The sequence below is a fragment of the Shewanella sp. ULN5 genome (genome assembly GCF_030731885.1).
Taxonomy (GTDB): domain Bacteria; phylum Pseudomonadota; class Gammaproteobacteria; order Enterobacterales; family Shewanellaceae; genus Shewanella; species Shewanella holmiensis.
Genome location: NZ_JAPJEE010000001.1, coordinates 89419 through 204761, shown reverse-complemented (window position 1 = coordinate 204761; position 115343 = coordinate 89419). Strand labels below are relative to the sequence as shown.

Annotated in this window: 103 protein-coding genes (1 of these 103 running past the window's edge); 76 read left to right on the top strand and 27 right to left on the bottom strand. The window is 40.7% G+C overall.

The features are described 5' to 3' along the window. The 5 genes in view from pseG to pseI are tightly spaced (at most 34 nt apart) and all read left to right on the top strand, a layout consistent with a single transcriptional unit that may run on beyond the window. A protein-coding gene (pseG, locus tag ORI98_RS00875; protein ID WP_371931099.1) for a UDP-2,4-diacetamido-2,4,6-trideoxy-beta-L-altropyranose hydrolase crosses the window boundary here: on the top strand, positions 1–755 show its final stretch. The gene continues 817 nt to the left of window position 1, outside the view; only the last 755 of its 1572 coding nucleotides appear in the window; its start codon lies off the left edge, out of view; its stop codon occupies positions 753–755. A gap of 11 nt (positions 756–766) precedes the next feature. Next, positions 767–1453 carry a WbqC family protein gene (locus ORI98_RS00870; RefSeq protein ID WP_306133884.1) on the top strand — a complete coding sequence of 229 codons (687 nt, stop codon included), beginning with the start codon at positions 767–769 and terminating at the stop codon, positions 1451–1453. Positions 1454–1455: 2 nt separating this feature from the next. Continuing rightward, positions 1456–2349, top strand: coding sequence for a bifunctional 2-polyprenyl-6-hydroxyphenol methylase/3-demethylubiquinol 3-O-methyltransferase UbiG (locus tag ORI98_RS00865; RefSeq protein ID WP_306133883.1), 894 nt, complete (start codon positions 1456–1458; stop codon positions 2347–2349). A 1-nt stretch (position 2350) separates the two neighbouring features. Beyond that, positions 2351–3190: a phytanoyl-CoA dioxygenase family protein gene (locus ORI98_RS00860; RefSeq protein ID WP_306133882.1), complete on the top strand. Its 840-nt coding sequence runs from the start codon at positions 2351–2353 to the stop codon at positions 3188–3190. Positions 3191–3224: 34 nt separating this feature from the next. Next, positions 3225–4277, top strand: a complete 1053-nt coding sequence (pseI, locus tag ORI98_RS00855) for a pseudaminic acid synthase (protein ID WP_306133881.1) — start codon at positions 3225–3227, stop codon at positions 4275–4277. Positions 4278–4297: 20 nt separating this feature from the next. Here pseI and pseC read toward each other — a convergent pair whose 3' ends face one another. Together pseC and pseB are read right to left on the bottom strand one after the other, a co-directional pair. Further along, positions 4298–5443 carry a UDP-4-amino-4,6-dideoxy-N-acetyl-beta-L-altrosamine transaminase gene (gene pseC, locus ORI98_RS00850; RefSeq protein WP_306133880.1) on the bottom strand — a complete coding sequence of 382 codons (1146 nt, stop codon included), beginning with the start codon at positions 5441–5443 and terminating at the stop codon, positions 4298–4300. 5 nt (positions 5444–5448) lie between these two features. Continuing rightward, positions 5449–6444, bottom strand: coding sequence for a UDP-N-acetylglucosamine 4,6-dehydratase (inverting) (pseB, locus tag ORI98_RS00845; RefSeq protein WP_306133879.1), 996 nt, complete (start codon positions 6442–6444; stop codon positions 5449–5451). Between the two features lie 424 nt (positions 6445–6868). Here pseB and ORI98_RS00840 point away from each other — a divergent pair, with 424 nt between their 5' ends. The 3 genes from ORI98_RS00840 (at position 6869) to ORI98_RS00830 (ending at position 10644) form a co-directional block, all read left to right on the top strand. Next, positions 6869–9358, top strand: a complete 2490-nt coding sequence (locus tag ORI98_RS00840; protein WP_306133877.1) for a 6-hydroxymethylpterin diphosphokinase MptE-like protein — start codon at positions 6869–6871, stop codon at positions 9356–9358. A gap of 188 nt (positions 9359–9546) precedes the next feature. Next, entirely contained in the window at positions 9547–10026 is a 480-nt protein-coding gene (locus tag ORI98_RS00835; protein ID WP_306133876.1) for a DUF2947 domain-containing protein, read from the top strand. 57 nt (positions 10027–10083) lie between these two features. Further along, complete coding sequence (locus ORI98_RS00830) at positions 10084–10644, top strand: chalcone isomerase family protein (protein WP_306133875.1); 561 nt, start codon at positions 10084–10086, stop codon at positions 10642–10644. A 228-nt stretch (positions 10645–10872) separates the two neighbouring features. Here ORI98_RS00830 and ORI98_RS00825 read toward each other — a convergent pair whose 3' ends face one another. The 3 genes from ORI98_RS00825 to flgA all read right to left on the bottom strand — a co-directional run bounded on the left by ORI98_RS00825 (position 10873) and on the right by flgA (position 12542). After that, positions 10873–11298 (bottom strand): flagella synthesis protein FlgN, encoded by a 426-nt coding sequence (locus tag ORI98_RS00825; protein WP_306133874.1) that lies wholly within the window; start codon positions 11296–11298, stop codon positions 10873–10875. Between the two features lie 135 nt (positions 11299–11433). Next, positions 11434–11763: a flagellar biosynthesis anti-sigma factor FlgM gene (gene flgM, locus ORI98_RS00820; protein ID WP_261298043.1), complete on the bottom strand. Its 330-nt coding sequence runs from the start codon at positions 11761–11763 to the stop codon at positions 11434–11436. A 71-nt stretch (positions 11764–11834) separates the two neighbouring features. Beyond that, a complete protein-coding gene (gene flgA, locus ORI98_RS00815; protein WP_261298042.1) occupies positions 11835–12542 on the bottom strand; it encodes a flagellar basal body P-ring formation chaperone FlgA in 708 nt (235 codons plus the stop codon). A 323-nt stretch (positions 12543–12865) separates the two neighbouring features. Between flgA and ORI98_RS00810 the strand changes: the two genes are divergently transcribed. From ORI98_RS00810 to ORI98_RS00565, 50 genes are all read left to right on the top strand, one after another. Then, positions 12866–13786: a chemotaxis protein CheV gene (locus ORI98_RS00810; protein ID WP_306133873.1), complete on the top strand. Its 921-nt coding sequence runs from the start codon at positions 12866–12868 to the stop codon at positions 13784–13786. A 104-nt stretch (positions 13787–13890) separates the two neighbouring features. Continuing rightward, the gene (locus ORI98_RS00805; protein ID WP_261298040.1) at positions 13891–14730 is read left to right on the top strand and encodes a protein-glutamate O-methyltransferase CheR; all 840 of its coding nucleotides are present in this window, start codon (positions 13891–13893) and stop codon (positions 14728–14730) included. A gap of 125 nt (positions 14731–14855) precedes the next feature. Then, positions 14856–15254 carry a flagellar basal body rod protein FlgB gene (gene flgB, locus ORI98_RS00800; protein ID WP_306133872.1) on the top strand — a complete coding sequence of 133 codons (399 nt, stop codon included), beginning with the start codon at positions 14856–14858 and terminating at the stop codon, positions 15252–15254. A gap of 2 nt (positions 15255–15256) precedes the next feature. Continuing rightward, positions 15257–15673, top strand: a complete 417-nt coding sequence (gene flgC / locus ORI98_RS00795) for a flagellar basal body rod protein FlgC (RefSeq protein ID WP_261298038.1) — start codon at positions 15257–15259, stop codon at positions 15671–15673. Positions 15674–15697: 24 nt separating this feature from the next. Next, on the top strand, positions 15698–16486 hold the full coding sequence (gene flgD, locus ORI98_RS00790) for a flagellar hook assembly protein FlgD (RefSeq protein WP_371931098.1): 789 nt from the start codon (positions 15698–15700) through the stop codon (positions 16484–16486). Positions 16487–16545: 59 nt separating this feature from the next. Continuing rightward, positions 16546–17919: a flagellar hook protein FlgE gene (gene flgE, locus ORI98_RS00785; protein WP_306133871.1), complete on the top strand. Its 1374-nt coding sequence runs from the start codon at positions 16546–16548 to the stop codon at positions 17917–17919. 250 nt (positions 17920–18169) lie between these two features. After that, complete coding sequence (gene flgF, locus ORI98_RS00780) at positions 18170–18913, top strand: flagellar basal-body rod protein FlgF (protein WP_261298036.1); 744 nt, start codon at positions 18170–18172, stop codon at positions 18911–18913. 11 nt (positions 18914–18924) lie between these two features. After that, the gene (flgG, locus tag ORI98_RS00775) at positions 18925–19713 is read left to right on the top strand and encodes a flagellar basal-body rod protein FlgG (protein WP_261298035.1); all 789 of its coding nucleotides are present in this window, start codon (positions 18925–18927) and stop codon (positions 19711–19713) included. A gap of 10 nt (positions 19714–19723) precedes the next feature. Beyond that, positions 19724–20398 carry a flagellar basal body L-ring protein FlgH gene (gene flgH / locus ORI98_RS00770; RefSeq protein ID WP_306133870.1) on the top strand — a complete coding sequence of 225 codons (675 nt, stop codon included), beginning with the start codon at positions 19724–19726 and terminating at the stop codon, positions 20396–20398. A gap of 10 nt (positions 20399–20408) precedes the next feature. Then, entirely contained in the window at positions 20409–21509 is a 1101-nt protein-coding gene (locus ORI98_RS00765) for a flagellar basal body P-ring protein FlgI (RefSeq protein WP_261298033.1), read from the top strand. A gap of 60 nt (positions 21510–21569) precedes the next feature. After that, the gene (flgJ, locus tag ORI98_RS00760) at positions 21570–22697 is read left to right on the top strand and encodes a flagellar assembly peptidoglycan hydrolase FlgJ (protein ID WP_261298032.1); all 1128 of its coding nucleotides are present in this window, start codon (positions 21570–21572) and stop codon (positions 22695–22697) included. Then, a complete protein-coding gene (gene flgK / locus ORI98_RS00755) occupies positions 22697–24622 on the top strand; it encodes a flagellar hook-associated protein FlgK (RefSeq protein ID WP_306133868.1) in 1926 nt (641 codons plus the stop codon). The genes flgJ and flgK overlap by 1 nt, the downstream gene beginning before the upstream one ends. A 12-nt stretch (positions 24623–24634) precedes the next feature. Continuing rightward, positions 24635–25837, top strand: coding sequence for a flagellar hook-associated protein FlgL (flgL, locus tag ORI98_RS00750; protein ID WP_306133867.1), 1203 nt, complete (start codon positions 24635–24637; stop codon positions 25835–25837). Positions 25838–25918: 81 nt separating this feature from the next. Continuing rightward, entirely contained in the window at positions 25919–26740 is an 822-nt protein-coding gene (locus ORI98_RS00745) for a flagellin (protein WP_306133866.1), read from the top strand. Positions 26741–27058: 318 nt separating this feature from the next. Then, on the top strand, positions 27059–27877 hold the full coding sequence (locus ORI98_RS00740) for a flagellin (RefSeq protein WP_306133865.1): 819 nt from the start codon (positions 27059–27061) through the stop codon (positions 27875–27877). A gap of 132 nt (positions 27878–28009) precedes the next feature. Then, positions 28010–28429 (top strand): flagellar protein FlaG, encoded by a 420-nt coding sequence (locus ORI98_RS00735; RefSeq protein ID WP_306133864.1) that lies wholly within the window; start codon positions 28010–28012, stop codon positions 28427–28429. Between the two features lie 57 nt (positions 28430–28486). Continuing rightward, the gene (fliD, locus tag ORI98_RS00730) at positions 28487–29851 is read left to right on the top strand and encodes a flagellar filament capping protein FliD (protein WP_306133863.1); all 1365 of its coding nucleotides are present in this window, start codon (positions 28487–28489) and stop codon (positions 29849–29851) included. 23 nt (positions 29852–29874) lie between these two features. Further along, a complete protein-coding gene (locus ORI98_RS00725; RefSeq protein ID WP_306133862.1) occupies positions 29875–30195 on the top strand; it encodes a hypothetical protein in 321 nt (106 codons plus the stop codon). A 6-nt stretch (positions 30196–30201) separates the two neighbouring features. Beyond that, a complete protein-coding gene (fliS, locus tag ORI98_RS00720; RefSeq protein ID WP_306133861.1) occupies positions 30202–30606 on the top strand; it encodes a flagellar export chaperone FliS in 405 nt (134 codons plus the stop codon). 559 nt (positions 30607–31165) lie between these two features. Continuing rightward, entirely contained in the window at positions 31166–32596 is a 1431-nt protein-coding gene (locus tag ORI98_RS00715; RefSeq protein ID WP_306133860.1) for a sigma-54 dependent transcriptional regulator, read from the top strand. 206 nt (positions 32597–32802) lie between these two features. Further along, a complete protein-coding gene (locus ORI98_RS00710) occupies positions 32803–33903 on the top strand; it encodes a PAS domain-containing sensor histidine kinase (RefSeq protein ID WP_371931105.1) in 1101 nt (366 codons plus the stop codon). After that, the gene (locus tag ORI98_RS00705) at positions 33896–35242 is read left to right on the top strand and encodes a sigma-54 dependent transcriptional regulator (protein WP_306133859.1); all 1347 of its coding nucleotides are present in this window, start codon (positions 33896–33898) and stop codon (positions 35240–35242) included. Before ORI98_RS00710 ends, ORI98_RS00705 begins: the two co-directional genes overlap by 8 nt. Positions 35243–35404: 162 nt before the next feature. Beyond that, complete coding sequence (gene fliE / locus ORI98_RS00700; RefSeq protein WP_261298022.1) at positions 35405–35758, top strand: flagellar hook-basal body complex protein FliE; 354 nt, start codon at positions 35405–35407, stop codon at positions 35756–35758. Positions 35759–35823: 65 nt separating this feature from the next. Then, positions 35824–37503, top strand: coding sequence for a flagellar basal-body MS-ring/collar protein FliF (gene fliF, locus ORI98_RS00695; protein ID WP_261298119.1), 1680 nt, complete (start codon positions 35824–35826; stop codon positions 37501–37503). Then, positions 37496–38548, top strand: coding sequence for a flagellar motor switch protein FliG (gene fliG / locus ORI98_RS00690; RefSeq protein ID WP_261298021.1), 1053 nt, complete (start codon positions 37496–37498; stop codon positions 38546–38548). Before fliF ends, fliG begins: the two co-directional genes overlap by 8 nt. A 46-nt stretch (positions 38549–38594) precedes the next feature. After that, positions 38595–39689, top strand: coding sequence for a flagellar assembly protein FliH (gene fliH, locus ORI98_RS00685; protein ID WP_306133858.1), 1095 nt, complete (start codon positions 38595–38597; stop codon positions 39687–39689). Beyond that, positions 39658–40998 (top strand): flagellar protein export ATPase FliI, encoded by a 1341-nt coding sequence (gene fliI / locus ORI98_RS00680; RefSeq protein WP_261298019.1) that lies wholly within the window; start codon positions 39658–39660, stop codon positions 40996–40998. The genes fliH and fliI overlap by 32 nt, the downstream gene beginning before the upstream one ends. A gap of 34 nt (positions 40999–41032) precedes the next feature. Continuing rightward, a complete protein-coding gene (gene fliJ / locus ORI98_RS00675) occupies positions 41033–41479 on the top strand; it encodes a flagellar export protein FliJ (RefSeq protein WP_261298018.1) in 447 nt (148 codons plus the stop codon). A 176-nt stretch (positions 41480–41655) separates the two neighbouring features. Further along, positions 41656–43179 (top strand): flagellar hook-length control protein FliK, encoded by a 1524-nt coding sequence (locus tag ORI98_RS00670; RefSeq protein ID WP_306133857.1) that lies wholly within the window; start codon positions 41656–41658, stop codon positions 43177–43179. 91 nt (positions 43180–43270) lie between these two features. Continuing rightward, on the top strand, positions 43271–43801 hold the full coding sequence (gene fliL, locus ORI98_RS00665; protein ID WP_306133856.1) for a flagellar basal body-associated protein FliL: 531 nt from the start codon (positions 43271–43273) through the stop codon (positions 43799–43801). Between the two features lie 27 nt (positions 43802–43828). Next, complete coding sequence (fliM, locus tag ORI98_RS00660) at positions 43829–44857, top strand: flagellar motor switch protein FliM (protein ID WP_261298015.1); 1029 nt, start codon at positions 43829–43831, stop codon at positions 44855–44857. A gap of 9 nt (positions 44858–44866) precedes the next feature. Beyond that, positions 44867–45250, top strand: a complete 384-nt coding sequence (gene fliN, locus ORI98_RS00655; protein WP_188841123.1) for a flagellar motor switch protein FliN — start codon at positions 44867–44869, stop codon at positions 45248–45250. A gap of 107 nt (positions 45251–45357) precedes the next feature. After that, entirely contained in the window at positions 45358–45762 is a 405-nt protein-coding gene (fliO, locus tag ORI98_RS00650; protein WP_306133855.1) for a flagellar biosynthetic protein FliO, read from the top strand. Next, entirely contained in the window at positions 45755–46513 is a 759-nt protein-coding gene (gene fliP / locus ORI98_RS00645; protein WP_261298013.1) for a flagellar type III secretion system pore protein FliP, read from the top strand. The genes fliO and fliP overlap by 8 nt, the downstream gene beginning before the upstream one ends. 8 nt (positions 46514–46521) lie before the next feature. Continuing rightward, positions 46522–46791, top strand: coding sequence for a flagellar biosynthesis protein FliQ (fliQ, locus tag ORI98_RS00640; protein WP_188841125.1), 270 nt, complete (start codon positions 46522–46524; stop codon positions 46789–46791). Positions 46792–46795: 4 nt separating this feature from the next. Beyond that, entirely contained in the window at positions 46796–47599 is an 804-nt protein-coding gene (gene fliR, locus ORI98_RS00635; protein WP_261298011.1) for a flagellar biosynthetic protein FliR, read from the top strand. A gap of 11 nt (positions 47600–47610) precedes the next feature. Beyond that, positions 47611–48744 carry a flagellar biosynthesis protein FlhB gene (gene flhB / locus ORI98_RS00630; RefSeq protein WP_261298010.1) on the top strand — a complete coding sequence of 378 codons (1134 nt, stop codon included), beginning with the start codon at positions 47611–47613 and terminating at the stop codon, positions 48742–48744. A gap of 86 nt (positions 48745–48830) precedes the next feature. Further along, positions 48831–50930, top strand: a complete 2100-nt coding sequence (gene flhA, locus ORI98_RS00625; RefSeq protein WP_261298009.1) for a flagellar biosynthesis protein FlhA — start codon at positions 48831–48833, stop codon at positions 50928–50930. Positions 50931–50958: 28 nt separating this feature from the next. Then, a complete protein-coding gene (flhF, locus tag ORI98_RS00620; RefSeq protein WP_261298008.1) occupies positions 50959–52350 on the top strand; it encodes a flagellar biosynthesis protein FlhF in 1392 nt (463 codons plus the stop codon). Positions 52351–52354: 4 nt separating this feature from the next. Then, complete coding sequence (locus ORI98_RS00615) at positions 52355–53236, top strand: MinD/ParA family protein (RefSeq protein WP_229778273.1); 882 nt, start codon at positions 52355–52357, stop codon at positions 53234–53236. Next, positions 53229–53951 carry an RNA polymerase sigma factor FliA gene (locus tag ORI98_RS00610; RefSeq protein ID WP_261298007.1) on the top strand — a complete coding sequence of 241 codons (723 nt, stop codon included), beginning with the start codon at positions 53229–53231 and terminating at the stop codon, positions 53949–53951. The genes ORI98_RS00615 and ORI98_RS00610 overlap by 8 nt, the downstream gene beginning before the upstream one ends. A gap of 43 nt (positions 53952–53994) precedes the next feature. Next, entirely contained in the window at positions 53995–54378 is a 384-nt protein-coding gene (gene cheY, locus ORI98_RS00605; protein WP_007649667.1) for a chemotaxis response regulator CheY, read from the top strand. A gap of 14 nt (positions 54379–54392) precedes the next feature. Next, positions 54393–55130: a protein phosphatase CheZ gene (locus ORI98_RS00600; RefSeq protein WP_261298006.1), complete on the top strand. Its 738-nt coding sequence runs from the start codon at positions 54393–54395 to the stop codon at positions 55128–55130. A 15-nt stretch (positions 55131–55145) separates the two neighbouring features. Continuing rightward, complete coding sequence (locus ORI98_RS00595; protein ID WP_306133854.1) at positions 55146–57371, top strand: chemotaxis protein CheA; 2226 nt, start codon at positions 55146–55148, stop codon at positions 57369–57371. Between the two features lie 24 nt (positions 57372–57395). Beyond that, entirely contained in the window at positions 57396–58592 is a 1197-nt protein-coding gene (locus ORI98_RS00590) for a chemotaxis response regulator protein-glutamate methylesterase (RefSeq protein WP_306133853.1), read from the top strand. A gap of 64 nt (positions 58593–58656) precedes the next feature. Beyond that, positions 58657–59094: a membrane anchored protein in chemotaxis locus gene (locus tag ORI98_RS00585; RefSeq protein WP_371931104.1), complete on the top strand. Its 438-nt coding sequence runs from the start codon at positions 58657–58659 to the stop codon at positions 59092–59094. Between the two features lie 49 nt (positions 59095–59143). Then, entirely contained in the window at positions 59144–59938 is a 795-nt protein-coding gene (locus ORI98_RS00580) for a ParA family protein (RefSeq protein ID WP_261298002.1), read from the top strand. Next, a complete protein-coding gene (locus ORI98_RS00575) occupies positions 59922–61139 on the top strand; it encodes a chemotaxis protein CheW (protein ID WP_306133851.1) in 1218 nt (405 codons plus the stop codon). The genes ORI98_RS00580 and ORI98_RS00575 overlap by 17 nt, the downstream gene beginning before the upstream one ends. A gap of 2 nt (positions 61140–61141) precedes the next feature. Continuing rightward, complete coding sequence (locus ORI98_RS00570) at positions 61142–61636, top strand: chemotaxis protein CheW (protein ID WP_188841137.1); 495 nt, start codon at positions 61142–61144, stop codon at positions 61634–61636. A 75-nt stretch (positions 61637–61711) separates the two neighbouring features. Next, on the top strand, positions 61712–62110 hold the full coding sequence (locus ORI98_RS00565) for a DUF2802 domain-containing protein (RefSeq protein ID WP_261298000.1): 399 nt from the start codon (positions 61712–61714) through the stop codon (positions 62108–62110). Positions 62111–62313: 203 nt separating this feature from the next. Here the strand turns inward: ORI98_RS00565 and ORI98_RS00560 are convergent, their stop codons facing one another. The 3 genes from ORI98_RS00560 to ORI98_RS00550 form a co-directional block, all read right to left on the bottom strand. After that, positions 62314–63651 (bottom strand): RsmB/NOP family class I SAM-dependent RNA methyltransferase, encoded by a 1338-nt coding sequence (locus ORI98_RS00560; protein ID WP_306133850.1) that lies wholly within the window; start codon positions 63649–63651, stop codon positions 62314–62316. A 108-nt stretch (positions 63652–63759) separates the two neighbouring features. Continuing rightward, positions 63760–64077, bottom strand: coding sequence for an EscU/YscU/HrcU family type III secretion system export apparatus switch protein (locus tag ORI98_RS00555; protein WP_306133849.1), 318 nt, complete (start codon positions 64075–64077; stop codon positions 63760–63762). Positions 64078–64095: 18 nt separating this feature from the next. Then, positions 64096–66231, bottom strand: coding sequence for a hypothetical protein (locus ORI98_RS00550; protein ID WP_306133848.1), 2136 nt, complete (start codon positions 66229–66231; stop codon positions 64096–64098). A 277-nt stretch (positions 66232–66508) separates the two neighbouring features. On the opposite strand from ORI98_RS00550, the gene ORI98_RS00545 reads away from it, so the two are divergent. Next, positions 66509–67297, top strand: a complete 789-nt coding sequence (locus tag ORI98_RS00545; protein WP_306133847.1) for a VacJ family lipoprotein — start codon at positions 66509–66511, stop codon at positions 67295–67297. A 44-nt stretch (positions 67298–67341) separates the two neighbouring features. Further along, positions 67342–68475, top strand: coding sequence for a response regulator (locus ORI98_RS00540; protein ID WP_306133846.1), 1134 nt, complete (start codon positions 67342–67344; stop codon positions 68473–68475). A 271-nt stretch (positions 68476–68746) separates the two neighbouring features. Here ORI98_RS00540 and ORI98_RS00535 read toward each other — a convergent pair whose 3' ends face one another. The 3 genes from ORI98_RS00535 to ORI98_RS00525 all read right to left on the bottom strand — a co-directional run bounded on the left by ORI98_RS00535 (position 68747) and on the right by ORI98_RS00525 (position 71337). Next, the gene (locus ORI98_RS00535; protein ID WP_306133845.1) at positions 68747–69112 is read right to left on the bottom strand and encodes a cytoplasmic protein; all 366 of its coding nucleotides are present in this window, start codon (positions 69110–69112) and stop codon (positions 68747–68749) included. Positions 69113–69337: 225 nt separating this feature from the next. Next, a complete protein-coding gene (gene yiaY, locus ORI98_RS00530; RefSeq protein WP_306133844.1) occupies positions 69338–70486 on the bottom strand; it encodes an L-threonine dehydrogenase in 1149 nt (382 codons plus the stop codon). Between the two features lie 227 nt (positions 70487–70713). Continuing rightward, a complete protein-coding gene (locus tag ORI98_RS00525) occupies positions 70714–71337 on the bottom strand; it encodes a peptidylprolyl isomerase (protein WP_306133843.1) in 624 nt (207 codons plus the stop codon). Between the two features lie 214 nt (positions 71338–71551). Here ORI98_RS00525 and ORI98_RS00520 point away from each other — a divergent pair, with 214 nt between their 5' ends. Both ORI98_RS00520 and ORI98_RS00515 read left to right on the top strand, forming a co-directional pair. After that, positions 71552–72841, top strand: coding sequence for a DEAD/DEAH box helicase (locus tag ORI98_RS00520; protein ID WP_261297991.1), 1290 nt, complete (start codon positions 71552–71554; stop codon positions 72839–72841). Continuing rightward, the gene (locus ORI98_RS00515) at positions 72838–73914 is read left to right on the top strand and encodes a GTP-binding protein (RefSeq protein WP_306133842.1); all 1077 of its coding nucleotides are present in this window, start codon (positions 72838–72840) and stop codon (positions 73912–73914) included. The genes ORI98_RS00520 and ORI98_RS00515 overlap by 4 nt, the downstream gene beginning before the upstream one ends. Before the next feature lie 54 nt (positions 73915–73968). Here ORI98_RS00515 and ORI98_RS00510 read toward each other — a convergent pair whose 3' ends face one another. The 4 genes from ORI98_RS00510 to nadK all read right to left on the bottom strand — a co-directional run bounded on the left by ORI98_RS00510 (position 73969) and on the right by nadK (position 83342). Continuing rightward, on the bottom strand, positions 73969–77247 hold the full coding sequence (locus ORI98_RS00510) for a GGDEF and EAL domain-containing protein (protein WP_306133841.1): 3279 nt from the start codon (positions 77245–77247) through the stop codon (positions 73969–73971). A gap of 303 nt (positions 77248–77550) precedes the next feature. Beyond that, positions 77551–80364 carry an FAD-binding and (Fe-S)-binding domain-containing protein gene (locus ORI98_RS00505; RefSeq protein WP_261297988.1) on the bottom strand — a complete coding sequence of 938 codons (2814 nt, stop codon included), beginning with the start codon at positions 80362–80364 and terminating at the stop codon, positions 77551–77553. 71 nt (positions 80365–80435) lie between these two features. Next, entirely contained in the window at positions 80436–82091 is a 1656-nt protein-coding gene (locus ORI98_RS00500) for an L-lactate permease (protein WP_306133839.1), read from the bottom strand. 372 nt (positions 82092–82463) lie between these two features. Beyond that, a complete protein-coding gene (gene nadK / locus ORI98_RS00495) occupies positions 82464–83342 on the bottom strand; it encodes an NAD(+) kinase (RefSeq protein WP_261297986.1) in 879 nt (292 codons plus the stop codon). 158 nt (positions 83343–83500) lie between these two features. Between nadK and grpE the strand changes: the two genes are divergently transcribed. Further along, complete coding sequence (grpE, locus tag ORI98_RS00490; protein ID WP_261297985.1) at positions 83501–84115, top strand: nucleotide exchange factor GrpE; 615 nt, start codon at positions 83501–83503, stop codon at positions 84113–84115. 107 nt (positions 84116–84222) lie between these two features. Here grpE and dxs read toward each other — a convergent pair whose 3' ends face one another. The 3 genes from dxs to xseB are packed head-to-tail and all read right to left on the bottom strand — an operon-like array spanning position 84223 to position 87250. Further along, positions 84223–86088 (bottom strand): 1-deoxy-D-xylulose-5-phosphate synthase, encoded by a 1866-nt coding sequence (gene dxs, locus ORI98_RS00485; RefSeq protein ID WP_306133838.1) that lies wholly within the window; start codon positions 86086–86088, stop codon positions 84223–84225. 18 nt (positions 86089–86106) lie between these two features. Beyond that, on the bottom strand, positions 86107–86988 hold the full coding sequence (gene ispA / locus ORI98_RS00480; protein WP_306133837.1) for a (2E,6E)-farnesyl diphosphate synthase: 882 nt from the start codon (positions 86986–86988) through the stop codon (positions 86107–86109). Positions 86989–87019: 31 nt separating this feature from the next. Next, positions 87020–87250 carry an exodeoxyribonuclease VII small subunit gene (xseB, locus tag ORI98_RS00475; RefSeq protein WP_261297982.1) on the bottom strand — a complete coding sequence of 77 codons (231 nt, stop codon included), beginning with the start codon at positions 87248–87250 and terminating at the stop codon, positions 87020–87022. A 237-nt stretch (positions 87251–87487) separates the two neighbouring features. Here xseB and pomA point away from each other — a divergent pair, with 237 nt between their 5' ends. The 3 genes from pomA to thiI all read left to right on the top strand — a co-directional run bounded on the left by pomA (position 87488) and on the right by thiI (position 91010). Then, positions 87488–88255: a flagellar motor protein PomA gene (gene pomA, locus ORI98_RS00470; RefSeq protein WP_261297981.1), complete on the top strand. Its 768-nt coding sequence runs from the start codon at positions 87488–87490 to the stop codon at positions 88253–88255. Positions 88256–88258: 3 nt separating this feature from the next. Next, the gene (locus tag ORI98_RS00465) at positions 88259–89185 is read left to right on the top strand and encodes a flagellar motor protein MotB (protein WP_261297980.1); all 927 of its coding nucleotides are present in this window, start codon (positions 88259–88261) and stop codon (positions 89183–89185) included. Positions 89186–89555: 370 nt separating this feature from the next. After that, positions 89556–91010: a tRNA uracil 4-sulfurtransferase ThiI gene (thiI, locus tag ORI98_RS00460; protein WP_261297979.1), complete on the top strand. Its 1455-nt coding sequence runs from the start codon at positions 89556–89558 to the stop codon at positions 91008–91010. 182 nt (positions 91011–91192) lie between these two features. Here the strand turns inward: thiI and ORI98_RS00455 are convergent, their stop codons facing one another. Continuing rightward, complete coding sequence (locus tag ORI98_RS00455) at positions 91193–91429, bottom strand: hypothetical protein (RefSeq protein WP_261297978.1); 237 nt, start codon at positions 91427–91429, stop codon at positions 91193–91195. A 181-nt stretch (positions 91430–91610) separates the two neighbouring features. Between ORI98_RS00455 and ORI98_RS00450 the strand changes: the two genes are divergently transcribed. The 4 genes from ORI98_RS00450 to rlmM all read left to right on the top strand — a co-directional run bounded on the left by ORI98_RS00450 (position 91611) and on the right by rlmM (position 94846). Further along, positions 91611–92522: a transcriptional regulator GcvA gene (locus ORI98_RS00450; RefSeq protein WP_261297977.1), complete on the top strand. Its 912-nt coding sequence runs from the start codon at positions 91611–91613 to the stop codon at positions 92520–92522. Beyond that, positions 92503–93225 carry an alpha/beta family hydrolase gene (locus ORI98_RS00445; RefSeq protein ID WP_261297976.1) on the top strand — a complete coding sequence of 241 codons (723 nt, stop codon included), beginning with the start codon at positions 92503–92505 and terminating at the stop codon, positions 93223–93225. Before ORI98_RS00450 ends, ORI98_RS00445 begins: the two co-directional genes overlap by 20 nt. 52 nt (positions 93226–93277) lie before the next feature. After that, complete coding sequence (locus ORI98_RS00440) at positions 93278–93667, top strand: DUF423 domain-containing protein (RefSeq protein WP_261297975.1); 390 nt, start codon at positions 93278–93280, stop codon at positions 93665–93667. A 75-nt stretch (positions 93668–93742) separates the two neighbouring features. Beyond that, positions 93743–94846, top strand: coding sequence for a 23S rRNA (cytidine(2498)-2'-O)-methyltransferase RlmM (gene rlmM / locus ORI98_RS00435; protein ID WP_261297974.1), 1104 nt, complete (start codon positions 93743–93745; stop codon positions 94844–94846). Positions 94847–94946: 100 nt separating this feature from the next. On the opposite strand, the gene ORI98_RS00430 is transcribed toward rlmM, so the two are convergent. Beyond that, the gene (locus ORI98_RS00430) at positions 94947–95957 is read right to left on the bottom strand and encodes an isocitrate dehydrogenase (RefSeq protein ID WP_261297973.1); all 1011 of its coding nucleotides are present in this window, start codon (positions 95955–95957) and stop codon (positions 94947–94949) included. Between the two features lie 463 nt (positions 95958–96420). Between ORI98_RS00430 and ORI98_RS00425 the strand changes: the two genes are divergently transcribed. Next, positions 96421–99168: an alpha/beta hydrolase family protein gene (locus tag ORI98_RS00425; protein WP_371931103.1), complete on the top strand. Its 2748-nt coding sequence runs from the start codon at positions 96421–96423 to the stop codon at positions 99166–99168. A 680-nt stretch (positions 99169–99848) separates the two neighbouring features. Here ORI98_RS00425 and ORI98_RS00420 read toward each other — a convergent pair. From ORI98_RS00420 to ORI98_RS00400, 5 genes are all read right to left on the bottom strand, one after another. Next, complete coding sequence (locus ORI98_RS00420; RefSeq protein WP_261297970.1) at positions 99849–100262, bottom strand: DUF3192 domain-containing protein; 414 nt, start codon at positions 100260–100262, stop codon at positions 99849–99851. A gap of 52 nt (positions 100263–100314) precedes the next feature. Further along, positions 100315–101091 carry a flap endonuclease Xni gene (gene xni / locus ORI98_RS00415; RefSeq protein WP_261297969.1) on the bottom strand — a complete coding sequence of 259 codons (777 nt, stop codon included), beginning with the start codon at positions 101089–101091 and terminating at the stop codon, positions 100315–100317. 4 nt (positions 101092–101095) lie between these two features. Further along, a complete protein-coding gene (gene ppnN, locus ORI98_RS00410; RefSeq protein ID WP_261297968.1) occupies positions 101096–102451 on the bottom strand; it encodes a nucleotide 5'-monophosphate nucleosidase PpnN in 1356 nt (451 codons plus the stop codon). Between the two features lie 50 nt (positions 102452–102501). Continuing rightward, positions 102502–104058, bottom strand: a complete 1557-nt coding sequence (locus ORI98_RS00405) for a GGDEF domain-containing protein (protein ID WP_306133835.1) — start codon at positions 104056–104058, stop codon at positions 102502–102504. A 225-nt stretch (positions 104059–104283) separates the two neighbouring features. Then, positions 104284–106434 carry a lipopolysaccharide assembly protein LapB gene (locus tag ORI98_RS00400; RefSeq protein ID WP_306133834.1) on the bottom strand — a complete coding sequence of 717 codons (2151 nt, stop codon included), beginning with the start codon at positions 106432–106434 and terminating at the stop codon, positions 104284–104286. A gap of 389 nt (positions 106435–106823) precedes the next feature. On the opposite strand from ORI98_RS00400, the gene ORI98_RS00395 reads away from it, so the two are divergent. Then, complete coding sequence (locus ORI98_RS00395) at positions 106824–108650, top strand: M61 family metallopeptidase (protein ID WP_306133833.1); 1827 nt, start codon at positions 106824–106826, stop codon at positions 108648–108650. A 146-nt stretch (positions 108651–108796) separates the two neighbouring features. On the opposite strand, the gene ORI98_RS00390 is transcribed toward ORI98_RS00395, so the two are convergent. Together ORI98_RS00390 and rdgC are read right to left on the bottom strand one after the other, a co-directional pair. Next, a complete protein-coding gene (locus ORI98_RS00390) occupies positions 108797–109354 on the bottom strand; it encodes a glutathione S-transferase family protein (RefSeq protein ID WP_306133832.1) in 558 nt (185 codons plus the stop codon). Positions 109355–109391: 37 nt separating this feature from the next. Next, entirely contained in the window at positions 109392–110303 is a 912-nt protein-coding gene (rdgC, locus tag ORI98_RS00385; RefSeq protein WP_261297963.1) for a recombination-associated protein RdgC, read from the bottom strand. Positions 110304–110607: 304 nt separating this feature from the next. Here rdgC and ORI98_RS00380 point away from each other — a divergent pair, with 304 nt between their 5' ends. From ORI98_RS00380 to ORI98_RS00365, 4 genes are all read left to right on the top strand, one after another. Then, entirely contained in the window at positions 110608–111537 is a 930-nt protein-coding gene (locus ORI98_RS00380; RefSeq protein ID WP_306133831.1) for a porin, read from the top strand. A 229-nt stretch (positions 111538–111766) separates the two neighbouring features. Continuing rightward, positions 111767–112456, top strand: coding sequence for a phosphate regulon transcriptional regulator PhoB (phoB, locus tag ORI98_RS00375; protein ID WP_261297961.1), 690 nt, complete (start codon positions 111767–111769; stop codon positions 112454–112456). Positions 112457–112603: 147 nt separating this feature from the next. Next, complete coding sequence (gene phoR, locus ORI98_RS00370) at positions 112604–113902, top strand: phosphate regulon sensor histidine kinase PhoR (protein WP_306134056.1); 1299 nt, start codon at positions 112604–112606, stop codon at positions 113900–113902. A 187-nt stretch (positions 113903–114089) separates the two neighbouring features. Beyond that, entirely contained in the window at positions 114090–115061 is a 972-nt protein-coding gene (locus tag ORI98_RS00365; RefSeq protein WP_306133830.1) for a PstS family phosphate ABC transporter substrate-binding protein, read from the top strand. Positions 115062–115343 lie beyond the last annotated feature (282 nt).

The window sequence follows — 115343 nt, the reverse complement described above, 5'->3', positions numbered from 1 at the left end:
AACTCATGGCAAATGCCGATTTAGCCATTGGCTCTGGTGGTGGCAGCACCTTCGAAAGATTGTTCCTGAAACTGCCATCATTATTAACGCCGATTGCTGACAACCAGATCGCACCTTTACTGTCTATGAGTAAATCAGGCTTCTTTGAAATGTTCAGAGATTTTAACGAATTAGCTCACCTTCTCACCCGATTTTGCTCGCAACCTTTACCTTTGGTATCTGCACCAGTGCTATTTGGTGCACCACTGGTATGTCAGACCTTACTGGCCAGGGATGTCACCTTAGCCGATGTTAAACCCCTAGATATCAGGCGTACTTTCCATTGGCTGCAGAGTGACAAGCTGAGACAACAATTTGTACAACACAATGCCCCCGTCAGAGCCTCTCACTTTGTCTATTGGCGAGCATTACTTAAAAGTCGGACACAATACACTTTCAGTATTATTCAACGAGGGAAGCACGTGGGTAACCTAGGTGTTAAACATGTGAATGTGCTAAATAATGAGGCCGAACTTTGGATTTACATTGGTGAACAGCCAGATCAAAAAAAAGGTTTGGGAACGACAGCCATGACCCTGCTGGAAGCTTTTATTAAGCAAGCCTTACTCATCGATAATATAGTAATTCATGTTGAAAAAGACAATCATGCGGCCTTATCGTTTTACGATAAATTAGGCTACGTCGCCAGTAGCGATAATCTAGTCGCGCCAGAATTTGCCAACAAAAATGTACAACAATTGAGAAAAGCAATATGAAATGTGCCATCATGCAACCCACTTTCTTACCCTGGAGTGGTTACTTTCATTTAATGTCTGAGGTCGACATTTTTATTTTTCTCGATGATGCCCAATTTCAAAAAAGTTCCTGGCATAACCGCAATCGTATTCCTCTGAATAATGCACCGCACTGGTTAACCGTGCCGGTACTGCATCAACAACTGGAACAAACCCTGCTCGAAACACGCCTTAAAAATACTACACCATGGCGTGAAAAAATGACGAAACTACTTGAGCAAGCCTATGCCAAGCATAGCTTTAATGATGAGATCGGTAGTTTTATCGAACTCATTTCCAATGACAACTTTACCTCTCTGGCTGAACTTAATATTGCTCTTATAAAAATAATGTCTCAAAAACTTGGTATTAAATGTCAAATCATACGATCTAGTGAGCTCGACATTCCGGGTATAAGGACTCAGCGATTAATATCAATATTACACAGTGTTAATGCGACAGAATACTTGTCTCCACAAGGAGCAAGAGAGTATTTAATTGCAGATGGTTTTACTGAACAGACTAGTATCAGTCTATCTTTTCAGCAATTTACACCACAAGTATATCCTCAAAGAAAAGCCGACCATTTTATCGAGAAATTATCTATGCTGGATGTGGTAATGAATATAGGTTGGTGTGATTCCAAGGCTTACATAACACAAATTTATCTAGGTAATTAACCATGAAAAAAGATGACAGCTACACTCTGAAACCACACCAGAAATATGGTTTCCTGCAAGTCACGCCTACGCCTACAGCAGCGGAGATTGACCAGTTTTACGCCAATGAGTTTTACTCCAACGAGTATAAAAACTTTAATAATTCCTCCCTGAAAGTACAACTTATCGACAAGGAATTTTACGAAGGAACCTGGAATGACCAGGCACGAATAATTGAGGCGCAGCTCGGACGATCTATTGCTGAGACTGAATTGCTGGATGTGGGCTGTGGTTGGGGGCAAGCCTTAAGTTACTTTAAGCGACATGGGGCCAGCTGCTATGGCTTCGACCCTGCGAAAGAAGCTGTCGACTATGGTGTCAATCAAGGCCTGAACGTGAAACATTGCGGTGTCGAAAGCATGAATGTTTTCGACAACAAGCGCTTCGATGTTGTTATGCTAAACAATGTATTGGAGCACCTTGCTGATCCGGTCAACGTACTTACTGAAATAAGAAACACTGTACTCAAAGCTGGCGGACTGCTCATTGTCACTGTCCCAAATGACTTCAATGCACTGCAGGTTTCAGCGCAAAGATTGCATGAGTTGCCACAGTGGTGGGTATCGCCACCTGCACATCTCAATTACTTTTCTCGTGGTTCCCTGCAGGCATTGTTAAAAGGCTGCAATTTTACAAATGAACTCGCTGTATCATCATTTCCCTTAGAAATGTTTTTATTAATGGGTGACAACTATGTGGAAAATAGGGATATAGGTAAAGCGTGCCATCAACGCAGAGTTCAGTTTGAGCTTAACTTACGTAAACTTGGTGAAGAAAAGACATTACAACAGTTTTACCAATCACTGGCCGATGCCAATTTGGGGCGTCAAATTACCTGTTATGCAAAGGCCAATTAATATGAAGACTTATATTGAACATTTCCTGACTCATGGTTACGTATTGTTGCCCGATTTACTTACTACACAAGATTGCCAGCACTTTCGAACATTGCTTGAAGAAGATTATAAACAATATGCAGCCCGCTATGCCAATGCCTCCTCGACCATAGGCACTCTCTCAGACAAATCAACAGAAAAAGTAGTCTTTAATCTACATAATAAATCCATGGATTGGTTTAAATTATTTGAGCATCCAAATGTCATAGACTTACTAGATGTTGCACTTAAGCAAGGCTCATATAACGACCTAGAACCATATTACCTGAATAATATATCGGCTCGATGCCCCTTAAATGGAAATCAAGGTCAACAACTACATATTGACAGTGGTTTACCAGGTGTTAATTACTGTTTAAAAGTCAATGTAGTATGGTTGCTTGATGATTTTACAGCATCTAACGGAGCAACGCGACTGGTGCCTGGTAGCCAAAACTGGACTGAGTACCCTGAAAACGGTAAACAACATCCAGCTGAAATATTGATCACCGGAAAACAAGGTGGTGCACTGATTTTTAACGCCAACTTGTGGCATGGTGGAGGGCCTAATGTCACAGATTCCAGCCGGTGGGCACTATTGCTCGGTTACGCAAGATGGTTTATCAAGCCTTCCTTTGATTTTATGAAGAACACACCGGAATACATCTATGCTCAGATGAGCCATAACCAAAAACAACTATTGGGTTTTCATTTAGCACCGCCCAAAGATGAATTCACGCGCATGCGGAGAATCAATAAGGTACCGGAAGAACCTGCACCCTATGAACTCCCCTTGACGCCTTGTTCTGCTCACAGGAAATAAACAACATTGGTATCTTAACTTTTAAAGGCTTATTATGACTCACCCTATGATTTCTATTTCAGGTCGAAAAATAGGCACAGATTATCCCCCTTATATTATTGCTGAACTCTCGGCGAACCATAACGGCGATATCGAACGGGCTAAACAGATTATTGCCATGGCAAAACGTTGCAATGCCGATGCAGTTAAACTGCAAACCTACAGTGCTGACACCATTACCTTAAATTCAAAAAATGAAGATTTTATGATTCGTGGTGGCTTATGGGACGGAAAAAGTCTGTATGAACTCTACCAATGGGCGCAAATGCCTTGGGAATGGCATAAACCTTTATTCGATTATGCCCGTAATATAGACATCACCATTTTCAGTTCGCCGTTTGACAAGACTGCAGTTGATCTGTTGGAGGATTTAAATGCGCCAGCTTATAAGGTGGCGTCATTCGAAGCTATTGATCTGCCACTGATAAAATATATCGCTGGCACAGGAAAGCCGATGATTATCTCTACAGGTATGGCTAATAGGGATGAGATAGCAGAAGCAGTAGAGGCTGCTCGAAGTGGGGGGTGTAACGAATTGGCACTCTTACATTGTGTCAGTAGTTATCCGGCACCATCATCTGAATACAATTTAAAAACCATCGAAGATCTAAAAAAGCAGTTTAGGGTAGTAGGTGGATTATCTGACCATACTATAGATAATGTCACTGCGATAACATCCGTGGCCGTCGGCGCCGCCATCATTGAAAAACACGTGACAATGGATCGCAGATCTGGCGGCCCTGACGACAGTTTTTCCATAGAAGAGTGTGAGTTGAGTCTACTCTGCAAAGATGCCTATATCGCCTGGCAGGCTCTGGGTAAAGTAGATTACTCACAGCAAGAAAGCGAAAAAACGGCTCTTAAATATCGACGTTCGTTATACATAGTCAATGATAAGAAGGCAGGCGAATGTATACAGAACGAAGATATTCGCAGTGTGAGGCCGGGATTTGGCTTGGCTCCAAAATTTTATGATAGTATCATCGGGCGTAAACTTACAACCGATGTATGTTCTAACTCGCCAGTTACATGGTCACTATTTGAGTAACCACATTTTAATAGAATAGACTAAAAAAATGTCACTAAGGTCTCTACTATTGTTGCTTGCTGCTCCGCAGTAAGCTCAGGATGCAAAGGCAAACTTAGAATTCGGCGATAGAAATCTTCCGCTACCGGAAATTGCCCTGCTCTGAATCCTTTATTGAGGTAATAGGGCTGTAGATGTACAGGAAAATAGTGAACATGTACTTGTATCCCAACAGTTCGCATTTCGTTGAATAGCTGCTTTCTTATAGAGATATCATCTAAACGGATAATTTCTAGATGCCGAGCACTTTGCGAGTCACACAAGGGATCTACCCAGCTAAAAGGTAGATGATTAAGTTTTTTACGATACAGCTCAGCCAACTTATTTCTTTTCAAAACAAAATAATCAAGTCGCTTCATTTGAGATAGTCCGAGCGCGGCCTGCATTTCGTTCATGCGGTAGTTAAACCCTAATGCGTGTTGCTCGTAGTACCAATCACCTTCATCTGGGCGCCGCATTTTGTGGGATTCTTTGGTAATGCCATGACTGCGATACAGCTCCATTTGAGCCGCTAAATCGGCATTATTGGTGGTTGCCACGCCACCTTCTGCACTGGTGATGATCTTCACTGGATGAAAACTAAATACGCTAATATCGCTATAGCGACAACTGCCGAGCTTATTTCCCTGATGAATACCACCAATACCGTGAGAAGCATCTTCAATCACGTAAAAACCGTATTCACTGGCCAGTGCAGCAATCGCAGCCATATCACAGCTATGCCCACATAAATGCACAGGGATCACCACTTTAGGTAAACATCCTTGAGCTTTAGCTGTTTCAAGCTTAGCCTGAAGCGCGCTAGGGCACATGTTACCAGTGGTAGCATCGACATCCACAAAATCGACCTTGGCACCACAATAAAGGGCACAATTAGCCGAAGCGACAAAGGTTATTGGCGTCGTCCAGACATAATCGCCTGCAGTGACTCCCAGAGCTAAAGCCGCGACATGTAATGCCGAGGTGGCGCTGTTCACCGCCACCGCGTACTGGGCTCCTGTGTAGTCCATGATCGCTTGTTCGAAAGCTGGTACTTTCGGTCCTTGAGTAAGGAAATCTGACCTTAATACCTCAACAACTGCATCGATATCATCTTGGTTAATCTGTTGTTTACCGTAGGGAATCATTAGATTTACGCTTCCTTGTCAAATTGTTTAATCTCATCTGACGACAAGAAGTGTGGATTATTCCCAGAGTGATATTCGAACCCTTGCTGAACAGTATACCCTTTCTCTCCCAAGTTATTAGCTGTGTAATCATGTTCTCGACCAAAGAATGAGATGCTCGGTGTTATCACAAAATGATCGTTAAATTCGATGGTGTGGTGTGAATCATCTGCAGGGCACATAATTTCATGCATTTTCTCACCTGGGCGAATTCCCACAATTTCATGCACTAGCCCTGGTCCATAGGCATCGGCCAAATCAGTAATTCTTACCGATGGGATTTTAGGGACAAAAATTTCTCCCCCTTGCATACGTGCAAAATTCTTAAGCACAAAATCGACTCCACCTTGCAAGGTTATCCAAAAGCGGGTCATGTCGGGATGAGTAATTGGCAGAGAGGTAGCACCATTATTGATTAACTTTTGGAAGAAAGGCACTACAGAACCACGGGATCCAACCACATTGCCATAACGGACTGCAGAGAATCGGGTTTCTCCTGCTCCGACAATGTTGTTGGCAGCAACAAACAGTTTATCTGACGCCAATTTAGTAGCGCCATAAAGGTTAATAGGATTAGCCGCTTTATCGGTAGACAAGGCAATCACGCGCTTAACTTTGTTCGCGATAGCCGCCTTAATCACGTTTTCGGCGCCGTAAATATTGGTCTTGATGCATTCCATGGGATTATATTCGGCTGCAGGGACCTGTTTAATTGCCGCGGCATGAATAACAAAGTCGACGTCATTAAACGCTTGCATAAGACGATCTCCATCGCGCACATCGCCAAGAAAATATCGCATGCAAGGATCGTTATAGACCTGCTGCATTTCATACTGTTTTAATTCGTCGCGAGAGAAAATAATAATCCGCTTTGGCTTATAGCGTTGTAGTAGAGTTTGGGTGTATTTATGCCCAAAGGAGCCTGTGCCTCCGGTAATCAGAATTGACTTGTTATTGAACATAATTTCTCCAAGTTGTTGTCTTGTTAGCCCATTTTTTTCTTATAGATATTAAACATACAATGGACAAATTTTCTTATTAATGCAAAATTAGCAATTTTTAGACCATAATTTTTATAATCGCAACCGCTACTCACTAATCTATCTATATGATTGTGACAACTTTAGGGCGCAAACTTATATAAACATTCGTAATCTTAGTAACTTAATTCTATTTGTCTAACCTTTTTTCTTATGAGGAATGAAAATAAGCTATTTGGTTAAATTTCTAAAAAAATGGCTATAAAGTAGGCTTAGTTTTTATTGTGGCAGAAATATTGCATTGTAACGGAATGATTTTAGATAAATTGTTTAATTATATTGATTAACCTATTAATAATGACAATTAATTGACAGTAACTGTGGACAATTAATCGCTGAGGACACTATGCTTAATATACCATCAGAAATAGCCAAAACATTTGCTATAAGTCAATTTAACGAAGGTTACTTACCAAGTGTTAATCGACATACGTTTGAAAAAATAGATTCAGTCACACTGTATAACGAGAGATTCAAAGGTGAACTTAGCACTGCTGATACATTACATGTCATCATTGGGTTAGACTCTGGTTTATTGGCTAATTACATCATGGAGCATCCGTTAGCGAAGGGAAGTAAATATATTTTTGTTGAACTGCCTGAAATATTAGAGTTATTGACTATTAACATTCCTACAACACTTCGTGGTGAATTGATTATCACTTCTTTAGATGAGTTTACTAAATTCATAAAAATATCCGAAAACAATCTCTATATAGCGAAGAAAAAGTTTAAAGTTCACCGTTCAATTGCAGTAGCGGGCAATTATCTAGAATCCTATTGCACGCTTAATGCTCGAGTTGTAAAGGAACTTGAACAAGAATACTTTCAACAAAGTACTGGTTTTACACAGAAAATATTTATTAAAACTCAGCTACAAAATTTATCAGAAAACCAACTTCCTGCAAAGCTATTAAAACAAGCGTTTATCGGTAAAAGCTGTATTGTATTAGGTGGAGGTCCATCATTAGATGGTAAAATTGATTGGATAAAAGCTAACTCTGAACGTTTAGTTATCATTGCTGCATCTCGTGTGGCGGGTAAGTTATCTAAACTCAATATCAAAGCTGATATAATTGTATCTGTTGATCCACAATCAGTAAGCTTTGATGTTAACAAAGATTTGATGCAGCTTGAGCATAGCTCGTTGCTTATTAATTCATATCATGTTACTCCGCAAATCTTGGGACAATGGCGGGGCGCTTCTTTATATACAGGCTCTCGTTTCCCTTGGGAGAATGAACTTGATCAAGACAATATAAAATCAGCTGGCCCAACAGTAACTAATGCTGCAATCGAAATAGCGACAGAAATGGGTTTTAAGCAAGTGCTTCTTTGTGGAGTTGACTTTTGTCATTCTCAAACAGGTGCTACTCATACTATAGGTACCTATGGTGCAAGTTTGAGCACTAGTCTTGGAAACATGCTTGAGTGGGTTGAAACCTATTCGGGTAATATGGCAGAAACGCCAATTCAGCTGTTACATGCGATTGAGTCGTTACAAGAAGCCGCAGTAATTAACCTTAATACAACTTATATCAATTTGTCGAACGATGCTGCAAAAGTTAATGGCGTGCAATATCAAGCTTCTCAGGATATATTTCTTGAAAAAATCACTAATGAACAACGTCAAATATTATGCCCCAAAAATTATCAAATACCAGCAAGAGAAAAAATAAGTTACTTGAATGATATATTAGATAACTTAACCACGACTCAAGATAAACTACAGAAGCTGCAACTATTGTTGTCAGATGCGTTAATGCTCATTAGTAAAATGACAAAAAATCAAAAAGAGACCAAACGCGCAGCCGTGTTTAGTGAGAAACTTGATAAGTTAGAGCAAAAAATTAATTGCAAGTTCGCGCCACTAGCTTACCTAATCAAATTATATGGACTCTATGAATTTTCGCAGTTTTTATCAACGAAGAAAGAAGATGAGTGGGCACGACAAGATGTTGATAAACAAATGCTTATATACTATAAGGCATTTGAAATAATTGCCAATGAAATTTCAGAACTCATCACATCAGCTATAAAGAGAGTTCGCTCCCGCATTAACGAATTTGACTCACCATGCGATATTAATGCTTTATATGCACAGTGGGATAATGATAAGCAGTGGGGAAGGGCTATTTCCTGGAAATTAAATCACCCTGAGCAATACAAGCTTTTAAATGAAGAGGAAGTTAGGCTTCTCCAAAAAGCAGAAGGTCAATACTATACACAATTTGTAGTAAAACAGCATATTGATGATACGGTGAAAACTACAGTACCATCCATGGATAACGCTTTCAAAAAGTTAGAGTTTTTGCGGCAGAGCAACCACTTGATTGGTATTTCTAAAATGGTGCAATATACGTTACCTTTTATTGACTCTGATCCTGAGGTTTCTCGACTTTACCATTTAGCCTTAAGTTACCAGCAAATGTTAGAAAATCAGCCAGAGCTTGCTCTTGATACAATGTTGACATCACCGATTAAGCATAGTCACGAGGCTGAATTTAAACACATTATCAAGCTTGCTTTAGAGTTAAATCAACTGCAATTAGCTACTTGTTATTATTCAAAAATCATTCAATTCAGTGACCAATATCTACCTCAATATGCGAATGCGTTAAGATTGGGTAATAACCCTCAAGAAGCCTTGAATATTTATCTAGATTATTTAGACAAATATCCTGAAGATATCTCTATATTGCTCAAATTCGGCATTTTTCTAGCAGAGTTCGGTAAAATAGATGAGGCTAAATCCTGCTTCCAAAATGTTTTGGCTTTAGAGCCCCGAAATCAACCTGCAACGATTTATTTAGAAAAAATTAATCGTGGGCGGTAAATTAGCTTGTAAGATTCTGATTAAATGTGTTTATTATGCACACCAATCTAAAATGTTCATTTAGGTTGGTGTGCATTGGAAATGTAGTTGTAAAGCTGAAACATCAACTTCAGGTAAGCTTTAAAAGCAGTTGCAAACTCTTTATAATCCCTCTCTATTTTTTGCTAATCCCTTTAAAGGAGTGATTTTTGTCAATTTCTTATATTCCAATTGAATCTTATAAGCGTAAGTGGATCTTTAACCATAAAGATTTACCTGTGAGTGAAGATGATAAACTCTTGATAAAGCCTCTTACCGAGAAGAGCTCGATGGAGGTGTGGAATAAATGGATTAGCAATAAAAGCAGTCGTGCAGAGCAGTTTGCTAAAGGTGATTGGCCTGCTAAGCAAGATGCTTGGAGTGCAACCGAGCATTGGCAATCTGCTTGGGACTCAAATGATAATTCGTTACCTGAAGCGCTAATTGAGCATATTCAATGGCCTGATGATGCGCTGGTGTATTTTTGTTATGAAAAATATCAGGTGATTGAAACTCGATGGGATGTATTTGTTCGCAATTGGAAATGCTTTTTGTTTTTTGATGATGGCCCATTATTGATTTCACCAAATCACAAACAAGCTTTGATGTTTGAGCAAAATGGCCAGTATAGATTAGGCATTCGTGGTTAATTTATTTGATGGTTTTAAATCTTCCCTTCGTAGCTCCTTATTAAAAGAATCAATTACATGAAAGTATTATCTGTTTTAACGTTAACCGCTGCACTGCTGGTCAGTCCGTTACTCCATGCCAAAACCGTTTCGGGTGTTGATGTTCAGGAGGTTTTAACGATCCAGTCGCAAGAGCTGATATTAAATGGAGCTGGCGTTCGCAGTAAGTTCTTCATGGATTTATATGTTGGTAGCTTATATTTACCGACACCCCAGGATAATTTAACGGCTGTGCTTGAACAATCTGTTGCGGTGATTCGTTTGAATATTACGTCGGGCATGATCACCTCCGATAAAATGGTTGATGCTATCAGCGAAGGATTTGATGCTGCAACAAATGGCGATTCTTCGAGTATAAAAGCTGAAATCACCCAGTTTATGGGGCTTTTCAATGCTGAAATTAAACAAGGTGATCAGTTTTCGTTCGTCTTAACCAAGAATGAAGGCGTTACCAGTTTCAAGAATGAGCAGCCTCAGGGAGAGGTGAAGGGGGAGTTATTTCGCCAAGCTTTGATAAAAATTTGGTTGGGTGATGCACCCGCTCAGAACAGCTTGAAACAAAGTCTTTTAGGGCTTTAATATCTTATCTAGTAACCAGAAATGATGCGAACGCATCATTTCTGTTTCAATTGTAAATCTTGAACAACTTTACTACTAAGCACTAAGCACTAAGCACTAAGCACTAAGCACTAAGCACTAAGCACCCTAAACTCTTGCCATTCATTCGGGGTTACTAAGGTTTGTTAGATACCCTGAGTCTTATATTGCCCAATTTTAAAACTAAACCTTAATGAGTATGATCAATACTTATGCTTTAAAATCATTCCCAAGGGTAGAAATAGTCGAGGTTTTGCCTTTGTCATTGTAGGTTAAGCTGGATGAATTACGACTCGCCTGCATAGCCTGGGAGAACCTATTTAAGGTTGCAATATTTAATTCAATTAAACTGGCATTTTGCTGATTGATATCTTTGCAGTCGGCTAAAATTGCTTTGGCGGCGGAAACTTTTTCAACTAATTCTGGATCAGTTGTCAGTAATGAATGTTCTGGATGATTAGCCAGAGATTCATCATTTGTTTTTAATGCTATCAGGCATTGTTGTTTCTCTTGGGCAAGTTTCAATAACTTGTCTGCATCTTGCGCTTGTAATGCTTGCTTTTCGGCAGAAATTAGAGACTTCAGCGACGTAAGAATACCGTGCTGATGTGAAAGTAAGGTTGAAAGTGCTGTCATACTGATACTCAGATTATTTTGCTTTGGAAATACCTGTCTATGACACCAATAGGTGCCTGATTCTCATACTATACTGTTCTCAAGAATAGACTAAAGCAAAAACTGTCCTTGTAGGCAGCTGCCGTAAAACGTCTGCTATTCTTCTTGGAACTTCAGTCCGCTAAGTTCAGCTTCAAAGCTTGCAATGTTGGCTGCAAGTTTTTCAGGGTCAACTTTATAGCGACCTTCAGAAATGGCTTGTTTGATTTCAGCCACCTTCTTTTGATCTATTTCGGGTAAGCTTGCCATTTTAGCCTGTGCACCTTGTAACTCTTGTGCTTGCGGCGTAATGCTTACCGAATCTGTTTTTACGTTTGCAGTTGCTGCCTGTGGTGCTGCTTTAGCTGCGTTGTTTGTTGATTTTGCATCACGCGCAGTAACTGGCGTAGGCGTAGCTGTTTTAAGTTTGTTAATGTCAATTGCCATGATAGGCTCCAGCGTTAATTTTGGTTTTCCATACAGGCTATCGGCACTGTGGGGAAAAACTTTAGCTTATTTTACATTCTAACTTCTACTTCGCCAACGCCAATCACTGTGGCTTCTAATTCTCTGTTTGAGTTAACATTTTTAACTCTAATTGATTCACCTACATTTCCATCACGCATTGCTTCACCTAATGTCTTTATTTGTAAGTTCTGGCTGTTGGCGTAGATTGATACGGCATCGCCTTTACAGACAAAACATAAGTGGCTATTCAAAATGGGCGTTCCTTTATTAATTCTTCGTTTGGTTTTACTGCCTAAAACGTCATTAATATCCGCATAGAATTGCCCCCGAAGACTATACTGGTCAATATATTCGATTTGTAATTGCTGTTCTGTGAGTAAAGTATCTGGTGAGATGATTTCACTACTCACCACAACTGGAAACATGATTTCGACTCGAACTGATAAGTAAATCTGCCAAGGGTAATCATAATCTGGACTGTTGCAGCTTATTTTGACGGTATTGTTTCTGCCAATTTCGCGATCGCTGGCTAATTCAACGGTTATTGGGGCAAAACAGCGGGGCGGTGTCAGTCTGCCTTCTAAATTTTGTGGCGTAATGAGTAACTTAGCATTGGGTTCTAATTGAATTTTTTTTCTGACAACCTCTTCAGCCAATTGGCTAATGGTCGATAAGGAAGGTACGCTAGCATCTTCATTCGCAAAAACTGCTAATGAATTGAACAATAAATAGAAAAAACACAAAAAATATACTTTCATAGTGGAGATACTAGCTTGTTTTGCTAGATTGCACCTATACTTAATTTTACGTGAAATGATGAATAAGTTGCTAAGCTGTAATGACAGTAGATTGACTGCTTTAGTAGATTATTCTTGATTTATGATTTACAAGTAATAACAAGCAAAAAATATGCCTATATAAAGTAGCGGCATAACAAAGTGCATTAATTGGTTCAGTTTACTTGCGGACGATGATTTTACATTGTCATATTCCGACAAGAAATCCAGTTTCAATTTATGTTTTGAAGCAAAACAGGCTAGTATCTATTTATTCGGATATTTTAATAAAAAAAGGCAGTGTTATGTCGAGTATCATGGAATCCGTCAACAAACGAACTCAATTAGTTGGTCAAAACCGATTAGAGTTACTGTTGTTTAAACTTAATGGACGTCAACGTTTTGGTATTAACGTTTTTAAAGTTAAAGAGGTACTTCAGTGCCCACCGTTAACGACTTTGCCAAAATTGAACCCGTTTGTTAAAGGCGTGGCACATATTCGTGGTGCGACTATTTCTGTTATCGATTTAAGTGCTGCTACAGGTGGTAGACCATTAACGTCTACTGAGAATTGCTTCATTATCATTTCTGAATACAACCGCAGTGTGCAGGGCTTTTTAGTCAGCTCGGTTGAACGGATTATTAATATGAATTGGGCTGCAATTATGCCTCCTCCACAGGGCGCAGGACGTTATTCATACTTAACCGCAGTAACGGAAATTGAAGGTGAGCTTGTTGAGATTTTAGATGTTGAAAAAATTCTTGATGAAATATCACCCGTTAAAACGGCGATCAGTGAAGAAGTCAATGAGCAATTAACCATTGATAGAGAACAGCATTATCACATTATGGTGATTGATGACTCTGCGGTTGCTCGTAAGCAGATTATTCGTTCACTTGAGTCACTTAAGTTGCAAATTGATACCGCTAAAGATGGCCGTGAAGCGTTAGAAAAACTTAAAAACATTGCCAAAGAAATGGATGATGTTTCTGTCGAGATCCCTTTGATTATTTCAGATATTGAAATGCCAGAAATGGATGGATATACCCTTACTGCTGAAATCAGAGATGATCCAAAATTGAAAAATATTAAAGTCGTGCTGCATACTTCATTAAGTGGTGTGTTTAATCAGGCTATGGTACAAAAAGTTGGCGCGAATGACTTTATTGCAAAATTTAATCCAGATGAATTAGCCGCGGCAGTTAACAAACATTTAAGCTTATAATCATCGTCTATTGATCGCAGTAGACAACATGGCAAGTTCATGAGTATTGTTAATGCGTAAAAGCCCTAATGAAATAGGGCAACAATCACTCATTATATTAGGATGTGAATGTGACAGATAAATCACTCGCAGAAGCAGAATATAATCAATTTAGGTTGTTCCTAGAACAACACAGCGGCATCGTATTAGGTGAGAACAAACAATATCTAGTGCGTAGTCGTCTTGCGCCGTTAATGGGCAAGTACAATTTACCTTCACTCTCAGAAGTGGTTAAACATTCAATGAAACCGACAGAACGCCAGTTGCGTGCTGAGGTGATTGACGCTATGACCACTAATGAAACCTTGTGGTTTCGTGACCGTTATCCTTTTGATTTACTGCATAACACTTTGTTGCCTGAATACTCTAAATTAGGTCGTTCATTGCGTATATGGTCTGCTGCGTGTTCTTCTGGTCAAGAGCCGTACTCATTAGCAATGACGGCTTTAGAGTATCAGCAACGTAAACCTGGTGCACTGCCTGGCGGTATCACCATTCAGGCAACCGATTTGTCTCCGTCGATGTTGGAGCGTTGTAAAAATGCAGAATATGATGGTTTGGCATTAGCGCGTGGGTTATCTGAAGAGCGTAAGCGTCAGTTTTTTGATGCTTTACCTAACGGTAATATGAAAATCAAAGATAATGTGAAACGCTTAGTTAACTTTAGAGCACATAATTTACTTGAAAGTTATACGCTTCTTGGTAAGTACGACATTATATTTTGCCGCAATGTGCTGATTTATTTTGCCCCTGAGGCAAAGGCGAAAATTTTGCGGCAATTTGCTGCCGCATTAAATCCAAAAGGGATTTTATTTCTTGGAGCGTCAGAATCTATTGCTGGGTTAACAGATGAATTTGATATGGTTCGTTGTAATCCTGGCATTTATTATCAAAAGAAAACCTAGTTAATCTATTGAAAAGCATGTGTTATTGTTGACACATGCTCTCCTCTCTATATTTCCCCTTTATTAATAAATAATTGGCATAACCTTTGCTTTATATCTATCAGTTAGCTGATGGAGGCAATTTTATGGCGATTAATTTTGATAATGCACTTGGGGTACATCAATACTCTCTGGGTGTTAGGGCGCAACGCGCTGAAGTATTATCAAGCAACATAGCGAATGCAAATACCCCAGGGTATAAAGCGCGTGATGTCGATTTTGCCTCTGCGATGCAAGCAGCAAGTTCTCGTCAAAAAGGTTTGACGATGAGTTCTTCCAACGAAAAACATTTCGATTTAACTGCACTCAGTCAGCAGCATGTAAAGTTTCGAGTGCCCAATCAGCCTGATACGGGTGATGGCAATACGGTCGATATGCAGCAAGAACAATCCGCCTTTATGCAAAACTCTCTTGAATACCAAATGTCATTGGGGTTTTTAGAAAGTAAGTTTTCTGGAATGCGTAAAGCATTGCGAGGTGATTAACTATGAGCTTATTTAATATTTTTGATGTAGCGGGTTCAGGTATGACGGCTCAGTCTGTCAGGCTCAATACCACTGCAAGTAACATCGCCAACGCTGACTCTGTATCAAGTAGCATTGATAAAACATATCGAGCACGTCATCCCGTTTTTGAAGCTGAAATGGCAAAAGCGAATCACCAGCAATCTGGTGCCCATCGCGTTAACGTCAGTGGCATTGTTGAAAGTGATAAGCCCCTGATGAAAGAATTTGCACCAGATCATCCAATGGCTGATGGAGATGGCTTTATTTACAAGCCAAACGTGAATGTCATGGAAGAGATGGCCGATATGATTTCAGCGTCACGTTCGTATCAAATGAATGTTCAAGTAGCTGATGCCGCTAAATCTATGCTGCAACAAACACTTAGAATGGGTAAATAACATGACTATTGTAGGAGGTAAGTTGTGAGCCTCGTTAATCCTTATAGCAGTCAGTCTTTGCCGCAACAGGCATCGACATCAACGAATACCGGTACGGTAAGTAAAAACACTGTGCAGTCAAATTCGACTACCACAAGTACGGGTAATCCTTTTCTAGATGGTATTCGCTTACCAGAAAAACCGGAAACGCCTGAAGCGAAAGATCAAATGCTTAAGCAGGAAGATTTTTTTGCACTGCTCAGCCAACAGCTTTCGATGCAAGACCCGTTTAAGCCGGTTGATAATGATCAAATGATTGCACAAATGGCCTCGTTTTCAACGGTAGATGGTATTGCTAATTTAAATAAAGAAATTCTGAATTTAAATGGTGTGATGAGTTCTAGCCAAGCTTTACAAGCGTCTAGTTTAGTGGGACGTAAAGTGTTAATCCCATCTGATACAGGTGCAATTACCGCAGGCAGTTCTGAAATAAAAGGTGTGGTAAGTACACCAGAAGCAATTGATAAGATTACGATTCGAATAGAAGATGAAGCTGGTCAATTGATTAAAACCTATGAAATTGATGGCAGTGCAGGCGGCAATGTGGATGTGGCCTGGGATGGATTAGATAAAAATGGTGAGCCTGTCGCTGAGGGAAGTTATTCCATTAAAGCGAGCGGTAAAGTTGATGGGCAATCACAAGACTTACCTGTGTCAACATATGCCCATGTGACTAGTGTTTCACTAGGTACTGCCGCAACTGGCGCTATTTTGAATTTACGTGGGATTGGCGGCATTAAGTTGACCGACGTACTCGCGGTATCTGAATCTTAACAATTTAACTTGTGACAATAATTTGTCATTTAAGAAAACCTGATTATTTGAGGTGAAATATGTCTTTTAACATCGCACTAAGTGGTATCGCAGCCGCTCAAAAAGATTTAAATACCACAGCCAACAATATTGCTAACGTCAATACCATTGGTTTTAAAGAGTCACGTGCCGAATTTGCGGATGTTTACGCTAATTCAATCTTCTCAAACAGTAAAACGGCAGTGGGTGGTGGTACAACGACCACTCAGGTCGCACAACAATTTCACCAGGGAAGCTTGCAATTTACCAGTAATTCATTAGATATGGCGATCAGTGGTGGCGGTTTTTTTGTCACCTCATCTGAGCTTGGCACCCGTGATCAGTCATTTTCTCGTGCTGGTGCGTTTAAGGTCGATTCTGCAAATTATATGGTTGATTCGGCAGGTAATTTTTTACAAGGTTTTCCTGTTGATAAAGATGGTAATTCAACTTCAGTGAGTTTAACTACCACCCAGCCGATTAAAATCCCTGATACTGCTGGTAGCCCGGTAATGTCAGGTAAAGTCGGTTTACAAATGAATCTAAATGTAGGAGAGTCAGCACTAGACCCTGCAGCTTTTGACCCAACAAATCCCGATACATTTAATAATTCAACCTCTGTAACAATCTATGACTCATTGGGTGAATCACATATTATGACCACTTACTTTATTAAACCTGAAGATGGGTCATATACCGGTGAAAGTAACTGGGTTGCTTATTACGCAGTCGATGGCAAACCGGTAAGTTTAGATGGTGCGGCAGGGCAGTATAAAATTGATACAGATGGTGATGGTCAACCTGATCCAGCTCCAAATGATACCCGAAGCGCAGTGAATGCTTCTGGTTGGAAAGGTGCCGTGATTAAATTTAATGATGCAGGCGCTTATACCGGTAGCGACCCTGCGGTAATAAAAACTGAAGTGTTGGGTGTTGGCGGCGCCAATGTATTAGGTCCCGGTGCTGATGGTTCTCAAGAAATTACTGTTAACTTTAATAATCCAACACAATATGCATCACCATTCGAAGTAACTGAGTTAACTCAAGACGGAACTACAGTTGGGCGTTTAACAAATGTGGGTATTGGTGCCGATGGACTGGTTACTGCAAGTTACAGTAACGGGTCTACTGTACCACTTTCAAGAGTAGCCCTAGTGCGATTTGCCAATGAGCAAGGCTTAACTCAAGTGGGTAATACATCTTGGAAAGCCAGTTTGGATTCTGGCCCTGCTTTAGCGGGTGAGGCTAATAGTGGTACTTTTGGTAGTATTCGTTCTTCAGCGCTTGAACAGTCGAATGTTGATTTAACCACTGAGTTAGTGGATTTGATTTCTGCGCAACGTAACTTCCAGGCCAATTCTAGAACGCTTGAAGTGAACAACACCTTAAACCAAACCGTGTTACAGATCAGATAATTTTAGGCTATTTAAACAACCATTATAGATAGAGGTGTTGCCATCAGCGGCAACACCTTGCCTATTTTAGTGGCTCATAAGCCTGAATAAATCTAACAGGTGTTTTTTTGACACTGTATATTTAATCTTCCTCGCGACAACCCCTTCCTACCACATAGAATCAACGTCTTACACGCACTTTAATTATTGGCACTCTGTTTGCATTAACTAGTTAATATCTTTACTTGAAGAATTATTGACGGAGCGGCAGATGGACAAATTTATGTATGTTGCAATGAGCGGCGCTAAACAAGGCATGAATGCTTTAGCGGTTCGTGCTAACAATTTAGCCAATGCCAACACTGATGGTTTTAAGTCTGACATGACCCAAGCAAGAGCGATGCAGGCGTTTGGTGAAGGCTTACCGACTCGCGTGTTTTCGATGATTGAAAGCCCAGGCACTAACTTTTCTTCAGGTCCAATTAAAAGTACCGGACGTGATTTAGACATTGCCATAAAAGGTGATGGCTGGATTGCGGTGCAGGCTGCCGATGGCTCAGAAGCATATACCCGAGCAGGCAGTTTGAAATTTGATAATACGGGTTTGCTTATCAATAGTCGCAATACCCCGATTATGGGCGATGCAGGGCCGATTGTGTTACCGCTTCCTATTGATAAAGTGCAAATTTCACCAGAAGGGATTATTTCCGTCCGGCCTCAAGGCGCAACTGCTGAAGTGATTGAAGAAGTGGCCAGGATAAAGTTCGTTAATCCGGGTAACGACCAAATGATGCGCGGTGAAGATGGTCTGTTTCGCTTAATGTCAGGATTACCCGCCCCTAAAGACCCTATGGTTCAAGTAGAAAGCGGTGCCATTGAGGGCAGTAATGTTAATCCTGTACATGAAATGGTGGCGATGATCGACATTCAACGCCAGTACGAAATGCAAGTCAAAATGATGAAAAATGCGGAAGAAGCCGATCGTGCTTCTTCGTCGTTATTAAGAATTGGTTAGGAGTCTTAATTATGCATCCAGCTCTGTGGATTAGTAAAACGGGTTTAGACGCCCAACAAACTGATATTGCGGTGATCTCTAATAACGTCGCCAATGCCAGTACTATCGGCTACAAAAAAAGCCGCGCGGTGTTTGAAGATTTGCTTTATCAAACTATCAACCAGGCCGGTGGGATCAGTGCTGACAATACCAAATTACCTAACGGCTTAAATTTAGGCGCAGGTACTAAAGTGGTCGCGACTCAAAAAATGTTTACTCAGGGCAACATGCTAACGACAGACAACTCGTTAGATTTAATGATTGAAGGTCCTGGTTTTTTTGAAGTTCAAATGCCTGACGGTACAGCTGCTTATACCCGTAATGGTCAATTTAGCCTAGATGATACCGGACAGATTGTAACACCAGGATCAGGTTATGTATTACAGCCACCGATTACGATCCCAGAAGATGCGATGAGTATTACTGTATCAGCTGAAGGCGAAGTGTCAGTGAAGTTAGCCGGGGCGACAGACAGTCAAACCATCGGCCAGCTAACCATGACAGATTTCATTAATCCATCAGGGCTAGATCCTTTAGGTCAAAATTTATATACCGAAACCGGTGCCAGTGGCACACCTATTCAAGGAACAGCATCGTTAGATGGTTTAGGGGCAATTCGCCAGGGCGCGTTAGAGACATCTAATGTCAACGTGACTGAAGAGTTGGTGAATTTAATTCAAAGTCAGCGGATCTATGAAATGAACTCAAAAGTGATTTCAGCGGTAGATCAGATGTTGTCTTACGTTAACCAAAACCTATAAGGGGGCGGCGATGAGTAAATACCTAGCGTTAGCAGCCATGTTGCTGTTGGTCGGTTGTAGTTCTACTCAGAAAAAGCCGATCCCTGATGATCCGTTTTATGCGCCGGTTTATCCAGATGAGCCACGCACTCAAACTGTGGCGACGGGGTCTATTTATATGGACTCGCAAGCATCCAGTTTGTATTCAGATATTCGCGCCCATAAAGTTGGTGACATTATTACCGTGGTACTTAAAGAGTCTACCCAAGCGACAAAGAGCGCTAATAATGAATTGAAAAAAGGCAGTGATTTAAGTGTTGACCCCATTTACGCAGGTGGTGGCAACGTCACGATTAAAGGGGTGCCGTTAGATTTACGTTACTCCGATAGCATGAACACCAAGCGTGAAGCGGATGCCGATCAATCTAACAGTTTAGATGGCAGTATTTCAGCCAATGTGATGCAAGTTTTAGGTAACGGTAATTTAGTTATTCGGGGCGAAAAGTGGATATCGATTAACAATGGTGACGAATTTATTCGTGTTACCGGCATTGTTCGTAGCCAAGATATTACGCCCGACAACACCATTGAATCAACGCGAGTAGCAAATGCCCGAATTCAATATAGCGGTACAGGCACTTTTGCCGACACTCAAAAAGTGGGCTGGTTAAGCTCGTTCTTTATGGGTGAGTGGTGGCCTTTCTAAGGGGTATGACATGAACATTAAACCAATTTTAGCCATGTTATTGACAGCATGTATGGTTATCGCTACACCTGTTGATGCACAGCGAATCAAAGATATTGCCAATGTACAGGGGGTGCGTAATAACCAGCTAGTGGGCTACGGTATTGTTGTGGGGTTACCTGGAACCGGTGAAAAAACCCGATATACAGAGCAAACATTTAAAACCATGCTAAAAAACTTTGGCATAAATTTACCTGACTCTGTTAGACCTAAAGTTAAAAACGTAGCTGTGGTTGCTGTTCATGCGGATATGCCAGCATTTATCAAACCAGGTCAAACTCTTGACGTTACCGTCTCGAGCATCGGTGAAGCTAAAAGTTTACGCGGAGGCACATTACTGCAAACCTTTTTGAAAGGGGTTGACGGTAATGTTTACGCCATCGCTCAGGGCAGCTTGGTTGTTAGTGGTTTTAGTGCTGAAGGATTAGATGGCTCTCAAGTTATTCAAAATACTCCAACGGTAGGCAGAATCCCCAGTGGTGCAATTGTTGAGCGAAGTGTGTTGTCACCTTTTGCTAGTGGCGATCATTTAACCTTTAACTTACGTCGTGCCGATTTTTCAACCGCCAAAAGAACAGCCGATGCCATCAATGATTTACTCGGGCCAGGTATGGCACGTGCTTTAGATGCCAGTTCAATTCAAGTCAGTGCACCAAGAGATGCTTCGCAGCGTGTATCGTTTTTAGCGACCCTCGAAAATGTAGAAGTAGAGCCCGCAGATGAATCAGCTAAGGTTATCGTTAATTCTCGAACAGGTACGATTGTTGTCGGTAAAAATGTCCAGTTATTACCCGCTGCTGTAACGCACGGTGGATTGACGGTCACCATTGCTGAAGCCACGCAAGTTTCTCAACCTAATGCGTTAGCGGGCGGCCAAACCGTGGTGACCAGTAATAGCACTATTGATGTTGAGCAAAGCGATCGCCGCATGTTTATGTTTAATCCTGGCACCACACTGGATGAGTTGGTTCGTGCAGTGAATTTAGTGGGGGCCGCGCCTTCTGATGTCTTAGCTATTCTAGAAGCGTTAAAGATGGCAGGCGCTTTGCATGGTGAACTTATCATCATCTAAAAATTGTCACTTTTTATGCGGTAGACAATTTAATAAGCCGACATCTGTAACGGGATTACTATGGAAAAGCTGTCAAATTCTTCGCACTTTCTGGATCTAGGAGGACTGGATTCACTCCGTGTTCAGGCCCAGAAAGACGAGAAGGGCGCGCTTAAAGAAGTCGCCAAGCAGTTTGAAGGTATCTTTATTCAAATGCTGATGAAAAGCATGCGCGATGCTAACGAAGCCTTTAAATCTGATAGTCCATTTAACAGCGATGCAACAGCATTCTATGAGCAAATGCGTGATCAGCAAATGTCGATGGATTTATCCAACAAAGGCATGTTGGGTTTGGCAGAGTTAATGGTGCATCAGCTTTCCCCCGATGACAGCCCTATGACTCCAGCTTCGGTATTACGTGGTAACAGCGATAATCGGGTTAATCCATCGATGTTTGTTAATAACCCAAGTGGATCAGAAGCTGTACCAACATTGCTTGCAGCTAATTCAGATGTTAATCCATCAGCCATTCCACTATCTGACCATGCTGCATTATCAGTGACGTCGGCATCTTCTAAACAGATGATGGATTTAATTCTAGCAGGCAAAGCACCAGCCAATCCGATAGACAAGGCTAACGGCAAGGATTTGCCGACGGCAATGGTTTCAAGTGATGTGGTACAACCCATTAAACGTCAACGTGAGCAGTTGAGTAAATTTAATGACCCACAGCATTTTATTTCAGTGCTTTATCCTCACGCAGAAAAAGCCGCGAAGCAACTGGGTACCACACCTGAAGTGTTAATTGCGCAATCAGCGTTAGAAACAGGTTGGGGACAAAAAGTTATCCGCAAACCAGACGGCACTATGAGTAACAATTTATTCAATATCAAAGCTGATAAACGTTGGGATGGCGACAAAACTACGGTTAACACGCTTGAGTTTGAAAAAGGAATTCCGGTTCAGCAACGTGCCGACTTCAGAATGTATGAAGATTTAGAGCAAAGCTTTACTGATTTCGTGTCGTTTATTTCACAAAACGATCGATACCAGGATGCTCGTAAAGTGGCTAATGAGCCACGTCAATTTATTCATGCTTTACAAAAAGCGGGTTACGCCACAGACCCTCAATATGCCAAAAAGGTGATCCGCGTTATGCAATCAGTCACAGAAGGGCTTAAGTCTGTCATACCAGGGGAGACTAAATAATGGCTATTGATCTATTAAACATTGCCCGTCAGGGCGTACTAGCATCTCAGTCACAACTGAGTGTCACCAGTAATAACATTAATAACGTTAATACCTTAGGTTATCACCGTCAAGTGGCTACTCAGGCCGCTACTGAATCACAACGTTTAGGTAATAGTTTCTACGGTACAGGCACTTATGTTTCAGACGTCAAAAGGGTGTACAACGAGTTTGCGGCACGTGAGTTACGTATCGGACAAACCAGTTTAAGTGCGGCTGAAGCCTCGTATTTAAAAATGAGTGAGTTAGACCAGCTTTATTCTCAAATTGGCAAAATGGTACCTGCAGGGTTAAATGATGTTTTTGCCAATATTAATAGCATTGCAGATTTACCAACCGATTTAGGTATTCGTAATGGCGCATTAAGCTCAATGGATCAATTAGCAAAAACGCTAAACCAAATGCAGTCGCATTTAGATAATCAAACGAAACAGACTAATAGCCAAATTGAGTCAATGACTGCCCGCATCAATGAAATTAGCAAAGAGCTGGGTAACATTAACTTAGAGCTAATGAAAACGGGCGGCCAGGATAGTCAGTTACTGGATAAACAGGATGCGTTGATTCAAGAGCTTAGCCAATATTCGCAAGTCAATGTGATTCCATTAGATACCGGCGCTAAATCCATTATGTTAGGGGGTTCGGTGATGTTGGTGTCGGGTGAAGTGTCGATGTCAGTGGGCGTGACCACCGGCGACCCATATCCAAATGAGCCACGAATTACCGCAACGACAGGTAATCAATCACTTGTAATTGATCCTTCTAAATTAGGTGGCCAGTTAGGGGCTTTATTTGATTTTCGCTCAGATACCTTAGTGCCAGCAAGCCAAGAATTAGGTCAGCTTGCACTGGGTATTGCCGATGCGTTTAATGATATGCAATCTAAAGGTTTTGATTTAAACGGCAACATTGGTCAAAACATCTTTCGCGATATTAACGACCCATTAATGTCATCAGGTCGAGTGGGTGAATACTCTACTAATACCGGCACTGCAAAGCTAAGCGTGAATATTGACGATGTTGGTCAATTGAGTGGCGGCGGATATGAATTGTCATTCACCGCGCCAGCTACATACGAATTGAAAGATACTCAAACGGGAAACATCACTCCATTAACATTAAATCCACCAGGTGAATTGGTCGGCGGCGATGGCTTTACGATTAACATAGGTAGTGGAGCTATGGCTGATGGCGATAAATTTGAAATCCGTCCCACCTCAGGAGCGGCATCAGGATTAACGACAGTGATGACCGATCCTAAAGGGATTGCTGCTGCTGCGCCAAAAATCACTGCCGACGCAGCAAATTCAGGCGAGATGGATGTCAAAGTCAATAATATTAATCGCACCGCTGCTGGATTTCCGACAACGGGTGGTGAGTTGACTGTAAAAATTGACAGTGCGACGAATACCTTTGAAGTCTTTGATGCTGCAGGCACCTCTATCGCAGGGCCAAGCGCATTCACACCACCACAAATAAACACACCTTTTGGGTTCAGTTTTGAAATTGATGATAGGTCAGCCGCAGGTGTTTCTGACAGCTTTACCTTTGATTTATCGTTCGCCGAAGGTGACAACAGCAACGCAGTAGCCATGGCAGAGCTTGCTGATGCTAAATTAATGAATGGCGGAACAACCACATTAACGGGTGTTTTTGAAAATACCAAACTTGATGTGGGTAATAAAACCAAAGCAGCAGAAGTACGTGTCGAATCCGCCGATGCCATTTATCAGCAAGCTTACAACCGCGTGCAAAGTGAATCCGGAGTAAACCTTGATGAAGAAGCGGCTAACTTAATGCGTTTTCAGCAATCTTATCAAGCCTCCGCGCGAATTATGACCACTGCGCAACAATTATTTGACACTTTAATTAGTTCTGTTCGATAGGAGAATTAAATTATGCGTATTTCTACCGGGCAAATGTTTCATCAAAACGCGACCAATATTCTACAAAAGCAAACCGCGACCAACAAAATACTCGAGCAGCTTTCTAGCGGCAAAAAAGTCAATACCGCAGGCGATGATCCTGTAGCAGCGATTGGAATTGATAACCTAAAGCAAAAAAATAGCCTAGTTGATCAGTTTATTAAGAATATTGACTACGCCACAAACCATTTATCAGTAACCGAAAGTAAAATTGGCAGTGTAGAAACATTGACCTCAACCATGCGTGAACAATTACAGCGCGGAGCAAACGGCAGCTTAAGTCAAAATGAGCGGCAAATGATTGCCGAAGAAATGAAACAAAGCCTTGAAGAGTTGTTATCTATTGCCAATAGCCGTGATGAATCAGGCAATTATTTATTTGCTGGCACCGAAAGTAATACCTTGCCATTCGAGTTTGATACTAATGGCGAAATGATATACAGCGGAAATAATGACGTTAGAAAAAGCATTGTTGCCAGCGGGGTGACCATGGGAACGAATGTTCCGGGAGACACGGTATTTATGAATGCGCCTAACCCTTTGGGTGATTACGGTGTCAATTATTTAGCGTCTCAACAAGGTGACTTCAGTATTAATAGCGCCAAAATAACTAACACTGGCGCGCATATAGAAGATACCTATACCTTTAACTTTGTTGATAATGCAGGCGTTTTAGAACTTCAGGTAGCGGATTCTAGTGGAAGTATTGTAACAACCGTACCTAACTTTGACCCAACTGTCCCAGTCAATGTTAATGGTATTGAAGTAAAAGTGAGTGGCACTCCTGTAGCTGGTGATAGCTTTACCATGGAGCCTAAGAGTAGCGTCAGCATATTTGATAGCTTTAATGATGCAATTGCATTGCTAGAAGACCCTAATGCAAATGCAACGCCGCAAAATAGCTCAAAGTTGGCACAACTATTGAATGATATAGATAGTGGTCAAAATCAAGTCAGTCTGGCCCGAGGAATTGCCGGTAATAGCTTAAAAGCCTTAGAAAGCTTTTCAACAAACCATGCAGAAGAACAGATAGTCAATAATAGCGCATTGTCATTATTAGAAGATTTGGATTATGCAGAAGCAATTACCGAGTTCGAAAAACAACAACTGGCGCTCAATGCGGTTTCGAGTGTTTTTGGAAAGGTCGGGTCACTGTCTTTGTTTGATTATATCTAACGAAGCAATACCGAACGTTAAATTGTAAAATTTAGCCAAGCTCCACAGTCTTGGCAGCAAACTAGGAATGAGGAATTATTTATGGCTATTACAGTAAATACCAACGTTACATCGATGAAAGCGCAAAAGAACTTGAATACATCAAGTGGCGCACTTGCAACCTCAATGGAACGTTTGTCTAGCGGTCTGCGGATTAACAGCGCAAAAGACGATGCTGCCGGTCTAGCGATTTCTAACCGCTTGAACTCACAGGTTCGTGGCCTTGAGGTTGGAATGAGAAATGCGAATGATGCTATTTCACTTGCGCAAATTGCAGAAGGTGCAATGCAAGAACAAACTAATATGCTCCAACGTATGCGAGATTTAACCATTCAATCAGAAAATGGTGCTAATAGTACTGCTGATTTAAAAGCACTAAAAGCTGAGATGGATGAGCTAGCGCTTGAAATTACAGAAATCGGTGAAAATACTGCATTTGGTGATACAAAATTATTAACTGGTGATTTTGCTACTGGTAAAAGCTTTCAAGTTGGTCATCAAAATGAAGAAGATATTACGATAAGTGTAGCTAAGTCAGATGCTACTTCCTTAAGTGTCAAGACTTTGAATAATAGTACAGCAGCTCTTCGAAGTACCGCATTAACTAAAATAGATGCTGCGATTAAGGCTATTGATTCTCAGCGAGCTAATTTAGGTGCAAAACAAAACCGCTTAGCACATAACATTGCTAACAGTGCCAATACCCAAGCTAACGTTGCCGATGCAAAATCTCGAATTGTTGATGTCGACTTTGCTAAAGAAACGGCAACCATGACTAAAAATCAAGTATTGCAACAAACGGGTTCTTCGATGTTAGCTCAAGCTAACCAGTTACCACAGGTTGCACTGTCACTACTTGGCTAGTTTACCTAACTAGATTAGCCTTATTACGATTAAAACCTTTTATGGCGTCAAGTCATAAAAGGTTTTTTATTATTAATCATAGTCCTCATTATTAGCTCTTTAGATACCCAGCACGTTTTCTGAACATTTAACGTATTAATAAATATAGATAAATGATGCTTAATTGTCAGTTTTGATATTTTTTTTAAAAAAAAGCTAAAGCAAAATAACATCTGGCCGTTAAATATACTGTAACCAGTAAGAAATGCCTGACTTGACTTACCCGATAAGCAAACAGGCTTAACGATTAAGTCAGGCAATTTATAGAGGAATTAAATCATGGCTATTACAGTAAATACTAACGTAACATCAATGAAAGCGCAGAAAAACTTAAACGCATCAAGCGGTGCCTTAGCCACCTCTATGGAGCGATTATCTTCTGGTTTAAGAATTAACAGTGCAAAAGATGATGCTGCAGGTCTGGCAATTTCTAACCGCTTGAATTCACAGGTGCGTGGATTGGAAGTGGGCATGCGTAATGCTAATGATGCTATTTCGATTGCTCAAATCGCAGAAGGTGCGATGCAAGAGCAAACCAATATGCTTCAGCGCATGCGTGACTTGACCGTTCAATCAGAAAATGGTGCTAATAGTACTGCTGATTTAACAGCACTTAAAGCTGAGATGACTGAGCTAGCACTGGAAATTACAGAAATCGGTGAAAATACTGCATTTGGTGATACAAAATTATTAAGTGGTGGTTTTGCTACTGGTAAAAGCTTTCAAGTTGGTCATCAAAATGGAGAAGATATTGTTATTAGTGTAGCTAAGTCAGATGCTACTACCTTAAGTGTCACTGGTTTGGGTAATAGTACAGCAGCTCTTCGAAGTACCGCATTAACTAAAATAGATGCTGCTATTGCTACTATTGATTCTCAACGAGCTAATTTAGGTGCGAAACAAAACCGACTAGCACACAACATCAGTAACAGTGCTAATACGCAAGCTAACGTTGCCGATGCTAAGTCTCGCATTGTTGATGTGGATTTCGCTAAAGAAACATCTACCATGACTAAGAACCAAGTGTTACAGCAAACCGGTTCTGCCATGTTAGCCCAAGCGAATCAACTTCCACAGGTTGCACTATCATTACTATAATATTAGTAAGCTAGTCAAAAGGTTAGATGAAAAGGAGGTTCTTCAAAGGATCTCCTTTTGTCGTTTAATCCTACAGATATATTTCAGTTATGGTTATAGTTGGAACACATTACTGAATTAATGAGGTGACATATGGAAATTCATCATAATAATTCAACCGCGAGTTTTTTAGCTCAGGCTGATGTAACTAAAAATGGTTTAGATAAAGAGCCATTAGCATTAAGCAAAGGAAGTAACCTAGAAGCGACCATTAAACGGGCATCTTCTATCCAGGCAGTTAAAGAGGCGAGTGAGTCTAAAGAGCCGAAAGGCAATAAGGACAAGCCTAACGATCAAGAGTTAAATCAAGTCGCTAAAGATTTGACCGACATGATGTCAATGATGCAAAAAGGGCTAAAATTTTCTGTTGATAAAGAGTCTGGTCAGCAGGTGATAAAAGTTCAAGATATTGCCTCAGGTGATATAATTAGGCAAATACCCAGTGAAGAAGCATTGCTTCTTGCTGAAAAGCTCAGTGAAGTATCGGGTATTTTAATGAGAATTGAAGTTTAACCTCAATAGTTTGGTCTATTTATTGCTTCACTTTTTTGGATTAATTAGGAGTTAGTTATGGCATTAACAGCTACGGGGATTGGTTCCGGCCTCGATATATCTACAATCGTTAAAGTGCTTGTAGATGCCGAAAAAGTCCCAAAAGAAGCAATGTTTAATAAAACAGAAGATGCGATTAAAGCGAAAGTATCTGCTGTTGGTACCTTAAAAAGTGCATTGACTACATTTCAAGATGCACTCGCCAAATTGCAAGACGGTAATTCTCTTAATCAGCGTAAAGTATCAACCGGAGGTAGTGAATATTTTACTGCCTCGACAACCAGTTCGGCAAAGTCGGGCACTTATAGTATTCAGGTTGAACAATTAGCTAAAGCCCATAAAGTGGGTGGCGCCTTTGCAACCGATGCTCAGCAAACTGTGGGCACAGGGCGTTTAGATTTTACTATTGGCTCTGAAGCTTTTGGTGTTGATATTGAAGCAAGTGATGATCTTAACGCAATTGCTAATAAAATAAACAATGCCTCAGATAACCCCGGAATGACTGCAACTGTGATTACCAGTGATGGTGGTAGTCGATTAGTATTTAGTTCAGATGTTGAAGGGACAGATAGTCAAATTTCTGTCAATGCTACAGATACAACTGGCACAGGCTTGGCTGATATGTTCAATGGCGTGAGTTTGTCCGAACTTCAACCCGCTACAAACTCAATTGTCTATATTGATGGACAAAAAGTGACTTCACAAACCAACACGGTTGCTGGCGCTATTTCGGGTGTTTCTTTAGATTTAACAAAGGCAGATATCAATCAAACCTCTACATTATCAATCACGCTTGATACAGAAGCAGTTAAAGAGAATATTAAAGGCTTTGTTGATTCTTATAATGCGTTAATGGCGTCTATTGATAAATTATCTTCCTATGATGCCGATACCAAAAAAGCCTCGGCATTACAGGGGGATTCTATTATCCGTTCCCTAGAGTCGCAGTTGAGGGGAATTGTCAGTGATAGAGTTGATGTTAATGGTGAAACTATTGCATTGTATGAAATAGGAATTAGTACTGATAGATACGGTAAGCTGACAATCGATGATAGCAAGCTTGATGATGTGATAGCTAATGATATGGATAAAATTGAAGGCCTGTTTGCAAGCGAAACAACAGGGCTTGCAAATCAATTGGACGATCTTGCTGAAAATTATGTTAAAACCGGCGGCTTAATCGATGACAGAAACAAGACTTATACTAAACAGACCTCTCGATTAGATGACCAACGAGAAGCTTTTACTTTGAAGATGGAACAATTAGAGGCAAGGTTATATAAGCAATTTAATACCATGGATCTCATTGTGGCTCAGTTAAATCAGCAAAGCGCAGGCTTATACGATAGACTAAATTCATTACCGGGTGTAGTTCCTCAATAGTGGTCATGTATAAAGGATGATAAATGTCTGAGCTTGATGGTATTAATCAGTTAATAATTCGTTTGTTGAGCGAGATTGAATCAATACCTGCTGAAAATGAAGAGACTGATAACTTGGTCTCTAAATTGCATGAGTTGTTTCAGCAGCGTCAACTTTTTATTGAGCAGATAATTAATAATGAGTTGAGTGTTGATGAAAAGGCTCTACGTGAACAGATCGATTTGACAAATCAATTATCTAAAAGAGCCCAAGCTATATCGCAAAATAGAAAAGATTTATTGAGTATTGGTAAATCAAATAAGCGAAAAATACAGGTTTATAAGGCCATTGATTCAGATAGGTAGGTAAAAATGAGAAGTTCACTGCAGTCATACCGAAAAGTGTCTTTAGACAGCGAGATTGCTGTAGCGTCACCGCATCGTATTATTCAAATGATGTTTGCTGGGGCATTAGAAAGGCTCGCCCAAAGTCGCTATGCGATTGAACGAAAAGATTTACAGAATAAGTCTCTTTATATTGGTAAAGCGATCGGTTTAATTAATGGATTGAACAATAGCTTGAATATGGATGCTGGTGGTGAAATAGCAAATAACTTAAGTGATTTATATGGTTTTATGTTGGTTAAGATCACCGAAGCTAATATCAATAATGATGTAAAAGCTATTGATGATGTCTCAGCAGTTTTAAGAACTATTAAAGAAGGTTGGGATGCTATACCACAAGATAAACATCACCTCACTTCGGAAACAAATTAGTTTCTATGCTCTGATGCTTTTGACATACTCTGATCAAACGCTAGTTAGCTTTGCTTACTAGCGTTTTTTATTTTCTTTATAAAGTATCAATAGCATGACTGATGACTGAATGGTTATTCACTAAAATTGTTTGATATAAACCTGAGTTTAACTTAATGAGCTTAATTAAGACTTGTTAAAAATCGCATTCGTCTAAGTAGTGGTTATTTAAGTCGCACTTTTGAAGCTGACTCTCAATTGAAACTTGGACTCTGTAGATATTTATTCTTTAAAACAGGGTACTTGCGTGAAAAATAATCGATTATGCGCTAATATTAATTCTGTTAGCTAATAAGACGTCGTTTGACTTGCTTATGAGGCTCGGTTAATACAATATTTACGTTCGAAAAAAGAATTTCTGCCTAAAGTAGGCAGCAAGTGTGAGTAAACGGATTTTTTTACTGGCATTTGCAACGAATCGTCACCCCTTGTGACCATAAAAAATCCTTTGGTTTTTACTGAAAAACCGTAATAATGCCAATGGATATTAAAAACCTATAAACAAGCTTTTGGCCCCTAAATGATGCAAATTGAACAACGAATCTTAATTGTCGGTACCGTTTCTGAGCGTGTAACACGCCTGTGCTGCATTTTTGAATTCTTAGGTGAACAATGTGACATTGTTTCTGTTGACGCCTTAATACCATTAATAGAAGAGTCTCGATACCGTGCCATTGTGCTTGTATCTGATGGTATGATGACCGAAAGCATCAAAAATATCGCAACTATCGCACCATGGCAACCTTTGCTGTTGTTAGGTAATGCTCAGGTCGAAACATCAAACATTTTGGGTGTTATCGAAGAACCTTTCAATTATCCCCAACTTACTGAGCTATTACATTTTTGCCAGGTTTTTGGCCAAGCCAAGAAAGAGCAAGTGCCTACCAGTGGTAATCAAACTAAGTTATTTAGAAGTCTTGTTGGCCGAAGCCAAGGGATAGCGAATGTTCGCCATTTGATCAGCCAAGTAGCAAGTTCTGATGCGACAGTGTTAGTACTTGGGCAATCTGGTACGGGTAAAGAAGTGGTTGCGCGTAATATTCATTATATTTCTGAACGCCGAGATGGGCCTTTTATTCCGGTTAACTGTGGCGCTATTCCGCCAGAATTACTTGAAAGTGAGCTGTTTGGTCACGAAAAGGGATCTTTCACTGGTGCAATATCTTCCCGTAAAGGTCGCTTTGAATTAGCCGAAGGCGGTACGCTATTTCTGGATGAAATAGGTGATATGCCATTGCAAATGCAAGTTAAATTGCTGCGTGTGCTTCAGGAACGCGTATTTGAGCGTGTGGGTGGTAGTAAAACCATTCAAACCGATGTGCGTGTTGTTGCCGCTACCCATCGTGATTTAGAAACCATGATTTCTGAAAATGAGTTTCGTGAAGATTTGTACTATCGTTTGAATGTTTTTCCTATCGAAATGCCGGCATTATGTGAGCGTCGTGACGACGTACCTCTACTGTTACAAGAGTTGGTCAGTAGAGTATTTAACGAAGGCCGAGGTAAAGTAAGGTTTACGCAGCGTGCAATCGAATCGCTTAAAGAACACGCTTGGTCTGGTAATGTGCGTGAATTATCGAATTTAGTTGAGCGTCTTACTATTTTGTATCCAGGCGGATTAGTTGATGTAAATGATTTACCGCAAAAGTATCGCCATATAGATGTGCCTGAATATTGTGTCGAAATTAGTGAAGAACAATTAGAAAGGGATGCTTTGGCATCAATTTTTAATGATGATGAGCCGATTGATATTCCCGAAACTCGCTTTCCGACAGAGATTCCTCCTGAGGGGGTAAATCTTAAAGATTTATTGGCTGAGTTAGAAATTGATATGATCAGGCAAGCGTTAGAATTGCAAGACAATGTAGTAGCAAGAGCCGCTGAAATGCTGGGCATTCGTCGTACTACCTTGGTTGAAAAAATGCGTAAATATGGCATGAGTAAAGAATAAAAATTTAACAGCACCTATTTCAAACTAGCCTATAATACTTTCTAAAGCATATCGACTCGATATGCTTTATTTTTTTGGCACACTTAATGCAGTAACCCGTTAAATGTAATTCTTTTGACGGAGTCGTTATGCTAAACGCACACGCCATAACTCAGCAAAATCAAACAGATTTTCAGCAAAACATGTTTTCGCTGGAATCTTCTGCTGTGTCCTCAATGCGAGTCAATAGCGCTCCTGAGTTTTCACATGACAGTAAATTGACTTACGGTCAGTTTGCCAAAGTGCAAGAGGCCGCGAATATGTCAAATCAAATGGCGCATATTCTTCAAGCGCTCCCTTCTGGGGTGGTGATTATTAATGGCGATGGTGTCGTGACGTTAGCTAATCCAATGGCGGCAGAATTACTTGGTCGACCTTTACAAGGGCTACGCTGGTTTGAAATCATAAACCGGGCATTTTCTCCTCAGGACGATGATGGGCATGAAGTGTCATTAAAAAATGGCCGCAGAGTTAAGTTAGCCATCTCGCCATTGACTCCTGAACCTGGTCAGTTAATTGTGCTAACCGATTTAACAGAAACCCGCTTACTCCAGAAAAATTTATCGCATCTACAGCGTTTATCTGCGCTGGGTAAAATGGTGGCAACACTGGCACATCAAATTCGCACACCGTTATCAGCGGCATTACTTTATGCTTCAAATTTAGGTAACCCTAAACTTGCAGAACCTTCGAAAACGCGTTTTCAAACAAAATTGGTTGATCGTCTTAATGAGCTTGAACGTCAGGTCAACGATATGCTGCTGATGGCCAAAGGTCGACAAGATGCGAAAGCTGATAATGTTGCTATAGCGCAAATCATCGATGTGGTAATGGCTAATTGTGAAGTGATTGCTCAGCGAAAATCGTGTGAAATTTTTCAAGAGTGTTTAACCGACGCAAGCCTAATAGCAAATGGTGATGCACTGAGTTCAGCGGTAAATAATTTAGTGATGAACAGCCTCGAAGCTGGTGCGACAAAAATAAAAATTTGTGCATTTGAAGATGATGAACAGGTTATTTTAGATGTTATCGATAATGGTAAAGGCCTTGACCCTAAAACCCAACAACAGGTACTAGAGCCGTTTTTTACCACAAAAGCGCAGGGTACAGGTTTAGGGTTGGCTGTTGTGCAGTCTGTTGTACGCAATCATGGCGGTAAAATTCAATTATCCTGTAAGCCACAAATGGGTTGCCAGGTGAGGTTAAGTTTTCCTATGTTAAAAGTGGTTGATGCAGAGTCTAACGCTCAGGAGATTAATCATGTCTGAAGCAAAATTGCTGTTAGTTGAAGATGATGCTGATTTACGTGAAGCATTACTCGATACCTTACTGTTAGCCCATTATGAATGTGTTGATGTCGGCAGTGCTGAAGAAGCGATAATCGCCCTAAAGGCGAATCATTTTGATTTGGTGATCAGTGATGTGCAAATGGAAGGGATTGGCGGCATAGGTTTATTAAATTACTTACAGCAGGCTCAGCCGAAGTTACCGTTATTGCTCATGACAGCTTATGCAACCATCGACAGTGCCGTGAGTGCAATAAAATTAGGTGCCGTAGATTATTTAGCGAAACCTTTTGCACCAGAAGTATTATTAAATCAAGTATCAAGATACTTACCACAAAAACAAAATACCGATCAACCCGTTGTAGCTGATGAGAAAAGCTTAGCATTATTGGCATTAGCCCAGCGAGTAGCAAACTCAGATGCTTCAGTCATGATCATGGGGCCGAGTGGCTCAGGTAAAGAAGTGCTAGCACGATATATTCATCAGCACAGTAGCCGTAAAGATGAACCGTTTATTGCGATTAATTGTGCCGCAATTCCTGAAAACATGCTCGAAGCCACTTTATTCGGTTATGAAAAAGGCGCGTTTACCGGAGCATACCAAGCTTGTCCTGGCAAATTTGAGCAAGCTCAGGGTGGGACGCTATTGCTTGATGAAATTTCGGAAATGGAATTAGGTTTGCAAGCTAAGTTACTTCGAGTGTTGCAAGAGCGAGAAGTGGAACGTTTAGGTGGTCGTAAAACCATAAAACTTGATGTTAGAGTCTTAGCTACCTCGAACAGAGACTTAAAAGCCATTGCCAGTACTGGTGAATTTAGGGAAGATTTATATTATCGCATTAATGTGTTTCCGCTGACTTGGCCAGCGCTAAATCAACGGCCAGCTGATATTTTACCCTTGGCCAGACACCTGTTAGTGAAACATGCCAAGGCATTTAATATCAAACCTGTTCCTTCATTAGGTGAGGTAGCGACGCGTCGGTTGCTGGCGCATCGCTGGCCAGGAAATGTGCGGGAACTTGATAATGTCATTCAACGTGCCTTAATTTTACATGCTGGAGGTGAGATTTGTGAACAAGATATCATTATCGATTCTGCTGATGTCAATATGCATCTAGATACTCAACATACTGAAAAAACCACGGAAACTGAAGGGCTAGGCGGTGAATTACAAGCACAAGAACATGTCATTATTCTTGAAACGCTTAATCAATGTAATGGTAGTCGAAAACTTGTCGCAGAAAAATTAGGCATCAGTGCCAGAACACTTCGCTACAAAATGGCTAAAATGCGTGATGCGGGGATCCAGTTACCTGCATAAGCATCAAAACTGTTCGATTAATCCGCAACTCTATTGTTTTATCAACAAAGCTACACGTAAAAGGTAGCTTTTTTGCTTTATTCTTCATATTGGCACTCAACTTGCTTTATCCCTATTAACAGATCTAGTTATCGTCAAATAATCGACGAATGGGAGTACAGCATGCAGATTAACGCCAATCCATTACTTCAAGAAATGCAGTCGCTTCGTGGCGCGATTACACCATCTAATGCTTCGAGTATGGACTCGATCATTCGTCCTAATTTAACTCAGCAAATTAATAACACCAGCGGTGCTGATTTTGGCCAACTGCTCTCACAAGCTGTGGGGCATGTTAGTGGCTTGCAGCAAACATCATCAAATTTAGCGACTCGTTTAGACATGGGCGATTCAACCGTGACCTTGTCTGATACGGTCATTGCCCGAGAAAAATCGGGCGTGGCATTTGAAGCAACCGTTCAAGTGAGAAATAAACTGGTTGAAGCTTATAAAGAAATTATGAGCATGCCGGTTTAACGGGTGGCAAACACCGGTTCGCTGATGAAAAAGAATAATAGTAGGGGCATATTGTGAGCACAGACATAATGGTAGGTTCAGATGCGGCACTTGATGGCGGCATTCAGCAAGAGAATAAATCTGGCTTGCTGAGCAATATGGGCGGTGCAGATATGATGCGTCAGGTGACCATGATCTTGGCGTTGGCGGTGTGTTTAGCGCTAGCTGTTATTATCATGATGTGGGCGCAGGAACCTGAATACCGTCCACTGGGTAAGATGGAAACTTCTGAAATGATCCAAGTTTTGGACGTTTTAGATAAAAACAAAATCAAATACGAAATCAATGTTGATGTCGTTAAGGTTCCAGAAGATCAGTATCAAGATGTGAAATTGTTGCTTAGCAGAGCGGGTATCGAAAGCAGTACCCAAAATGATGATTATTTAAGTAAAGACAGCGGCTTTGGCGTTAGCCAACGCATGGAACAAGCGCGCTTAAAACATAGCCAAGAATTAAATCTTGCCCGCACGATTGAAGAGTTAAAAAGTATTAGCCGCGCTAAAGTTATTCTGGCGCTACCAAAAGAAAATGTGTTTGCTCGAAATGCATCAAAGCCAAGTGCTACCGTGGTTGTAAGCTTGCGTCGAGGCGGTTTAGGACAAGAAGAAATTGATGCTATTGTTGATATCGTTGGTTCCGCAGTTCAAGGGTTAGAGCCTGCACGCGTAACAGTGACAGACTCAAATGGACGTTTATTAAATTCAGGCAGTCAAGATGGCGCATCAGCTCGTGCGCGCCGTGAATTAGAAATAGTGCAACAAAAAGAAGCTGAATACCGTAAAAAAATTGACTCAATTTTAATGCCTATTCTTGGCCCTGAAAATTATACCTCGCAAGTTGATGTGAATATGGACTTTACTGCCGTAGAACAAACATCAAAACGTTTTGACCCAGATTTACCTGCACTAAGAAGTGAAATGACCATTGAAAGTAACTCTTCGGGTGGCAGTACAGGCGGTATTCCAGGCGCACTTACTAATCAACCTCCAATGGATGCAGACATACCTATGGAAGCTGGTGGCGCATCTGAAACCACGAAATCTTCTGATACTCATCGCGAAGCCACTCGTAACTTTGATCATGACACAACCATTAGCCATACGCGTCAGCAGGTTGGTCAAGTGCGTAGAGTCAGTGTTTCTGTTGCACTAGATTTTAAACCAGGCCCCGCAGGTGAAGACGGTGTTGTTACGCGAGTACCACGTACGGAACAAGAACTGACAAACATTCGACGTTTATTAGAAGGCGCGGTTGGCTTTAGTAGCCAACGTGGTGATGCATTAGAGGTTGTTACCGTACCCTTCATGGATCAGTTGATGGAAGAATTACCTGAACCTGATATGTGGGAACAACCTTGGTTTTGGCGAGCTATCAAGTTAGTGCTAGGAGCCTTAGTTGTCTTGGTACTGATATTAACGGTTGTACGTCCAATGCTTAAACGCCTTATTAATCCTGATGGTGTTAATATGCCTGAAGATGTGCGTCTAGGGCATGAGCTCGCAGAGATTGAAGATCAATATGCTGCGGATACCTTGGGAATGCTCAACAGTAAAGAAGCCGAATACAGTTATGCTGATGACGGTTCAATTCTTATCCCTAACTTACATAAAGATGATGATATGATTAAGGCGATTCGTGCACTTGTTGCAAATGAACCTGAATTATCCACTCAAGTAGTTAAAAACTGGTTACAAGACAATGGCTAATGAAAAAGTAGACAAAGTAGAAAAAGCTGAAAAAGGCGCCTTTGATCCTGAGTCTTTATCTGGGATTGAAAAAACGGCTATTCTGTTGCTGAGTTTGAGCGAAGCCGATGCCGCGTCAATTTTAAAGCACCTTGAACCTAAACAAGTGCAAAAAGTTGGTATGTCTATGGCGGCAATGCAAGATTTTGGTCAAGAGAAAGTGATTGGCGTGCACAAGCTTTTTTTAGATGACATTCAAAAGTTTTCCTCCATAGGCTTTAACAGTGAAGAGTTTGTGCGAAAAGCATTAACCGCGGCACTGGGCGAAGATAAAGCGGGTAATTTGATTGAACAAATTATTATGGGCAGTGGTGCCAAAGGTCTTGACTCATTGAAATGGATGGATGCACGCCAAGTTGCCACCATTATTCAAAATGAGCATCCACAAATTCAAACCATTGTTTTATCTTATTTAGAACCGGATCAAGCCGCAGAGATTTTTAGCCAATTCCCTGAAAATACCCGACTTGATTTAATGATGCGAATTGCAAACCTTGAAGAAGTGCAGCCTGCGGCATTACAAGAATTAAACGATATCATGGAGAAACAATTTGCTGGTCAGGGCGGTGCACAGGCAGCCAAAATGGGTGGCTTAAAAGCTGCAGCCAACATTATGAACTACCTTGATACAGGGGTAGAAAGTCAGATTATGGAAACCATGCGTGAGTCTGACGAAGAAATGGCCCAGCAGATCCAGGATATGATGTTCGTATTCGAAAATCTCATTGATGTCGACGACCGAGGTATTCAAGCGCTTTTACGTGAGGTTCAGCAAGACATATTAATGAAAGCACTAAAAGGTGCCGATGAAGCCTTAAAAGAGAAAATTTTAGGTAACATGTCCAAACGTGCAGCTGAATTATTGCGTGACGATCTTGAAGCAATGGGGCCGATTCGTATTAGTGAAGTGGAAGTGGCACAAAAAGAAATTTTATCGATTGCCAGACGATTATCCGATAGTGGTGAAATCATGCTTGGCGGCGGTGGTGGAGAAGAGTTCCTTTAACCGCAGTAAAAGTATCATTACATAGGCATTTAAAATTGGTTTAACTATGACAGACTCAAAAATATCCAAAAAAGTGTTAAATGTTGAGGATGAACATGAGTTCAGCCATTGGCAATTGCCGGATGTGACGCTTGATAATGCCGATAAGCCTTCAAATTTGTACGGTAAAAAAGCTGGCGCCTATCAATCATCAACACCTGCGGTAGAGCAGGCGGTAAAAATGCCCACAATGGCGCAGATTGAAGAGATCAGAGCCGATGCTGAACGAGAAGGTTTTGAACAAGGTAAGCTAGATGGTTTTCAACAAGGGTTAGAACAAGGTCGATTAGAAGGTTTAGCCCAGGGACATGAAGAAGGTTTTGCTCAGGGGGAAATACAAGGGCATGAAGCCGGCACAATTAAGGCAGAGCAATTAATCGCTCAATTTACTCAATTAATAAACCAATTTGAACAGCCTTTAGCTGTGTTAGATGCCGAAGTAGAAGCCGAATTACTGGCTATGACACTCTCACTTGCTAAAGCTGTTGTGCAGCAAGAATTAAAAATGCACCCAGAGCATATTGCCGCAACTATTCGTCAAGGCGTTGATGCTTTACCTATAAAAGAGCAACGTGTAAAAGTGAGGTTGCACCCTGAAGATGTCAATTTAGTGACAACCTTATATGGCCAATCTCAATTAACTCAAAATGATTGGGTATTAGAAAGCGATCCGAGTTTATCCCAAGGTGACGTGTTTATTGAAAGCTTGCGTTCCACGGTCAATTTAACCTTAGCACAACGGATTGAGCAAATTTTTACTCATTTGGATGCGCAGTCGCTGCAACTTAGCCATCAAGTTAATCTAGCAAAACAAGATGATAGTGTTTATCGCTCAAAAACTGTAGATGACTTAGCCAATGCACTCACTAAAACACCTAACACTGATGAGCAAGATAGTGATGTGAATTCGGGGAAAGAAGAGAGCGTTGCTCACTCCCAAAGTGATATGCCAGCTTTGCAGCCAGAAGTAAATCTTCAAACGAAGAGCGCCCCCCTAAATCCAATCTCGGACGAGCGTTCTATGCTCAATAGCGATAATGCAGAGGATGCAGTTGATCAAGGTGAAGTCGATGATAAACCGTCAACATCAATTACTGAATAAACTAAAAGTTCATCACCAAAGTGTTGTGCCACTTAGGCCTATTGCCAGTGGTCAATTGGTGCGTGTTGTTGGCTTAACATTAGAAGCTACAGGATGCAGAGCCCCCGTTGGTAGTTTGTGCTCGATAGAAACCATGGTAGGTGAATTGATTGCAGAAGTGGTGGGTTTTGATGATAAATTACTCTATTTGATGCCAGTTGAAGAACTGCGCGGAGTCTTACCTGGAGCCCGTGTACAGCCTTTGGGTGAGCAATCCGGTTTAAGTGTTGGATTTAGCCTATTAGGCCGTGTGTTAGATGGCAGTGGTCAACCCTTAGATGGACTTGGTCCGTTAACAACCAATGAGCAAGCGTCTCGCCACCCTCCTTATATCAATCCACTTTCTCGCCGCGCGATAACCGAACCTTTAGATGTTGGCGTTCGTGCGATTAATGCGATGTTAACAGTGGGTAAAGGTCAGCGCATGGGGTTATTTGCAGGTTCTGGTGTCGGTAAAAGTGTGCTGTTAGGAATGATGACCCGCGGCTCTAATGCCGATGTAATTGTTGTTGGTCTAGTGGGCGAACGTGGTCGCGAGGTAAAAGAGTTTATTGAAGAGATTTTAGGTGAAGAGGGACGTGCACGTTCTGTGGTTGTAGCGGCTCCTGCTGATACTTCACCACTGATGCGTCTTAGAGCATGTGAAACATCTACCCGAATAGCAGAATATTTTCGAGACTTAGGCTACAACGTCCTACTATTGATGGATAGCTTAACCCGTTATGCTCAGGCGCAGCGTGAAGTCGCCTTGGCGATTGGAGAGCCGCCAGCGACTAAAGGCTATCCTCCTTCGGTATTCGCTAAATTACCTAGATTAGTTGAGCGAGCTGGTAACGGTGGTCCTGGACAAGGTTCAATTACCGCATTTTACACCGTATTAACTGAAGGTGATGATCAACAGGATCCTATTGCTGACGCATCACGCGCCATTTTAGACGGTCATATTGTGTTATCTCGTCGCCTGGCTGATTCAGGCCATTATCCTGCTATCGATATTGAGCAATCTATTAGTCGTGTGGCACCTATGGTTATCAGTGCTGAACATTTAGAAGCAATGCGCCGTGTAAAACAAATGTATTCTTTATATCAACAAAATCGTGATTTGATTTCCATTGGAGCCTATTCACAAGGTAGTGATCCTCGAATAGATAACGCTATTAGATTACAGCCTGCGATGAATGCGTTTTTACGTCAAGGCTTTAAAGATGCCATTAGTTTTGAAAATAGTGCCCTTATGATGAGCCAAATAGCGGGCCAATGTCAGAATTAATCCTTTCATTGCATAACGGTCTTTAGGAAAAAACATGGCAAGTGATCCGTTAATCATCGTCCTTAAATTAGCGACAGAAGCAGAAGAGCAAGCTGCAATGCAGCTTAAATCTGCTCAGTTTGAAAAACAAAAAAGACAAGGCCAATTAGATGCTTTAAATAATTACCGCCTTGATTACATGAAACAAATGAAAGGACAACAAGGTCAAAGCCTAAGTGCCAATCAATATCATCAATTCCATCAATTTATTAAGCAAGTCGATAACGCCATTATTCAGCAGGTGGCTGCAGTTCAAGATGCAGAGCAACAAGTAGGATACCGTCAAACTCATTGGTTGGAGAAACAGCAAAAACGCAAAGCCATTGAGATGTTACTCACGCAAAAAGCTCAAAAAGCTCAAATTGCAGAATCCAGACGCGAACAAAAAATGTCGGATGAATTTGCCATGCAACAATATATTCGCCAACGCCGAGACAAATAACGGTTTAATTCTCAAAAAATAATTGGCATCCATTTTGCTTCATACTCGTTATATTAAAATTAATCGTCAGTGAAGTGACGTTTTTCATTTTAGTTTATTGTGTTTTTATACTAAAAAACCGTATATGGAAATGATGATTAATTTATTCTTTAGGTTGAGTTTGCGGAGCATATAATATGCAACAGATGAGCAATATCCTTTTAGCGGGTAACGGTACAAATAAGTCCTCGCAAGTAAAAGATACAATGCAAGTGTCTGATAATCAGTCATTCCTTTCTGTCTTTAATCAAGCTAACCAAACATCATCATTTAAAAATGCCGATTTAGCTGATACTAAAAAAACATCAGAGTTATCAGGCATCATGAGTACTGAAGTCGACTTGTCAGAGCCTATTGATGAAGGAGATGTTGCTCTCATTTTTGCTCAGCTTGATATGGCGCTGTCATTTGACAAGGTAAAAACAGACGGAAAAATTTTGCCGCATGACGATATTGCATCGAATGAAGACCAGGTGATGTTAGATGAAAGCGTCTTTGACTCAACAATTTTACCTATATTCGATGAGGCATTTGCCGAAGATACTCAAGCGGTAGAGGCTATATCAGGCAGTGAAATGATAACTGATGAATTATTTGTCGAAACAATTCATGCCCCTTTACCGGAAGAGTTAAATGCTGCTTATTTAACTTCTTTACCAGCTTCTAAAATGGAACAGCTTAAGACGTTTGCATCGTTAACAGAAGCAGAGCTCGCTTCGTTATCACATGGTGATTTAGCTAAAATAGTCGATGACTTTAACTTACAGTCTCCTGTTCTTGATGATTCTATTCTTGATTTGGTTGATGTGGACTTGGTTGATGCAGACAAAGCAATCCAAGTTGCTCAGGTAACCACAGGGTTTACTACAGTAAAAGATGTCAGCAAAGAGTCGGCTGACAAGTTTGCAAAACAAAGTCAATCAGCCATCGCCGCATCTACAAGTGGCGATAAGGCGAATATTTTAGGTACAGAAACTGATTTATCGGGCAATGGCGCGACTCCTTCATTAGATGCCAGTAATAAAACTCAACTTTCGGTTGAGCTTATTAAACCTAATGCTGTAGCTGCAGGTGCTTCTTCAGCAACACTTGATAAAGCCCTAATCTTTGATGGTTTATCTACCGTTGAAGAAAGTGTTGATACAAAGGCTTTGCAAAATCAAAGTAGCTTTACTCCCATTCATAAAAGTGATGTCCCTCAGTTTCAATTAGCGTTAAAACAACATGGCGAGTCTCAAGTGCAAATGCAGGAGATGATCCAGCGTTTTTCTCCCGTAATGAAACAGCAATTAATTACCATGGTGAGCAATGGCATCCAGCAGGCTGAGATACGTTTAGATCCTCCTGAGCTAGGCCATTTAATGGTCAAGATTCAGGTTCATGGTGATCAAACACAAGTGCAGTTCCATGTTGCTCAAACTCAAACCAGAGATTTAATTGAGCAGGCTATTCCGCGCTTAAGGGAAATGTTAGCTCAAGAGGGATTACAACTTGCGGATAGTCAGGTTTCTCAAGGTGGTGGGGGGCGTGATGGCCAATCACAAGAATCATCTCAAGGCACAAGCCAACAACATGATTTGGATGAAAATTCAGCATTAGAGCATACAATGTTTCAAAATCATTCAGAGAGTTTGCAATCAGGTATAGATTATTACGCTTAAGTCGGTAACCTATAGAGATATTATTATGTATTCGGTTAATACTAAATATAATTAACCTCTGTTATGTCGCTCAAGCGTGTTAGGAAGTGTAATGGCTGAAGAATTAGAACTTAATGAAACAAATGCGGAACCTAAAAAGGGAAATAAATTAATTCTTTTTGGCGGTATTGGCATTGTTGTCGCAATCCTTATAGGTGTTGGAGCATGGTTTTTTCTCGGTTCTGACGACCAAACTGTCGCAGCTGATTCCAGTGACTCTGCTGCAGGTTCTTCGGAACAAATGGAGTCTAAGACTTCAGGACTTGAAGCTAATTATGTTGGAATGCCAAGGCCTTTTTTGTTCAATTTGCCTGGGGTTGACCGAGCACGTTTAGTTGAAATTAAAGTACAGTTAATGGTTCGTGGAACGGATGATGAAACGACGGTCAAAAAACACATCCCATTAATAGAAGATGCTTTATTAACCACATTTAGTGGTGCCGATGTGCAGAAATTAAGCACGCAAGCGGGCAAAGATGAAATGCGGCAATTAGCCCTGTTAAGCGTGCAAAACACATTACAATCCGTAACCGGTAAAACCGTGGTTGAAAAAGTGTTGTTTACCGGTTTTGTAATGCAGTAATCCTGACTGGATAGTTAAGGTGATGATGTGAGTGATTTATTAAGCCAAGACGAAATTGATGCGCTTCTTCATGGGGTTGATGATGTTGATGAAGACGACATAGATGACGGTGGAAATGATGCGAGGTCGTATGACTTTTCATCTCAAGACCGGATCGTCCGTGGCCGTATGCCTACGTTGGAAATTGTCAATGAGCGTTTTGCGCGTCATTTGCGGATCAGTATGTTCAATATGATGCGTCGTGCCGCTGAAGTGTCAATTAATGGCGTTCAAATGTTAAAGTTTGGCGAGTACGTGCACACACTTTTCGTGCCTACTAGCTTAAATATGGTGCGTTTTAGTCCATTAAAAGGCACCGCGCTAATTACCATGGAAGCTCGATTGGTGTTTATATTAGTGGACAACTTTTTCGGTGGTGATGGTCGTTTCCATGCCAAAATTGAAGGTCGAGAATTCACCCCAACAGAACGCCGCATTGTTCAGTTACTATTAAAAATTATTTTTGAAGATTATAAAGATGCTTGGGCTCCTGTAATGGATGTCGAGTTTGAATATTTGGATTCAGAAGTTAACCCCGCGATGGCTAACATCGTCAGTCCTACGGAAGTGGTTGTGATTAACTCTTTCCATATTGAGGTCGATGGTGGTGGCGGTGATTTTCACATCACCTTACCTTATTCCATGATAGAACCTATCCGTGAGCTGCTGGATGCGGGCGTACAAAGTGATAAACAAGATACAGATATGCGTTGGTCTCAGGCTTTACGAGATGAAATCATGGATGTGCAAGTCGGCTTTGACGCTAATATTATTGAACATGAGTTAAAGCTTCGCGATGTAATGGATTTTAAAGCGGGTGATATTATCCCTATTGAATTGCCTGAACACATTATGATGCGCATTGAAGATTTACCAACATACCGTTGTAAACTGGGGAAATCTCGCGATAATTTAGCGCTTAAAATTAGTGAAAAAATACCACGACCAGAAACGGTTAAGTCAGAATTACAATTGGTAACACGCAAAGGTAAGTCGCGTGATATTTCAGATTTATAAGGTGAAGTGATGAGTACTGAAGATACTGGTGATGATTGGGCCGCAGCCATGGCAGAGCAAGCTATTGAAGAGGCTCAGCAAGTTGAACTTGATGAATTAGTTGATGATTCTAAGCCTATTTCGAAAGAAGATGCGGCAAAATTAGATTCTATTCTTGATATTCCAGTGACGATTTCAATGGAAGTCGGGCGCAGTTTTATTAGCATCCGCAATTTGTTGCAACTTAACCAAGGTTCGGTAGTTGAATTAGACCGCGTCGCAGGTGAACCATTGGATGTGATGGTCAATGGTACTTTGATTGCCCATGGTGAAGTGGTTGTCGTCAATGATAAGTTTGGTATTCGACTCACAGATGTCATTAGCCAAACAGAGCGGATTAAGAAACTCAAATAAGATCAGTTTGTTGCTTTATTGATCTGTATTTAACGACAACCACTAAACTGTTTTATGCCTCAGATTGTTGCTAAAACATTTAGTGGTGTCTGGTTCAAGGATTAATTGTGTCATATCTTACGGTTCTTTTATCTAACGCAGCAGTCGCTATTGAAGAAACAACGGCTTCACAAGTTGTTTCGTCTGGCAGTAATAGCACAAGTTATGTGTCTACATTAGCCAACATGTTAGGTGGATTAATCGTTGTTATCGCGTTAATCTTTTTACTAGCCTACATAGTCAAAAGGCTTAATCTTGTTCCGAGTCAAAATGCAGTAATTAAAACGATTGCAATGACGCAAGTTGGACAAAAAGAAAAGTTGATGGTAGTTGAAATTAATCAACAACAATACCTCCTAGGCGTGACGCCACATCAAATAAATCTACTCGATAAATTAGCTCAACCGATTGAAGAATCAAACCACTCATTTGCGAAAAATTTACAACAAGCTAAGGAAAGACATCATGAGTAAAGGGTTGCAAGGTCTATTCTGGGGCTTTATTGCCGCAGCCTTTATTTGGTCTTCAGGTGCGGCGGCTCAAGATGGGATTTTACCTGCATTAACGGTCACAACCGGTGCCGATGGTGCTACCGAATACTCAGTGACAATGCAGATTTTGCTGTTAATGACGGCAATGAGTTTTATTCCTGCAATGGTCATTATGTTGACGTCTTTTACCCGAATTATTGTGGTGTTATCTATTCTTCGTCAGGCATTGGGGCTACAACAAACGCCATCGAATCAGGTATTGATTGGCATCAGTATGTTCATGACTTTTTTTATCATGGCGCCCGTGTTTGATAAAATTTATGCTGAAGCGGTTGAACCGTACATGAATGAGTCGATGACGTTAAATCAAGCCTATGATGTGGGTAAAGAGCCGATAAAAGCGTTTATGTTATCTCAGGTTAGAACCACAGACTTAACAACTTTTATTGAAATATCAGGCTATAAAGACATTAAATCGCCTGAACAAGCGCCAATGAGCGTCATTATTCCCGCCTTTATTACCAGTGAATTAAAAACTGCATTTCAAATTGGTTTCATGTTGTTCGTGCCATTTTTGGTGTTAGATTTGGTGGTAGCGAGTATTTTGATGGCAATGGGTATGATGATGCTATCGCCAATGATTGTGTCATTGCCCTTTAAGATAATGCTATTTGTATTGGTTGATGGTTGGAGTTTAGTTATGGGAACCTTAGCCAATAGCTTTGGGATATAGGAGGGGATATGTCTCCTGAGTCCTTAATTGATATTTTTCGAGAAGCGCTGTCTATTATTGTATTGATTGTATCGGCCATCATTTTACCTGGCTTAGCGATTGGTTTAGTGGTCGCTGTGTTCCAAGCTGCCACCTCTATTAACGAACAAACCTTAAGTTTTTTACCTCGATTATTAGTTACCTTGTTTGCGCTGATGTTTTTAGGGCACTGGCTGGTACAAACAATGGTCGATTTCTTTCTGGAAATGGTTAATCTTATTCCCGTAGTGATAGGTTAAGTTAATGGACATTTTGTTTGATGAAATCAGTCAGACAATTGCCATGTATCTATGGCCGCTTTTTCGTATTTCTGCGATGTTAATGACCATGACGGTTTTTGGCGCGAATACCACTCCATCACGTGTTAGATTAATGCTGTCCGTCGCTTTTACTTTTGCAATCGTACCCGTGCTTCCTCCTGTTGAAAACGTTGAATTATTTGCACTGAGCTCAGTATTTATTACCTTACAGCAAATTTTGATAGGCACTGCCATGGGCTTTGTCAGTTTGATGATGATGCAAACGTTTGTGTTAACTGGTCAAATTATTGGTATGCAAACCAGTTTAGGTTTTGCGTCTATGGTTGATCCCGGCTCGGGTGAACAGACGCCAGTTGTCAGTAATACATTCTTGTTACTTGCAACATTAATTTTTTTGGCTGTGGATGGGCATTTATTGATGTTTCGTATGATGGTGGCCAGTTTTGAAACTATTCCCGTTTCAAACCAAGGCATTAATATATCCACTTATAGAAGTTTGGCTGAGTGGGGCGGTTATATGTTTGGCGCAGCACTCACTATGTCAATTTCAGCCATCGTGGCTTTGTTATTAATTAACTTGTCTTTTGGCGTAATGACTCGGGCATCACCCCAATTAAATATTTTCTCTATTGGTTTTCCTGTCACTATGGTCAGTGGCTTGTTGATTCTATGGTTAACTTTGGGGCCAATTATGGCTCACTTTGATGAGGTGTGGTTGGCTGCGCAATTATTGATGTGTGATATTTTACAACTGCAATGTCAAATTGATGGTGATGTGACTTTTTAAGGATGCTGTAAATGTCAGAAGCTGATAGTGGTCAAGAACGCACAGAGCAGCCCACCAGTAAGCGCCTTGAACAGGCGCGTGAAAAAGGTCAGGTTGCTCGCTCTAAAGAGTTAGGCACTGCTGCTGTATTGCTTGCTGCATCGGTTGGTTTTGCCATAACAGGACCGGCGATTGCCACAAGTTTATACAATATGATGAAACAAATTTTTACCATGGAACGGGCTCAAATCTTTGATACTAACTCTATGTATCGAGTGTGGGGAGTTGTTGGTAATGAGCTTGCGTGGTCATTATTTAGCTTTATTGCCTTATTAGCCTTGGTGTCATTTTTAGGTAATATTGTGCTAGGAGGCATGTCTTTTTCAGTCAAAGCCTTCATGCCTAAAGGCAGTAAAATGAACCCTATGAATGGCTTTAAGCGCATGTTTGGTACTCAAGCTTTGGTTGAATTAACCAAAGGTATTGCCAAGTTTTCTGTGGTTGCAGTGGCAGCTTATTTATTACTAGATATCTATTTTTACGATATTTTAACCCTTTCAAGCGATCATCTTCCCGGTAATGTCTACCATGCATTAGATTTGCTGGTATGGATGTTTATTGTATTGTGTTCTTCTATGTTGTTAATTGTTGTGATTGATGTGCCTTTTCAAATTTGGAATCACAACAAACAGCTCAAAATGACCAAACAAGAAATTAAAGATGAATATAAAGACTCAGAAGGTCAGCCGGAAATCAAAGGTCGAGTAAGGCAAATGCAGCGTGAAATCGCTCAGCGAAGAATGATGGCCGAAGTTCCTAATGCAGATGTTATTGTGGTAAACCCTGAGCATTATGCCGTAGCGGTGAAATATGATGTTAGCCGTTCATCTGCGCCATTTTTGATTGCTAAAGGTGTTGATGATGTTGCGTTTAAAATTCGTGAGATAGCCCGTGAACATGATGTTGCCATTGTTTCAGCTCCGCCATTAGCGCGAGCGATATATCACACAACTAAAGTAGATCAGCAAGTACCAGAGGGCTTATTTACGGCAGTCGCTCAAGTGCTAGCCTATGTATTTCAATTAAAACAATATCAAAAAGGTAAAGGGCGTCGGCCAACTCCTGTGCCGCTAAAACAACCTATTCCAGATGATTTAAAACACTAATACTTTCTGATGTTATACGGATTGGCTTAGTTCTTGCTTTTACTGTTTGAACGTGTCAAAAACTCATCAGTAAAAGGCCTTCGTTAATGGATGCAAAAGCAGCTTTAGGGCAATTCAAACAAATTAGACTATCCACTTTTAAGGGCATAGGTACGCCGTTATTAGTGTTGGCTGCTCTCGGAATGGTCGTTTTACCTATTCCGCCATTCTTATTGGACATCTTGTTTTCATTTAATATTGCCCTCGCGTTAGTGGTTCTTTTAGTGGCGATTTATACCGACAGACCCCTCGATTTTGCTGCATTCCCAACCGTATTACTTGTTGCAACCTTATTAAGATTAGCCTTAAACGTGGCCTCGACCCGTGTGGTATTACTTGAAGGACACAATGGCGCAGACGCTGCAGGTAAAGTGATTGAAGCGTTTGGTTCAGTGGTAATTGGTGGCAATTATGCCGTTGGTTTAGTGGTGTTTTTAATTCTAATTATTATTAACTTTGCAGTAGTAACCAAAGGTGCAGGACGGATATCAGAAGTCAGCGCGCGTTTCACGTTAGATGCTATGCCAGGTAAACAAATGGCCATTGATGCCGATTTGAACGCGGGTATTTTAAATCAAGAACAAGCAAGAGTTCGCCGAGAGGAAGTGACGCGTGAAGCGGACTTCTATGGGGCGATGGACGGTGCGTCAAAGTTTGTAAAAGGTGATGCAGTCGCGGGTATTATGATTCTAGTTATCAACATACTAGGCGGCTTTATGATTGGTATGGTTCAACATGGGCTTGATTTTTCAAGTGCGGTTGAAATTTATACCTTACTGACAATTGGTGATGGCTTGGTGGCACAAATACCAGGCTTATTACTCTCCATTGCAGCGGCCTTAATGGTTACTCGTCAAAATGAGTCTGGTGATATGGGCCAGATGATGATGAGCCAAATGTTTGACAATCCAAAGTCATTATCTATCGCAGCCGGTTTGTTATTTGTGATGGGTATTGTACCAGGTATGCCTCACGTTGCTTTTTTAAGTTTTGCTGCAATTACAGCTGGCGCAGCCTATTTTGTGCATAAGCGAATTAAAGATAAGAAGGCACAGGCATTAGAGTTAGTGAAGAAAGGTCCGGTTGATGTTAAAGATAAAGAGCCTAAAGAACTGAGCTGGGATGATGTGCGCCACGTTGATACTATCGGGTTAGAAGTCGGCTATAGACTGATCCCCTTGGTTGATAAAGGTCAAGGTGGTGAATTGTTAAGCAGAATTAAAGGTGTACGTAAAAAATTATCCCAGGAACTTGGATTTTTAGTGCCAGCGGTACATATTCGTGACAATCTAGACCTTTCACCTAATTCATACCGAATTCAGTTGATGGGTGTCGTGGTAGGCGAAGCCGAGGTGAGACACGACTGCGAGCTCGCCATTAATCCTGGACAGGTTTACGGCAAATTAGATGGTATTGAAACAACCGACCCCGCATTTGGTTTGGAAGCCGTCTGGATTGCACCTGAGCAGCGCGAGCATGCACAAACGCTAGGCTATACGGTGGTTGACACCGCAACAGTGGTAGCAACGCATATTAGCCAACTTTTGAGTAATAATGCGGCCAAGCTATTAGGATACGAAGAAGTCCAGCAGCTAATGGATATGTTAGCCAAGCAATCACCTAAACTAGTTGATGGCTTTATCCCAGACATTATGTCATTAGGTAATGTGGTCAAGGTTATGCAAAATCTACTGAATGAAGGTGTGTCAGTAAGGGATTTACGCACTATTGTGCAAACATTATTAGAGTACGGCACTAAGAGCAATGATACCGAAGTGTTGACCGCTGCAGTCCGTATCGCGTTAAAACGCATGATAGTCCAAGAAATATCAGGTCCAGAATTAGAGATCCCAGTCATTACTTTGGCGCCAGAGTTGGAACAGATGTTGCATAAGTCTATGCAGGCGACAGGAGGCGAAGGTCCAAATATTGAACCAGGCCTCGCAGAACGTATGCAGCAGTCATTGTTAGATGCTTCACAGAAGCAAGAAATGGTCGGTCAACCAGCCATTTTATTGACATCAGGTATGCTACGTTCCACCCTGTCAAGATTTGTTAAATACACTATTCCAAATTTACGGGTGATTTCATATCAAGAAATCCCAGATGAGAAACAGATACGCATTGTTTCAGCCGTCGGCCAATAGTGATAACGTCAGATAAAAGAGGTGCGTAGTGAAAATTAAACGATTTTTTGCCAAAGATATGCGTGCAGCATTAGCGCAAGTAAAAGAAACCCTTGGCTCTGACGCTGTGATTATGTCTAACAAAAAAGTAGCCGGTGGAATTGAGATTGTTGCTGCCGTTGATTACGATGAACCTAAAGCGAATGTCGCCATGAAAGCGCCGTCATCTGGTTATATGGATTTACGTGAAGATAAAGTTTCACTGGCAACAAAGCCAGCTATAAAAGCCCAAACTAAAGTAAGCCCTCCACCAGTGGCTGATTCTTTGCAAGCGTTATTAGAAAAGCAGCAAAGTCGTTTGAGTCAACAGGCTCCTTCTAAACAAATTGACCCTGAACTACCAGAATGGGCTCGTCAATTACAGGGCGCTACGGCGGAGTCAAAGCCTGCGAAGCCTCAATACCAACAAGCTGCATTTGATAAACCAGTTAAAAATAATAAAGTTAATTCAGCTGAAGTAGAGGCGCTGCGTGAAGAAATGGCATCATTACGTAACTTACTGACCCATCAAGTTTCTTCATTAATGAATGATCAAAAAAAGCGTAAAGATCCTGTGGGTGCTATGCTTGAAAGTAAGTTGCTTGCAGCTGAATTTTCAGCACCTGTCGCAGCAAGACTTTCATCGCTTAGTCAGCATTATAACCCCGCTGAATTAGTGAGATCATTACCCCAAAGTTTAGCTAATTTATTAGATAATCAGGGTGATGATATTGTTAAACGTGGCGGTGTCGTTGCTTTCGTTGGGCCAACAGGTGTTGGTAAAACAACGTCATTGGCTAAAATTGCAGCGCGTTTTGCTGCGCATCACGGCGCAGATCAAGTTGCATTGATTACAACTGACCATTATCGCATTGGCGCCTTTGAGCAATTGGCAACTTATGGCAAAATAATGGGATGTCCGGTAAAGCAAGCACATGATCTTGCAGAACTAGAACAAATTTTATATCAATTTAGAAATCGTAAATTGGTTTTGATAGATACCGCTGGAATGGGACAACGTGACATGCGTCTTTATCAACAACTTGATAATTTGACAGCAAACAGTAGGATCCCTATTCGCAGTTATTTGGTGATGTCAGCCACCGGACAGCGTAGAGTGTTACAAGATGCGGTTAATCACTTTAAGCGTATTCCTTTAGCCGGTGCGATATTAACTAAATTGGATGAATCGGTATCAATTGCAGGAGCATTGAGCGTTCTTATCCAAAATGAGTTACCATTAAGCTATGTGACTGATGGCCAACGTGTTCCTGAGGACATGAAAGTAGCAGATACCTTAGCGCTGGCTAAGCAAGCTTTGGCCGCACTGAACGAAACCGAACAACAAACGTCTCAAGACACAACCGCATGGTCTAATGAAATGGCTTATGCATTCGAGTAAGAATATGACCCGTGATCAAGCAAGTGGTTTACGTATGATGAATCAACCAAATAACGAAAAAGTTAAAGTAATTGCCGTATCCGGTGGTAAAGGTGGGGTAGGGAAAACCAGTGTGTCAATTAACACTGCCGTTGCCTTAGCTGAAAAAGGGAAACGTGTTTTAGTACTAGATGCGGATCTTGGTTTAGCTAATGTCGATGTGATGCTTGGCATTCGTGCCGAGAAAAACTTATCTCATGTTTTATCTGGCGATGCCGAATTAGACGATATTATTGTACGTGGTCCCAAAGGGGTCGGTATTGTGCCTGCAACATCTGGCACTCAAGCAATGGTAGAGTTAACTCAAGCACAGCATGCTGGATTAATTAGAGCATTCAGTGAGATGCGTACTCAATTCGATATTTTAATTGTCGATACAGCAGCTGGTATCTCTGATATGGTTCTGAGTTTCTCACGGGCATCTCAAGACGTATTGATTGTGGTGTGTGATGAGCCAACGTCTATTACTGATGCTTACGCGCTGATTAAAATATTAAGCCGTGAGCACGGTGTTTTCCATTTTAAAATTGTGGCGAATATGGTGCGTAGTTTACGTGAAGGAATGGAATTGTTTGCTAAACTGAGTAAGGTTACAGATAGATTTTTAGATGTTGCCTTAGAACTTGTTGCAACAGTGCCATTTGATGAGAACCTACGTAAGTCAGTTCGTAAGCAAAAATTAGTTGTTGAGGCTTATCCTAAGTCACCTGCAGCCATTGCATACCATGGTTTAGCAAATAAAATAATGAGTTGGCCTGTACCACAGCAACCAGGTGGTCATTTAGAGTTTTTTGTTGAACGTTTAGTTCAGCGTAAAGAAAAACAAGAGGATAGAGTGAGTGAATAAAGCCGCTGCGTATACTCAGTTCGATAATAAAACATCCGTTGTTGAACAGTATGCACCGCTGGTAAAAAGAATTGCACACCACATGTTGGCAAGATTACCTGCTTCTGTTCAGTTAGATGACTTGTTACAGTCTGGTATGATTGGCTTACTTGAAGCATCATCAAAATTCGATGGTAGTAAAGGCGCTAAGTTTGAAACCTTTGCAGGTATTAGAATTCGCGGTGCCATGATTGATGAAATTCGGCGTGGGGACTGGGTTCCTCGTTCTGTTCATCGCAATAACCGCCGTGTTGCTCAGGTGATTGATGAGTTAGAACAATCACTCGGGCGTGATGCTCGTGACACAGAAATTGCAGAAAAACTTGATATGTCGCTCAATGAGTACCATCATATTTTAAATGATGTTTCTGTTGGGAAAATCATAGGCATAGAAGATTTGGGTGTTTCGCAAGATGTGCTTGTCACAGAAGATGAAACACCGGATGAAAATTTTGACGCATTAGCCGAAACGCAATTTAAGTCGGCACTGGTGGAAGCAATTAAAACCTTACCAGAAAGAGATGCATTAGTACTTTCGCTGTATTATGACGAAGCGTTAAACTTAAAAGAAATTGGTGCAATTCTTGAAGTAAGCGAATCTAGGGTTAGCCAGATATTAAGTCAGGCGATGCTAAGATTAAAAGGCAAGCTCAAGCATTGGACACAACAACAATAATTATTAATTTGAGCACTAGAGTATCAGCTCACCGGAGGAAACCTTGGACAAGAATATGAAGATTCTTATTGTTGACGACTTTTCAACAATGAGACGTATCATCAAGAACTTGTTGCGAGACTTGGGGTTCAATAATACCCAAGAAGCAGATGACGGCTCAACAGCCCTACCTATGTTACAAAAAGGCGATTTTGATTTCGTCGTAACAGACTGGAACATGCCTGGTATGCAAGGGATTGACTTGCTTAAGGCTATCCGTGCTGACGACTCGTTAAAACATTTACCCGTATTAATGGTAACCGCCGAAGCGAAGCGTGAGCAGATTATTGCTGCCGCTCAAGCAGGTGTGAATGGTTATGTCGTAAAACCATTTACAGCGGCTACTCTTAAAGAGAAGTTAGACAAAATCTTCGAACGTCTCGCTTAAGCAAAGGATAAGTTATGCAGCCAACAATCTCGGGATTAATTACTCTCGAACAGGCACAGCAACTTGTCGAACTGCTTAAAGCGGGGGAGCAAGACCAAGCTGATGAAGTTGTTAGAGAGCTAGCTACACCATTACAGCGTGAATTATTTGAAGAGGTGGGGAAGTTAACCCGCCAACTTCATAGTGCTCTTCAAGACTTCCAATTAGATAATCGTTTATCTGAATTAGCGAACACCGAAATTCCAGATGCGAAAGAGCGATTAAACTACGTTATTGATATGACAGAACAAGCTGCAAATAAAACTATGGATGCAGTTGAAGAATGTCTACCTTTGGCCGATACAATAATTAGCAACATACAGTCAGTTACTCCTATGTGGGATAAATTGATGCGTCGTGACATAGAATTGGGTGAGTTCAAAACCCTGTGCCATGATGTTCAACAATTTATGTTACACAGTGAGCATGATTCAAACCGTTTGCGGCAATTACTGAATGAAATACTGATGGCACAAGATTTCCAAGACTTAACCGGACAAATGATCCGTAGAGTCATCGACTTAGTTCGTGAAGTTGAAAATAATCTTGTCTCAATGTTAACGGTATTTGGTGATTACAAACCTCACTCGGAACCTGTTGAAAAAGATAATAAAATAGAGGCAGAGGGCCCAATTATGCACGCCGAGTTGCGTGATGACGTGGTAGCTGGTCAAGATGAAGTTGATGATTTGCTATCAAGTCTGGGTTTCTAATTAGGAGTCAATTGAATGTCATTTGATGTTGATGAAGAGATACTCCAGGACTTTTTAATAGAAGCTGGCGAGATTTTAGAGCTTCTACAAGAGCAGTTAGTCGCACTTGAAAATAATCCTGATGACAGTGATTTGTTAAACGCAATTTTCCGAGGTTTCCACACGGTAAAAGGCGGGGCAGGTTTTTTAAGTTTAACGCCAATGGTAGATGTCTGTCATGAAGCTGAAAATACCTTCGATTTGCTCCGAACGGGCAAGCGCGGTGTTAATTCTGAATTGATGGATATAATTTTACAAGCCGTTGATGCGATCAACACTATGTTTGCGCAAACACAACAAGGGGAACAACAAGACCCTGTTGAGCCAGCATTGCTTGATAAATTAAAGCTATTAAGTTCTGGTGCACCTTTGCCTTCTGAGTTAAATGGCGCTGCTGAAGAGCCCGCTGAAGAAATCATTGAAGAACTTGTCGAAGAAGTCTCTCATCAAGTTGAATACATTGAAGATGTTGTTAGCGATAACAGTATTGATGAAATTAACGATTCAGAATTCGAAGCTTTATTAGATGCACTTCATGGCCAAGGCAAAAGTCCAACGACTACCACTCCATCAACACCAAGTCCAGCTCCTGTAACATCGGAACCCGTAGCTATTGGTGCCGATGAAATATCCGATGATGAGTTTGAAGCTTTACTTGATGAACTTCATGGCTCAGGTAAATTTAAAGCGGAAGCGGAAGCGGAAGCAGTTAAACCCTCTCCTGCAGCTATTGTTGACTCCCCTGCACAATTAGTTGATTCAGATGACATCACAGATGATGAATTTGAAAAGCTACTTGATGAATTACATGGTAAAGGGACGGCGCCAACTAAATCTGTTGAGGCAGTAACTCCTGCTGCGACCGTTAAATCGCCAGCTGCCGAAAAGGTCGTTCCTACACCACAAGCTAAATCGGTAGCACCACCTCAGCCCAAAGCATCTGCTCCTGCTCCAGTCGCGAAGCCTGCTGAGGTTATCGCTAAGGATAAAGCGCCTGCCAAAGCGGCATCTTCTGTGCCTCAAGGTGAGACGACTGTCCGTGTCGATACGGCAAGACTTGATCAAATCATGAATATGGTTGGTGAGTTAGTATTAGTGCGAAATCGCCTAGTCAGTCTTGGTATTACCCGTGAAGATGAGGAAATGTCTAAGGCATTAGCTAACTTAGACTTAGTCACGGCAGACCTACAAGGCGCTGTGATGAAAACCCGTATGCAGCCAATTAAGAAAGTCTTTGGACGTTTCCCAAGGGTTGTTCGTGATTTAGCGCGTACATTAAATAAAGAAATTGATTTAGTCATGATTGGTGAAGAAACCGATCTTGATAAGAATTTAGTAGAGGCATTAGCCGACCCGTTAGTCCATTTAGTGCGCAACTCGGTTGATCACGGCATCGAAATGCCAATCACTCGTGAAGCAAATGGTAAGTCCCGAACCGGTACTATTACACTATCAGCGAGCCAAGAAGGTGATCACATCCTGCTTAAAATTGAGGATGATGGCGCGGGTATGGATCCGCAAAAACTGAAAGAAATTGCAATATCACGTGGTGTGCTTGACGAAGATGCCGCCGCGAGAATGTCAGATACTGAAGCTTACAATCTTATTTTTGCTCCTGGTTTTTCAACGAAAGTTGAGATCTCTGACATTTCAGGTCGTGGAGTGGGAATGGATGTGGTTAAAACCCGTATTACCCAACTCAACGGCACCGTTCATATTGATTCAATGAAAGGTAAAGGCACAGTCTTAGAGATTAAAGTGCCGCTGACATTAGCGATCATGCCAACATTGATGGTGGATGTGTCTAAGCAAGTGTTTGCGTTACCTCTTTCTAGTGTGAATGAGATTTTCCATCTTGATTTAACCAAAACAAATATTGTAGATGGTCAATTAACTGTCATTTTCCGTAATAAAGCGGTGCCATTATTCTATTTAGAGCATTGGTTACACCGTAATAAAACCAAGTTTAAGCACGGTGATAAAAAGCATGGGCATGTCGTTATCGTGCAGTTAGGCACAACGCAAATAGGATTTGTGGTTGATGCGTTAATTGGACAAGAAGAGGTGGTGATTAAACCTCTAGGAAGTATGCTACAAGGAACACCTGGTATGGCGGGAGCGACCATTACTTCTGATGGTGGTATTGCACTGATTCTAGATGTACCTGGTTTATTAAAACATTACGCCAAAAATAAGAAATAAAAGTTCCATTATTTAAGGAATGAAATGGCTATAAAAGTATTAGTTGTTGACGACTCAAGCTTTTTTCGACGTCGAGTCAGTGAAATTGTTAATCAAGATCCTGAACTCGAAGTTGTTGGTGTTGCCGTCAATGGCGAAGAAGCTGTCAAAATGGCCGCTACATTAAACCCGCAAGTTATTACAATGGATATCGAAATGCCTGTAATGGATGGGATTAGTGCTGTGCGTGCTATTATGGCAAGCAATCCTATCCCTATTTTGATGTTTTCATCATTAACCCATGATGGTGCCAAATCTACATTAGACGCCCTTGAAGCGGGCGCTTTAGATTTTTTACCAAAACGATTTGAAGATATTGCGACTAACAAAGATGAAGCAATAAGTTTATTGCAACAACGTATTAAGGCGTTAGGACGAAGAAGAGTCTATCGTCCTATCTCCAGAATGAGTTCAAGTACGCCATCTTCGACAGCTAGAACATCTACTTCAGTTAGTTCAAATTTTGGTTCACAAGCTCAGCCCTCTAGTTTGTCGAGACCTTTAACGTCCAGAAAAAGTTTGACAGAAAGCACTGACAGACATGTATCTGCATCTGTTAATGTGGGAATTCAACAATCGTCAGCCCCGACTAGAGCTAGCGGTAAATCTTATAAGCTATTGCTAATAGGAACATCCACTGGCGGTCCGGTTGCGTTACAAAAAGTATTAACACAGTTTCCTGATAATTATCCTCATCCTATTTTGCTGATCCAGCATATGCCTGCGGCATTTACGCCAGCTTTTGCTGCTCGCTTAGACAGTTTGTGTAAAATCAGTGTCAAAGAAGCCGTTAATGGTGATGTATTAAAGCCTGGATGTGCTTATTTGGCCCCCGGTGGAATGCAAATGCTCGTTGAAAAAGCGGGCATGGCAGGTCGATTGAAAGTATTGGCCGGGAACAGCGACATGAATTACAAGCCGAGTGTTGATATCACCTTTGCCTCAGCATCTAAAGCTTATGGTGGTGATATTTTAGCGGTTGTATTAACCGGCATGGGCGCAGATGGGCGAGAGGGTGCAAGAATGCTCAAAACTGCCGGCGCGAATATTTGGGCTCAGGACGAAGCCAGCTGTGTTGTTTATGGTATGCCTCAAGCTGTGGCTGCTGCTGGAATATCAAGTCATTCCATTAGCTTAGAAAATATGGCCGAGGCCATTTTAAAAGAAACCGCTCGTGGCTAGCTTCGTTGGTGTTAAATTTAATAGAGGCAGTGTCGGTATTAACTTGATACTGTTTTTATTGTTAATGGCTGTTGTTGTATTTTCTAGTTTATACATTGATGTTTTAAAAAAAAATGATTTATTAAAGGCTGACATCAAAAGATTAGAATCATCACAGGTGCTATTAATGGTGCCTGATGAACAGGCCGCTGACATTGCTAATTGGCTTACCCAGCATCCGGAACAAACAGAGACTATTATTGAGTTTGCTGGGCGAGACAAGCAAAGTGTCGATGATAAAATTGATATTGATAATGCGCCGAAAAGTGTTTTGCTTAGTCCGCAACCACATGTTGATAATCTAGCAGAGACAAACATACAAAGCCCTGACAATACATCTGAAAAAATATCAGAAGATGTGCTAGTTTCTGAAAATGAACACGGTGTTAAAGTTATCCGTTTACCCCATGGTGGCATTCGGGTGACAACACGAGAGTTACCTCAAAAAAATGAGTCGCAATAAAAAGTAAACTCAATATTACACTTATCATTGCTGACCGAGGGATGGATATTTGAAAGTTTGGACCGTAGCAAATCAAAAAGGTGGGGTGGGTAAAACTACCACCGTGGCAAGTTTGGCCGGTGCTTTTGTTAAGCGAGGTCAGCGTGTTTTGATGATCGACACTGACCCTCACGCATCTCTTGGTTATTATTTAGGCATTGATTCAGAAGAAGTGCCTGGTTCGCTTTACGATGTGTTTGTTAACCACAAATCATTAACTCAAGAATTTATTAAGCAATATATTTTGCCCACTCAAATTGAAGGGCTTGACCTTATTCCTGCAACTATGGCGTTAGCAACACTAGACCGTGCCCTAGGTCACCAAGAAGGCATGGGATTAGTACTGCGTAACCTATTAGTGTTATTAGAAGACTGTTACGATGTGGCAATTATTGATTGTCCACCCGTGCTAGGGGTGTTAATGGTCAATGCATTGGCGGCTAGTCAGCATATTATTATTCCTGTTCAAACTGAATTTCTAGCTATCAAAGGGCTAGATAGAATGATAAAGACGATGGAGCTGATGGGACGGTCAAAAAAAACACGTTACAGTTACAGTGTTGTTCCGACTATGTATGACAAACGAACCAAAGCATCTCCAATCGCATTAGCTTACATGCAAGAAAAATATAATAAGAACCTGTGGCCTGATAATGTTATTCCTGTAGACACAAAATTCAGAGATGCCAGTTTAGCTCACTTACCTGCGTCTCATTATTCGCCCTCAAGTCGAGGTGTCAAAGCATACAGTTTATTATTAGATTATCTTGAAACGCAGGAGTTCGCACATGTCAAAATCGGTTGATGAAACTGTTTTTGATTATTTTGCCTTGCTTCTCAAAGAGCCAGCTGAGGACACTGTCGAGAAATCGCCAATTGTGCAATCTAATTTAAAGACGCAAGGTACAGTTGCACCTAAAACTGATGCCTCAACGCCATTAGTGACAAAAAAGTCTGCACAAGACATTCCTTTCAATATTGAAGCTGAACCCTCAAAAGCGATTGAGGATTCGATTAAATCAATATCTTTTGAAGCAAATGAAATCAGTAAACATGTTGTTCAAGATAAAAGAATTCCGTCATCAGAGCATTCTGTTACATCGACGCCAGCCAGCTTGTATCAACCAATAACCAAACCTTCATCTGAGCGAAGCTTTGCCAATCCGATTGAAAATATAAATAAACAAGCGTTGGAGAAACTGCTATCTGCGGTATCAAAACCAGAGCCCCAAGCTGCTATCGAGGCTCAACCAAAGCCGCTAATGACAGCAGTTGAAATAAAGGCAAGTGCAGATAAAGTCAGGCAAGCCTTAGGGCTTGCAACCGATGTGGCGGTTAATAAAGCATCTGTCACTTCGGCTTTAACGCAAAAAAATGCAGTTGCAGATAAAGAAATCAAACCGTTAGTCGATATAAAGTTAGCAGAAACAACCCCAAGCCCGATAAATAAGGCTATTATTAATGATGAAGAACAATCTGACGTCGTAGCTCAGACTCAGTTGGGTGCAACGCCGCCTAGTATTACTGAAAACCTTCAGCAGGTTCTTGATGAAGAGTTTCAAGTGTTGTTTTTCAAAGTTGCAGGACTCACACTCGCAGTACCATTGGTAAGTTTAGGTGGCATAGTGAAGGTTGAGCGTATTAACCATTTAATTGGTCGACCAAAATGGTTTTTAGGAGTTCAGCCTCACAGAGAAGAAAAAATTAACGTTGTGGATACATGTGCATGGGTTATGCCTGAGAAGTATTCACCACAGATGGCAGAGTCTATAGATTATCAATATCTTGTGATGTTGGAAGACAGTCGATGGGGACTGGCTTGTGAATCATTAGTCAATGCTGTAAAAATTGATAAATCACACGTCAATTGGCGTGAAAAGCCCGGCAAGCGTCCATGGCTTGCAGGAGTAGTAAAACAACAAATGTGTGGCATATTGCATGTACAAGCGTTAATTGACATGCTTGATGCAGGTTTAGGTTGTCAGGATTCGATTGACCGAGGTTAACTATGAGTGATTCTAGAAGTGTAGCAGCTGTCGCTGCAGGTTCAGACGATGCAGTATTACAGTGGGTTACATTTAAATTAGATAATGAAACCTATGGTATTAATGTAATGCAAGTGCAAGAAGTATTGCGTTACACGGAAATCGCGCCTGTGCCGGGTGCGCCTAATTATGTATTAGGAATTATCAATCTTCGTGGCAATGTTGTTACGGTTATTGATACCCGATCACGATTTGGTCTCCAATCTGCTGATGTCGATGATTCAACGCGTATTGTAATCATTGAAGCGGAAAAACAAGTCATTGGTATTTTAGTCGATAGCGTGGCTGAGGTCGTTTATTTACGTCGTTCAGAAATTGATAATGCACCGAATGTTGGTACTGAAGAAAGTGCTAAATTTATTCAAGGCGTGAGTAATCGTGATAATGAATTATTGATCTTGGTAGATCTAGATAAGTTATTATCCGATGACGAATGGGCTGAATTAAGCGATATTTAACGACATTTTCAGTGACAAAGCGCCAGCTCATTCAGTATGCTGGCTTTTTTGTTATTGTTTTTTTGAGAATGAAGCATGGGTAATGAATATTTAATTGCAGCCTTAGTGTATGTTATTTCGAGTGTTGGATTAATGTTCTACTTGCAAAAGCAATCCAGTAGATTGAGAGGTAGGGTAGAAGCGTTGACGCTACTTGTTAAAGAAAGCGACCGTCAAAGAGAGGCTGTAAAAAGAGAACTCAATGAACTTCGAAGCGGTACCATCGGCATGGGTCGTAAGCTGATTGAAATTGAAAAAAAACTCACTGCTCAATCTGAATTAATTGAAGAAAGTAGCCAGCAAGATCCACAAGCTAAGTTGTATTCTAGAGCCGTGAAAATGATTGCTTTAGGTGCAGATATCGAAGAGCTGATGCGGGAATGTGAATTACCCAAAGCTGAGGTTGAGCTTTTATTGCGTTTACATAAGAAGTAATGTTCCCCCCCTGTAAACCAATGCCATTACAACTGTAATGGCATTTTTGTAAGGTAAGTTTAATATTTAAACTTACCTTAAAAATCATCTCAGACAATTATCACTAAAAATCAATCTTCAAAAATCATGGTGAAAAGAGGTTTGCGTTCAATATTGTCTAACCATTGAAATCAAACCCTAGATGTCTTTCAACGCTTTTATAATCAACATTTACGACGCATTTTGACAACGAACATACCATCAGTGTCTGCTTGTTGTGGCCACACCGTAAGCATTGTAGTTGATTCTCCAGTGAAAGGATGCGTAAGACATTCAAGTTCAAATTGTGTATTGGCTTTCAAAAAAGCGTTTACGACAGATTGATTTTCAATTTCGGTTAATGAACATGTTGCGTAAAGCAATGCTCCGCCCATTTTTACCGCTTCAGCGCTGCGTTTTAAAATATCTAATTGTAGTTCAGGCTTTTCCGTAATCGCACTGACATCATCAATCCAGCGCATATCAGGATTTCTTCTCCAGGTGCCAGTACAACTGCAAGGCGCATCGACTAAAACGCCATCAAAGTAATCGGCTTTTACCGGAAGTAACTCCGTCTTCCAAGGGGTAATACTGATATGTTTAAAATGTGCTCTTTTGGCGCGTTTTAACAATTCATTAAGCGCGTTAGTGCGAATATCTGATGCAATAATATTCCCTTCAATGCCTGCCTGTTGCATTAATGATAATAATTGTAGACTCTTGCCTCCAGCACCAGAACATGCATCCCACCATTCACTGTTCGCTTGTGGAGCACACATTTGGCCAATAACCTGTGAAGCCAGATCTTGTATTTCTAAATATCCCTCAGTATATGCCGCGACTTGGTTTAGATTGATGCTGTTATGACCCAGATTAATCGTATCATCGAAAAATTCAGAGCCACTTGCTTCTACGTTATCCCGTGATAATTTTTGTAATACCACATGTCTCGACGCTTGCTGTGCTCTAGCCCAAATGGGAGGACGGGTACTCATTGCTTGAATGAATAATTGTTTTTCAACCTCCGACTCAATTATGCAATGTTGCCAAAACCAATCCGGTAATAATTGGTCTATGCTTGTTGTGTGAATATTTGAAAACTGTTGAAAAGCCAAAAGCTTATCGCTAACACTTTCAGATGTTGGTACCGGAAGAGGTGTTAACACTTCACAGTGCTGACTAAAGGCAAGCCAGCCGTCACGAATATCACCCCATGGGTGGTTTTCAAGTTGTGCCGCACTGGCTAGCATACTGAAAAAAATGTCTTCTTGTTTATGGTTGCCAAGTTGCTGTATCCAGCCCCACCAACGAAATAAACCAAATAAGCTCTCTCTGATGACACGGCGATCTTTAGAACCGTGTTTTTTATGTTCTCTAAAGTAGTTTGCTATGACACGATCAGCGGGCTGTTTAGTGCTAAGTACACTGTCAAATAAATTAAAAATCGTATTGGCATAGCTAATGGCACGTTTTTCGGCGCCAGTATTGGCTACTTTGCTGATGGGCAATAGAGAGTCATTCATGAATATTTGATGTCATTACTTAAGATGATTAGAGCAAACAGTTTATCATGTTGGACATCGATTTGACTATGTTGCTAATTGTGCTGCCATAGAAGCTTTAATTGCGGTTTACACTTCAGTCAAAATGCGTTTATGCAAGTTATTCCATTGCTCAGGAAATTTACCTTCAAGCATGTAAACAAAAGCAATCAATTCAGCAATCAACAGATACAGTTCTTTAGGGACTTCTTCGCCAACTTCTAGCAATTGAAGAAATTCTGCCAAATGAGGATCTTGATGAATATGCACTCCTGCATCTTTAGCGAGAGATATAATTTCTTCAGCAATCATATCTTTGCCTGATGCGGTAACTTTGGGAGCACTTTTTCCATCAAAACTCAGTGCAACAGCCTGTTTTATTTTCGCTGGAGAATCATTATCTTGCATATTTATTTCTCAAGTCCGTTATGCTCGTGTTTTTACTAAAAAGTGATCGCCGGGTAATAAGGTTGCGGGAATACTCGCTATTTGGGTTGAAAACTCACCAGGTGTAAATCCAATTTGACTTATTTTTTGTGATAACTCTGAATTAAAACGGGTTATTTTATCTAATAAATACTGATTATTGCCTTTAAACTTTAGATCCAATACTTGATCTTTTTTATGTGCTTGTATTAACACTGCACCCTCAGATAAGTTAAATTTTAGCTGTAAACGCCAGTTTGTTGGTTTGTCAGCATCATTATTGTCTTCCTTTTGAAAATGCCCTTCAAATTGCTCATTTCGTTGATTTAGCGAATAAGGGAGTGAGAAGTACCAGTTTAAAGCTTGTTCATTTCCACTGCTGGCTTGTTGATATAATTGAAAACTGCTAGCTAATTGACTCATGCTGTCTAGCGTACCAGCCTTTTCGAGTAAGCCAAGTAGACTGCCTAATCCACTGGTATGCTTGCCCGTTAATCGTTGCAGTAACTGTAAATGGTTTTGCAGTTTATCGCTGATTTGCTTGCCTGAATTCTGAGCTCTTACGCCTAACATTAATTGAAATAAGGTAGTAATGGCTCCGCCAGAAAACAATTGTGCCTGCGTTGGCGTATGGCTTTGAACAAGGTTTAAACTCGTAATACTGTGTAACTCACCTAGCAAATGCGTCGGCTCTGTCAGCGTAGTCAAAGGTTGTGGCGCAAGTTGTGGTAGTAATTTCAGCAGTTCTAACGCCAAGTTTTGAGGTTGTTGAATATTTTTTTGTATCATCAGTGGCATCGCTCCCGCTTTTGATAATGCTTTTTGCAGCACCTCCATTGGGGCTAAGTTTTCTTTATGCGTATTTGCCACAGATGACTTTGAGTTTTCGACTACCACTCCTGCAGAAACATGCTCTAAACCTTTAGTGAGGTTTTTTACTGACTCAGTTGTTAAGGCTGGCCCTTTGAGAGATCCTGCAATATCTTGAGCCATTTTGTGAGCCACAGAAACATCAATTTTTTGCTTAGGTATTGTATCTGAACCCGAAATCGATTTGGCCTCCGCATTCGTTATCGATGAAGGTGACAGCTTTTGCTGATTGTCCGCAGAACCCGTTAAGCTTGGCGTTTTTTTAGTGACGGATGACTCAGTTGCTATCAATGATGTTTCAAGCTTTTTAAATAACAAATTCAGTACTTGAGAGGGTTCTGGTTTACTTATCACAATCGATTCTTGCTTAGCATTGGCAAGCGCATCTGGCATTAATGTCGAAGGAGTTAAATTAACTTTAATTTCGGCTTGAATTGGGGTTAATGTTAATACGAGACGCTGATCTACCTTTATAATATTGGCTAAATATTGCCCTTTCGTTAGGTTGACATTGTCCAGCTTGATCGTCGGTCCATCAACAAACGTCAACTGATGCTTATTAATAGCTGCATTGGGTAGCGGATACCCCTGTGGACGAGAGGCCAGTTGTGATAATTGAGCGGTAGAAACCCCATTTTGTGTGGCAAGGGCTGTGAGTGATGCTGGTAATTTGATTTGAATGGCTTGAGCCAGTAATACCAATGGGCTTTGTAAGAGTTGATTTTGTGTTAATGCAGGTTTTGGTGCTGAAACATTTGGCATTGAGTGAGGCGAGTTCGTCTCTAAAGATAATTTTTGTAAACTGATTGCTTTTACAGCATCTGCCGTAATCATTATTTTGTTTGTTGTCTGCAATAATTTTTGTAATTCAGCGGTCAAATTAAGCTGGTATTGCTGGTTTGCAATAGTGACATTTACCGTCTGTGATGGTGTCGTGCCAGTTTGAGTTGTGTTTACTTGTACTGGTTGCAGATTGTTTGTCGCGATTAATGATTTATCACTGACGGTTATTACCTTTGTTGATGTTTGCCCAACCACTGCGTTTGGGGCTGGTGCAGATGTTACTCTATCAGCAGAAGAGGCTGCGACTGAAGAGCTACTTGCGCTTGTATTGGCATGGGGCTGAACGTTTTCAGTAACCGGTTTACTGGGAGATAAATTTTGGATTTGGTTAGCTGAACCAGTAACCTTGTTTGTAAGTTCTGGTTTACCCGCGTCTTTACCTGCTGGTGAAGATGATTGCACTGTAACGTTTGGCGCCTGCATGTTATGGCCTTAAATGTTCCCTGTTTGTAAAATATTAAGCTAAAAGTTAACCTATTATTACAATTTTGATTTTGCGATTTATCAAGGCTACAGTATCCTTAGCGGCTTGAACGCTTTTTAGAGTTAATAGTCAGTTCGACTTATTTAACCGCCAAGAATTGAAATCGAGATTAACTATCTCAATATTTATCGACTTGAACAATCATTGCTTTAATAAAAACGACAAAAATAGCAGTTTGTTTATTAGCTTTAGCCGTTGTCTTTTTAAGAGAGTGTTATGACGAAGTATAAAAGGATGTTGCTTCCTTTGTTGTTGCTTAATTCGTGTTTAGCAGCTGCAAATGAGCCAGACAATAAGCCACTGCAAACAGATGATGTCACCCCTTCGGTTACCGTTACCTATAATGATCCGCGCGATCCTTTTGAAGGATTTAACCGCGCGATGTGGGATCTAAATTATTTGTATTTTGATAAGTATTTATTTAGACCTTTGGCGCATGGTTACAATGATTATATTCCCCTACCAGTAAAAACTGGGGTTGATAATTTTGTCCGTAATTTTGAAGAGCCCAATTCGATGGTGAATAATGCGCTGCAAGGCAAGTGGGCTTGGTCTGCTAATGCGGGTGGACGTTTTACCATAAACAGTACCATCGGACTTTTAGGCATTGTTGATGTCGCAGAGATGATGGGAATGCCACGTAAAGATGATGAATTCAATGAAGTCCTCGGTTACTACGGCGTGCCAAATGGTCCTTATTTTATGGCACCCTTTTTAGGACCTTATGTTACGCGTGAACTCGCGTCAGATTGGGTTGATAGTCTATACTTTCCTTTGTCTGAGTTTACTTTTTGGCAATCAGCATTGAAGTGGGGATTAAAAGGCCTAAATACCCGCGCAGCAGCCATCGATCAGGAAAGGTTATTAGATAATGCGCTTGACCCATATACCTTTGTAAAGGAAGCCTTTTTTCAGCACATGGATTATAAAGTTTATGATGGTAATGTGCCTCAAAATCAACAAGATGATGAGCTTTTAGATGAGTATATGGATGAGCTAGAATAGCCAGAGACTATAACTCTGGCAGGTTTTCATCTGTGGAGTTGTGTATGGCGCTAACAGATATATCAGTTTTATTCGTTGAAGATGACCCCATTTTCAGTCAATTATTGACAGACTTTTTACACAGTAAAGGGGCTGTCGTTAGACATGCCAGTAATGGCAGACAAGGTTTGGATTTATTCAGTGAGCTTAAGTTTGATATTGTCATAGCTGATCTCAATATGCCTAAATTGGGTGGTTTACCCATGTTACGACAAATGATGGCCATTAATGCTAATGTGCCCGCTATTGTTATCTCTGGTAACGATGTTATGTCTGATGTGGTTGAGGCATTACGTATTGGCGCTTGTGATTACCTTGTTAAACCTGTCGCTGATTTATTTATTATTGAGGCCGCTATTGAGCAGGCGTTAAGTCAATCGGCGCAACATTCAGCCAAAGTGGCTTATGATCCAACGGATGTTTTCGCGCGTCAGCTGGCTGAATTGTCCTACCAAGAGTTAAACGACAACCTATTAATGTTAGAGCAAAGTGCTCACGCAGCTAAGAATGTCCAGCAACAGCTTTTCCCTTCATCCCACATTCAATATCCCCATGCATCGATTGATTACAGCTTATTCAAAAACAGTGACGTCAGTGCTTATTTTATTGATTCCACTATGGTGGGTGAAAAACATCTTATTATGTATATGGCGCATTTTAATCCTGAAGATAATAGTGCTGCTTTTGGTTGTGTTTTGCTGAGTAGTTTTATCAATCAGAAGCTGAAAAATTTTCGTACAGGCTCAAGTAATACGCTTATTTGCCCTACAGAGATGTTGAACTATTTGAATGCTCGAATGGTGGGGTCTGGGCTACACATCATTACTGATATGATTTATATCTGTGTTGATTTATCCCATTACGAGGCAACAATCGCTCGCGCAGGTACAGGATTAAGGTGTTATTTACGTAACACCACAGGTTTATTACCTTTAGCATTACCTGACTGCCAGCCTATCGGCTCTGTATTGTGGAGTAAACCTAGTGTGCAGAAACGACAACTGGCTGCGGGGGAAAATCTTTGTATTGGTACCCATCATCAAGAACATCAACAAGAATTACTTAACAATCATTTTAAAGGGTTAGTGTTTGATGAAAACACCCATGCTGGTGGTTTTATGCAACTTGATTGTGGTTAGTTCTTTCTCAAAATCAGTACAAAAAAGCTTAGTATTTACTAAGCTTTTTTTGTTTATTTTAACGCAGGCTGATCAACTAATCTCAGCTTGGGATAATAAACGCTGACCAAACAGTGCTTTGTCATGCTAACTGCGTTTCATTAACGTGCAACAGGCCAGCTATTGACGTGTTAATGTGCCTTGTTTTCAAAACAAATGACAAGTTGGCTAAAAAACTAGCTAAATCTGTTGAGTTCAGCTTATTGAGCCCATCTATTAACCCGAGTTGAGGTTAACTAATTTTTTCGCAGCGTTGCTGATAATCCTGGATAAGATGAGTCATGATGTCATTCACCGACGCATCTTGACAACAATTATCCAAGTAAACCTTAAATGTCACTAAGCCATGACCATCGTGCTTCAAACGGCTGCTTTGCATTGCAAAGTAAGCTTCTTCTTTATCGGCTTTACGAATTGTAATACCGTAGATTTCAAATAGTTTACTACCAGCATTGTTATGCCATTTGGTGATTCTGTCTAAGGCTATTTCGCAAGAATGGTTAACTTCGATGTGATTCTGCCAACTGGCTTGTTTGTCATTTTGTTGATAATGAGGGCAACGAACGGTGTAATTGTGAACATGAGTAATCGCTGTCATGGTGAGTACCTTTTTTTTTAAGTTGATTCATCATAGACCTTAAATTCATTAGGGGTCAATCGATATTATCAGAACTGAGAGGTAGGTTCGCTTTTACTAATGTATCTTCTAACCAGTTGTTGGTAAACAAAATTTAACCAATAAAAAGCCCGCGGGAGTGCGGGCTTCAGTGGCATCACTTAGCTGGCTTATATGTGCTGAGAGATGTTATATTTTTGCAAAACGTTATAATGCAGCTTGGTAAATTTGGCAAATTTCATCAAAGCTAGCTTGTTGTGGGTTGGTAAAACCACAAGCATCTTTAAGTGCATTTTCCGCAAGAGTAGGAATATCTTCAGCTTTTACTCCCAACTCTGTCAGTGTTGCAGGAATATCTACTGATTCAGATAAATTCTTAATTGCTTCTATAGCAAGTTTAGCTGCTAACTCTGCTGATAACCCATTGGTATTTTCGCCCATTGCTTTGGCTACATCGGCTAAGCGCTGAGGTACAACTTGGGCGTTATAGCTTTGCACGTGAGGGAGTAAAATTGCATTACACACACCATGTGGCAAGTCGTAGAAACCGCCTAGTTGATGCGCCATCGCATGTACATAACCTAAACTTGCATTATTAAATGCCATGCCGGCTAAAAACTGTGCATAGGCCATTTGTTCGCGAGCATCAATGTTTTGCCCATCCTTAACCGCATTTACTAAATTAGCTTTAATGAGTTCAATCGCTTTAATGGCACATGCATCAGTGATCGGATTTGCAGCAATTGACACATAAGCCTCAACAGCATGAGTCAGAGCATCCATACCTGTAGCTGCGGTTAGTGATGCCGGCTTATCAAGCATTAGCTCTGGATCATTGACGGACAAAATTGGTGTGGTGTTCTTATCAACAATGGCCATCTTAATGTGACGGGCTTCATCGGTGATAATACAAAAACGCGTCATTTCACTGGCAGTGCCGGCAGTGGTGTTGATCGCTACTAAAGGTAATTGCGGTTTTGTTGAAACATCGACACCTTCATAATCTTTAATTTGGCCTCCGTTTGTTGCCACTAATGCGATGCCTTTAGCGCAATCATGTGGAGATCCGCCGCCCAATGAAATAATGAAATCACATTTATTGCTATTCAATAAGGCTAAACCCGCTTCAACATTGCCTGTTGTTGGATTTGGTTGAACACCATCAAAAATAGACACTTGGATACTTTCAGTTTGTAGCTTATCAGCAACTTTGGCGACTAAACCAATTTTGACTAAAGGTTTGTCTGTCACGATAAGCGCATGCTTAAATCCAAAGCTTTTAATGTCTTTAACGGCTTCCTCTACGCTGTTTTGACCTAAGATATTAACGCTAGGAATAAAAAATTTTGTCGCCATGGTTGTTACCTCTACGGATTATTTTATCTGTAGTTAACATACCAATGTCATTGAGCAGTATTTGTGAGCAATATCAAAGAATAGCGCTGTTAATACTTATTAAGGAGTAGTTTTGTTACGGAGCCGAAAGTTTTGTAAGAAATGAGATAGGAAGAGTAGTTGTGTACAAAAGAGAAGAGAGATCTTTTATACACAACTCATATCAGAAAAAAATAAACCCAGACCGATTAACCCGGGCAGTCTGCCTCAGTGATGCTGTTAATGACAATTTCCTCAACAGGGACATCGGTGAAAGTGACGCCATTTTTTTGTACTGAAGCTGTCTTTACAGCATTCATAATGTCAACAACTTCCATACCCTCAACAACTTTACCAAATACCGCATATCCACCTTGACTGGGGTAATTTAAATTGTCGTTATCATGGATATTAATAAAGAACTGACTGGTTGCTGAATCTGATATTTGGGTACGTGCCATTGCGATAGTACCGCGGTCATTTTTAAGACCTACGCTTGACTCATTTTTAATCGGGTCAAAGGTAGTTTTAGCATTTAGCCCTGTTGTAAAACCACCACCCTGATTAACAAAGTTATTCGCAATACGGTGGAATAGGGTGCCGTCATAAAATTTATTGTCGACATATCGGCTGAAATTCGCCGCAGTAATCGGCATATTGGTGTTATCAATACCTAAGGTAAATACTCCCATAGTGGTATCTACGGCATAACAAAGACTAACCGTTAACTCAGGTGCAGGTGCGGGAGGGATTGTAGGTGTTTCGGGCGATGAGTCAGAACCACCACAAGCAGTTAAACCGAAAACAGCAGCGGCAATTAAATAGTGTTTCATACATTCCTTTATGAAATTGTTATAAGTTTGCGAGTATATTTGCTGTTTTGGCGTATAGATTCAACAAAAAACACTTAATGGATACAAACTGTTACCTTGAACAGTCTGAAGCTCTGTTGCTTTTTAACGCATGGGTAGCTGATTTTTCTGAGTTTCTGGTTAATTCGGTATACAATACGCGATTGCTAATTCTTTTTACTGTGTAGAGTCTGTTATGTCATTTTTATCGCTAGGATTAAAGCCTGAAATTCAACAAGCACTTGCTGAGATTGGCTATGTGACCCCCACGCCAGTTCAGATGGCCGTGATCCCACTGATCCAAGCGGGCAAAGATGTTTTGGCTAATGCCGAGACTGGTACAGGAAAAACAGCTGCGTTTGCATTGCCATTAATCGAAATGCTTTCGAATGTGGATGTAAATAATATAGAAAATAGTCAGTTATCCGTGCTGATCATGACGCCAACGCGCGAGCTTGCTATTCAAATTGAACAGAATATTGTTCAATATTGCCAACATTTGACGCTGAAAAGTGTGGCGGTTTATGGCGGGGCGAGTATTCGTCCACAGCTTGGAGCTATTAGCCAGGGCGTAAGTATTTTAGTGGCGACACCTGGTCGACTGTTTGATTTAGTCGGTCAACATGATTTACAACTGGATACCGTGAAGTATTTGGTTATCGATGAAGCAGATCGCATGCTTGATCTTGGGTTTGTTAAAGACATCGAAAAAGTGAAGCGTTTAATTAGCCGTAATCATCAAACCATGATGTTTTCAGCAACGTTTTCTGACGAGATTAAGCTGTTAGCAGACAAGATGTTAATTGAGCCTGAATATGTCAATGTTGCTATGGCGACGACAGCAACCACTGTGTCGCAGTTAGGTTATCAAGTCGATAAACGTCGTAAAGCAGAGTTGCTGTCTGAATTGATCGGTAAACATAATTGGCAACAAGTGATGGTATTTACCAGCCGTAAAGAAACCGCTGACCACCTTCAAAAAGAATTAAGTTTAGACGGTATTAAAAGTGCGGTGTTCCATGGTGATAAATCTCAAGGCGCACGTAATAAGGCGCTTGAAGAGTTTAAATCGGGAAAATTGCGGGTGTTAGTCGCAACCGATTTAGCCGCAAGAGGACTGGATATTCAAGCGTTACCGCGGGTGATTAACTTTGAGCTGCCTGAAGAGCCAGAAGATTATGTGCATCGAATTGGTCGCACTGGGCGAGCTGGATTATCAGGTGAAGCAATTTCACTGGTGAGCCCGCAGGAGCACGAATTTCTCGCTGCGATTGAAGAGGTTATTGAGCAAAAACTGCACTTAAGCGTGGTGGCTGGCTATGAGCAAGGTGCGCCGCTTCCTGCTCGCTATCGTGAGCAGGACATAGAGCCTGCTAAGGCCGTTAAAAAACACGGGCGACCTAATCGTAATAACCGTTCTGGCCAGTTTGATAAAGATTCTGGTAAACCGCAGCGTAAAGGTAAGTACAGTAAAGCGAAAAAATGATAATTAACCCTGTAAAAACCAACATAATCACAGGCTTTTTAGGTGTGGGTAAAACCAGTCTGATTAAGCAGCTATTGAATCAGAAACCTGAACATGAGGTTTGGGCTGTGTTGGTGAATGAGTTTGGTGAAATCGGCATTGATGCAGGGTTAATCAATGGTGCTAGCCAAACGGGTGTAGTGATAAAAGAGGTGGCTGGTGGCTGCCTTTGTTGTGCAGCCGGAGTGCCAATACAGGTTGCCATTAATCAAATAATTCAACGGGCTAAGCCAGACAGATTGTTAATCGAACCAACAGGACTCGGTCATCCTCAGGAAATGATTAACGTGTTGTCAGCCCCGCATTATGCTCAGGTGATAAATTTGCAAGCGAGTGTGTGTTTAATTGATGCCCGTAAGCTTGCAAATCCCCGTTATCGTGACCACGCTACTTATCGCCAACAATTGTTGATAGCCGATATCATTGTTGCCAGTAAAACCGAGCTTTATCAACATAATGAGTTAGAGGTGTTGGATGATTTTCTTCATCAACTAGCCATTAGTTCTAGGGTGTTGCAAGGCGGCGATTACTTCCAATCCAGTGCATTTATCCATGCAATATACGCAGGATTAAATACTCCCGCTCGAAATAAACCATCTAAGGTTAATCCCTTACAGCGCAGTTCACTTTTGAATAGCGCTACAGCAGGATCTAATGTGTGGTTTAATCAAGCTGATGATACACCAACACCTGCTTTGATGGAGGGTGAGGTGGTATGCAAACTCAATCAAGGTGAAGGTTGTTACAGTATAGGCTGGCTTATAAGCGCCAGTGTGACCTTTAATTTTGATTTATTGCTGCAATGGGTTGAGGCATTTAAACGCCCGGATATTATCCGATTAAAAGCGGTGATGATTACCCTAGATGGCATATTAGGGATCAACATGGTTGATTCAATATTGCATTTATCAGAGCTAGATGAGGCTGTGGATTCTCGTTTAGAAATTATCACAGAACAACCACTTAATAGTGCTGAGTTACAACAATCGTTACTGGCATGTATTGAAAATGACGATAACAATGTCTTATTTTAAATTTTACCGTTTTTAATTAAATTCATTCAATTTAGTGTGAATCAAGTCTTACGATTAATTCTTATTAGAATATTGCTGCCAGCTAACTTCAGGTTGCCAGCTTTCTATCCAGAGGGGGATCTCCTCTGCGGGCATAGGTTTTGCTATGGCATATCCTTGTGCGAAAACACAGCCTAATTCCAAAAGTGCGATGCCATGATCAATAGTTTCAACACCTTCAGCAATCACATCTCGTTTAAATGATTTAGCGAGTAAGACTACACTTTCTATAATCGCTAAATCCTCGGGATCAATTAACATATCGCGGACAAATGTTTGGTCTATTTTAATGACACTTGCGGGTAATCGTCTTAAATAGCTTAATGAGGAATAACCTGTGCCGAAATCATCTAGAGCAAAGTTTACCCCGAGTTTTATACAATTCTGCATGGTTTCGGATATTTTTAACAAATCACCTAATGCACTCGTTTCCAATACTTCTAATTCTAGATCTGTTGGTGGTACTTCTGGGAATTGTGATAAAAGTGCGCTTAATCGAGCAGGGAAGTCATTACTCTGTAACTGCAGCGCGCTGATATTGACACTGACAGGAATATTTAAGCCCATAGTTTTCCATACTTTGATTTGTTGTAATGCCGTTTTAATGACCCATTCGCCTATTTCGATTATCAGTTCATTATTTTCAATGAGGGGAAGAAATTCATTTGGTCCGATAATTCCCCTTTCCGAAGATTGCCAACGAATTAATGCTTCAACGCCGATAATGTTACCCGTCTGCATATTTACTTTAGGCTGATAAAAAAGTCTAAACTCAGATTGGTCTAGTGCATGGCGAATTTGTTTTAATTTTTCGTGTTTTAACACAATGGCAATATTTTGTTCGTTATCAAATAAATGAAAACGATTTTTACCATGCTGTTTTGCTATATACATTGCTTGATCAGCGTTACGAATTAGTTGGTCTGCATCCAGTCCATCTTTAGGATAAATTGATACTCCAATACTGGTAGAAACTTCTAATTTAATGCCGTTGATGACTACCGCCTCAGATGCTGCCTCTAAAAGTCTATTTAAGATGGGCTCACAATCTGACACTGTTGTGATGTTTTCCATGATCACGACAAATTCATCCCCACCAATACGTGCGAGAGTATCTTCATCACGTAATGCTTTTTTCATCCGAGTTGAAATCAAAATTAATAATTGATCGCCAACATCATGACCATGGGTATCGTTCACTATTTTGAATTTGTCTAAGTCAAGAAATGCAACGCCTATGAGGGTCTTTTGTCGCTGACAACGGCTCATAGATTGAGTTAATCTATCTGCCAGCAATGTTCTATTGGGTAAGTTGGTTAATGTGTCAAAATGGGCTATGCGTTCTAAGCGAGTTTGGTATTCTTTAATTGCAGAAATGTCATTAAACAGGCCTATGTAGTTTTTTACTTTACCCAAGCTGTCTATTACCGCACTTATTGTGAGCATCTCAGGGTAAATATCTCCATTTTTACGCTTATTCCATATTTCTCCGGTCCAGAAACCTTTTTCGTGAAGCGTTGTCCACATGTTTTTGTAAAATTTTGATGTATGACGTCCAGATTGAAGAATTCGAGGATGTTGATTAATCACCTCATCGAATGTGTATCCTGTCACGGTAGTGAATGCCTCATTGGCATCAATAATTGTACCAGAAGAGTCAGTGATGATGATTCCCTCTTTAGCATAAGTAAATACACTTGCTGCTAGCTTTACATCTTCATCAGCTTTCTTTTTCGCGGTGATATCCTGATGTGTGCCAGACATGCGAACCGGTTCACCATCAATAGTCCATTCAACCACACGGCCTCTATCAAGAATCCAGACCCAATGACCATCTTTATGGCGCATCCTAAATTCTGATTCATAGGTTTCAATTTCGTTTATAAAACAGAGGTGAACCAGTTCATTAGTCTTCAGAGTATCATCGGGATGTAATAGGTTTTTCCATGTATCAATAGTGATAGGTTTAAGTTCTTCAAGCGTAAAGCCCAGCATCTCACACCATCTTTCATTTAATACAAAATCACCAGTGTGAATATTCCATTCCCAAGTACCTAAGTTGGCGGCCCATAGTACTTCGGCATAACGCTGACTTTGTTCACGAAATTTTTTTTCTGCTTCATGTAAAGCAATTTGATTTAGTCTATTTTCAGTTACATCTTGGATTAAAGATGTCATACCAACCACATTACCTTCAGTGTCTAAATCTGGCGTATTGTGCCACTCACAAATAATGGTTCGACCATCTTTGGTCAGGTTTTTATTGATGCTTACTGATGTCTTATTACTTTTAAACTGTGATTGACAGTTAGTTTTAATATTGACACGAATGTCTTCAGGAACTAATAAATCTAATAATGAATTACCTTTTACTTCCTCTAGTGAATAACCAAAAATTTTTTCTGCAGACTTATTCATATCAATACAATTTGAGTTTTTATCCCAGCAAATGTAGCCCAGAAGGGTATTTTGGATATGATGAGTCAGTTTTTGTTTACTTGCCTGCAGCTTGAATGCGATATTCTTTCGTTCAGTTATGTCCCTAAGGAGCCCCATGTAACCTTGAATTTTGTTATCAACATCTTTAATGATAACCCTGCTGGTTTCAGCTATTACTATGCTCCCATCTTTACGCTTGTAATTAGCTTCACAGGATTCAAGCGTCTCTTCTGCTTCGGGGTTAAAGTATCTGTGACCGTATTGTTCATATTCTTCATTAGAGGCATAAATTATTAAGACGTTTTGGCCTACTAATTCTTGTTTACGGTAGCCCAATAATTTTTCTAAGCCTTGGTTTATCGAAATAATACAGCCTTGAGGGTCAACAAAAACACAGCCATCAGACACACAGTTAAAAATTGATGTAAATAATTTTTCATTGTTTAAAGATGAGATTTTTGCTTCATTCAATATGCGCAATGACTCTTCACGCTCTCGCAATTCCCTGGGGATCCAATGATTGATTAATAGCCATATTACTAGTAAACCTGCGGCAATATTGATGGTTTTAGGAAGGATAAGCAGATTGGGTTGTGACAGTAATTCATGAATGGAATTTGGGAGTAAGCCATACATAGAGTTGAAATACAGACCAAAATAAACACTTTCAATGATTGTTCTAATTGCATCAATAGTAAGGATCATCAGTAAAACGGTAATTGTTCCACCTAAAACACCTTTTATTGCCTTTAACTGTTTTATTTTTTGCAGGTAAATACCCACTATGACTAACCATAAAATGGTAAGAACCCAGTATGACATTGAAGTAATAAATTGAGAGGTTTCTATTTTCATATGATTAATTTACTTATTTTTAGCTCATCCTGAGATCACGCTAGTTAATATCCGCTATTTCTGTCGAGTCAGTCAAGTTCATGATTAATTATAGGTTTAATATGCAAATATGACAGAAGTGCAGCGATAAAAACATTAAACTATAGGCCGTAGGTTTCATGAAGAAAATGCCCCTGAGATTATGCAGAATAAAATGATTTATTAGACTAGGGCAGCATGGTACGCAGTATTGAGGTATTGTTATTTCGGGGGTAAAAAGAAGGGCCAGTCAAATGACTGGCCCTTTGTTTAAGTTATTAACGTTTAACGAGAACTTTCTTCAACTAAATATGCTAAATGGCGATAAGAAATACCGCTGTGTTGGGTTAAGCCAACTTCACACATTCGATTAGCGTAATAACCTTCTTTCGCTTCTACAGGTAGTAACTTTTTAATGTTACGCAAAGCACTGGCGTTTATTTCAGGTTTATAAAGCCCTTTCTCTCCAGCGTAACCGCAACATTCAATACCTGCTGGGCGAATAATGTTTTGCGCACAAGCTTCTGCAATAGCCATCATTTTAGGTTCAACTTTCATGTGTCTGGCACTACAACCTATGTGCAACGCCACATTAGATTTCTTGTTGATAGTCAATTTAGGTAAAATATCATCATGGATGAATTCAACTAAATCGACAATTTTGACATTTCCGCCAACATTATTATCTTGTAATGTCCGCTTGGTGCAAGACAATCCATCGATAATGACAGGTAAGGTACCACCTTGAGTGAGTTTGCTGACTTCATCAATAAGCTCTTGGCGTTTGGCATCCGCGTTTTTAAAATCACCCTTTGACTCCCACATTTGACCACAACATAAATGGCGCGTGTTGTCTGGGGTAATGACGTTATATCCAGCACGTTCTAATAAGGTCATTGTCACTTCTGATAATGTGCGATTATCAGGATCTTTTGGCGTTGGGCCAAACGTTCTGCCACCACAAGCAGGGAAATACACCACAGTTGGTTGACCTGTTTTATGTGCCGGAGCCTTGGCTACATTGCCACCTTTAGCAAAATCAGGGTTCCAATAAGGCACTTCTTTGGTGATCATACGACCCACATTCATTACTGAGTTAGTAATAGTCGCACCAGTAAGTTTATGGATAGTGCCAAGAATATTGAAACCAGTACTGATAGCGCTATTTACCAGGCCAAAATGGTTGGCTTGGAAGTCTAATACTTTTTGTTCTGTGGTGGTGATATAGGGAGTACGTAATTTACGTACAAGTTTACCCATGCTGTTGTCTACTGGGCAGGCAATAGTACATAGCTGGCAGGCTGCACAGGTATCGATGACATCGTATTTTGAGCTAGCACGCATTTCAGCAGCCGCTTGTTTTTCACCAACTTGTTCTAAGCGTTCAATTTCTCGTAATGTGGCGATACGTTGACGAGGTGAAAAATTAAGTGCCGATGTTGGGCAGGTTTTTTCACAAAAACCACATTCGATACATTTGTCGACAAAGTCATCTACTACAGGGCATGGCTTGATGTTTTTAACGTGAATTTCGGCATCATCATTTAAAATAACCCCTGGGTTTAACAACCCTTGAGGATCAAAAATATGCTTAATTTGCTTCATCAAAGTATAAGCATCAGCGCCCCATTCCATTTCAACAAATGGTGCGACCGCTCGTCCAGTACCATGTTCCGCTTTCATTGAGCCATCGTACTTATTGATAACCATTTCTGCTACATCCTGCATAAACGCATGGAAGCAATCAATATCGGCTTGGGTAGAGAAAGTCGGGGTGATAATAAAGTGAAAGTTACCCGCAAGCGCATGGCCATAAATGACCCCTTCAGGGTAGCCATGTTTATGGAACAATGTGGTTAAATCCGCAGCGGCAGCAGCAAGGTGTTGTAATTCAAATGCCACATCTTCAATAATTACTGACGTGCCTTTAGGGCGTGCGCCACCAATAATTGGGAATAAACCAGAACGCATCGCCCAGTATTTACTAAATACTGCAGGATCAGCACTGAAGGTGATAGGACGTTCAGTTTCAATATGGGCAATTTTATCTTTAACTGTTTCAGTGTATTCAACTAAGGTTTCGTGGTCATTAGCACGACACTCAATCAATAAAATCGCCGCGCCTTCAGGTAGTGATGCTAGCCAATCTGGCATACCAGGTTTACCCGTTACCGCTTTGATTGACGCCCAGTCTAGTAGCTCTACCGCAGCAACTGCATCAATATTTAATGGGGGAACAGCACGTGCTGCATCTTCCATATTGAAAAATACTGCCATGGCTGAAGCTTTAAATTTAGCTTCTTCAACCGTGTGGTAGGTGACTTCATTAACGAAGGCTAAGGTTCCTTCAGAACCCACAATAAGGTGGTTAATGATGTCGAATGGGTCACTATAATCAATTAACGCATTGATGCTGTAACCCGTAGTGTTTTTGATTGAAAACTTCTTCTTAATCCGCGCCGCAAGGGTTGGATTATTTTGGGTCATTTCGGCTAAGTCCATTAACGACTTAACTAATTCGCCATGGGATGCGTTAAATGCTGCTTTTGACTGCTCACAGCCGGTATCTAGTTCAGTACCATCAGCAAAAATTAGCTTTACTGAGTCGATAGTTTGATAAGAATTTTGTGCAGTACCACAACACATGCCAGAGGCATTGTTTGCCACAATACCCCCAATTTTGGCAGCATTTAATGTTGCAGGATCTGGACCGATTTTTTTATTCAATGGCTTTAATGCCGCATTGGCATCAGCACCAATCACCGCCACACCGAGTGTTATTTGCTCACCATTTTCGCTGATTTCAATCTTTCTGAAACCATCATGACCAAGAATAAGTAAAATGCCTTCACCAATAGCTTGGCCAGACAAACTGGTACCAGCCGCACGGTAAGTTACCGGCGCTTGGTATTTGTTGGCAATTTCAAGGGTCGCTTTTACTTGGTCGATATCATCAGCATGAACAACGATTTCGGGGACAATTCTGAAGTAACTTGCATCGGTTGACCAAGCGAAACGACGCACTGGATCGTTGCTAACAGCATCTTTGCCTAGCTTAGCTAATAACTCATCCATGACGATTTGATAATTAATAGTCATATTTTTCTCTCATTTTTGCAATTTAGTAAATCAGCAAGTAGCTATGATAGCTACTTGCAATGAGTTAAATATTAGAAACCACCCCAGACAAATGCGATTGTTCCGGCAGTGAAGGCGTAAAGAAGGGCAACGGGCATTGTTTTACGAATAATCTCTGATTCTCTACCTGCCATGCCGACGACGGTTGCGGCTGCAACAACGTTCATGACACACATCATGTTACCGGCATTAGCACCAATGCCTTGTAGGGCTAATGCCATAGCGTGGTTCATACCAATGTTATCTGCTACTGAATATTGTAAACCTGAGAACATCATGTTTGAAAATGTCGCAGAGCCTGACAAGAAGGCACCAAAAATACCGACAACGGGTGATACCCAAGCCCAAACCGAGCCCATGGTGTTGGCTAATAAATCAGCTAAAGCAACAGGCATTGAGGCTAAGCCAGAGCCATTAGCACCAGAGTTTAAAAAGATTTTTACCATAGGTACTGATGCACCTAATGAAATAATCGTTGGTAACATCGAAGTACACGAAACGGTAATCGATTGTTTAATCGCTTTTGGTTTCATTTTGAATAAGAAGAACCCAAGAATACACACTAGTACAAAGAAAATACCTGGGGCATAGAAAGTGGCAAAACTTGCTTTTAATTCAGTGCCCATGAGGCCTGTCCAACTGATGTTGAAGCTGTTTAACCAATCTTTAAATGGTGCTACTACACGAGACAGCACTAATAGTGCCGCCATAATGATATAGGGAGACCAAGCCGCAATTTGTGAAAACTTAGCTGGCTCTGCGGCAACAGCTTTGTCTTCTGTGTCATCTTTTGCATCATTTTCAGCAAAGTCATTCCAAGGTGTAGCCGGTAATAACCAACCTTTCTTGGCCACAGGGATAACAATTGCCATACCCACTAATGCACCTATAACTGAAGGGAACTCAGGGCCGGCGATATAGTTAATTAACCATGCTGGTAAGGTGAATGCGAAACCTGCAAACAATGCAAATTTCCAAATTTGTAAGCCTTCTTTAAATGAGCGATTACGGCCAAAGAAACCGGTTAATACGGACACGAGAACTAATGGTACTAGCGAGCCAGTAATCAAATCGATGGTGATCATGTGCATAGCGATGAATTGAGCATAATCAACAAAGCTACTGCCATGTTGAGCAATTTGCGCTGACGCCATAGACACGCCATTTTCCATTAGGCCCTGTTCCATACCAAATAGAACCGGTAAGCCAATTGCACCAAATGATACTGAAGTCGAGTCAGCAATCAATGCAACAACGGCTGCGGCAATAGGCGGTACGCCAAGTAAAACAAGCAGAGGTGCACCAATTGCCGCTGGGGTGCCAAAACCAGCAGAACCTTCTATGAATGAACCAAATAACCAACAGATGATGATAACTTGAACACGGGCATCGCCACTGATGTTAGTGAAGCCTGCGCGGATAGTATCCATCGCGCCAGAATATTTAAGGGTATTTAGTAAGAATACAGCACCGAAAATAATTGACAGTGGCGTGATTGCCGACAGTAAACCTTCAACCACAGAAGCGGCTAAAATAGTGGAGTCCATTTGCCAAATAAACAGGGCGGCTAGACCGGTTGCAACCATCGATATCGGCATTGCTTTTGATGCCGGGAGTTTGAGTAAAACAAGAAAAACCATAACGCTTATAATAGGCGTTAAGCTCGCGAGTAGCTGTAAAGTAGTCATGAATACCTCTTTGCTTGTATAGTACTAATTAAGGTCTGAATTTTATTTGAGTTATTGATTTATGCTTCAATCTTGCGCGAAGTGAGTGTAATAGACTGTATTTTGTGACTTGAGTACTTGATCAAGATCATCTTAAAACAAGACTGTCACCTGTCTCACCGTTATTGCGACAAGGATCGGTTTTCACTATTCTCATGTGTGATTTAAATCACGGTATTAAAGGTGGTGAACTGTGAGGCAACTTTACTGAATATTAGCGAATATGAATGTGAAGTAACTCACGAGGTGAGCAATCAAGGTGATAAATACTGGTTATTATCACCTTGATTAGCTGTGCTGATAGGGGGGAGAATAAGCGCTGCTGCATTTTGTTTAAAACAGTTTACTTCCCCAGCCTAATTTATTACGTAGTACGTGAAAATAATTGTGTCCTTTAGGATGAATAAGCCGTAACTGTTCACTTGAGCGACGAATGATAATTTCATCCCCAGGTAAAACGGCTAAATGAACATGACCATCACAACTGACTTCAAGATTCTCACCGTTATCGGGTGAGACCACTAATTTGATAGTGCTACAAGCATCGACCACAATAGGCCTGCACGATAAGGTGTGTGGAAACATAGGAACGAGTATCAGCGCCTGTAGGTTCGGGGTTAATATGGCCCCGCCTGCTGATAATGAGTAAGCGGTAGAACCCGTTGGCGTGGAAATAATCATCCCGTCAGCACGTTGGCTATACATAAACTGCTCGTCAATGTAGACCTCAAACTGGATCATATGAGCAATTTTACCTGGGTGCAAAACCGCTTCGTTTACCGCGGTATTACTGGAGGTGATTTTGCCATAGCGATGTACTTCAGCTTCTAACAAAAATCGGTGTTCTGTTTCAAACTCACCATCTAACACATTAGCCAAAGCATCTTCAAAGTTATCAGGAGGTAAATCAGTTAAAAAACCCAAATTACCTCGGTTAACACCTATCACGGCTACATCAAAGCGTGCCAAGACTCTTGCAGCGCCCAGCATATTACCGTCACCGCCGACGACGATGGCCAAATCACAATGCTCGCCCATGTCTAGTAAGTCCATTGAGGCAACATCATTACCTAGTTCAGCCGATACGCGAGATTCGACGATGACTTTATAGCCTTGCACTGATAGCCAATGATGCAAACGTTTTAAGGTTAAGTTTGTACCTTGGTGATGCGGTTTGCCGATAAGGCCGATAGTATTAAACTTTTTGGTCATATTGATATTTGTTGGCCTTAAAAGGCTTGAAACGCCAAAATTGATCCCCATAATATACCCAAACGAATTAAAAGTGTCAGTGTGGCGGTAATTATTCTGCATCTGGCATGTTTCAATTATGATTACCAAAAAAATCGCATTTTTTAGCTGGAGTGAAAATGAGCAACGAGTCAAACTACGATCCACAAGATATCGAGACTAAAAATCAAGTGGAAGAAGGTACAGTCATTGAAGCTGATGAAGCGAGCTTAATGGATGAGTTAACCCAAGCAAACTTTCGCATTGAAGAATTAGAGCAATTATTAGCCGCTTCAGAAGCGGCATTAGCTGAACGTAAAGATGTTGAAATACGTGCTGCCGCTGAAACGCAAAATATTCGAACTCGTGCCGCCAAAGACGTTGAACAGGCACGTAAATTTGCCTTAGAAAAGTTCGCCAACGAGTTGCTACCTGTACTAGATAATATGGAGCGCGCTTTACAAGGGACTTCTGCTGAAAATGAAGCGACTAAAGCGTTATACGAAGGTGTTGAGTTAACCATGAAAGGTTTCTTAAGCTCAGTCGAAAAATTTGGCGTTGTGCAAGTTAGCCCGTTAGGTGAAACCTTTAACCCAGAGCATCATCAGGCAATTGGCATGCAACCCAGTGCTGAATATCCTGAAAACACTGTGATGTTAGTGATGCAAAAAGGCTACATTTTAAATGATCGTCTTTTACGCCCAGCAATGGTGATGGTATCGCAAGGCGGAGCCAGTATCGATACTCAAGCATAATTCATTTATTGTTAGTCGAATAATGTTAATGGATAAATGTAAAAAAGGGCTGATAATTCAGCCCTTTTTTTGTAGTTAATGATTATTCAATACAACCAGCACAAGCGTTAATTGATATAGTCTCTGATCTGTTGCTCAATGCCTGCGGCATCAAGCTTTAACTCACTGATAATCTCATCTGGTGCGCCGTGTTTGATAAACTCATCAGGCAAACCAATTTGCAGCACAGGCTTAATGATTTTAAGCTTCTGTAATACTTCCATTACGCCACAGCCCGCACCACCCATAATGGCGTTTTCTTCAACCGTGACTATGATGTCATGGCTGTGTGCCAATTCAGTTAGCAACTCAATATCGAGTGGTTTAGCAAATCGCATATCTGCTACCGTCGCATCAAGAGCTTCAGCGGCTGTTAAAGCTGCTGCTAACGTTGTACCAAAATTAACAACCGCGATGTTTTTACCTTTACGTTTAATAACCCCTTTGCCAATAGGTAAGGCTGTCATTTGCTCGACCTGTTCAGCGCCCGTAGCGCTACCTCTAGGATAGCGAACCGCTGTTGGACCGTCTTGATAACAATATCCGGTATATAACATTTGACGACATTCATTTTCATCAGACGGCGTCATGATCACCATGTTGGGAATGCAGCGCATAAAGCTTAAATCGAATGCACCTTGATGAGTAGGGCCGTCGGCGCCGACAATACCACCACGATCGATAGCAAATAATACAGGTAAACGTTGTAATGCCACATCATGAATGAGTTGATCATAACCACGTTGTAAGAAAGTGGAATAAATTGCTACAACAGGTTTTAGGCCTTGGGAAGCCATACCCGCAGCCAGTGTCACAGCATGTTGCTCTGCAATGGCTGCATCAAAATATTGTTTAGGGAAACGCTGAGAAAACTCAACCATACCAGAGCCTTCACGCATAGCAGGGGTAATGCCCATTACACTTTTATCTTGCTCTGCTATATCACATAGCCACTTTCCAAAAACCTGTGAAAAAGTAGGTAAGCCAGGCTTAGTTGCCGGTTTTTTAAATTGGCTTGGGTCAAATTTAGGCACCGCATGCCAGCCGATAGGATCTTTTTCTGCAGGTTCATAACCACGACCTTTTTTGGTCATAATGTGCAGAATTTGTGGTCCTTTAAGGTTGCGCATATTACGCATGGTTTCGACTAGGGCATCAACATCGTGACCATCAATAGGGCCTATATAGTTAAAGCCAAGCTCCTCAAAAAGCGTACCAGGAACGACCATGCCTTTTAAATGTTCTTCAGTTCGCTTGGCCATTTCTTTAATAACAGGCATGCCTTTTAGCACTTTTTTACTGCTTTCACGAATGGTGGTGTAAAAGCGCCCTGACATTAATTGGGCTAAATGATTATTAAGTGCGCCAACGTTTTCAGAAATGGACATCTCGTTGTCATTTAAGACAACTAGCATGTCATTGTGCAAGTCACCAGCATGGTTTAGCGCTTCAAACACCATACCGCCGGTCATTGCACCGTCACCAATGACAGCAACCACTTTACGGCCGAGGTCTTCTTTTTCTGCAGCAATCGCCATACCCAGAGCTGCACTCACTGACGTCCCAGAGTGGCCTACGCTGAATGTGTCGTATGGGCTTTCCTCACGCCACGGAAAAGGATGCAAACCATTTTTTTGACGAATAGTGTGCATATGCTCGCGGCGGTCAGTTAAAATTTTATGCGGATAAGCCTGATGGCCAACGTCCCACACCAATTGGTCAAACGGTGTGTTATAGACATAATGAAGTGCTACGGTTAATTCAACCGTACCTAAACCAGAAGCAAAATGGCCGCTCGACATGCCTACTGATTGCAGTAGAAATTGGCGTAACTCATCTGATACCTGTGGCAATAAGCCTTGCGGTAGTTTTCTAAGTTCTTCTGGTGTATTGGCTTGGGCCAACACAGGATATTTAGAATTATCGAAACTCATAGTGAGATATCTGTCTTATTATATTCTTCGCACGATAATATATCGGGCAAAGTCTGCAATTAACTGGCTATTGTATGGCAATTTAGTCAGTTCTGATAGGGCATCATCAACAAGCTGCTGTGATGTCTGTTTAGCCCCCTCCAAACCCAATAGTTGGGGGAAGGTACTTTTATTCGATTGTTCATCACTACCTTGTGGCTTACCGAGTTCCTCGGTGCTGGCAATGATGTCTAAAATGTCATCTTGCACTTGAAAAGCAAGACCAACATGATGAGCGTAGCCCATTAAAGCGGCATAATCACTTTTGCTGGCATCAGCCGCGATTAACGCCATTTCAACGGCACAACTGATTAATGCGCCGGTTTTTTTGTTGTGTAATTCAGTCAGTCTTGCTAATTCGATACGCTGATTGGTGGCACTAAGATCAATCGCCTGGCCACCGCACATGCCTTGATAACCAGAGGCTTTGGCTAATGACTTTACAATGGCTAATTGTTGCTTAGGAGATAAACCGTCAATTGGAGTACTGATTATATCGAAAGCCAAGGTTTGTAAAGCATCGCCAGCAAGTATTGCGCTAGCTTCGTCAAAAGCAATATGCACAGTAGGCTGACCACGACGAAGGCAATCATCGTCCATGGCGGGCAAGTCATCATGAATTAACGAGTAGGCATGAACGCACTCAATTGCCGCGGCAAGGTTATCTAAGGTAGTTATCGGTACATTGAGCAGATTACCCACACTGTAGACCAGAAATGGCCTAATACGTTTACCACCTAATAATGCACCATGAGTCATGGCAGCTTTTAAAGTGGGAGCGGCATCATCCAGATTATGTAAGTGTTGGCGTAGCACTTTATCAACTCGTTGTTGATAAGTCTTTATTGCATCTGTTAACACAGGATTACCTCAAAATACGGCTAAAACAATGTTATTGTTCAATGTCTAATGGTGATAATGTGTCTTTTTCATCAAGAAGAATGGACACTTTTTGTTGCGCTTGTTCAAGTTTAGCCTGACTTTGACGCACAAGTTTAATACCACGTTCAAATTGCTTTAATGCATCATCAAGGGAAACTTCGCCTTGTTCTAAATTTGCTACAATGGTTTCAAGCTCATTTAATGATTGTTCAAAACTAAGATTTTCAGGTTTTTTCGCCACGTTTACAATTCCTCTTGTTCAGCGTGTGACAAGGTATATCAGCCAAGCTTTAGGGTCAAATACAGACGCTGGATATTTGCTCAATAGCACGCTTTGTTACTGAAATTTGTTTAGAAAGTTGAAAATCGAGCTAAACTAGAAATGATTTTGACCGATAACATAATAAGATTATGCTTACCTTAGAGATAATTAGGCATTAGCACATCAAGCAGAATTGACTGCATTTGAGGAGAAGTTGTGGATTTAGCAACCTTGATAGGTATTATTGGCGCTTTTGCTTTTATTATCGGCGCTATGGTCACCAGTGGTGGCATTGGCTTATTTATCGACGTACCGTCAATTCTGATTGTTGTGGCAGGTTCTTTGTTTGTTGTGATGATGAAGTTCAATCTCAAGCAATTTCTTGGTGCAGTTAAGATTGGTTTGAAAGCGTTTATGTTTAAAATCGACAAACCTGAAGACTTAATTGAACAGTCAGTTAATATGGCCGATGCTGCGCGTAAAGGCGGTTTTTTAGCCTTGGAAGAAGCGCAAATTAGCAACACGTTTATGCAAAAAGCCGTTGATATGTTAGTTGATGGTCATGATGGCGATGTTGTACGTAATGCCTTAGAAAAAGACATAGCATTAACCGAAGAACGCCATAAATCTGGTATTGGTATTTTTAAGGCAATGGGTGATGTTGCACCTGCGATGGGGATGATTGGTACCTTAGTCGGCTTGGTTGCGATGTTATCTAACATGGATGACCCAAAATCAATTGGTCCTTCTATGGCGGTAGCCTTGTTAACCACACTATATGGCGCGGTAATCGCTAACATGATAGCCATTCCAATGGCCGATAAATTGTCGCTGCGCATGAATGAAGAGTTATTGAACCGTAATTTGATCATGGATGCCGTGTTAGCGATTCAAGATGGCCAAAACCCGCGAGTCATTGAAGGCTTTTTGAAAAATTACCTTGCTGAAAAACAGCGTAAGGTCGATACAACGGACGGAGAGTAATCCATGGCCAAGGCCAAATGTGATTGTCCACCCGCAGGCGCACCTATGTGGTTAGCAACCTTTGCTGATCTTATGTCGCTATTAATGTGCTTCTTCGTGTTACTGCTGGCATTCTCTGAAATGGACGTAATGAAGTTTAAGCAAATTGCGGGTTCAATGAAGTATGCATTTGGTGTACAGAATAAAGTTGAAGTAAAAGATATTCCTAAAGGCACATCGGTTATTGCGCTTGAGTTTCGCCCAGGACGTCCAGATCCCACCCCTATTGAGATTATTAACCAGCAAACCAATGAAATGACCCAGCAAACAATTGAGTATCAAGCTGGTGAAGAAGACAGTGCTGGTGGTGTTCAAAAACAAAATGGCGCTCAGCGTGGTGGTAATGCCAGTGCTACAGCGCAAAAAGAAGCTGAAGCCGTTAAGAAAGATGCCGCATCAGCGCAAGACAATATCAATGAAGAACTTAAAAAAATGGCTGAACAATTGAATGAGCAAATTGTTGACGGAGCCATTGAGTTAGAGTCTTTAGGTCAGCAAATTATCATTCGTATTCGAGAGAAAGGCTCGTTTGCATCAGGCTCAGGTTTTTTACAACCCAAATTTAGACCTATAGTCCGCTCAATCGGTGAGTTATTGAAAGATGTACCAGGTGTTATTACGGTTTCAGGCCACACTGATGGTGCTCACATAAGTAACGAGCTTTACAGTTCTAATTGGGATCTATCAAGCCAACGTGCCGTTGCAGTAGCCCATGAGTTAATGAAAGTGCCAGGTTTTGACGAAAGCCGCATGAAAGTGATGGGCGAAGCATCCAATAATCCGCTGGTACCAAATGACAGCAATAGTAATCGAGCTCGAAATCGTCGCGTTGAAATTGCTATTGAGCAGGGTAAACCCAAAGAGTCTGATGAGATTAAAGTGATCCAATAATATGATTTAGTTAGGGAAGTTTTATTTGTTACCGCGCAGTCATTTGGCTGCGCTTTTTATTTGGTTCACTTTTTTCATTTCAGTGTTTGACCGTTTAATTAAGATACACTTTTATCGCCTTGCATGATCTGTGTATAACCTGCGAATGCCGCGTGAATGTTATTACAATGAGCGATAATTTTGCTATAATCCGCCGCAATTGTTTGCTTACTTTTCCTCCGTGGAATCATTTTATCGATTATCAACGACTCGATTCTCAGATTTTACTCGGCGAAAATAAGTCTTTATTCCATTAATTCAAACCATTAAATGTCACATCGGCTAAACTAATGTTAGTTTTTAGTCGGTCATTTATGTTGCCGGAACCGCTATGAAGTTTATCGTAAAGCTATACCCAGAAATCATGATGAAGAGTAAATCGGTAAGATTACGTTTTACCAAAATGCTCGAAACCAATATTCGTAACGTACTTAAAAAAGTCGATGAAGAGGCTAAAGTACAACGTTTATTTGACCGAATCGTCGTGAAGGTGCCTGAAGATAAACCGGAATTACAGGGAAAATTTGCCGAGCGTTTAGCCTGTATTCCAGGTATTGCCCATGTGGTTCAGGTAAGTGAATATCCATTTGACACCGTTGACAGTATCTATCAGCTAGCGTTACCGCGTTATCGCGATGAGATTGCTGGAAAAACCTTTTGTGTTCGAGTTAAACGTACTGGTAATCATGATTTTAACTCAATTGATGTCGAACGTTACGTCGGTGGAGGGTTAAATCAACACACAGATGCGTTGGGTGTAAAACTGAAAAATCCTGATGTGACCGTTAATCTTGAAATTGATCGCGATAAACTTTACATGGTTGAGCGTCGCATTGAAGGTTTAGGCGGATTTCCAATGGCGACCCAAGAAGATGTGTTGTCACTTATTTCAGGTGGGTTTGACTCTGGCGTATCCAGTTATCAATTTATTAAAAAAGGTGCCCGTACGCATTACTGCTTCTTTAATTTAGGCGGCGCCCAGCATGAGATTGGTGTAAAGCAAGTGGCTTACCACTTATGGCAAACGTATAGTGAATCTCACAAAGTGCGTTTTATTACTGTGCCATTTGAACCCGTTGTTGAACAGATTTTAGAGCGGATTGATAATGGTCAAATGGGCGTAATTCTCAAGCGCGTGATGATGCGTGTTGCAGCCCAAATTGCTGAAAAATATGGTATTCAAGGCATTGTTACTGGTGAAAGTTTAGGTCAGGTCTCTAGCCAGACGTTAACAAATTTAAATGTAATCGATCGCTGTACTGATATGTTAATTATGCGCCCGTTAATTGCTATGGATAAGCAAGATATCATTAACCAAAGCCGATTAATTGGTACCGAAGACTTTGCCAAAACCATGCCTGAATATTGTGGCGTGATTTCACAAAAACCAACAGTTAAAGCGGTATTATCTAAAATTGAAGCGGAGGAGAAAAAGTTTGATGAAGATCTTATTGAACGCATTGTCGCCTCTGCAAAGGTAATGGATATTAGGGATATTGAGACTGAAATGAATCAACAAATCACTGAAACCGAAACCGTTACCGATATTGCCGTGGGTGAAGTTGTAATTGATGTGCGCGCTCCTGAAGAAGAAGAGCGTAAGCCATTGGATATCGAAGGCGTCGAGGTTAAAACGATTCCATTCTTTAAATTAGCCACCCAGTTTGCAGATTTAGATAAAAGTAAAACCTATTTACTTTATTGCGATCGCGGTGTGATGAGCAAACTTCAAGCCTTATATTTGATTGAGCAAGGTCATCATAATGTCAAGGTCTATCGCCCGTAAGTGCTGATAAGTTTATTGAGGGCAGTGATGTAAGTACTGCCCCTCATTAAACTCTCTTATTGAGCGTGATTGATTAACAATGACACATAAAAAAACCGCAATCTATGCGGTTTTTTTATGACATTTATGGCAAGCTATCAAGGCGAGTGTAAATGTGTGAAAGTACTATTCAATTATAGAGGTTAATCAGCAACTTGTGTGCGAACCGTTTTCATTTGTTGATCATTTTCAGCAACGATAACTTCATTCGCATCTTTAACGACTTCTTGTTGCATTTGATTGAGATTATCAGCTAATTGCGCATTAATCGTTGCGTGTAAATCGCTAATATCTACTAGATCCATTTCGTTAGCTTGTGCGGCGCTAAGGCTGAGTGATGACATCATAGCCAGTGCTAGAACAGATTTAAGGTTGAACATAGGTGAGCCTCCGGGCTGACAAATCTTTTGATTGCCGGACATTCCCAAATACGTCGAAGAGACTGTCCAACTGACTTAATTTCAATGATGCTAATTTAATCAAAAACACTGTTCTTTACAAACGACAAAAAATATCGATAATCATTAGAAAAACTAATTAAAAAACGAGAGATTGATCACCATGTCTAGACGATTACCTCCCTTGAATGCAGTAAAAGCATTTGAAGCGGCAGCAAGAAACCTCAGCTTTACAAGGGCTGCAGAGGAGTTGTTTGTGACTCAGGCTGCTGTAAGTCATCAGATTAAAGCATTAGAAGATTTCTTGGGTTTAAAGTTGTTTAGGCGCAAAAATCGATCATTATTGTTAACAGAAGAAGGTCAAAGCTACTTTCTCGACATCAAAGATATCTTTATTCAGCTAGGTGAAGCGACGGAAAGGCTGCTTGCTCGTAGTGCTGTAGGCTCACTTACCGTGAGTATGTCTCCTAGTTTTGCTATTCAATGGTTAGTGCCTCGCTTAGCGAAGTTCAGTGAGAAAAACCCTGATATTGATGTGCGCATCAAAGCCGTTGACAGTGATACAGGCTCATTAACTGATGATGTCGATGTGGCGATTTATTATGGTCAAGGAAACTGGGCAGGACTTAGAGCCGATAAATTACGCAATGAAGTATTGATCCCCGTGTGTTCGCCTTTATTGCTTAATGGACCTAAACCGTTAAATACTCCGGCAGATTTAAAACACCATACGCTACTACACGATTCTAGTCGGCATGATTGGCAAGCCTGGTTTAGACAATGTGGCGTCAGCGATATTAATGTAAACCAAGGGCCCATTTTTAGTCATTCTTCATTGGTATTGCAGGCTGCTGCACATGGTCAAGGTGTGGCATTAGGTTACAGCGTGTTAGCTCGCCCAGATATTAAAGCTGGGCGCTTGGTATGTCCTTTTTCTGAAGTGTTAGTGAGTAAAGATGCCTATTACTTAGTGTGTCAGCAGAATCATTCAGAGTTAGGAAAAGTCAGCGCGTTTCGTGAATGGATGGTCGACATGTTTGCTGAGGAGTCGCGTAGTGATTTACTCGCAGGATAGCATTAACGCTAACGCAGAATTAGCTAGAGATTATGTTTTAGATGGTGCAGTGGCAAGCGAGACGCTTATTGTGTTAGCTCATGGGGCGGGGGCAAATATGCACCATGCGTTTATGCAGCAATTAACTCAAAGTTTGGTGGATGAAGGCTTTGCTGTTTATCGATTTAATTTTTTATATATGCAAGCCAATATGCTTGATGGTAAAAAACGCCCACCAGATAGAGCGCCAAAACTCGTACAGCATCTCGAAAGTGTATTGGCAGATATCCAACATAAACAGCAGCAGGGTGAAATAAACGCCAAGCGAATTTTGTTTGTTGGTAAATCGATGGGCTCTCGTATGATGGCAACATTAACCTCAAGTTTGCATCAATGTGAAATGATAGCTGCACAATCTGCGTTGAATCGTGTTATCGGGCAAGTATGCCTGGGTTATCCCTTTGTGCCGATCAAAGGCGGTGAGCCGCGTTTACCCCCGCTGAATGAATCAAGCATGCCGACATTGGTCCTACAAGGTGAGCGAGATAAATTTGGTTTACCGGACCAAATAGCCTCGTGGACATTTCGCCAAGGCATTGAATTTACCTCTATACCTGATGGTGATCATAGTTTTGCCCCCAGGAAGTCGTCTGGTACAACGTTTGACGCTAATCTAGCACTTGTGGTGGCTGAGATTATTCGATTCTCGAAGTCGTTAGCCTAAATTTGTTATCCGAAGGCTTGTGTAAACAATAAGTCCAATATTAAGGCATGATATGAAACATCGATTATTATCAGTCGCGGCGATGAGTGGCTTTATCGCAGTCGCGTTAGGGGCATTTGCAGCTCATGGTTTAAAGAAAGTGACCTCACCAGAACTGATTAGTATTTTTAATTTGGCTGTCGAATACCAGTTTTACCATACCTTTGCACTAATAGCTTTGGCGTTTGCTGCAAATTGGTTGTGCCCTAAACTGATTAACTGGGCGGCGATTTTTTTCATCACAGGTATGGTGTTATTTTCCGGTTCTCTTTATTTATATGCGTTGATTGGTCAAAAGTGGCTAGGGCCAATTACCCCCATTGGCGGTGTTTGCTTGCTCATAGGCTGGGCGATATTTGCAACAGCGGCATGGCGTAAGCCTGTAAGTAAGGATCAAATCTAAATCTGCTATAGCGCCATATTCTTGCTATAATCCGACAAAATTTGGCTTCAAGTTCGATTATTGCTAAGGCTTTACATGAAAAACCTATTCCTATTTTGCCGTGCTGGATACGAGAAAGAGTGCGCTGCAGAAATTCAACAACGTGCCGCAGAACTTAATATTGGTGGTTTTGTTAAAACCAATAACAATGATGCTTATGTTATTTATCAATGTTTTGATGATAATGGTGCCGATGAATTAGCTGAGAAATTAGCGTTAAGTTCACTTATTTTTACTCGGCAGATGTTTGCATCGGCAGATTTATTAATTGATCTTCCTGAGCAAGATAGAGTTAGCCCGATTATTCAGGCACTAGGTGAATTATCTAAGTGCGGTGAATTGCGCGTCGAAACCCCCGATACTAATGAAGCGAAAGAATTGTCAGCTTTTTGCCGCAAGTTTACCGTTCCATTGCGCCAAGGTTTAAAAAAGGCGGGAATTTTACTGGGGGCCGAAAACCCACGCCGTCCTATTGTCCATGTGTGTTTTATTGGTCCAGGTAAGGCCTATGTTGGCTATTCACTAAGTCATAATAGCTCGCCGCATCCGATGGGGATCCCGCGCTTAAAAATGGTGGCCGATGCTCCAAGCCGTTCAAGCTTAAAACTCGACGAAGCCTTCGGTGCCTTTTTAACCAAAGAAGAGCAAGACTTGCGCTGTCGCAGCGGGCTAAATGCCGTTGATTTAGGGGCTTGTCCTGGTGGTTGGACTTATCAATTAGTGCGTCGCGGTATGATGGTCGCCGCAGTTGATAATGGCCCAATGAATGAAAAATTGATGGAAACAGGGCAGGTTAAACATTACCGTGCCGATGGTTTTAGATTTGAACCGCCGCGTAAAAATATCTATTGGTTAGTTTGTGACATGGTGGAAAAACCATCCCGCGTCGCAGAATTAATGGAAGCATGGGCAATTAATGCCTGGTTTAAAGAAGCCATCTTTAACCTGAAATTGCCAATGAAAAGCCGTTATAAAGAAGTGCGGGTTATTTTAGATACCATGGCTGAAATTTTTAAAGAAAATAATATTGAATATAAAATGCAGTGTAAGCACTTGTATCATGATCGCGATGAAGTCACCGTACATTTATGGTTATTCCCAGAAAAAGGCGTTAACTATGCCGTGCTGGGTGAAAGATAAAGCATTAGCGCTGTTTTACTAATGTTAGTGATACAGTACAAACTAAAAAGCCCTAATAAAGTATTAGGGCTTTTTTATTGCTAAACCAAACGCTAACATATTAATCTAAACGGTCTAATACTGCTTGGGTGAAGTCTGTGGTGCCATATGTGCCGCCTAAGTCACGGGTAGTACGGTCGCCTTCTTCAATCACTGCTGATACGGCATTGCGGATCATTACCGCTTTATCTGACATGCCAAGGTATTCCAGCATTTGAATTGACGCTAAAATAACCGATGTTGGATTGGCTAAGTTTTTACCCGCAATGTCAGGGGCGCTACCATGCACGGCTTCAAAAATAGCTGCATCACGTCCAATGTTAGCCCCCGGTGCCATACCTAAACCGCCGACAAGACCTGCACACAAGTCAGACAAAATATCACCAAATAAGTTAGTGGTGACCATCACATCAAAGTTTTCTGGATTCATGACTAATTTCATGCAGGTTGCATCAACAATCATTTCTTCGGTGATGATATCAGGATAGCGAAGACTGACTTCACGAGCCACTTTCAAGAATAAACCTGAGGTTGATTTCATGATGTTAGCTTTATGCACTATGGTCACTTTTTTACGGTTTTCTTTACGAGCTAATTCATAGGCAAAAGTCACAATTTGTTCAGCGCCCTGGCGGGTAATAATACTGGTTGCTTCTGCTGTTTCACCGTCATCAGATACTTTTTGACCTAAGCCAGAATACATACCTTCGGTATTTTCACGAACCGTAATAATGTCGATATTTTCATATCGTGCTTGAGTGCCTTTAAATGAATTAACAGGGCGTACGTTGGCGTACAGGCTAAATTTTTTACGCAGGCTAACATTGATTGATGTAAACCCCTCACCAACAGGCGTCGTTAACGGCCCTTTGAGGGTTATACGGTTTTTTTCAATTAAATCGAGTGTTCGTTGCGGTAATAATTCACCGTGTTTCTCTAGCGCTGTTAAGCCTGCATCTGCAAATTCATATTCAAAATCACATCCTGCTTTGTCGAGAATTTTTAATGCTGAGTCGATAATGCTTGGGCCAATTCCATCACCTGGAATTACGGTTATTGTACGTTTTGACATGAAAAGTCCTTACACGCTAGGGTTACTGCAATAATTACAGCGCATTAATTGGGGCCACTGTATGAGAGTTAAGTTAGTTTCGTCAGTCTCATAAATGGTGATTTGATGATGTTAATCATCTGTTTTCTAGCGACCATTTTAACGATTTTTAATCTTTATTTACACAATACTGTTGATCAAATCGCATTTAACAAACATTTGTGATGTGTTTTAGATTAAAATAGCCGCATTAATGACAAATGAATGTGATGACACGTTATTGATTAGCCAAAGCCTTTTTATACAAAAGGTTACCGTATCAAAGCAGGGTATTTTGTTCATTTATCTGGCGGTTTTGCTAGACGACCATAGTCGAATAGTCAGTCTTACTCGTATTGACAACGTTAGCTGGCGTTAAGGTTTGTGCCATCATAATTATAAGAAGAGGAATGTTGTGAAACTATCTTATTTGCTTACCTATCCAATGATGGTGATGTTATCACTGTCATTTACGACAAGTTTTACATTTGCGCAGCCGTTAACGCTGACGGACATTATGCATTTTAGTACCTTACAGCAACCAGTTATTGCTGAGGATGGAAGCATGATGGCGGTAGAGGCTAAGCCCGATCGTGGTGAAAGCTCTGTCATTGTTAAATCTATTGATGCTACCAAGAGTTTTAATATTACTAACGGAACTAAGCCAAAAATCAACGCCAGTGGCCGATTTGTTATTGCGACGATTCCTGCAAGCCTGTTAGAACAAGAAACTAAAAAGAAGTCTGAACTAACCCAAGGGCTAGCGTTACTTGATACAAAAACGGGTAATCAACAAACCTTTACTAATATTAGATCCGCTCAGTTTAATGATAATGGCCAATATTTAGCGGTATGGTTTAAAGAAGATAAAACTGCTGATGCAGATACTAAAGCGCTCGAGCCTAATACCCGTAAAAGTGACAAACTTGAAGATGATGATAAAGGCACTCGATTAAGCCTCATTCACTTAACCACAAATAAAATTATCCAGCTTACAGATGTGACTCAATTTGCGTTCGATGAGTCAGGTGTTAACTTTGTTGCCGCAGTAAATCGTCATGAACAAAAGCAACATCAAGTGGTGCTAGTCAATTTAACCCATCAGACACAGCGAGATATTTACAGCGTTAATAATGAGCAAATTGGTGAACTAGCCTTAAGTAATGACGGACGTTATGTTGGATTTACCACAGGTAAACTGACTCAGAAACGTGACAGTCGCCAATATCAATTGCATGTTATTAATATCAGCTCAGGTAAACATCGTCAGCCGACTAGCGAAGACTGGACGTTAAATCAATATGCTACTTTAATGTTTTCCCGTGACAGCGAGCGTTTGTTTGTTGGCCGAGTCCCGCAAGTTGTTGCACCGCGACAACAGCTAAAGTATACCGATGACAAATCTTTGTTTGATTTGAATGTGATTGCTGACAACAAAAATCTACGTGTTTGGCACGGTGATGATGCCAAAATTAAGCCACATGAAATAAAACAATATCAGGATGAATTAAAACGCACTTATTTAGCGGTTTATCACTTAGGCGCTGACAGCATTATCCAATTGGCAGATGAACAGGTGCCAACCGTTCAGTATGGCGAGCAAGCGCGATATTTGGTTGCTACATCAGACGTGCCTTATCAGAAAATGATCACATGGGCGGGTTTCTATCAAGATGTGTATCTAGTTGATTTAAATACTGGACGCAAAATATTGGTGTTGGCACAGCAGCCAAGCGATGCGATTCCGACATTGTCGCCCAATGCAAGATTCTTACGCTATTATCAGCAAGGTAACGTACATATTTATGATATAGCGCAGGCCAGAAGTTATAACTTAAGTGGGCAATATGCCGTACCTTTTGCCGATGAGGATCATGATTACCCAAGTGCGGCGCCGGGTTATGGTTTCGGTCCATGGCTTGATGATGGTTCAGGTTTTATTAGCTACGACAAATACGATGTGTGGCAATTCAACACCATTTCGCATAGCGGATTTATGTTGTCTAATGGCGAAGGTCGCAAGCAGGGTGTTGAATACCGAGTTAAAGGACTTATTAAAGATAAACAACCGGCAACCGTTAAAGCTGACCAATCCATATTGTTAAAAGGTTACAGCCATCGTACTAAAGCCGATGATTTCTATGTGGCAAAAGTAGGTGTTGCGGGGGTTAAAAAGCTCACCGATAGCCAAAGTAAATTAACCGTATTAGCCAGAGCAAAGCAAAGCGATGACATACTGTATTCGAAACAGCGTTTCGATTTATACCCAGATATTTATGCCGCATCACTAGATGGAATTAATAACTCTAAAAAGTTGACATCATTAGATAAAGAACGTCAGGCGTTTAGCTGGGGTAAATCTGAATTGGTTCAATGGACCGATGCTGATGGCAATGTTGCTGATGGTGTTTTGATTAAACCAAGCAATTATCAAGAAGGTAAACGTTACCCTGTGATGGTGTATTACTATCGCTTTATGAGTGATCGATTACATGCTTTCCCTGATATGAAAATCAACCATAGGCCCAATTTTGCTTGGTACACCAATAATGGTTATGCCATATTTTTACCTGACATCCGCTTTGAAATCGGCTATCCAGGGATTTCAGCCGTTAAAGCGTTAACTACAGGCGTGCAAAAAATAATCGATATGGGCGTCGCCGACCCGAAAAAAATAGGTCTTCATGGTCATTCATGGAGCGGCTACCAAACTGCATTTGCTGTAACGCAAACTAATATGTTTGCTGCAGCTGTGTCAGGTGCGCCAGTCTCTAATATGACTAGCGCATACAGTGGTATTCGTCATGGAAGCGGTCTTGCAAGACAGTTCCAATATGAAACAGGGCAAAGCCGCATAGGTGAAAGTTTATTTAAAGCACCACAAAAATATATTGAAAACTCTCCCATATTTTACGTTGAACGAATTCAAACGCCAATGATGATTATGTTTGGTGATATTGACGATGCTGTTCCTTGGGAGCAAGGTGTAGAAATGTATTTAGCGATGCGCCGAGCTGGAAAAGATGTTGTGTTTTTACAGTATGAGGGTGAGCCTCATCATCTGAAAAAGTATCCAAATAAGTTGGATTACACCATTAAAATGCGTGAATATTTTGACCACTATTTATTAGGTGAACCTGCCCCAGTATGGCTTGAAAAAGGCGAGGCTTATCGAGAGTTTGCTAAGGATTAATGATATTAGCTAACCTCAACTAGGGTTAATAGATGGGCTCAATTAGCTGAATTCAAAAGATTTAGCTAATTTTGTAGCAAACTTGTAATTTGTTTTGAAAAAAGGCAGATTAACACGTCAATAGCTGGCCTATTGCAAGTTAATGAAACGCAGTTAGCAAGACAAAGGGCTGTTTGGTAAGCGTTTATTATCCAGAACTGGGGTTAACTAGAGCAAGTTGAACTGTATCGGTTTAATTTTTCGAGTTAAACACGTTTAAATCGTGATGCCTAGTCATCTAGGTAAAAACCATTCAACAAAGAGTACCAGGTGTTTAGCTGAATCCTTGCGGCTGTTTTTGTGGGCCATTCTTAGTGCGATATCGACTTTTTATGTAGAGTCATTACCGCAACACTCAGCCTTGTCAGTGTAAGCATAACCAATAACTCGCGTTAAAACTACCAAGTACTATAGGTTCTAATGACTCGTATAAAATGCAGGCTTAACGGTCTGCATTTTTATGCGGATGACATTTAATTGAGTGTTAATTAAAAGTGCTATTTGAAACATTTTGATTTTATCTGCGGGTAACGTGACCTCAAAGAGCGAGTTGTTGCAACAATGCTGAATGCGGATGATAAAAAGATCGAGGATGTAAACGAGCGACTCAAAATGATTTGAGTCGCTAAAGGATAATAGATTTAGTGTTCTAAAGCTGGTTGTGAGGCCTCAAGCAATATTTTGCTGTCTAAATATTGCTGGTAGGTCTCTAAGCCCCAAGCGATAAGAACATTGTTTTTAAACAGTAAAGGGGTGCATTCGTCTCGAGTTGTTATTCCGTCGGATGTTATGTGGTGGGTGCGATAAAACAGCAATTGGTATTGCCCATCAGTAGCTGTTTTTGCTTCGACAAAGTCAGCTCGGCCAAATATTTTCTTGATTGCTTCTAACGATTGTCCAAAGCTAATTTCAGTAATTTTTTGACTATTGTAAGCTTGTCTATCTTCCCAAGCACGGTCTTCTGGAAGAGGCTCATAAATAAACATCACCACAGCAACAAATATGAGATAAGCAATAAATATCCCACCGATAATATAAGTAGCACTTGCCTTCATTTATTGCTCCACAATTGCGGTATTTGAATATGTTTTATTCAGTGTAAAAGATTTATACATGTTTGTTGATATCAACTTGATAGCGAAATTGTTTCAAATTGATATTAAGAGGTATATCGCATTGTAATTGAGCCAGTTTATAGCTGATACGCGCAAGTTCTTTGCCTTCAGCAAGTTTCTGTGCTTGTTTAGGGCCGAGATTTTCCAGTGAGCGATATAAGTTAGCTAAGGTTCGAAATTTATTGAGTAAATCCGCAGCAGACTTTGGGCCGATGCCGGCAATGCCGGGGATTTTGTTGCCACTGTCGCCAGCAAGCGCAATAAAATCTAAAAATTGGCCATGTACCACGCCGAGTTTACGTTCATGCTCAACTAAATCAAATGCTTGTTGATTGAAATGATCCCAAATTATTAACTCATGTTGCGGCAGTTGGCTAAAGCCTTTGTCTGTAGATGCGATAATGGCTTGGCCTTGATTTTGGGTGATTTTAAGTGCCAAGGTAGCTATAACGTCATCAGCTTCAGAAAGGGCATCAAGTGAGTGAATATGTTCTGCTGCTAAAGCTGCTTTAATATCTTTGAGTCCGATCTGCAGAGGAGTCGGCATAGGTTTGCGACCTTTTTTGTAATCTGAATAGAGCTTTTTACGCCATGACTCTTGCTCACCGTCCCATACTACAATTACATGGGTAGGTTGATGCAACTGGAGCATTTTATGGCAAGCCGCTAAAGATCGCACTTTTACGCTTTCGATATCATTTTCATCTGGTAACACCGCATGAATGCGGCGTACCAGATTGAGTCCATCAATAATCAGTAATTTATTCATTAAGTTATTTTATTATTTTGTAGCATGGTTCGTAGGCGCTGCCAGGCAATTTCATCCGTTGTTGTGTAACAAATGCGCTAAGCAAGTTATCCATCATGCTCATTAACTTGGGATCGCCTTTTATCTGAAATTTCCCATGTTCTTTGATGAGTTTAATGGTTTCACCTTTCACATTACCTGCCACAATACCCGAAAATGCCTTGCGCAAGTTGGCGGCCAGCTCTGCTTTATTATTTTGAAAATATAAGTTTAAATTTGCCATAACTTCATGGCTAGGGTCAAAAGGTAATTGGAATTCAGGTTCGATTTTTAATGACCATTGGTATTGATATGCATCGCCTGTTTCCTTGCGATAGGCTTTTACTGCTTCCATACCTTGTTTCATGATTTGTCCCACTTTTACTGGGTTATCAATGATAATCTGATATTTGCTTTGCGCCTCTTCTCCTAATGTTGCACCTATAAACTTGTCTATCTCCTCAAAGTATTGGGCACTTTCTTTTGGGCCGGTTAGCACCAAAGGGAAAGGGGTGTTAGCATTTTCTTTATTTAATAAAATACCTAAAAAATACAATAACTCTTCAGCGGTACCTGCACCGCCAGGGAAAATAACTATCCCATGTCCTAAACGTACAAAAGCTTCTAAACGTTTTTCAATATCCGGCAAAATAACCAACTCATTGACGATTTGGTTAGGCGGTTCAGCGGCAATGATGCTGGGTTCTGTTAGGCCGATGTAACGGGCATTTTTAACCCTTTGCTTGGCGTGACCAATCGCAGCCCCTTTCATTGGACCTTCCATCGCGCCAGGACCACAACCTGTGCAGATGTCCAACTCGCGTAATCCCAGCTGATAACCTACTTCACGGGTATATTGATACTCGATAGCATTAATACTATGTCCACCCCAACAGACAACCACGTTAGGATCTTTCATTGGGGAAATTGCACGGGCATTTCTTAATATATCGAATACCACGTTGGTAATGTGGCTCGCATTGGTCAGATTGATGTGTTTGAGATTATCGTATTTATTGGTGATATAAATTATGTCGCGTAATACGGCAAATAAATGCTCTTGAATACCAACAATAATTTTACCATCAACGAAGGCTTTTTCTGGGGGATTGATCAGCTCAAGTTTTATACCGCGCTCGCGCTGCAATACATTAATGTCGAAGCTTTCAAATTTTTCAAATAAGGCTTCGGCATTATCGCTAATAAGACCTGACGACAATACCGCTAAAGAACAACTGCGATACAGTTGATAAAGCTCACTTTTTGCACCTTGTTTGAGGCGATCAACTTCTAGCTGTGATAGTTGATCTAAACTGCCCCGAGGACTAATCCGTATAATCATAAGCCACTCCTTTAGACTTAAGCGTCAAGACACTTAAGCGCTTGTGCTGCTTACATGTCTATAACGACTCGGTCTCTGCCATTGTTTTTTGCTTTGTAGAGAGCAGCATCAGCTCGTTCAAATGCTTCTTCCATGGTTTCATTATCCATCACTTGCGCTGCACCTATAGATAATGTAACTGTAATTCTCTGATTTTTAAACTTAAATGGAATGTTTTTTACTTTTTCTCTCACTCGATTAAGTAAAGTGGATATATGATCTTGAGTGATATCAGGTAATATCAACACAAACTCTTCACCACCATAACGCGCCACAAATTCACTTTCACGTAGCGAGTTTTTCAATGCCATAGCAATGACTTGTAAGGTTTTATCACCAGTACTGTGACCAAAGTTATCATTAACTGATTTAAAATGGTCAATATCCGTAACGGCAATCCATAATGGTGTTTTGAAACGGATATGGTTGCGGTACTCTTGATCCATCCTATCTTCTAATGCTGTGCGGTTCGCCAGTTGAGTGAGTGGATCAAGTAAATTTAGCTTTTGGTGCTCGAACAGTTTTTCTTTGTAGCAATTGGCTTCTTGCGTAATGCTATTTAGCTCTTTACGCATAGATTCAATGGATTTGCGTAATAGGGCTTGTTCGCGACTTTCTAATGCTTCTTTTCGAGATAACGCATCACGAAGCGATGAAAGTTGTATCGTTAGCTGAGTTTTTAACGCTAAAACATCTTCAACATCGGTGATAATGCCGCCAGCGTTATCTACCCTTAAATTGATTTCTTTGTTCAATTGTACTTTAAGCTGCTGGCTACGCTCATTATTGTTATGTGAGCTATTCACAACATCACGTACAACCGTTAAGGCATCGTTAAGAGCATATAGGAAATCTTGTGAAGCGGATTTTTCTCTAGCGATATTATCGAGTAATAAACTGAGAATTGTTTGATAAGATTCAAGCAAAGTATTTAAGGAAATTTCACCTAACAACACTTCTTTCATGACTAAAATTTGATCACGTTGATCTTTGCGAAATTCAATTTCAGATATTTTTACGGCTAATTCTCGCGCCAGTTGAATATGCTGTGGCAGGATGTCGTAGTCATCGGCTGAGGTAAATTGTTGTTGTAAAATTTCCTCATAAAAACCAATTAACTTTTCTACTTTAGGGATATATTCCCACACTGTATGAAATGGCTTAGCAAGTTCTTGCTTAAAATAATTGATTTCTTTTTTAACTTTTTCTGGTGCGGAGTTAACCCGCTGAATTTGTCTAATTACTCTTGAAAGGCCCATTCGGCTCTCTTCAAGTTGTGTCATTGTATGGTTATATTGGCCTTTTAATATTCGTTCAATATCGACTAATTCAGGCAATGCTTCATCGATTTGCTCATAACCGTGAAGGTGGTGTCGTAATTTGGCTAATTTATTATCAAGTTCTAAATTTTGGCCTTTACAGGCTAAGCTTAAATGGCCAATAAATTGGATCAAAGTTTTTAGTTTATCATTTCGATCTTTATTGATGTCATCTAAAGCTGAACGAGCAGCATGAAGCTTTTGTTTCATTAGCGTTATTTGCGATATCGCTATTTCAGAATCTTTCATATAATGCCTTGTTGCTTGAGATAAACGTTAAGCTCAAAAATGTGTGATGATCATATATCGTCAACTACATCGAAAATTAAAGCCAAATAGCCGTTGCTATTACTTATCAATAAAAACTTAGATTTAAGAAGTGTAGCAATGTTATAACAAAGCGTGTAGGACTGATATCTAAAATCCATACAAAAAATGCTGTTTATGAGTATTTGCTGGATAATTGAGCAATTACTATTTAGGCCACGACCTTTCTGTAATTGCCTGATTGCTTTCCGCTTTCATTATCCCTCTTTTTAATGCTTGGGTGATATTTAGGTATAAAGGCGCACTAAAAATCGTAGCCGGAGCAAAGTTAAGGGTTTTAAGAGAAACATAGGCGCTTTTAGGTTGCGTCATGGCAGTTGCGATAGCATATTGCGCCGTTTCAAAATGGAGTTCAGCTGAGATGTTGACATCAGGGTTTGCTATAAGTGGAAGCGATAAGTGGCCGATATAAATATCTGATTGTGCAATTGTGCGATTAAAGCAGGGAATCGCGGGGTTATCTAACACCGCTTTTGCAAGGTATTTTTCTATTGCGTCTAGCAGTTCATCTGCGCCTATGTTGTGATTGAAACAACATGCAAATTGCCCTGGTTTAATCACATAAATGTCAGCTGTGAGTATTTGGCTGAGCTCATTAATAAATTTATGGATGACGTTTGCTGCTTCCGTAAGGCCCATTTGAGTATCGCTATGGCTTAGCGCTTCAATTTTAATTAGCGCGAAAGTTGAAATGCCATCTATTTTGTCAGGGTTTAATCTTTGTAAACATGCACGTAAACCATTTAGTTGGGTAATAGGTTCTAATAAATATTGTTTTTTATATTCTCGTTGTGCGTTAATTATTTTGCTTGAACGGCTCAAGGCTATCAGTAAAACAATGGCAATAAAAATTAACAAGCTCACTAAACTGATAATGATGAAATGTTTGTTGTTAAGTTCAGTTGCCTGCTCCTTCATTTTGTTTTGTAATAAATTCAAGTCAAATTTTAACTTTTGTTCGGTCAATTCTGACGTTGCTGAAGGTGAGCTTTGTTGCTCTTCTTGTACATTGGTAAGGGCGATAATGGCGTCAATAATATTGATGGCTGAAGCTAAATCTCCCAACTGCCGATAAGCGGTAGATAAATATTTTAGCGCTTCTAATTCTTGCTCTTTTAAGTTTTTCTCTCTGGCGAGGGTTAACGCTTTATTCGCATGTTCTATTGCTTCTATCCACATAGATTGTTTTATTAAGATTTGAGCATATAAAGCCTCGTTAAACACTAAGTAATGTTTGACATTTTTAGCGGTAAAAATTGCGTTGGCTTTGGCTATAGATGTTAAAGCAGCAGGACCATTATCCAGGTTGTAATAAGCCTCGGCGAGGTTATGATGGTTGAGCCCCTGACCAATTTCATTATCTAAGCGCTCATTTACTTGCAGTGCGTTAAGGTATTGAACAATGGCTTGGTTCCATTGTTTTTGCTCTGCATAAACCATTGCTATAACCGTTAAGGCTTCGGATGTATATGAATCCTGCCCAAGAGCTTGAAAGCTGGTTGCTGCGTCGTGAGCATGTTTTAAAGCCTCATCCCACTGTTCTAAATCACGATAAGTACGGGCTAAGTTCATTTGTGCATGGGCTTTGATTCCGGGATAGCTGATGCGGTTCCCTACACGAAAAGCCTCACCATAGTATTGTAATGATTTAGCATGTTCATTCCTGCGATTGTAATAGCGCCCTAATTCTAGTTCCGATAATGCAATGAAGTAATCATTTCGCATTTGATAGGCTATTTCTCGGTATCGATTGAGATGGGTGAGTTGTGCTGCAGGCTGCAAAACCATTTGATAAAGCCCACTTAAATGTTCATGTAAGGTAAATTTAAACAGGGTGGCCTCTTCAGACAAATCAGAGCTAACCTGATTCAGCGCTTCATTGTACTGATCAATTGCAAACACATAATCTTGAGATTTTCTGGCTTTCAAGCGAGCTTTTAGCATGACTAACACGGCTTGGTCGAGGGGCCTTGTTATCACCATTTCGAGCTGGTTGACGAGCATTTGTGCGTCATCATATTTAGTGGCTGAATGAACGTTAGACTCTAGATTGAGTCTTGTTAAAAGAATGAGTTTTTGAACCAGAAGTTCTGGTTCCATATCGAGTTTATTCGCTATTTGATCAAATTCGACATTATTTGAAAATGAGAGTGGGAATTGAATGTTCTTATTCAGCTGTTGGTATACCGTTTGCGGGACTTCTCTGAAGCTGATCTCTTGCTCTTCAAGTTCACTAGCGTTCGCGATGATGGGAGTCAATATTAAAAACAGCAAACATGAAACGATAAAATGTCGCATAAATCGTAGACCTTCTTCCTTGATGCACCGACAACGGTCGGAACTCTAAATGAGTAATAAATTGTAAGCTAATGTTGTTTATTGCTGAGACTGGAGCAATAGGTTGTTATAATTTTTTTCAGAAAGCAAAATAATATCAATAAAAATCATTTATATAATAAAAACAAATAACCTTTTGCTCGGATTGGAAAACGAACGGATAATGCTTAAGCAGTTAAAATTCAAATGCTTACGAATGAAATTGATTTGAAATTAATAACAATGTGATATTAACGTCAATCTTTCGCCAATCGTAAGTAAACTCAATACAGTTAGCAGGTTAACGACTGTTTGCTAGGTATTTCTTATTTCGAGCGCAGGTTAAATCATCATATCAGAAGGACGTTATAGTGAAACCCATCTCTTTAGCAATAATGCTCAGTAGTGCCGTTTTTGTTGCCTGTTGGACACCAAAGGTATTAGCCGACGTTAACTACCAGATAGACTTAACTCAACCGCAACATCATTTAGCCAAAGTAGCAGTAACCTTCCCTAAAACTGATGCTAAATCGTTAACCATTAACATGCCCGTATGGCGAACCGGACGTTATGAAGTATTACCGATTGCCGATGGGGTAAGATTATTTAAAGCCACAGACAGCCAGGGAAATGAATTAGACTGGCACCGCACAGCCAGCGGAGAGTGGCAGGTCAGCTTAGTTAAGCCAACTAGTGTTACCGTTAATTATCAGGTTTACGCAAACCAGTTGGGTGACCGTTTGCGCCATATCGACCGAACACATGCTTACCTAGATGCTAGTGGCATCTTTATGTATAGCCCGTCATTTAGACATGACGCGGTTAAGGTTAATCTAGCTGTCCCAGAACAATGGAAAAGTTATTCGGGGATGAAACCAGGCACTAAGGCACATTCATTTATTGCGGATAATTATGATGTGTTAGTGGATTCACCAATTGAAACCGGTATTAATCAACATTTTGCCTTTAAAGCAGATGGACGTGATTATGAAGTGGTTTTTTGGGGGGAAGGTAATTATGACACCACTGAAATAGTCGCCGATTTAGAAAAAATCAGTTATCAAGCATCAACTATTTGGGATGGCTATCCCTTTGAGCGATATGTTTACATGGTGCACGCGACAAGTGGCGCTCGCGGGGCGACCGAACATTTAAATTCCACGGTTATACAGCTGCCCCGTTTTAACTTTCGAGAGCGTGAAGATTATTTACGTTTTATCAGCACAGCATCACATGAGTTTATCCACACCTGGAATGTTAAAGCCTATCGTCCACAAGGCTTAGTACCTTATGATTACCAAACTGAAAATATGACTGAGTTATTGTGGATCGCAGAAGGTTCAACCAGCTATTTTCAGCATCAGCTGCTACTGCGCGCAGGTATTATCAGTGCAAAAGAATTTTTTGATGATTTAAGCAAGCGTATCACCAGCAATCAGCATAACCCTGGGCGTGAAATTCAATCCATTGCCGAAGCCAGTTTAGGCCAGTGGAGTAGTACTTGGGGGGATTATGCGGTTAACCATAGCGTGAATATTTACTCTGAAGGCTACATGACCTCTTTAGCCTTAGACTTTGATTTACTTTCACAAACTCAACTAAATCATTCATATCGTGATGTTCATAAAAAGCTTTATCAAGATTTTAAAATCCCTTTAGGATATAGCGTTGACGATGTGAAGAATATTTTGAAAGGATTAACGGGTAAAGATTATCAAGCATGGTGGCAACAACATGTGAGTTCACCTGTGACATTAGATTTTGATGCCATGCTATTGCTAGCGGGTTTACAAGTGGGTTATGACAAAGAAGCAAAAAACTTAGTTGATGCCGGTTTAACGCTTACCGGTTCGCATAATGATTTAACCATTGCCAATGTACGTAGGGAAGGTCCAGCATGGCAAGCAGGAGTGAATGCTGGAGATGAGATTATTGCGGTTAACGGATTGAAAGTGACGGCTTCGGGGTGGGGGAAACGTTTAGCCGATTTTAAAGCAGGAGATACAATTGAATTGACCTTGTTTAATAATGATCAGCTCGCCAAACGTACAATTACCTTAGCAGAGCAAGCCAAAGGTGAGCAAAAAATTTCCCCAGTTGAGTTAGTAACCTCTGAGCAAAAAGCTTTTTTAAAGGCGTGGATAGGTATTGACTGGCCGTTTGATAGTGATGGGGGATTTATCAAACCCGCTAAGTAATTCAATTCAAAATGGACTAAAACATTGTCGATAAATTTACCTGGTTAACTTTATTGAGATTCAAAATATAACATGCCCATCAACAAGTTGATGGGCATGTTTGTTTGGCAGCGTCAATTTACAGGGTGAGTTTTTGTGCCGGCCAATTATTGTGGAGGCTTAGTGGCTGCAAAAGGCGGATAAGTGGCTATTCCAGCTAAAAATCGCTGCAAATTAGGACAATTTTCAATATTAATACGTTGACGAAATAATCCCCAATCTAAATAGCAGGCTAACCGTAATTCAGCATCACTATAGGGGGCTGAGTCGCTTAATGTCAGCTGTTCAAATTGCGCAAGACTCGACACTATTCGAGCGGCTTGTCGCTGGGTATAAGCCACATTGTGAATATCGACGCCATCTTTTTCTAAAAAGAACAGGTTTACAGTGCTATCAAGCGCGGTATTAACCATACAAAAGATATCAAGTTCTGCCGGTGAAGCTAAATAATCCTGACCCGCTTGTTGACGAATGTAGAATAGAATCGCACTTGAATCTGTTAAGAAAGTGTCATTGTCCTGCAAAAAAGGCACTCGCTTTGTCGGCGAATGCATCGCACTGCTGGCTTGATCGGTTTCAACAAACTCAAACACTTGGCCAGAACTCATCAAAGCCATACGGCAATGGCGTACAAAAGGCGAGGTGTAGCTACCATAAAGTTTCATTCTGACTCCTGCTATCTATGTTATTTCGTTACTAAGCTTAAATACTTTGTTCCATCGGCCCAAAAGCACCATGTAATGCTTGAATGAATGCGATAAGTTCACTGCCCATTAAGGCAAAGTCGGCATCTAAACGTGCCATTGGATCTTCATTACCGACATCATCGTTACCTGCTCTAAATTCTTCGGAGAATTTAATACGTTTTATGCTGGCATCAGATTGCATGACAAATGCAATTGACTGAGCAAAGTGCAATGCCAGTTTATGTACTTGTTTGCCGGTTGCTAAATGTGCAAGCACTTCGTCTTCCTGTAAAACCTGTTGTTTGAAGCGAACTATCCCTCCCTCGTCAGAGTCTGACTTTAGCTCTGCTTCATCTTGCATTTCAAACGGCAATGAGGCTGCACCGGCTTGAAGCCATTCAGTGAGAGTTTGTTCGATTGGCTTAGCATAACTTAACGGAATAACAGGTAAACTGCCCAGTGCTTTACGTAACAGGGCTAGCAATTCCTCGGCTTTAGTTGCACTTGAGCTGTCGACTAAGATCATTTCTAGTTCTGGCAAAATTAATGCGCGCGTTTGACTACGACGAGAAAAAGCCCGTGGTAGTAATGTTGTGGTGATGTCATCTTTCATGGCATCTTTTTCTTTCTTGGTGACGTTACGGTTTTCTTGCGCTTCAATTTCAGCCACTTTTTCATCTAATGCTTCTTTAATTACCTGGCCAGGTAAGATTTTCTCTTCTTTAGTGACACAAATTAAGTGACGGTTTTCGGCGCTGTGTACTAAAGATTGACCTTTTTTTCCTAAAGCGTTGGAGAAGCCAAATTTGCTGATGTCTTGACTGGTACAAGGAGAAAATGTGAAGTCGGCTAAAGCTTGTTCAAGCGTTTCAGTGTCGGTTGAAAACGGTTTATTGAAACGATACAAGGTGAGATTTTTAAACCACATAAAAAGACACTCATTAATAAATAAATTAGTTGGCCAAGCAGTTTACGGCATCTTTATGGTTGGGTAAACAGCGGTTTTTGTTGAAATTGCATTGTAGGAATGAGGTTTAATAAAAATGTCACATTTCTCCACTTAGATTTATTTATTGTTATTTTTCAATGACTAATGGTTTATTTGTGTCGTTTAAGTATAGGTTGTTTAGGCTTTGCTTATTTATTGCAATATTTCTGAAACATTTCCAAGGCAAAATCCGCCCCGTTCCAAACAACAAACACATGACGAAATGAAACGTCGAAAGGATGAAATGATGAACTTATTTGCTAAAAATTTACTGGCTTGTGCTGTATCAGCTGCAACAATTTCAACTGCTTACGCGGCAGACCCATTGCAGGTTTATGGTAAATTGAATGTATCTGCACAATATAATGATGTAGCCGATGAGTCAGAAACGACAATTCAAAGTAATGCATCACGTTTTGGTGTAAAGGGTGATTTTGACCTAGGCAATGATCTTCAAGCTTTCTATACCATCGAATACGAAGTCGATACCGGCGATGCTGAAAAAGAAAACTTTAAAGCGCGTAATCAGTTTGTGGGTTTAAAAGGTAACTTTGGTCTAGTCTCTGTGGGACGTAACGACACAATGTTAAAAGTTTCTCAAGGTAAAGTTGATCAATTCAATGACTTAGCTGGCGATATGAAAAATGTGTTTAAAGGTGAAAACCGTATGGCACAAACCGCAACGTATATGACGCCTATGTTTGGTGATTTTCAAGTTGGGGTTACTTATGTTGCAGACGGTGATTCTGATCAAAATGCTGAAAACGGTGTGAGTATGGCTGCCACCTATGGTGATGCTGATTTAAAACAAACGCCAGTATATGCAGCCATTGCCTATGATTCGAAAGTAAAAGGCTATGACACTGGCCGTGCAACAATACAAGGTAAGATTGTTGGTTTTGTTTTAGGTGGTATGTACCAGCAGCAAGAAAAAATCGATTCGGGTATCACTGATAACGGTTATTTATTGAGTGCGGCATACGGTATTAATGACATAACCCTAAAAGGCCAATATCAAGATATGGATAACAAAGGTGATTCATGGTCTGTAGGCGCTGATTATAAGTTAGCTAAGCCAACAAAACTGTTCGCTTTCTACACGACCAATACTTGGTATGACTCAGGTGATGTGGATGATTCATACATAGGTTTAGGTTTAGAACATAAGTTTTAAATTTTTACGGGTAAATAAAAAAGGAGCTGTGGCTCCTTTTTTGCTTTATAGATGAAAATGTTTTAGGGGTTATTGCTCTGTTTTTAAATCTAATTCAGTTTATGCATGTTATTTAGCCAGCAATTGAAGTAGTTTATCAATTAATATGGTTAAATATCGCTAGGATCATAATTCTGTAATAAAACTGACCAATAATAGTCATCGTGGCAAATTACTGATAGAAGCGAATATGACAGCAAGGATATTAATTGTAGAAGATGAATCAGCCATCCGTGAGATGCTGACATTTGTGATGGATCAACACGGGTTTACAACCGCTGCAGCTGAAGATTTTGATTCCGCAATCGAATTATTAGCGGAACCTTATCCTGATTTAATTTTGTTAGATTGGATGTTCCCTGGTGGGAGTGGTATTCAATTAGCTAAACGGCTAAAGCAAGACGAGTTTACTCGGCAGATCCCCATTATCATGCTAACAGCTCGTGGTGAAGAAGAAGATAAAGTCAAAGGCTTAGAAGTTGGCGCTGATGATTACATTACTAAACCTTTCTCCCCTAAAGAGCTGGTTGCACGTATCAAAGCAGTATTACGCCGTAGTGCACCAACACGCTTAGAAGAAACCATTGATGTGCAAGGTCTGCAGCTTGACCCTGTGAGTCATCGAGTTTCAGTTGGCGATGCCGTGCTGGATATGGGGCCGACTGAATTTAGACTATTACACTTTTTTATGACCCACCCTGAACGTGTTTATAGCCGTGAGCAGCTATTAGATAATGTATGGGGCACTAACGTTTACGTTGAAGATCGCACTGTCGATGTACACATTCGTCGCTTACGGAAAGCGGTTGAGCAAGGCGGTTATGATAAATTAATTCAAACGGTTCGTGGCTCGGGTTACAGATTTTCTACTAGAATGTAGAAAGTCTTTGTCCATTCAAAATGCTGAGATGTTTGCAGTGTTAATTAATGGTAATCTAGCCAATTAACGGTGAAGTCACACTGTGTGGCAGTATTAAGCATTCAATTGAATGGATTAATGACTGCTATGCAGCCATTTAGGTAACAAATATTGAACTCATATTCAGGTTATCGCCTGCTTTTTCGCCTTGGGGTGATGGTATTGTTATTGGTGCTGGTGGGCTGGGTAGTCGATCAGATTGCATTAACCGTATTGCTTGGCTTGGCGGGTTTACTGTTTTGGCATTATCGTCAATTAGCTAGACTCAATTACTGGTTGTGGAAAGATAAAAAACTCACACCTCCACAGGGAAGAGGCAGCTGGGAAAGCATCTTTAATGGTATTTATCGGCTGCAAGGTAAAAATCGACGACGCGTCGGCCAGTTAGCTGCTTTACTGGGACGCTTTAGACAAGGAGCTGAAGCATTACCTGATGCGGCTGTGGTGTTAGATTCAGAGCATAATATTTTATGGTGTAACAAGCTTGCACAGTTGATCTTAGGATTTGTGTGGCCACAAGATAACGGCCAACGGATTGATAATTTAATACGTCACCCAGACTTTTCTGCTTATTTACGTAAAAACAAATATTTTGAACCCTTAGAAATTCCTTCCCCAGTCTCTGAAAGACGTTTGCTCGAAATTCGTTTAATGCCTTATGGCGACAGGCAATTATTATTAATTGCGCGAGACATTACGCGCATTCATCAACTAGAGAGCATGCGCAAAGACTTTGTTGCCAATGTCTCCCATGAGCTAAAAACGCCGCTGACGGTATTGCAAGGTTATTTAGAGATCATGCAAAGCATGGAGGATGAAGCCTCACCCAATCAAAAACCATTACACTTAATGCAGCAACAAACCAGCCGTATGCAATCTATGGTGGAACAATTACTGGCGTTATCACGCATTGAAGCGGGGGCTAATGTCGATTTGTCTAACACCATTGATATGAATATGATGTTTAGCCAATTAAAAATAGAAGCAAATGCTCTTGCCGCGGAACAATATACCCTCGAGTTTTTCTGTGAATCAAAATTAAATATCCATGGTGATGAATTACAGCTAAGAAGTGCCTGTTCAAATTTAATTTCCAACGCTATTCGCTATACCTCTCCTGGTGGCAAGATCACGATAAAATGGCAAAGTGTTGCTAGTGGCGCTAAATTTTCTGTTTCTGACACCGGTGTGGGTATTGCGCCGCAGCATATCAATCGATTAACTGAACGCTTTTATCGTGTGGATAATGCCCGTTCAAGTAAAACTGGTGGTAGTGGTTTAGGTTTAGCTATTGTTAAACATGCCCTAAGTCATCATCACAGTGAATTAACGGTCATTAGCGAGCTTGGAAAAGGCAGTACCTTTAGTTTTATTATTCCAACTCATTTACTTGAGCGAAAAATCTAAGCGTTCTTAGATGTTAAATGCCGTCTGTTGACGGCATTTTTGTTTCTATGGCAAAAATAAGTCAAAAATATAGCAAATATATTTCCGCTGTCACCGAACTGTCACATTAGAGTCATAGACTTGTCATCATTGAAGTTGATACTGACTGCGTTTTAAAAACTTAGTACGCTTAATTTGGAGCAATACAATGAAACTGAAAAAACTTGTCGGCGCAATAACCTTAACAGCCGCTGGTGTGTTCTCGGCAGCATCAATGGCTGCAATTGATCAAACTTTACCTGTATATGAAAAAACAAGTGGTGTTTCTGGTAACTTGTCTTCTGTTGGTTCAGATACGTTAGCCAATATGATGACGTTATGGGCTGAAGAATTTAAGCATATCTATCCTAACGTAAATATCCAAATTCAAGCTGCAGGCTCTTCAACTGCGCCTCCAGCATTAACTGAAGGAACTTCACAGTTTGGCCCAATGAGCCGAAAAATGAAGCCAAACGAAGTTGAATCATTTGAAAAACACTTCGGTTACCAGCCAACCGCGATTCGCGTTGCTATTGATGCATTAGCAGTATTTGTTCACAAAGATAACCCAATTAAAGGGTTAAGCATCGAACAAATTGATGGTATTTTCTCTTCTACCAATAAATGTGGTGGTAAGCAAGTTGAACGTTGGGGCGATTTAGGCCTAGATGGCAACTGGGCTGCAAAAGACGTTCAATTGTATGGTCGTAACTCTGTATCTGGTACATACGGATACTTTAAAGAGAAAGCCCTGTGTAAAGGTGACTTCCGTGCTAACGTAAACGAGCAACCTGGTTCAGCGTCAGTTGTACAGTCAGTATCACAGGGCCTAAATGCTATTGGTTACTCTGGTATCGGTTATAAAACAGCAGGTGTTAAAGCGGTAGCTGTGTCGAAGAAAGGTGATAACTTTATTGATGCTACGGCTGAAAATGCTGCAAACGGTACGTATCCACTTTCTCGTTACTTGTATGTGTATATCAACAAGCATCCTAACAAAGATTTATCACCAATGGATCGCGAGTTCATCCGTTACATACTGTCTAAGCAAGGTCAGCAAATTGTTGAAAAAGATGGTTATGTGCCATTACCTAGTTCAGTGATTGCCAAAGATTTAGAAAAAGCCGGTATTCGTCTTTAAGCTAAATTGAACTTGACTAAAAAGACCTCTTCATGAGGTCTTTTTTATGGGTGAAATTTAGGATAAAAAAAAGCAACCTACTTGAGGTTGCGCGTACTGCAATTTGCAATATGGTGATAGGGGAAACACTATCGAATAGGGGAATGATGATGAACATAAATTTTTAACAAAGTAGCTTAAAATTCGGTTCATATAATCAGAGTCGCTTTGTTTGAATAAGTTCCGCAGCGCAGTAAAAAAATTCAAAATATCGCTATTATTTTCATTCCCCTTTTCAGAGAT

Bases quoted from the DNA above. Each gene is read 5' to 3' on its own strand.
- rdgC (WP_261297963.1), bottom strand. From the start codon at position 110,303: ATGTGGTTTAAAAATCTCACCTTGTATCGTTTCAATAAACCGTTTTCA.
- ORI98_RS00455 (WP_261297978.1), bottom strand. From the start codon at position 91,429: ATGTTCAACCTTAAATCTGTTCTAGCACTGGCTATGATGTCATCACTC.
- thiI (WP_261297979.1), top strand. From the start codon at position 89,556: ATGAAGTTTATCGTAAAGCTATACCCAGAAATCATGATGAAGAGTAAA.
- ORI98_RS00450 (WP_261297977.1), top strand. From the start codon at position 91,611: ATGTCTAGACGATTACCTCCCTTGAATGCAGTAAAAGCATTTGAAGCG.
- ORI98_RS00735 (WP_306133864.1), top strand. From the start codon at position 28,010: ATGGAAATTCATCATAATAATTCAACCGCGAGTTTTTTAGCTCAGGCT.
- ORI98_RS00405 (WP_306133835.1), bottom strand. From the start codon at position 104,058: ATGAAAGATTCTGAAATAGCGATATCGCAAATAACGCTAATGAAACAA.
- ppnN (WP_261297968.1), bottom strand. From the start codon at position 102,451: ATGATTATACGGATTAGTCCTCGGGGCAGTTTAGATCAACTATCACAG.
- pseC (WP_306133880.1), bottom strand. From the start codon at position 5,443: ATGATTCCCTACGGTAAACAACAGATTAACCAAGATGATATCGATGCA.
- ORI98_RS00555 (WP_306133849.1), bottom strand. From the start codon at position 64,077: ATGCAAGATAATGATTCTCCAGCGAAAATAAAACAGGCTGTTGCACTG.
- flgL (WP_306133867.1), top strand. From the start codon at position 24,635: ATGCGTATTTCTACCGGGCAAATGTTTCATCAAAACGCGACCAATATT.
- ORI98_RS00870 (WP_306133884.1), top strand. From the start codon at position 767: ATGCAACCCACTTTCTTACCCTGGAGTGGTTACTTTCATTTAATGTCT.
- rlmM (WP_261297974.1), top strand. From the start codon at position 93,743: ATGAAAAACCTATTCCTATTTTGCCGTGCTGGATACGAGAAAGAGTGC.
- ORI98_RS00590 (WP_306133853.1), top strand. From the start codon at position 57,396: ATGGCTATAAAAGTATTAGTTGTTGACGACTCAAGCTTTTTTCGACGT.
- ORI98_RS00615 (WP_229778273.1), top strand. From the start codon at position 52,355: ATGACCCGTGATCAAGCAAGTGGTTTACGTATGATGAATCAACCAAAT.
- fliH (WP_306133858.1), top strand. From the start codon at position 38,595: ATGACAGACTCAAAAATATCCAAAAAAGTGTTAAATGTTGAGGATGAA.
- ORI98_RS00550 (WP_306133848.1), bottom strand. From the start codon at position 66,231: ATGCAGGCGCCAAACGTTACAGTGCAATCATCTTCACCAGCAGGTAAA.
- fliG (WP_261298021.1), top strand. From the start codon at position 37,496: ATGGCTAATGAAAAAGTAGACAAAGTAGAAAAAGCTGAAAAAGGCGCC.
- ORI98_RS00440 (WP_261297975.1), top strand. From the start codon at position 93,278: ATGAAACATCGATTATTATCAGTCGCGGCGATGAGTGGCTTTATCGCA.
- flgE (WP_306133871.1), top strand. From the start codon at position 16,546: ATGTCTTTTAACATCGCACTAAGTGGTATCGCAGCCGCTCAAAAAGAT.
- ORI98_RS00545 (WP_306133847.1), top strand. From the start codon at position 66,509: ATGACGAAGTATAAAAGGATGTTGCTTCCTTTGTTGTTGCTTAATTCG.
- dxs (WP_306133838.1), bottom strand. From the start codon at position 86,088: ATGAGTTTCGATAATTCTAAATATCCTGTGTTGGCCCAAGCCAATACA.
- ORI98_RS00825 (WP_306133874.1), bottom strand. From the start codon at position 11,298: ATGACAGCACTTTCAACCTTACTTTCACATCAGCACGGTATTCTTACG.
- fliQ (WP_188841125.1), top strand. From the start codon at position 46,522: ATGTCTCCTGAGTCCTTAATTGATATTTTTCGAGAAGCGCTGTCTATT.
- ORI98_RS00420 (WP_261297970.1), bottom strand. From the start codon at position 100,262: ATGAAGGCAAGTGCTACTTATATTATCGGTGGGATATTTATTGCTTAT.
- flgF (WP_261298036.1), top strand. From the start codon at position 18,170: ATGGACAAATTTATGTATGTTGCAATGAGCGGCGCTAAACAAGGCATG.
- ORI98_RS00600 (WP_261298006.1), top strand. From the start codon at position 54,393: ATGCAGCCAACAATCTCGGGATTAATTACTCTCGAACAGGCACAGCAA.
- ORI98_RS00565 (WP_261298000.1), top strand. From the start codon at position 61,712: ATGGGTAATGAATATTTAATTGCAGCCTTAGTGTATGTTATTTCGAGT.
- ORI98_RS00365 (WP_306133830.1), top strand. From the start codon at position 114,090: ATGAAACTGAAAAAACTTGTCGGCGCAATAACCTTAACAGCCGCTGGT.
- ORI98_RS00560 (WP_306133850.1), bottom strand. From the start codon at position 63,651: ATGAATGACTCTCTATTGCCCATCAGCAAAGTAGCCAATACTGGCGCC.
- fliE (WP_261298022.1), top strand. From the start codon at position 35,405: ATGCAGATTAACGCCAATCCATTACTTCAAGAAATGCAGTCGCTTCGT.
- ORI98_RS00510 (WP_306133841.1), bottom strand. From the start codon at position 77,247: ATGAAAATAGAAACCTCTCAATTTATTACTTCAATGTCATACTGGGTT.
- ORI98_RS00430 (WP_261297973.1), bottom strand. From the start codon at position 95,957: ATGTCAAAACGTACAATAACCGTAATTCCAGGTGATGGAATTGGCCCA.
- flgB (WP_306133872.1), top strand. From the start codon at position 14,856: ATGGCGATTAATTTTGATAATGCACTTGGGGTACATCAATACTCTCTG.
- yiaY (WP_306133844.1), bottom strand. From the start codon at position 70,486: ATGGCGACAAAATTTTTTATTCCTAGCGTTAATATCTTAGGTCAAAAC.
- ORI98_RS00585 (WP_371931104.1), top strand. From the start codon at position 58,657: ATGGCTGTTGTTGTATTTTCTAGTTTATACATTGATGTTTTAAAAAAA.
- ORI98_RS00515 (WP_306133842.1), top strand. From the start codon at position 72,838: ATGATAATTAACCCTGTAAAAACCAACATAATCACAGGCTTTTTAGGT.
- ORI98_RS00810 (WP_306133873.1), top strand. From the start codon at position 12,866: ATGTCGAGTATCATGGAATCCGTCAACAAACGAACTCAATTAGTTGGT.
- pseI (WP_306133881.1), top strand. From the start codon at position 3,225: ATGACTCACCCTATGATTTCTATTTCAGGTCGAAAAATAGGCACAGAT.
- flgJ (WP_261298032.1), top strand. From the start codon at position 21,570: ATGGAAAAGCTGTCAAATTCTTCGCACTTTCTGGATCTAGGAGGACTG.
- ORI98_RS00670 (WP_306133857.1), top strand. From the start codon at position 41,656: ATGCAACAGATGAGCAATATCCTTTTAGCGGGTAACGGTACAAATAAG.
- ORI98_RS00860 (WP_306133882.1), top strand. From the start codon at position 2,351: ATGAAGACTTATATTGAACATTTCCTGACTCATGGTTACGTATTGTTG.
- ORI98_RS00505 (WP_261297988.1), bottom strand. From the start codon at position 80,364: ATGACTATTAATTATCAAATCGTCATGGATGAGTTATTAGCTAAGCTA.
- ORI98_RS00715 (WP_306133860.1), top strand. From the start codon at position 31,166: ATGATGCAAATTGAACAACGAATCTTAATTGTCGGTACCGTTTCTGAG.
- flhB (WP_261298010.1), top strand. From the start codon at position 47,611: ATGTCAGAAGCTGATAGTGGTCAAGAACGCACAGAGCAGCCCACCAGT.
- phoB (WP_261297961.1), top strand. From the start codon at position 111,767: ATGACAGCAAGGATATTAATTGTAGAAGATGAATCAGCCATCCGTGAG.
- fliN (WP_188841123.1), top strand. From the start codon at position 44,867: ATGAGTACTGAAGATACTGGTGATGATTGGGCCGCAGCCATGGCAGAG.
- flgC (WP_261298038.1), top strand. From the start codon at position 15,257: ATGAGCTTATTTAATATTTTTGATGTAGCGGGTTCAGGTATGACGGCT.
- ORI98_RS00865 (WP_306133883.1), top strand. From the start codon at position 1,456: ATGAAAAAAGATGACAGCTACACTCTGAAACCACACCAGAAATATGGT.
- ORI98_RS00725 (WP_306133862.1), top strand. From the start codon at position 29,875: ATGTCTGAGCTTGATGGTATTAATCAGTTAATAATTCGTTTGTTGAGC.
- flgG (WP_261298035.1), top strand. From the start codon at position 18,925: ATGCATCCAGCTCTGTGGATTAGTAAAACGGGTTTAGACGCCCAACAA.
- ORI98_RS00705 (WP_306133859.1), top strand. From the start codon at position 33,896: ATGTCTGAAGCAAAATTGCTGTTAGTTGAAGATGATGCTGATTTACGT.
- pseB (WP_306133879.1), bottom strand. From the start codon at position 6,444: ATGTTCAATAACAAGTCAATTCTGATTACCGGAGGCACAGGCTCCTTT.
- ORI98_RS00540 (WP_306133846.1), top strand. From the start codon at position 67,342: ATGGCGCTAACAGATATATCAGTTTTATTCGTTGAAGATGACCCCATT.
- ORI98_RS00520 (WP_261297991.1), top strand. From the start codon at position 71,552: ATGTCATTTTTATCGCTAGGATTAAAGCCTGAAATTCAACAAGCACTT.
- flgM (WP_261298043.1), bottom strand. From the start codon at position 11,763: ATGGCAATTGACATTAACAAACTTAAAACAGCTACGCCTACGCCAGTT.
- ORI98_RS00740 (WP_306133865.1), top strand. From the start codon at position 27,059: ATGGCTATTACAGTAAATACTAACGTAACATCAATGAAAGCGCAGAAA.
- fliL (WP_306133856.1), top strand. From the start codon at position 43,271: ATGGCTGAAGAATTAGAACTTAATGAAACAAATGCGGAACCTAAAAAG.
- ORI98_RS00465 (WP_261297980.1), top strand. From the start codon at position 88,259: ATGGCCAAGGCCAAATGTGATTGTCCACCCGCAGGCGCACCTATGTGG.
- ORI98_RS00525 (WP_306133843.1), bottom strand. From the start codon at position 71,337: ATGAAACACTATTTAATTGCCGCTGCTGTTTTCGGTTTAACTGCTTGT.
- ORI98_RS00745 (WP_306133866.1), top strand. From the start codon at position 25,919: ATGGCTATTACAGTAAATACCAACGTTACATCGATGAAAGCGCAAAAG.
- fliD (WP_306133863.1), top strand. From the start codon at position 28,487: ATGGCATTAACAGCTACGGGGATTGGTTCCGGCCTCGATATATCTACA.
- fliR (WP_261298011.1), top strand. From the start codon at position 46,796: ATGGACATTTTGTTTGATGAAATCAGTCAGACAATTGCCATGTATCTA.
- ORI98_RS00400 (WP_306133834.1), bottom strand. From the start codon at position 106,434: ATGCGACATTTTATCGTTTCATGTTTGCTGTTTTTAATATTGACTCCC.
- ORI98_RS00380 (WP_306133831.1), top strand. From the start codon at position 110,608: ATGATGAACTTATTTGCTAAAAATTTACTGGCTTGTGCTGTATCAGCT.
- ORI98_RS00535 (WP_306133845.1), bottom strand. From the start codon at position 69,112: ATGACAGCGATTACTCATGTTCACAATTACACCGTTCGTTGCCCTCAT.
- fliJ (WP_261298018.1), top strand. From the start codon at position 41,033: ATGGCAAGTGATCCGTTAATCATCGTCCTTAAATTAGCGACAGAAGCA.
- ORI98_RS00840 (WP_306133877.1), top strand. From the start codon at position 6,869: ATGCTTAATATACCATCAGAAATAGCCAAAACATTTGCTATAAGTCAA.
- grpE (WP_261297985.1), top strand. From the start codon at position 83,501: ATGAGCAACGAGTCAAACTACGATCCACAAGATATCGAGACTAAAAAT.
- flgH (WP_306133870.1), top strand. From the start codon at position 19,724: ATGAGTAAATACCTAGCGTTAGCAGCCATGTTGCTGTTGGTCGGTTGT.
- ORI98_RS00425 (WP_371931103.1), top strand. From the start codon at position 96,421: ATGATGGTGATGTTATCACTGTCATTTACGACAAGTTTTACATTTGCG.
- flgA (WP_261298042.1), bottom strand. From the start codon at position 12,542: ATGAAAGTATATTTTTTGTGTTTTTTCTATTTATTGTTCAATTCATTA.
- ORI98_RS00575 (WP_306133851.1), top strand. From the start codon at position 59,922: ATGTCAAAATCGGTTGATGAAACTGTTTTTGATTATTTTGCCTTGCTT.
- ORI98_RS00765 (WP_261298033.1), top strand. From the start codon at position 20,409: ATGAACATTAAACCAATTTTAGCCATGTTATTGACAGCATGTATGGTT.
- fliP (WP_261298013.1), top strand. From the start codon at position 45,755: ATGAGTAAAGGGTTGCAAGGTCTATTCTGGGGCTTTATTGCCGCAGCC.
- flhA (WP_261298009.1), top strand. From the start codon at position 48,831: ATGGATGCAAAAGCAGCTTTAGGGCAATTCAAACAAATTAGACTATCC.
- nadK (WP_261297986.1), bottom strand. From the start codon at position 83,342: ATGACCAAAAAGTTTAATACTATCGGCCTTATCGGCAAACCGCATCAC.
- ORI98_RS00570 (WP_188841137.1), top strand. From the start codon at position 61,142: ATGAGTGATTCTAGAAGTGTAGCAGCTGTCGCTGCAGGTTCAGACGAT.
- xni (WP_261297969.1), bottom strand. From the start codon at position 101,091: ATGAATAAATTACTGATTATTGATGGACTCAATCTGGTACGCCGCATT.
- ORI98_RS00500 (WP_306133839.1), bottom strand. From the start codon at position 82,091: ATGACTACTTTACAGCTACTCGCGAGCTTAACGCCTATTATAAGCGTT.
- flgK (WP_306133868.1), top strand. From the start codon at position 22,697: ATGGCTATTGATCTATTAAACATTGCCCGTCAGGGCGTACTAGCATCT.
- ORI98_RS00390 (WP_306133832.1), bottom strand. From the start codon at position 109,354: ATGAAACTTTATGGTAGCTACACCTCGCCTTTTGTACGCCATTGCCGT.
- ORI98_RS00595 (WP_306133854.1), top strand. From the start codon at position 55,146: ATGTCATTTGATGTTGATGAAGAGATACTCCAGGACTTTTTAATAGAA.
- fliS (WP_306133861.1), top strand. From the start codon at position 30,202: ATGAGAAGTTCACTGCAGTCATACCGAAAAGTGTCTTTAGACAGCGAG.
- ORI98_RS00830 (WP_306133875.1), top strand. From the start codon at position 10,084: ATGAAAGTATTATCTGTTTTAACGTTAACCGCTGCACTGCTGGTCAGT.
- fliI (WP_261298019.1), top strand. From the start codon at position 39,658: ATGATAAACCGTCAACATCAATTACTGAATAAACTAAAAGTTCATCAC.